Origin of the sequence: Photobacterium frigidiphilum (genome assembly GCF_003025615.1) — a bacterium.
Lineage (GTDB): Bacteria > Pseudomonadota > Gammaproteobacteria > Enterobacterales > Vibrionaceae > Photobacterium > Photobacterium frigidiphilum.
In genome coordinates, this window is the sequence record NZ_PYMJ01000009.1 from 57,672 (window position 1) to 173,014 (window position 115,343).

Annotated in this window: 96 protein-coding genes and 1 pseudogene (2 of these 97 cut by a window edge); 45 read left to right on the forward strand and 52 right to left on the reverse strand. The window is 41.2% G+C overall.

Annotated features, from left to right (window positions below):
* Positions 1-521, reverse strand: partial view of a lipoprotein-releasing ABC transporter ATP-binding protein LolD gene (gene lolD / locus C9J12_RS11005; RefSeq protein WP_107242759.1) — the 5' portion only. Its footprint begins 169 nt before the window's first position; 521 of the gene's 690 nt are visible here — the first part of the coding sequence; its start codon is at positions 519-521; its stop codon lies beyond the left edge, outside the window.
* The gene (gene lolC, locus C9J12_RS11010) at positions 514-1,722 is read right to left on the reverse strand and encodes a lipoprotein-releasing ABC transporter permease subunit LolC (RefSeq protein WP_107242760.1); all 1,209 of its coding nucleotides are present in this window, start codon (positions 1,720-1,722) and stop codon (positions 514-516) included. The genes lolD and lolC overlap by 8 nt, the downstream gene beginning before the upstream one ends.
* A gap of 248 nt (positions 1,723-1,970) precedes the next feature.
* Between lolC and C9J12_RS11015 the strand changes: the two genes are divergently transcribed.
* The 5 genes from C9J12_RS11015 to C9J12_RS11035 all read left to right on the forward strand — a co-directional run bounded on the left by C9J12_RS11015 (position 1,971) and on the right by C9J12_RS11035 (position 8,272).
* On the forward strand, positions 1,971-2,567 hold the full coding sequence (locus tag C9J12_RS11015) for a PilZ domain-containing protein (protein WP_107242865.1): 597 nt from the start codon (positions 1,971-1,973) through the stop codon (positions 2,565-2,567).
* A gap of 9 nt (positions 2,568-2,576) precedes the next feature.
* Entirely contained in the window at positions 2,577-6,032 is a 3,456-nt protein-coding gene (mfd, locus tag C9J12_RS11020) for a transcription-repair coupling factor (RefSeq protein ID WP_107242761.1), read from the forward strand.
* An 88-nt stretch (positions 6,033-6,120) separates the two neighbouring features.
* Positions 6,121-7,026, forward strand: coding sequence for a peptidoglycan binding protein CsiV (locus tag C9J12_RS11025; RefSeq protein WP_107242762.1), 906 nt, complete (start codon positions 6,121-6,123; stop codon positions 7,024-7,026).
* Positions 7,027-7,176: 150 nt separating this feature from the next.
* Entirely contained in the window at positions 7,177-7,734 is a 558-nt protein-coding gene (locus C9J12_RS11030) for a GNAT family N-acetyltransferase (protein WP_107242763.1), read from the forward strand.
* 64 nt (positions 7,735-7,798) lie between these two features.
* Positions 7,799-8,272 carry an FKBP-type peptidyl-prolyl cis-trans isomerase gene (locus C9J12_RS11035; RefSeq protein ID WP_107242764.1) on the forward strand — a complete coding sequence of 158 codons (474 nt, stop codon included), beginning with the start codon at positions 7,799-7,801 and terminating at the stop codon, positions 8,270-8,272.
* Between the two features lie 154 nt (positions 8,273-8,426).
* Here C9J12_RS11035 and C9J12_RS11040 read toward each other — a convergent pair whose 3' ends face one another.
* From C9J12_RS11040 to hinT, 8 genes are all read right to left on the reverse strand, one after another.
* On the reverse strand, positions 8,427-9,716 hold the full coding sequence (locus tag C9J12_RS11040) for an NAD(P)/FAD-dependent oxidoreductase (RefSeq protein ID WP_107242765.1): 1,290 nt from the start codon (positions 9,714-9,716) through the stop codon (positions 8,427-8,429).
* 100 nt (positions 9,717-9,816) lie between these two features.
* A complete protein-coding gene (ycfP, locus tag C9J12_RS11045) occupies positions 9,817-10,353 on the reverse strand; it encodes an alpha/beta hydrolase YcfP (protein WP_107242766.1) in 537 nt (178 codons plus the stop codon).
* 140 nt (positions 10,354-10,493) lie between these two features.
* A complete protein-coding gene (locus C9J12_RS11050) occupies positions 10,494-11,303 on the reverse strand; it encodes a DUF6279 family lipoprotein (protein ID WP_227876330.1) in 810 nt (269 codons plus the stop codon).
* A 137-nt stretch (positions 11,304-11,440) separates the two neighbouring features.
* The gene (locus C9J12_RS11055) at positions 11,441-12,328 is read right to left on the reverse strand and encodes a phosphotransferase (protein WP_107242767.1); all 888 of its coding nucleotides are present in this window, start codon (positions 12,326-12,328) and stop codon (positions 11,441-11,443) included.
* Between the two features lie 127 nt (positions 12,329-12,455).
* Positions 12,456-13,049: a penicillin-binding protein activator LpoB gene (lpoB, locus tag C9J12_RS11060; protein ID WP_006233552.1), complete on the reverse strand. Its 594-nt coding sequence runs from the start codon at positions 13,047-13,049 to the stop codon at positions 12,456-12,458.
* A 23-nt stretch (positions 13,050-13,072) separates the two neighbouring features.
* Positions 13,073-13,459, reverse strand: coding sequence for a YcfL family protein (locus C9J12_RS11065; protein WP_107242768.1), 387 nt, complete (start codon positions 13,457-13,459; stop codon positions 13,073-13,075).
* A complete protein-coding gene (locus C9J12_RS11070; protein ID WP_170111763.1) occupies positions 13,459-14,853 on the reverse strand; it encodes a COG3014 family protein in 1,395 nt (464 codons plus the stop codon). The genes C9J12_RS11065 and C9J12_RS11070 overlap by 1 nt, the downstream gene beginning before the upstream one ends.
* A gap of 174 nt (positions 14,854-15,027) precedes the next feature.
* Complete coding sequence (gene hinT / locus C9J12_RS11075) at positions 15,028-15,378, reverse strand: purine nucleoside phosphoramidase (RefSeq protein WP_107242770.1); 351 nt, start codon at positions 15,376-15,378, stop codon at positions 15,028-15,030.
* 386 nt (positions 15,379-15,764) lie between these two features.
* On the opposite strand from hinT, the gene C9J12_RS11080 reads away from it, so the two are divergent.
* Together C9J12_RS11080 and pyrC are read left to right on the forward strand one after the other, a co-directional pair.
* Positions 15,765-17,768 carry a methyl-accepting chemotaxis protein gene (locus tag C9J12_RS11080; RefSeq protein WP_107242771.1) on the forward strand — a complete coding sequence of 668 codons (2,004 nt, stop codon included), beginning with the start codon at positions 15,765-15,767 and terminating at the stop codon, positions 17,766-17,768.
* A gap of 294 nt (positions 17,769-18,062) precedes the next feature.
* Positions 18,063-19,091, forward strand: a complete 1,029-nt coding sequence (gene pyrC / locus C9J12_RS11085) for a dihydroorotase (RefSeq protein ID WP_107242772.1) — start codon at positions 18,063-18,065, stop codon at positions 19,089-19,091.
* Positions 19,092-19,213: 122 nt separating this feature from the next.
* Here pyrC and C9J12_RS11090 read toward each other — a convergent pair whose 3' ends face one another.
* From C9J12_RS11090 to C9J12_RS11105, 4 genes are all read right to left on the reverse strand, one after another.
* A complete protein-coding gene (locus C9J12_RS11090; RefSeq protein ID WP_107242773.1) occupies positions 19,214-22,282 on the reverse strand; it encodes an efflux RND transporter permease subunit in 3,069 nt (1,022 codons plus the stop codon).
* The gene (locus tag C9J12_RS11095; protein WP_107242774.1) at positions 22,282-23,370 is read right to left on the reverse strand and encodes an efflux RND transporter periplasmic adaptor subunit; all 1,089 of its coding nucleotides are present in this window, start codon (positions 23,368-23,370) and stop codon (positions 22,282-22,284) included. Before C9J12_RS11095 ends, C9J12_RS11090 begins: the two co-directional genes overlap by 1 nt.
* Before the next feature lies 1 nt (position 23,371).
* The gene (locus C9J12_RS11100) at positions 23,372-24,406 is read right to left on the reverse strand and encodes an efflux RND transporter periplasmic adaptor subunit (protein WP_107242775.1); all 1,035 of its coding nucleotides are present in this window, start codon (positions 24,404-24,406) and stop codon (positions 23,372-23,374) included.
* 350 nt (positions 24,407-24,756) lie between these two features.
* Positions 24,757-26,265, reverse strand: coding sequence for a fumarate hydratase (locus tag C9J12_RS11105; protein WP_107242776.1), 1,509 nt, complete (start codon positions 26,263-26,265; stop codon positions 24,757-24,759).
* A 315-nt stretch (positions 26,266-26,580) separates the two neighbouring features.
* Here C9J12_RS11105 and pabB point away from each other — a divergent pair, with 315 nt between their 5' ends.
* From pabB to C9J12_RS11125, 4 genes are all read left to right on the forward strand, one after another.
* On the forward strand, positions 26,581-27,984 hold the full coding sequence (gene pabB, locus C9J12_RS11110; RefSeq protein ID WP_107242777.1) for an aminodeoxychorismate synthase component I: 1,404 nt from the start codon (positions 26,581-26,583) through the stop codon (positions 27,982-27,984).
* Positions 27,985-28,096: 112 nt separating this feature from the next.
* Positions 28,097-28,696, forward strand: coding sequence for a CoA pyrophosphatase (locus tag C9J12_RS11115; protein ID WP_107242778.1), 600 nt, complete (start codon positions 28,097-28,099; stop codon positions 28,694-28,696).
* A gap of 191 nt (positions 28,697-28,887) precedes the next feature.
* Positions 28,888-30,141, forward strand: coding sequence for an aromatic amino acid transport family protein (locus C9J12_RS11120; protein ID WP_107242779.1), 1,254 nt, complete (start codon positions 28,888-28,890; stop codon positions 30,139-30,141).
* Between the two features lie 244 nt (positions 30,142-30,385).
* Positions 30,386-31,747, forward strand: a complete 1,362-nt coding sequence (locus tag C9J12_RS11125; RefSeq protein ID WP_107242780.1) for an L-serine ammonia-lyase — start codon at positions 30,386-30,388, stop codon at positions 31,745-31,747.
* A gap of 114 nt (positions 31,748-31,861) precedes the next feature.
* Here C9J12_RS11125 and C9J12_RS11130 read toward each other — a convergent pair whose 3' ends face one another.
* Positions 31,862-32,827 (reverse strand): ADP-ribosylglycohydrolase family protein, encoded by a 966-nt coding sequence (locus C9J12_RS11130; RefSeq protein WP_107242781.1) that lies wholly within the window; start codon positions 32,825-32,827, stop codon positions 31,862-31,864.
* A gap of 117 nt (positions 32,828-32,944) precedes the next feature.
* Between C9J12_RS11130 and C9J12_RS11135 the strand changes: the two genes are divergently transcribed.
* Positions 32,945-33,169 (forward strand): hypothetical protein, encoded by a 225-nt coding sequence (locus tag C9J12_RS11135; RefSeq protein ID WP_227876331.1) that lies wholly within the window; start codon positions 32,945-32,947, stop codon positions 33,167-33,169.
* A 113-nt stretch (positions 33,170-33,282) separates the two neighbouring features.
* On the opposite strand, the gene C9J12_RS11140 is transcribed toward C9J12_RS11135, so the two are convergent.
* From C9J12_RS11140 to C9J12_RS11155, 4 genes are all read right to left on the reverse strand, one after another.
* Positions 33,283-33,876 carry an acetate uptake transporter gene (locus tag C9J12_RS11140; RefSeq protein ID WP_011219083.1) on the reverse strand — a complete coding sequence of 198 codons (594 nt, stop codon included), beginning with the start codon at positions 33,874-33,876 and terminating at the stop codon, positions 33,283-33,285.
* A gap of 456 nt (positions 33,877-34,332) precedes the next feature.
* Positions 34,333-35,550 (reverse strand): hypothetical protein, encoded by a 1,218-nt coding sequence (locus C9J12_RS11145; protein ID WP_107242782.1) that lies wholly within the window; start codon positions 35,548-35,550, stop codon positions 34,333-34,335.
* Positions 35,551-35,695: 145 nt separating this feature from the next.
* The gene (nfsA, locus tag C9J12_RS11150; RefSeq protein ID WP_107242783.1) at positions 35,696-36,421 is read right to left on the reverse strand and encodes an oxygen-insensitive NADPH nitroreductase; all 726 of its coding nucleotides are present in this window, start codon (positions 36,419-36,421) and stop codon (positions 35,696-35,698) included.
* A gap of 195 nt (positions 36,422-36,616) precedes the next feature.
* Positions 36,617-37,795: an iron-containing alcohol dehydrogenase gene (locus C9J12_RS11155; RefSeq protein WP_107242784.1), complete on the reverse strand. Its 1,179-nt coding sequence runs from the start codon at positions 37,793-37,795 to the stop codon at positions 36,617-36,619.
* Between the two features lie 422 nt (positions 37,796-38,217).
* Here C9J12_RS11155 and C9J12_RS11160 point away from each other — a divergent pair, with 422 nt between their 5' ends.
* The 4 genes from C9J12_RS11160 to C9J12_RS11175 all read left to right on the forward strand — a co-directional run bounded on the left by C9J12_RS11160 (position 38,218) and on the right by C9J12_RS11175 (position 42,707).
* Positions 38,218-38,481, forward strand: a complete 264-nt coding sequence (locus C9J12_RS11160) for a GrxA family glutaredoxin (RefSeq protein ID WP_107242785.1) — start codon at positions 38,218-38,220, stop codon at positions 38,479-38,481.
* A 295-nt stretch (positions 38,482-38,776) separates the two neighbouring features.
* Entirely contained in the window at positions 38,777-40,459 is a 1,683-nt protein-coding gene (locus tag C9J12_RS11165; protein ID WP_107242786.1) for an aspartate:alanine antiporter, read from the forward strand.
* Between the two features lie 230 nt (positions 40,460-40,689).
* Entirely contained in the window at positions 40,690-41,364 is a 675-nt protein-coding gene (locus C9J12_RS11170; protein ID WP_107242787.1) for a response regulator, read from the forward strand.
* Positions 41,361-42,707 (forward strand): ATP-binding protein, encoded by a 1,347-nt coding sequence (locus C9J12_RS11175; RefSeq protein ID WP_107242788.1) that lies wholly within the window; start codon positions 41,361-41,363, stop codon positions 42,705-42,707. The genes C9J12_RS11170 and C9J12_RS11175 overlap by 4 nt, the downstream gene beginning before the upstream one ends.
* A 72-nt stretch (positions 42,708-42,779) precedes the next feature.
* Here C9J12_RS11175 and fabV read toward each other — a convergent pair whose 3' ends face one another.
* The 5 genes from fabV to C9J12_RS11205 form a co-directional block, all read right to left on the reverse strand.
* Entirely contained in the window at positions 42,780-43,982 is a 1,203-nt protein-coding gene (gene fabV, locus C9J12_RS11180) for an enoyl-ACP reductase FabV (RefSeq protein ID WP_107242789.1), read from the reverse strand.
* Positions 43,983-44,233: 251 nt separating this feature from the next.
* Entirely contained in the window at positions 44,234-46,510 is a 2,277-nt protein-coding gene (locus C9J12_RS11190) for an acyl-CoA dehydrogenase (RefSeq protein WP_107242791.1), read from the reverse strand.
* 64 nt (positions 46,511-46,574) lie between these two features.
* Complete coding sequence (locus tag C9J12_RS11195; protein ID WP_107242792.1) at positions 46,575-47,249, reverse strand: TetR/AcrR family transcriptional regulator; 675 nt, start codon at positions 47,247-47,249, stop codon at positions 46,575-46,577.
* A gap of 577 nt (positions 47,250-47,826) precedes the next feature.
* A complete protein-coding gene (locus tag C9J12_RS11200; RefSeq protein WP_107242793.1) occupies positions 47,827-48,951 on the reverse strand; it encodes a M20 family metallopeptidase in 1,125 nt (374 codons plus the stop codon).
* Between the two features lie 1,598 nt (positions 48,952-50,549).
* Positions 50,550-51,383 carry an NAD-dependent epimerase/dehydratase family protein gene (locus C9J12_RS11205; RefSeq protein WP_107242794.1) on the reverse strand — a complete coding sequence of 278 codons (834 nt, stop codon included), beginning with the start codon at positions 51,381-51,383 and terminating at the stop codon, positions 50,550-50,552.
* A 327-nt stretch (positions 51,384-51,710) separates the two neighbouring features.
* Here C9J12_RS11205 and C9J12_RS11210 point away from each other — a divergent pair, with 327 nt between their 5' ends.
* The gene (locus C9J12_RS11210; RefSeq protein ID WP_011219096.1) at positions 51,711-52,565 is read left to right on the forward strand and encodes a MurR/RpiR family transcriptional regulator; all 855 of its coding nucleotides are present in this window, start codon (positions 51,711-51,713) and stop codon (positions 52,563-52,565) included.
* A gap of 325 nt (positions 52,566-52,890) precedes the next feature.
* A complete protein-coding gene (gene pyk / locus C9J12_RS11215; RefSeq protein ID WP_107242795.1) occupies positions 52,891-54,336 on the forward strand; it encodes a pyruvate kinase in 1,446 nt (481 codons plus the stop codon).
* Positions 54,337-54,460: 124 nt separating this feature from the next.
* Here pyk and rimJ read toward each other — a convergent pair whose 3' ends face one another.
* Entirely contained in the window at positions 54,461-55,042 is a 582-nt protein-coding gene (gene rimJ / locus C9J12_RS11220; RefSeq protein ID WP_107242796.1) for a ribosomal protein S5-alanine N-acetyltransferase, read from the reverse strand.
* 37 nt (positions 55,043-55,079) lie between these two features.
* Here rimJ and C9J12_RS11225 point away from each other — a divergent pair, with 37 nt between their 5' ends.
* Positions 55,080-55,574, forward strand: coding sequence for a methylated-DNA--[protein]-cysteine S-methyltransferase (locus C9J12_RS11225; RefSeq protein WP_107242797.1), 495 nt, complete (start codon positions 55,080-55,082; stop codon positions 55,572-55,574).
* Positions 55,575-55,635: 61 nt separating this feature from the next.
* Here the strand turns inward: C9J12_RS11225 and tyrR are convergent, their stop codons facing one another.
* From tyrR to pspA, 6 genes are all read right to left on the reverse strand, one after another.
* Complete coding sequence (tyrR, locus tag C9J12_RS11230) at positions 55,636-57,171, reverse strand: transcriptional regulator TyrR (RefSeq protein ID WP_107242798.1); 1,536 nt, start codon at positions 57,169-57,171, stop codon at positions 55,636-55,638.
* Between the two features lie 245 nt (positions 57,172-57,416).
* A complete protein-coding gene (locus C9J12_RS11235) occupies positions 57,417-58,463 on the reverse strand; it encodes a YcjF family protein (protein ID WP_107242799.1) in 1,047 nt (348 codons plus the stop codon).
* On the reverse strand, positions 58,460-59,857 hold the full coding sequence (locus tag C9J12_RS11240) for a YcjX family GTP-binding protein (RefSeq protein ID WP_107242800.1): 1,398 nt from the start codon (positions 59,855-59,857) through the stop codon (positions 58,460-58,462). Before C9J12_RS11240 ends, C9J12_RS11235 begins: the two co-directional genes overlap by 4 nt.
* A gap of 196 nt (positions 59,858-60,053) precedes the next feature.
* Entirely contained in the window at positions 60,054-60,440 is a 387-nt protein-coding gene (pspC, locus tag C9J12_RS11245) for an envelope stress response membrane protein PspC (protein ID WP_006233514.1), read from the reverse strand.
* Positions 60,440-60,667 carry an envelope stress response membrane protein PspB gene (pspB, locus tag C9J12_RS11250; protein WP_011219104.1) on the reverse strand — a complete coding sequence of 76 codons (228 nt, stop codon included), beginning with the start codon at positions 60,665-60,667 and terminating at the stop codon, positions 60,440-60,442. The genes pspC and pspB overlap by 1 nt, the downstream gene beginning before the upstream one ends.
* Positions 60,668-60,771: 104 nt before the next feature.
* Positions 60,772-61,437, reverse strand: a complete 666-nt coding sequence (gene pspA / locus C9J12_RS11255) for a phage shock protein PspA (RefSeq protein ID WP_011219105.1) — start codon at positions 61,435-61,437, stop codon at positions 60,772-60,774.
* Between the two features lie 187 nt (positions 61,438-61,624).
* Between pspA and pspF the strand changes: the two genes are divergently transcribed.
* The 6 genes from pspF (at position 61,625) to C9J12_RS11285 (ending at position 68,116) form a co-directional block, all read left to right on the forward strand.
* Positions 61,625-62,638 (forward strand): phage shock protein operon transcriptional activator, encoded by a 1,014-nt coding sequence (pspF, locus tag C9J12_RS11260; RefSeq protein WP_107242867.1) that lies wholly within the window; start codon positions 61,625-61,627, stop codon positions 62,636-62,638.
* 197 nt (positions 62,639-62,835) lie between these two features.
* Positions 62,836-64,455 carry an ABC transporter substrate-binding protein SapA gene (gene sapA / locus C9J12_RS11265; protein WP_107242801.1) on the forward strand — a complete coding sequence of 540 codons (1,620 nt, stop codon included), beginning with the start codon at positions 62,836-62,838 and terminating at the stop codon, positions 64,453-64,455.
* A 3-nt stretch (positions 64,456-64,458) separates the two neighbouring features.
* Positions 64,459-65,421, forward strand: a complete 963-nt coding sequence (locus C9J12_RS11270; protein WP_107242802.1) for an ABC transporter permease — start codon at positions 64,459-64,461, stop codon at positions 65,419-65,421.
* Positions 65,408-66,295 carry a putrescine export ABC transporter permease SapC gene (sapC, locus tag C9J12_RS11275; protein WP_107242803.1) on the forward strand — a complete coding sequence of 296 codons (888 nt, stop codon included), beginning with the start codon at positions 65,408-65,410 and terminating at the stop codon, positions 66,293-66,295. Before C9J12_RS11270 ends, sapC begins: the two co-directional genes overlap by 14 nt.
* Position 66,296: 1 nt before the next feature.
* On the forward strand, positions 66,297-67,295 hold the full coding sequence (locus C9J12_RS11280) for a peptide ABC transporter ATP-binding protein (RefSeq protein ID WP_107242804.1): 999 nt from the start codon (positions 66,297-66,299) through the stop codon (positions 67,293-67,295).
* A complete protein-coding gene (locus tag C9J12_RS11285; protein ID WP_107242805.1) occupies positions 67,292-68,116 on the forward strand; it encodes a peptide ABC transporter ATP-binding protein in 825 nt (274 codons plus the stop codon). Before C9J12_RS11280 ends, C9J12_RS11285 begins: the two co-directional genes overlap by 4 nt.
* A 76-nt stretch (positions 68,117-68,192) precedes the next feature.
* Here the strand turns inward: C9J12_RS11285 and pyrF are convergent, their stop codons facing one another.
* The 7 genes from pyrF to aroA all read right to left on the reverse strand — a co-directional run bounded on the left by pyrF (position 68,193) and on the right by aroA (position 74,997).
* The gene (gene pyrF / locus C9J12_RS11290) at positions 68,193-68,888 is read right to left on the reverse strand and encodes an orotidine-5'-phosphate decarboxylase (RefSeq protein ID WP_107242806.1); all 696 of its coding nucleotides are present in this window, start codon (positions 68,886-68,888) and stop codon (positions 68,193-68,195) included.
* A 118-nt stretch (positions 68,889-69,006) separates the two neighbouring features.
* The gene (lapB, locus tag C9J12_RS11295) at positions 69,007-70,176 is read right to left on the reverse strand and encodes a lipopolysaccharide assembly protein LapB (RefSeq protein ID WP_107242807.1); all 1,170 of its coding nucleotides are present in this window, start codon (positions 70,174-70,176) and stop codon (positions 69,007-69,009) included.
* 6 nt (positions 70,177-70,182) lie between these two features.
* Positions 70,183-70,467 carry a LapA family protein gene (locus C9J12_RS11300; protein ID WP_011219114.1) on the reverse strand — a complete coding sequence of 95 codons (285 nt, stop codon included), beginning with the start codon at positions 70,465-70,467 and terminating at the stop codon, positions 70,183-70,185.
* A gap of 130 nt (positions 70,468-70,597) precedes the next feature.
* Positions 70,598-70,888: an integration host factor subunit beta gene (gene ihfB, locus C9J12_RS11305; protein ID WP_011219115.1), complete on the reverse strand. Its 291-nt coding sequence runs from the start codon at positions 70,886-70,888 to the stop codon at positions 70,598-70,600.
* Positions 70,889-70,970: 82 nt separating this feature from the next.
* Positions 70,971-72,641: a 30S ribosomal protein S1 gene (gene rpsA / locus C9J12_RS11310; RefSeq protein ID WP_107242808.1), complete on the reverse strand. Its 1,671-nt coding sequence runs from the start codon at positions 72,639-72,641 to the stop codon at positions 70,971-70,973.
* Positions 72,642-72,753: 112 nt separating this feature from the next.
* Positions 72,754-73,440 carry a (d)CMP kinase gene (cmk, locus tag C9J12_RS11315; RefSeq protein WP_107242809.1) on the reverse strand — a complete coding sequence of 229 codons (687 nt, stop codon included), beginning with the start codon at positions 73,438-73,440 and terminating at the stop codon, positions 72,754-72,756.
* 270 nt (positions 73,441-73,710) lie between these two features.
* Complete coding sequence (gene aroA / locus C9J12_RS11320; RefSeq protein WP_107242810.1) at positions 73,711-74,997, reverse strand: 3-phosphoshikimate 1-carboxyvinyltransferase; 1,287 nt, start codon at positions 74,995-74,997, stop codon at positions 73,711-73,713.
* Positions 74,998-75,188: 191 nt separating this feature from the next.
* On the opposite strand from aroA, the gene C9J12_RS11325 reads away from it, so the two are divergent.
* Positions 75,189-75,617, forward strand: coding sequence for a nucleotide triphosphate diphosphatase NUDT15 (locus C9J12_RS11325; protein ID WP_107242811.1), 429 nt, complete (start codon positions 75,189-75,191; stop codon positions 75,615-75,617).
* A gap of 96 nt (positions 75,618-75,713) precedes the next feature.
* Here the strand turns inward: C9J12_RS11325 and C9J12_RS11330 are convergent, their stop codons facing one another.
* The 3 genes from C9J12_RS11330 to gyrA all read right to left on the reverse strand — a co-directional run bounded on the left by C9J12_RS11330 (position 75,714) and on the right by gyrA (position 81,618).
* Entirely contained in the window at positions 75,714-76,982 is a 1,269-nt protein-coding gene (locus tag C9J12_RS11330) for a DUF5666 domain-containing protein (RefSeq protein ID WP_107242812.1), read from the reverse strand.
* 346 nt (positions 76,983-77,328) lie between these two features.
* Positions 77,329-78,411, reverse strand: a complete 1,083-nt coding sequence (gene serC, locus C9J12_RS11335; RefSeq protein ID WP_107242813.1) for a 3-phosphoserine/phosphohydroxythreonine transaminase — start codon at positions 78,409-78,411, stop codon at positions 77,329-77,331.
* Positions 78,412-78,939: 528 nt separating this feature from the next.
* Entirely contained in the window at positions 78,940-81,618 is a 2,679-nt protein-coding gene (gene gyrA, locus C9J12_RS11340; protein ID WP_107242814.1) for a DNA topoisomerase (ATP-hydrolyzing) subunit A, read from the reverse strand.
* 430 nt (positions 81,619-82,048) lie between these two features.
* Between gyrA and C9J12_RS30670 the strand changes: the two genes are divergently transcribed.
* From C9J12_RS30670 to yfaE, 6 genes are all read left to right on the forward strand, one after another.
* Entirely contained in the window at positions 82,049-82,195 is a 147-nt protein-coding gene (locus C9J12_RS30670) for a hypothetical protein (RefSeq protein WP_170111762.1), read from the forward strand.
* Positions 82,196-82,371: 176 nt separating this feature from the next.
* The gene (gene ubiG / locus C9J12_RS11345) at positions 82,372-83,079 is read left to right on the forward strand and encodes a bifunctional 2-polyprenyl-6-hydroxyphenol methylase/3-demethylubiquinol 3-O-methyltransferase UbiG (protein WP_107242815.1); all 708 of its coding nucleotides are present in this window, start codon (positions 82,372-82,374) and stop codon (positions 83,077-83,079) included.
* 210 nt (positions 83,080-83,289) lie between these two features.
* Entirely contained in the window at positions 83,290-83,967 is a 678-nt protein-coding gene (locus C9J12_RS11350) for an HAD family hydrolase (protein ID WP_107242816.1), read from the forward strand.
* 376 nt (positions 83,968-84,343) lie between these two features.
* On the forward strand, positions 84,344-86,605 hold the full coding sequence (gene nrdA / locus C9J12_RS11355; protein ID WP_107242817.1) for a class 1a ribonucleoside-diphosphate reductase subunit alpha: 2,262 nt from the start codon (positions 84,344-84,346) through the stop codon (positions 86,603-86,605).
* Positions 86,606-86,655: 50 nt separating this feature from the next.
* On the forward strand, positions 86,656-87,789 hold the full coding sequence (nrdB, locus tag C9J12_RS11360) for a class Ia ribonucleoside-diphosphate reductase subunit beta (RefSeq protein WP_107242818.1): 1,134 nt from the start codon (positions 86,656-86,658) through the stop codon (positions 87,787-87,789).
* Positions 87,786-88,073 (forward strand): class I ribonucleotide reductase maintenance protein YfaE, encoded by a 288-nt coding sequence (gene yfaE, locus C9J12_RS11365; RefSeq protein WP_107242819.1) that lies wholly within the window; start codon positions 87,786-87,788, stop codon positions 88,071-88,073. Before nrdB ends, yfaE begins: the two co-directional genes overlap by 4 nt.
* A gap of 164 nt (positions 88,074-88,237) precedes the next feature.
* Here yfaE and C9J12_RS11370 read toward each other — a convergent pair whose 3' ends face one another.
* Complete coding sequence (locus C9J12_RS11370; RefSeq protein WP_107242820.1) at positions 88,238-89,095, reverse strand: META domain-containing protein; 858 nt, start codon at positions 89,093-89,095, stop codon at positions 88,238-88,240.
* 546 nt (positions 89,096-89,641) lie between these two features.
* Here C9J12_RS11370 and cobA point away from each other — a divergent pair.
* The 5 genes and pseudogenes from cobA (at position 89,642) to asrC (ending at position 93,500) form a co-directional block, all read left to right on the forward strand.
* Positions 89,642-90,526, forward strand: coding sequence for a uroporphyrinogen-III C-methyltransferase (gene cobA, locus C9J12_RS11375; RefSeq protein ID WP_227876332.1), 885 nt, complete (start codon positions 89,642-89,644; stop codon positions 90,524-90,526).
* Entirely contained in the window at positions 90,526-91,614 is a 1,089-nt protein-coding gene (gene asrA / locus C9J12_RS11380; protein ID WP_107242821.1) for an anaerobic sulfite reductase subunit AsrA, read from the forward strand. The genes cobA and asrA overlap by 1 nt, the downstream gene beginning before the upstream one ends.
* Positions 91,607-91,759 (forward strand): hypothetical protein, encoded by a 153-nt coding sequence (locus C9J12_RS31075; RefSeq protein ID WP_227876333.1) that lies wholly within the window; start codon positions 91,607-91,609, stop codon positions 91,757-91,759. The genes asrA and C9J12_RS31075 overlap by 8 nt, the downstream gene beginning before the upstream one ends.
* A gap of 12 nt (positions 91,760-91,771) precedes the next feature.
* A pseudogene (gene asrB / locus C9J12_RS11385) lies at positions 91,772-92,482 on the forward strand (anaerobic sulfite reductase subunit AsrB); the annotation flags it as partial.
* 10 nt (positions 92,483-92,492) lie between these two features.
* Complete coding sequence (gene asrC / locus C9J12_RS11390; RefSeq protein ID WP_107242822.1) at positions 92,493-93,500, forward strand: sulfite reductase subunit C; 1,008 nt, start codon at positions 92,493-92,495, stop codon at positions 93,498-93,500.
* A 146-nt stretch (positions 93,501-93,646) separates the two neighbouring features.
* On the opposite strand, the gene C9J12_RS11395 is transcribed toward asrC, so the two are convergent.
* Positions 93,647-94,870, reverse strand: a complete 1,224-nt coding sequence (locus C9J12_RS11395; RefSeq protein WP_107242823.1) for a CinA family nicotinamide mononucleotide deamidase-related protein — start codon at positions 94,868-94,870, stop codon at positions 93,647-93,649.
* A 393-nt stretch (positions 94,871-95,263) separates the two neighbouring features.
* On the opposite strand from C9J12_RS11395, the gene C9J12_RS11400 reads away from it, so the two are divergent.
* From C9J12_RS11400 to C9J12_RS11410, 3 genes are all read left to right on the forward strand, one after another.
* Positions 95,264-96,517 (forward strand): aromatic amino acid transport family protein, encoded by a 1,254-nt coding sequence (locus C9J12_RS11400; protein WP_107242824.1) that lies wholly within the window; start codon positions 95,264-95,266, stop codon positions 96,515-96,517.
* 313 nt (positions 96,518-96,830) lie between these two features.
* Complete coding sequence (locus C9J12_RS11405; protein WP_107242825.1) at positions 96,831-97,760, forward strand: DUF3943 domain-containing protein; 930 nt, start codon at positions 96,831-96,833, stop codon at positions 97,758-97,760.
* 185 nt (positions 97,761-97,945) lie between these two features.
* Entirely contained in the window at positions 97,946-99,937 is a 1,992-nt protein-coding gene (locus C9J12_RS11410) for a putative bifunctional diguanylate cyclase/phosphodiesterase (RefSeq protein ID WP_107242869.1), read from the forward strand.
* 81 nt (positions 99,938-100,018) lie between these two features.
* Here C9J12_RS11410 and C9J12_RS11415 read toward each other — a convergent pair whose 3' ends face one another.
* The 3 genes from C9J12_RS11415 to cysB all read right to left on the reverse strand — a co-directional run bounded on the left by C9J12_RS11415 (position 100,019) and on the right by cysB (position 103,183).
* Positions 100,019-100,747 (reverse strand): sulfite exporter TauE/SafE family protein, encoded by a 729-nt coding sequence (locus C9J12_RS11415; RefSeq protein WP_011219133.1) that lies wholly within the window; start codon positions 100,745-100,747, stop codon positions 100,019-100,021.
* 27 nt (positions 100,748-100,774) lie between these two features.
* Positions 100,775-101,971 carry a methyltransferase gene (locus tag C9J12_RS11420; protein ID WP_107242826.1) on the reverse strand — a complete coding sequence of 399 codons (1,197 nt, stop codon included), beginning with the start codon at positions 101,969-101,971 and terminating at the stop codon, positions 100,775-100,777.
* A 237-nt stretch (positions 101,972-102,208) separates the two neighbouring features.
* Positions 102,209-103,183: an HTH-type transcriptional regulator CysB gene (gene cysB / locus C9J12_RS11425; RefSeq protein ID WP_107242827.1), complete on the reverse strand. Its 975-nt coding sequence runs from the start codon at positions 103,181-103,183 to the stop codon at positions 102,209-102,211.
* A gap of 350 nt (positions 103,184-103,533) precedes the next feature.
* On the opposite strand from cysB, the gene C9J12_RS11430 reads away from it, so the two are divergent.
* The 3 genes from C9J12_RS11430 (at position 103,534) to C9J12_RS11440 (ending at position 106,765) form a co-directional block, all read left to right on the forward strand.
* Positions 103,534-104,295 (forward strand): DNA repair protein, encoded by a 762-nt coding sequence (locus tag C9J12_RS11430; protein ID WP_107242828.1) that lies wholly within the window; start codon positions 103,534-103,536, stop codon positions 104,293-104,295.
* Positions 104,296-104,615: 320 nt separating this feature from the next.
* The gene (gene miaE / locus C9J12_RS11435) at positions 104,616-105,395 is read left to right on the forward strand and encodes a tRNA isopentenyl-2-thiomethyl-A-37 hydroxylase MiaE (protein ID WP_107242829.1); all 780 of its coding nucleotides are present in this window, start codon (positions 104,616-104,618) and stop codon (positions 105,393-105,395) included.
* A gap of 398 nt (positions 105,396-105,793) precedes the next feature.
* Positions 105,794-106,765, forward strand: a complete 972-nt coding sequence (locus C9J12_RS11440; protein ID WP_107242830.1) for a LysR substrate-binding domain-containing protein — start codon at positions 105,794-105,796, stop codon at positions 106,763-106,765.
* Between the two features lie 84 nt (positions 106,766-106,849).
* Here the strand turns inward: C9J12_RS11440 and C9J12_RS11445 are convergent, their stop codons facing one another.
* The 4 genes from C9J12_RS11445 to topA all read right to left on the reverse strand — a co-directional run bounded on the left by C9J12_RS11445 (position 106,850) and on the right by topA (position 112,333).
* Complete coding sequence (locus C9J12_RS11445; protein WP_107242831.1) at positions 106,850-108,031, reverse strand: M20 metallopeptidase family protein; 1,182 nt, start codon at positions 108,029-108,031, stop codon at positions 106,850-106,852.
* Positions 108,031-108,480 (reverse strand): hypothetical protein, encoded by a 450-nt coding sequence (locus C9J12_RS11450; RefSeq protein ID WP_107242832.1) that lies wholly within the window; start codon positions 108,478-108,480, stop codon positions 108,031-108,033. Before C9J12_RS11450 ends, C9J12_RS11445 begins: the two co-directional genes overlap by 1 nt.
* Complete coding sequence (locus C9J12_RS11455; RefSeq protein WP_107242833.1) at positions 108,473-109,300, reverse strand: DUF3100 domain-containing protein; 828 nt, start codon at positions 109,298-109,300, stop codon at positions 108,473-108,475. Before C9J12_RS11455 ends, C9J12_RS11450 begins: the two co-directional genes overlap by 8 nt.
* 381 nt (positions 109,301-109,681) lie before the next feature.
* Positions 109,682-112,333, reverse strand: coding sequence for a type I DNA topoisomerase (gene topA, locus C9J12_RS11460; protein ID WP_107242834.1), 2,652 nt, complete (start codon positions 112,331-112,333; stop codon positions 109,682-109,684).
* 471 nt (positions 112,334-112,804) lie between these two features.
* Here topA and C9J12_RS11465 point away from each other — a divergent pair, with 471 nt between their 5' ends.
* Positions 112,805-113,053, forward strand: a complete 249-nt coding sequence (locus C9J12_RS11465; RefSeq protein ID WP_107242835.1) for a YciN family protein — start codon at positions 112,805-112,807, stop codon at positions 113,051-113,053.
* Between the two features lie 154 nt (positions 113,054-113,207).
* Here C9J12_RS11465 and C9J12_RS11470 read toward each other — a convergent pair whose 3' ends face one another.
* Both C9J12_RS11470 and sohB read right to left on the reverse strand, forming a co-directional pair.
* Positions 113,208-113,609: a DUF805 domain-containing protein gene (locus C9J12_RS11470; RefSeq protein WP_107242836.1), complete on the reverse strand. Its 402-nt coding sequence runs from the start codon at positions 113,607-113,609 to the stop codon at positions 113,208-113,210.
* A 132-nt stretch (positions 113,610-113,741) separates the two neighbouring features.
* Positions 113,742-114,803, reverse strand: coding sequence for a protease SohB (sohB, locus tag C9J12_RS11475; protein WP_107242837.1), 1,062 nt, complete (start codon positions 114,801-114,803; stop codon positions 113,742-113,744).
* Between the two features lie 214 nt (positions 114,804-115,017).
* Between sohB and C9J12_RS11480 the strand changes: the two genes are divergently transcribed.
* A protein-coding gene (locus tag C9J12_RS11480; protein WP_107242838.1) for a YciK family oxidoreductase crosses the window boundary here: on the forward strand, positions 115,018-115,343 show its start. It continues 418 nt past the right edge of the window; 326 of the gene's 744 nt are visible here — the first part of the coding sequence; the start codon lies at positions 115,018-115,020; the stop codon falls past the right edge of the window.

Genomic DNA, 115,343 nt, shown 5'->3' on the forward strand with positions numbered 1-115,343 from the left:
CCCGTAGGTTCGTCAGCCAATACAATTGATGGGTTATTCACCAATGCACGAGCAAAGGCAACACGTTGACGCTCACCACCACTCAATTCTGAAGGTCGATGTTCATAGCGGTGGCTAAGACCCACCATGTCTAATATGGCTTTTGCTTTTAACTCGGCTTTATCTGTTGCCATACCACCGATCAATAATGGCATTGCGACATTTTCCATGGCACTAAAATCGGCAAGTAGGTGATGGAATTGGTAAACAAACCCTATCTCTTGATTTCGAATTTTCGCTTGCTTATTCGCGCTCATCGAATTCAATTTTTGACCTTTAAAAAACACATCACCATCACTGGGCTCATCAAGTGCACCTAATAAGTGTAATAACGTGCTTTTTCCTGAACCTGAAGAGCCGACGATTGCGACTAATTCATTGGGTTCAATGGCAAAGCTAACCCCTTTCAACACTTCAGTTTCAAGCTGAGCTTCGCGATAGATTTTACGTAAACCATGACAAACTAATAACGAATTACTCATAACGCAATGCCTCAGCAGGACGAACAGATGCCGCACGATAAGAAGGGAAAATAGTGGCAATAAGACTTAACAAAATAGCACCTAAAATAACAAACATAACCTGTAGAGGTTCAATAACGATTGGTAGAGACCCACCTGCCATAAGATATTGCACACCAAAAACTGACATAACCGTGTTTAAATTTGACGCCAGTAATATGCCTAGCACACCACCGCTCACCGCACCAATAACACCACTGCTTGCACCTTGAACCATAAATACCATCAGTACTTGGCGGTTAGTCATACCTTGGGTTTTTAGAATAGCGACTTCTGCTTGTTTCTCCATCACCACCATAATCAGGGCTGAAATAATGTTAAATGCAGCGACACCAATGATCAGCCCAAGCATTAAGCCCATCATATTCTTTTCCATTTTAACGGCTTGAAACAGCTCACCGCGTTGTTCTCGCCAATCAGACCATTGCCAATCATTCGGCATGGATACTTGAGCAAGTTCAGTCACAGCAAAAGGATCATCGAGAAATAACCGCCATCCCGTTATTTGATCCGCTTTATAGCGAAGTAATTTTCCAGCATCTTGGATATTAGTCAGAATAAGTTGCTTATCAACATCAGAGCCTGTGTCGAAGAAACCTTCAATGGTAAAGTTACGCTGGCTAGGAATACGCCCTAATGGTGTGTACTGGCTGGCACTGGTTACCATTAGGCGGATCTTATCACCCACTTGCACCCCAAGCTGATTCGCTAACGCTTGACCAATAACAACGCGATAGCTGCTAGGAATTAGGTTATCTAATTTCCCAACCGTCATGTCCATTGCGATGGGTTCATAATAGCTAGGATCAATCCCTATCATATTACCAGCCGCTAAAGACGATGCACTTTGCAGTACCGCTTCACCACGGGTGATCGGCGTGACATGAGTAACATGGGATAATTGTTTCAATGAGTTAGGAACGGTATCTGATACAAGCATGCGCCCATCATCTTGAGAAATAACAGCTTGAGGCAAAACACCTAAAATTCGGTCTTTTAGTTGTTGCTCAAAGCCATTCATAACGGAAAGTACAGTCACTAAAGACAACACGCCAATGGTGATACCTGCCGTGGACATATATGATACAAAGCGACTGAATCGGTCACCTGAACGACCACGCAGATAGCGTAGACCGATAAAAAAAGATACTGGATGAAACATAGGTTAGAGAAACCATCCCTTGTATAAAGTAAAGAAAGAATACCCGTTGCTGCCTTTGATTACCATGCAACTGCGTAAAACTAATGTGAAAACAGAGGGTAAAAAACGTACAGTCAGATGTGTTTACTTGCTCGAATGCAATACCTAAGTGATAATCGAGTAATTATGAATAAATACTAACACTCGTATAGCTGTTCGACCTGTAATACAGGGAATAGTTGCGAATGTTAATTAATAACGAGAGCGACATGGAACAGGACGAATATTTTTCAGTCCATACAGGGCTAACCATAAACGTAGAACCTCTAGCAAGCGATGAGTGCTTGCCTGATGAACAAGCGTTTATTCAGGAAATTCCGCCTTTATTTCGTGTCGCCAGCGAATGCAGCGGTTTAGAAGAAAGCGCAGAACGCACGCTTAAAGGTTTTGGTAAGGAAGACAATAAAGCACTGCTAACTTATCTTGCAGCCCAAAACAGTAAAATCAACTTACTGCTTTCTTTTGTATTATCTCAACAAGATAACCCTGATTTTCGTTATATCACCGACAGTTTTGGTGCGAGTCAGCTGACCTTTGTTTCAAATTCCCCTTTTACTGTTGGTACATCTGTTAGAGTAAAGCTGTTTCTTGAGCACCCGCCCGCTGCAATATACTGTTATGCAAACGTAGCTGCATGTGGAACTAAAGTGCATGAAGACGACTCAGATGAAAAGCAGACTCAATACCCGATCACACTGCGCTATAACCGTTTACAAGAAGATGACCGTGATCTTCTGATCCGAGCTGCTTTGTATATTCAGCAAAAATTACTGCGCGTACGCGCCCAACAGCGAACAGAGTCATAAGTTAATCACATGAAAGCATTATCATTACTCTCACTGCCCCTGCCGAGTAAAAAAGGGGATAACCGTTTCATTGGTAACCTATCTGGTGCTGCTTTGGCACTGTCTGTCGCTGAACTGTCTCACGCACATCAAGGCCCTATTCTTGCTGTTGTGCCTGATACACAAACAGCGCTACGCCTACAACCAGAAATTAGTCAGTTCACGTCTGTCGAGGTGAATGTATTCCCTGACTGGGAAACACTGCCGTACGATAATTTCTCGCCACACCAAGATATTACATCTGATCGCCTTGCACGTTTATACAAGTTACCGACCCAGTCTGATGGCATTATTTTGGTGCCTATTAGTACCTTATTGCAGCGTTTAACACCCCGTGATTACCTTCGCAAGCATGCTTTAATTGTACGCAATGGTGATCGCCTATCACTTGATAAGCTTCGTTTACAGCTAGAAGCATCTGGTTATCGCCATGCCGATCAAGTAATGGAGCATGGCGAATATGCCAGCCGAGGTTCATTACTCGACCTATTCCCAATGGGTAGCAATCAACCCTATCGTATTGACTTTTTTGATGACGAAGTCGATTCCATTCGCCAGTTCGATCCTGAAAATCAGCGTTCAACCGGTGAAATTGATAGCATCAATTTATTACCAGCTCACGAATTTCCAACTGATGAAATTGCAATCGAAAATTTCCGGATGCGCTGGCGTGAACGCTTTGAAGCACGCCGTGAACCCGAATCTATCTATCAGCAAGTAAGCAAACGTACTTGGCCTGCAGGTATTGAGTATTGGCAGCCTCTGTTTTTTGAAAAAACTGAAACACTCTTCGATTATTTACCCGATGAAACCTTATTAGTAACATTGGGAGAATTAGAACCCTCCGTTGACCATTTCTTAGCAGATGCAGATCACCGCTTTGATCAACGTCGTGTTGACCCCTTGCGCCCTTTGTTAGAACCCAAAGAATTATGGCTAACAAAAGATGAGATGTTCCGCGGTTTTAAAACGTTGCCACAAGTTCGTATTCGTCATGAAAACGAACCCGATAAAGCGGGTCGATACAATCCAACGTTAACACCAGTACCTGAAATAATCATCAATCAACAACTTAAAGAACCTTTTGCTGCACTACGTCGTTTTACCGAGCAATTCAAAGGCAAAGTTGTCTTTTCCGTTGCCTCTGAAGGTCGACGTGAAGCGTTACTGGATCTATTAGCTCGTATAAAAATGCGCCCAATGGTGTGCGCTAGTCTAGAAGAAGCCATTGAAGCACCAAGTGATTACACACTGGTTATTGGTGCTGCAGAGCAAGGCTTCATTCTTGAATCGCCTTCTGTCGCGTTTATTTGTGAAAGTGATTTACTCGGTGAACGCGTTAATCAACGCCGTCGTCGTGATGAGAAAAAAAGTGTCAATGCCGATACCATTATTCGTAACTTGGCTGAACTACAAATCGGTCAGCCTGTAGTACATATCGATCACGGCATTGGTCGCTATCAAGGTCTGCAAACATTAGAAGCTGGTGGTATAACAACCGAATATGTCATGCTTGAATACCATGCAGGTGCAAAGCTCTATGTACCGGTTGCATCGCTGCACCTAATTAGCCGTTACTCTGGCGGTGCTGATGATAGTGCGCCGCTGCATAAACTGGGTGGCGAAGCATGGGTCAAAGCACGTAAAAAAGCAGCTGAAAAAGTACGTGATGTTGCTGCAGAATTACTCGATGTTTACGCAAAGCGCGAACTAAAACCTGGCTTTAAATTCACGTTAGATCGAGAATCTTATGCTGATTTCTGTAGTAGTTTTCCTTTTGAAGAGACCCACGACCAAGCCTTAGCGATTAATTCTGTACTTTCAGACATGTGTCAGCCTAGAGCCATGGACCGCCTTGTGTGTGGTGACGTTGGCTTTGGTAAAACGGAAGTCGCGATGCGTGCTGCGTTTGTTGCTATTGATAACAACAAACAAGTCACGGTATTGGTGCCTACCACATTATTGGCACAGCAGCATTTTGAAAACTTCCGTGACCGTTTTGCCAATACGGCCGTTCGTGTTGAAGTGCTTTCACGTTTTAAAACAGCGAAAGAACAAAAACAGGTAATGCTTGATGCCGAAGACGGCAAAATTGATATCCTCATCGGCACACATAAACTACTTAACGCTTCAGTCAAATATCACGATTTAGGTTTATTAGTCGTTGATGAAGAGCACCGCTTTGGTGTGCGTCAAAAAGAGAAAATTAAAGCCATTCGTGCCGATATTGATATTTTGACCCTCACGGCAACACCGATTCCTCGTACGCTCAATATGGCTATGAGTGGTATGCGTGATTTATCTATCATTGCAACACCGCCAGCACGTCGCTTAGCCATTAAAACATTTGTACGAGAAAAAGACGACGCAATTATTCGTGAAGCCGTGCTACGTGAAATAACACGTGGTGGTCAAGTTTACTTCCTGCACAATGAAGTCGACAGCATTGAGAAAACCACCGAAGAATTAGCCAAACTGATCCCAGAAGCGCGTATCACTTTTGCTCATGGTCAAATGCGTGAACGTGAACTCGAAAAAGTGATGGGCGATTTTTATCACCAGCGCTTCAACTTGCTCGTCTGTACAACCATAATCGAAACCGGTATTGATATTCCAACAGCAAACACGATCATCATGAATCGTGCCGACAACCTTGGTTTAGCACAATTGCACCAACTTCGGGGTCGTGTTGGACGATCGCACCACCAAGCCTATGCCTATTTATTAACACCACACAAAAAGCGTATGACGAAAGATGCAGTCAAACGTTTAGAGGCCATCGAATCACTGGAAGATCTTGGTGCTGGGTTCACATTGGCAACGCATGACCTTGAAATTCGTGGTGCAGGTGAATTATTAGGTGACGAACAAAGTGGTCAAATTCAATCCATTGGATTTTCACTGTTCATGGAAATGCTAGAGCAAGCGGTTGAAGCATTGAAAGAAGGTAAAGAGTCATCACTTGATGATCTGCTACGTAAGCAGACGGAAGTAGAGCTACGTTTACCCGCGTTACTACCTGATGATTACATTCCCGATATCAACATGCGTTTATCATTATACAAGCGCATTGCCAGTGCGATTGATGAACAAGATTTGAACGATTTAAAAGTCGAACTGATTGATCGGTTTGGTCTATTACCTGAAGCAACAACCAACTTGCTAACGGTAAACAATTTAAAATTAAAAGCAGCTGCAGTCGGTATTCGTCGTATTGAGGCGGGTGAAAAAGGTGGATATCTTGAATTTGAACAAGATGCCGCTATTAACCCTGTTTTTCTCGTCGGTTTACTGCAATCAAAGCCTCAACATTACCGTATGGAAGGTCCAACCAAACTAAAAGTCATGGCACCAATGACAGATCGCAAAGAACGCATCAAGTTTGTGGACCAGCTACTAACCCAATTATCAGAAAACACAATATAATCCAAAACATACAAACCAAACGGCTGACTTTACTAAATCAGCCGTTTGTATGAATTGGAAATACAAGCACTGAAGTGCGGAGATTACCTTGAAAAAACTGATTTATTTGCTTCTTCTGGCCGTTAGTTGGCCATCATTTGCGGCGAGACAGTTTGATGTAGAAGTTATTCTATTCAAGCGAAACATTAACCCTGAACAGGTTAACGAATCTTGGCCCGAACAACTCAAACAAGTTGATATGCAAGGCGCTCTATCTTTAGAAGATACCGCAGCATTAAAAGCGAAAGGGGTAACTATTCTACCGTCTAGCCAATATGCACTTAATACCCAGTATAACAAACTAAAAAAACACGCTGGCTTTACGCCTCTTGCCCACATTGCATGGCGTCAAGGTGATCAGAATCAGGCTAACGCACCGAAGTTATTTATAACTGCGGGTCGTGATTTTTCTGAGCAGTTTTTACCTGATGGCCGTTCAAAAAAGGATGTTGTACAGCCTACAAACGCAGGTTCAATTGGCAGTGATACCAACAATGATGGTATTACAATCACAACAGATAACAGCATCCCTCTACGATCCGATTCCAATAACGATGTCGCTGATATAGCTAACGAGGCAAATTCAGATCCGCTATATCAATTAAACGGAATGCTACAAGTCTATGTTCAGCATTATTTATTTTTAGATGCCAACCTCGATTTACGAGAGCCAAGTCGTCGTGAAGTTATTATGACGAAGCCATTACTTGAAAGCATTGTTAATGAACAGAATGCGATGAATGTTGATACTGATACTGCCACAGGAAATGGCATTGACGTAAACAGTAATGTTCAAATTGGTCACCTACAAGAAGTGAAAAAGAACATTAAGGTTGAAGAGTTTTTGAAGCCTTATCGATTATCACAGCAGCGACGCATGCGCAGCGGCGAAATACATTACTTAGATAACCCTCTACTAGGCGTTATTATTCAAGTACGCCGAGTAGGAAGCTAACTTATACTACCAACTAGCCCTCGCATTGCGGGGGCTTTTTATACCATTCTAGGTAAGTAGTTGATCATAATGTTGCGCTAATTCAATGCTATGCTTCGATAGAACATCTCGTTTTATTACGCCACAAAAAAGAGTAGGTAAACAATTATAATGAAAATGGACTTTGAGCTATCAACTCAGCGATTAATTTTACGTCCTTTTAAAACTGTCGATTTACTCGCTCATCTTACTGCTGTTCAAGAGTCAACTGAACAGTTAAGCCCTTGGCTTGAGTGGTGCACGCCCTATTACGATCAGCACGACGCCCATGAATGGATTGCGTCTAGCCGATTAAGCTGGCAAACAGACATGAGCTATGAGCTTGCTATTTTTGATCGTTTTGACGATACCTTTGTTGGCAGTGTTTCTATCAGTGCATTAATTCCTATGTGTAATTCTGCCAACCTGGGTTACTGGGTACGGACGTCATACCACCGCCAAGGTATCGCATCAGAAGCCTGTTTAGCACTCGCGCAGTTTGCTTTTATGACCTTAGGGTTAACGCGATTAGAAATCATAATTCACCCTGATAACTATCCGAGCCAAAAAACAGCCATCGCCTGTAATGCACAATTTGAATGTGAAGCAAGAAATCGAATATTTACTCATGGAAAAACCCAAAATGGGCTCGTGTATTCTTTGATTCCTGAAGATCTGTTTCCACGCTAAACCAGTACATTTCCAAGCTTAATTACAGTAAACTTATTTAAAATCTAACCGTTAGGAAAACACCGTGTTTAAAATTATTGTTACCATTGCCCTTATTGGCTTAGTGATATTCTTTGTACAGCGTTCTTACAGCAACAAACAAGCAGCAGGCGGAAACATCAAAATAGGTCAAGAGTTTCTAGCAGAAAATAAACTCAAAGACGGTGTAAAAACGACAGATTCAGGTCTTCAGTACTTAGTTTTACAAGAAGGTACGGGAGCAGAACACCCTAAAGCTTCAGATAAAGTAACCGTTCACTACCACGGCACATTAATTAATGGTTCGGTGTTTGATAGTTCTGTTGATCGCGGCAAAACAATTTCTTTTGGTTTGAATCAAGTAATCAAAGGTTGGACGGAAGGTGTGCAGCTGATGGTTGTTGGCGAGAAAACACGCTTTTTTATCCCGTCGGAATTAGCATATGGTAACGGTGGCGCGGGCAGTATTCCCCCTGGATCTGTGTTGATTTTTGATGTGGAATTATTCAAGATTAACTAATGTGAATCTAGACAAATATCGACGATCAGAGTGATAAGCAACTTATTTAGGTTGCTATTATTGAATCGGCATGACTGAAACGGCATAAAAAATGCCAGCTTTGTTATAACAAGGCTGGCATTTTTATGTAAATCAATACGTTATAAAAGCGCGATTAGTGCAGTTTTAAGTTCGGACGAAGTACACGGTTAATACGGCCAACCAACATCATCAAACCGGTTTTAAATACACCATGAAGCGCGACTAAATGCATGCGATAGAGAGAGATATACACGATACGTGCAATGCGCCCTTCTACCATCATTGAGCCTTTCGTCAGGTTACCCATCAAGCTACCAACTGTAGAAAAACGACTCAGTGATACCAGTGAACCATGATCACTGTATATATAAGGCTTTTGCTCACGGTCTGTAATTTTAGCGACAATATTAGAGAAACAACGACTTGCCATTTGGTGTGCAGCCTGCGCGCGAGGTGGTACAAAACTACCATCTTCTTGCACACATGATGCAAGATCACCAATTGCGTAAATGTCGTCATCACGCGTTGTCTGTAACGTTGGCTTAACCACTAACTGATTAATACGGTTAGTTTCTAGCCCTGCAATATCCTTCATGAAATCAGGCGCTTTAATACCCGCAGCCCATACCATGATGTGTGCCGGAATATGTTCACCGTCTTTGGTTGTTAGACCAGTAGAATCAGCTTTTGTCACCATAGTCATGGTGCGAACATTCACGCCTAATTTGGTTAATTCGCTGTGAGCTGCAGATGAAATACGTGGCGGTAATGCAGGTAGAATACGCTCACCAGCTTCAACAAGATTGACGTTCAAACGTGAACTGTCTAAATCACCAAAGCCATAGGTACGCAATTCAGCAACTGCATTATGTAGTTCAGCAGATAGCTCAACACCTGTAGCCCCAGCACCAACAATCGCAATATCAACTGTTTTTAATTCTTTATTCGCATGAAGCTTCAAGAATTGGTTATTCATTTCAGTACGGAAACGATGTGCTTGCTCCGGACTATCAAGGAAAATACAATTGTCACTTACACCAGGGGTGTTGAAGTCATTGGATGTAGATCCAATCGCCATAACCAAAATATCGTAATCAAGATTACGTTCTGGCATTAGCAGTTCGTTGTGCTCATCATGGAGCTCAGCTAACGTTATCACCTTATTTTCACGATCAATCTCTTTCAAACTACCCATCTGAAAATCGAAATGATGATTTTTTGCATGAGCACGGTAACTTAAAGCATCAACACCGGCATCCATAGAACCTGTTGCAACTTCGTGCAAAAGTGGTTTCCATAAGTGGCTGGCTTTACGATCAACTAATGTGACTTGGGCGCGCCCTTTACGACCTAGTGTTCTTCCAAGCTTTGTAGCAAGCTCTAGACCACCAGCGCCACCGCCTACAACGATAATACGCGTCACAATAACTTCCTCTTTATTTTATAGAATTTTTTGGATATACAGACTGACTAAATCTGGCAGACGGATCTATGATCCGTCTGAGGTGTAGGAGGGCTTAAGACTATTCTTTAAACGCTTTCATAGCTTGTAGATGCTGCGAGATCTTTTTAAATTTATGATTTTGTGTCTCATCCCAAATGATTTTATAGAAATCACTGAGCGCATCACTTGTGAGCTGATTATCTAACACTTCATCATTAGTTGAAAGTATACAGAGGCAATTACCTGCATTTTTTTCACGAAAATCGGTAACACACTTAGTGCCGATATCGATATATTCTTCAGGGCGATCGATCCTCCCTTCCATATTGACGCTAGGGTTTAGGTTTGGGTTAAAAATAACTTGCTTAATACCGCATAAAAAACCAATACGCTCAGCCCAATATCCACCCAGCCCAACCCCACAAATTAATGGCTTAGTATCATCTGACTCTTCTATTAGTTTATGTACTTCCTTAATTAAATGCTGCATATCATGCTTAGGATGCAAAGTACTGTAGTTAACGAAACGAACATCAGGGTCAATGAATTGCAGTTGTAACACTTTCTCGTGATTACCTGGGCTATTTGAATCAAAGCCGTGCAGATAAATAATCATATATTCTCCCTCTTGCTCTTAACAAAACACCACCATATGGCGTGTAATTATGCATTTTTTCGTTACAATAATTTAATCTAACATGTTTTATAAGGTTTAAAAGGCTGAAATTGAAAACTATGACTCCGTTTGCAAAAACATCATTTTTCATTGATCAACATAGCGGTATCTTTTCGCATATCAACCAGCCTACTATTCAAATAATGTGTCTGTTTACTACTTAGAGTATGGTTTAATCGACGTAATACATCGAAGCGCCTCGTTAAATAAACATTAACATCAAGTTGTACACTGGCATTTTCGAAAGCGATCAACTGCTGTAATAACACATTCAGTTTAGATTCGAAATCTGGATTATCTCGATTTTTTATTAGTTCTTGCCAATCACGAAGAAAATCACGCCATATTGAAAAGAATATAGGCTCCATTTCAACCTGATATTCAGTCAATTCAAGCAATATCGCTTTTTGCTTATTAGACAAAGAGCCTATCCAACCACGGGCTGCATCTTGTAATTTATCACGCCGAATAACTATTTTGTCCTTGGGCGATAATTTCTTTCTTTTTGCTATGACCTGCTCTATTTTTTTCTCTACGTTCTGATTTAGCTCATTAATTTGACTAGCACTTAACGATTGAATCATTGCAGCAAAAGGTTTAGACAAAACACTTGTAGACTCTTTACCAGCCTCAGTGAATTTTAAATAATAGCCGCGAATTTGATTAAAGCTAAGCGGTTTAGCCAAGTCAGCTTGCAGTTCATCAATTAAGCGGTGGAATTTAGGCAGCTCTTTGTTGCGGTGCATCACCAAAGCGATATCTAGATTTCTTTCAAATGCACGTTCTTGCGTTGAGTTAAGGCTGACATAATCTGCAAGATAATAGGTAATCCAAAAATTCAATGTATTGTAGCCAAGCCGTAGCGTACACCCAGTAAGCAATATAATCATAAGTAAACAACACACCCATCGTGTTCGATTTTTAGTCATTCGTAGATAATACCCAGCTCAATTGATATATAAACTATATACCCAAGTAAGCTCTAGATACTCGATTCAGAGAGAATTGATTCAATAAGCAGTCGTTATTATACGGTAAGCGCAGTAAGCAGCTGCAAGGCTTGCTCTGTGTATGTGTCATCCTGCCAAAGCTCTGCCCCAACAAGAAACCACAATAAAGCCAAGAGTTCACACCACGGTTGCCACAATGCTATCGCGTTATGCCATGCCTGAGTGCCTGTTATCTGAAGCGCTGAACAATATGCATTCACAGCCATTAAAGGATCTAGCCCGTTGGCATTAATGGTTAACGCAAGATCTAATGATGGGTCACCAGCTGCAGCATACTCCCAATCAATGATCTTATACCCACCGTCTTCTGTTTGAATAATGTTGTAACGGCCTAAATCATGATGGCAACACGTATCAGCAAAGCCAATTGGCAATGCTTTATGTTGGAAATCAGCATATACAGACTGAAGAAGAGGCGTTTTTACATGTTCAGGTATGAACTGCCAATAATGTTCAATTTTTGATTTTACATCTAACCGCCAAGCAGGTACTGGGAGTCGATGCACCCTCGCTTGCAATGCCATTAAATCAACATCAGATAACAATGGGTGTTGGTGCCCAATCACCCATTCAACTAATAAGCCGCTCTCTAATAACCGATACGGTGCAGGAGCGACATGCTGAGACTGAATTAATGACAGTATTTGGTATTCGTGTTGACGAGAAACCCCAAAAGCACGGGATGAAGCCGCATTCGGTCGCCAAACATACTGATGAATCGTCGAGGTTGTTGGCTGAGGTGTCGAACGCAGAGAAGGTGGAAAGCTGTCAGGTTTGTGTAGCGGCATATGATGCCGTAATTCAAGCAACCAACATCGATTGCTAAGACCGCCCGAAAGCGGCTTTGCAGTAACAAATTCAACATCGGTTAGAGCACTAAGCACTGATTGATCGAATGATTCCACTTATACCAAGCCCATTAATTATCTGACCGTTCTAAGAAAATTAGGTTATTCCTGCTCATTAATATCGACCTACATAACGAACAAGCAATAACCTAAATCATTTATCACTGGTGTTAATTAACTGAGATTACCAACCAAGAAAGCTTTTAGCTTCTTGCTTACGAATTTCAGTTTCATCTGCCCACTCAATCAGACCTGTTTTCAGATCCATTAGACGCATTGTCATTTTGTAGTAAACGTCTTTATCGCTACCAGCTTGTTTCACAATGCTTGATAGGTTGCCGTACAGCATGTACTGAGCACCAACCATTTGACCAAACTGAATCGCAGTGCTTTGGTTCACTAGCTCGTCATCATTTTGGAAGTTAAGTTGCTTACGTACTGCTTCAACACGCGTCATATCAACAAAACGGAACTTACCAGAGTTAAGTAAACGTGTACTGATCGAATCGGTTACAGATTCGGTATCAATGTGCTCACTGGTTTTGTTCTTGATGCTATCAACAACAATAATTGGACGCTGATTCGCACCAGTAATCGCCGCAACAGAGCCAGACGCTAGCATGCTATCTGTCATCTCTTCTGCTATCTTCTGCAGATCAGTTGAACCAAACTCAATCGTTGTTGTTTCTGCCTGCTGCGCATCGCCATAGCTAACCTTTTGCGCACAACCACCTAATAAAACAGCGACACCCAATACAGCAATAATGCTTTTTTTCATTTTCTTACCTTCAATGGTTGTAATTAATAACTAGCTTCTCGAATATAAATACGGTATTGCTTGGCTTCTAGGCTTCTTGCCATTGCTTGCAATGTCATGGTGTCTTTGCCGTGTAAGACAAACTGGCGCCAAGGTGAATCACTACCACTGATCTCTAAGCCTTGACCGTCATACCAGTAAAAACGATATTGTAACTCTAAATCACTACTGATTTTGCTTGTTACAGGTACGCCTGCTTTCATTAAGCCATTATTATGACCAACTGTTGCACGTTCAATGGATAAGCGATTCGCCAGTGATGAATTACCAATAACGACATTTTGGTTACTACTTTCAATACTGATGCCCGATGTAGTTGTACTACAGGCAGTGAGTGCGAAAGCGAATAACAATATGGATAAATATTTCATTAGATTCCTCCTAATAGCGTCGACCACCAGCTAATCTGATTACCTTGCCGAGACACCCAAACCATGGTTGTTCGATTAGCTTTCACATCGACATTCAATTGCTGTCCATTCCAACTTAAGTTATGCGCTCCAGCACTTAAGTCCTTATGATAGATATCCACATTTGCAGGTAACGACTGCCAACTTCGGGTATCTGGTTGCTCTGTTAAGGTATTAAAGATATTGGCTAAAATATTGCCAACATCATTTCCTTTGCTTGATGCTGTTTTACGTACTTCATTTTTAGCCAATACGCGTAATGATTGTCGAACAACAATGGCGGGTAGTGCTTCGTTTAAGCTATTTTTTGCCATATCGTTCACGCTCGTGACTTGCCCGCCATTCACTGGCTGGTTGTCTAACTTTAATGGTGTAAAACGTTTAACTGGTTTATTCGAATAGTAAGGTAATGCTAAGTTGTATATCGCACCATCACCACGGCTATCAGGTAACCATAATGGCAACCGCCAATTATCAAGCGCTTGTACCACACCTTGCTCATCAAAAATAACAACACGACCATTGCCTTGCACTGGCTTTTCATACTTGCCATAACGTGCTTGTAAGGTCGGTAAATCGTTTGTCATATTCAAAGCTGTTGCTACACGTAAAACGGTATTCGCTATAAAGGTATTATTCGGTGCAACTGCAAAAGCACGCTTGTAATCAATATAGGCGTCGTTCAAATTGCCATCGGCTTCATACAACACCCCTGACAGATAGAATAAGTAACCATTTTGCACCTGACCAAGTTTTTTTCCTGCATCAGGATAACGAGCGAGTACAGCGCCAACATTATTGCTAATGCCTTTTTTCTGTACTTCTTTTTCTGCACTCTTTAATTGTGCCTCACGCTGCTTACGTGCCGCTTCTTGCACCTGATTGGCACGACGAACTTCAATTAAGGCACCTTCAAGCTTTTTTTGCTCAAGATAATTCAATGCTAAATAAAGATGTAAAAAGCCCAGCTCATAATCGGCAGGCTCATAGGTGATCATATTATCGTTTGTTAACAAAGCTCCCGCCTGATTCAAGCCTTCCGAAACCTGAATGGTTGCTTGGCGTTGCTGCTCTTTCACTGCCATATCGGCACGCTGAAAAGCACCAAAACTGGTTGGATATTGCTGAGCAACAAAACTTATTCGACCGCGCTCCATGCCATCAAGAATATCCCCTGCTGGAGCATCGGGTAGTGCATCAACAGCTTTACTATATAAACCTTGCTCAAGCGCCAAGTGCGAATCAGCATTTGCAGCACTATAATGGCTAAATAAATTCTGTGTAGATAAGTTAGCACAGGCCATCAAACTGAAAGAAAGCAGCACTACTGTGGCATGTTTAAACATGAATTTGATAACCACATCCTATGAAAAATCCTGAGATATTAGAATACTAGCCCTGTTTCGATTAAAACGAAAAAGGCTGACGAATATACCCAAGTTTAGCGATATAAAAATAGACAAAAGCCATCCGAAGTCACTTCAAGGTACACGTTTGCACCTTAAAGCGACTCGGGTATTACATTTACTTTACCCGACTAACATCGGCCCTAATGGACGACCACCCAGTAAATGCATATGAACATGGTAAACTTCTTGTCCACCATGTGGGTTACAATTCACAATTAAACGGTAACCATTTTCTGCAACACCCTCTTTCTCTGCTAGCTTACGTGCAACAGTGAACATGCGCCCCATCATTACTTCATCTTCAGCTTCTACATCATTCACTGTAGGAATAAGCTTATTAGGAATAATTAAGATATGGCTAGGTGCTCGTGGATTGATATCACGAAAAGCCGTGACCAAATCATCTTGATACAAGACATCTGCTGGAATTTCTTTGCGAATAATTTTACTGAAGATAGTTTCTTCTGCCATATCAAGCTCCGTTTAGATTAAAACTAACGTCATCAGTATGCTTGAGTAAAACGCACAGGGCAATATTGGACACTGTTTTAAACGTATTTACCAGTGAAATTTACATCAAATAATTTTTTTTTGATGCAGCCGTCAAAGTATGCGTTCAATCAATTACTTATTATCGAGGATGATAATAACGTTCTTAAAAAGACTGATAGAGTAATGAAAGGTCGATTTCCCCTTGTTTTTAACGACTTACTTTAGTGATTGAAAATCCAGCAGCAAGAATGATAAAAAGCCAATACAGACAAGTTCATACTATGTAATTAATAAAGCCTCATTCTAAATTAACGTTGTGAGTCAGCATTGAACGCTCACCTTGAAATATACTCTTTAGGGATATTATGAAATCAAAAAAACAAGCCTCAGTGATACAACGAATATATGCTGGGTTTGCGCTAATGGTCGCACTACTTATTGCCACCATTGTTCTGATGCTTGATGGAACAAGCCGCATTCATCAACAACTTGAATCTGTTACGACCAATGCACTCCCGCTTGTTTCCACTACAAACCAAACAAGTGTCAGTCTGCTAGCTGCCGATAAAATTTTTAAGGACTACCTTACCACGCAAGATCCCACTCGGATGCAAACCTATGATACTAACTTTACTCAAGCCCAAGACGCGTTTGTACAAGCAAGAGAGCAACTTGCTAAAGTGGCAAAAGGCAACCCAACATTAAATGCTTACCTTGAAGACCTCTCGGCATTAGAAGAGCGTTACTTCAACGAAGCACACAGTGCAATGAACAACTATCGTGTTCAATTACTCGCCCAAGAGGAACGCCAACAATCCACGCGCCGCTTTCAACAGCTACACACTGAACTCAATGTCCGTATGAAAGAATATATTGCTGATCAAGATAATCTTTCCGTAAAAATGATCGCAATGAGTTACTTTAATCAGCTAGCTAAAACGGAGACGATCACATCAGATGCCCTCGCAACTGAAGATATCGCTAAAATTGAAAAGGCGCTTAAAAATAACAGAAAATTCGTTAACCACCTTGGCCAATCATATCGAGCTCTTACATCCCAATTACCGGAAGTAAAACGCATTTTTGATAAAACCGTCGCTCAATACACGCTAGATATTGGGCAAAAAGGTGGAGTACTTGATCAGCACTATGAATATATAGAAGCAAGAAATCGTCTATACGACAATATTGCAGTGCTAGCCGCTGAAATTGATCAAGCAATGGTGTTACTTGATAACTTCAGAACGCTTGCGAATTCGCAGATGGATTCAGCCATAGAAAGTGCCAATAATACCTACAGCCAAGGCTATACCAACTCTATTTTAATCGGCATCTGTGTATCATTGCTGGCCATATTCATTGGTTGGTATCTTGCTGGTTGCGTTCGTAAACCTCTTGTATCAACGTTAAAAACATTAGAAGCCTTAACGAATGGTGATATGACCCAGCGAATCAACGGCAATACTTTTATTGAATTCGATAAATTAAGCCACCACATCAATACGCTGGCTGATAATTTACAAGAAATACTCAGAAAACTAAGCCAAGCATCAGAGGGACTAACAAAGGTTGCGGCAGAGAACCAAACAACAACGACAAAAGCAAAACACCGATTAAATGAACAACGTCAGCAAACAGCCTCTGTTGCAACGGCCATGACCGAAATGGAGCAATCTGTTACCGATGTGTCGTTAAGTGCACAGCAATCGATGGAGCGCGTACACGCAGTAGAAAAAGCATCGGAAGTCGGTCGTGATGTGATGAGCAAAAACATTCACACCGCACACCAACTTTCAGACCGTTTAGATGAATCCGTTCTTGCAGTCTCTAAACTACAAGAAATGAGTAGTAATATCGGTTCAATTCTTGATGTGATCCGAAACATTGCTGATCAAACCAATTTACTTGCATTGAATGCGGCAATCGAAGCAGCACGAGCCGGTGATCAAGGTCGAGGTTTTGCAGTCGTCGCCGATGAAGTCAGAGTGCTGGCTAAACGCACCACTGATTCAACATCTGAAATTGAAAAGATGATTCAAAGTTTACAATCAAGTTCGGGACAAGCGGTTAGCGTCATGCAAACTTGTGTAACTGAAATGACAAGCAGTATTACACAAGCCTCTGATGCCAATGGTGCAATGGAAGAAATTCAAGCACTTATCATGGAAATCAGTCAGATGAGTGCCCAAATAGCTCAAGCATCTGAAGAACAGCAATGTACGACAGGTTCTATCGCGCGCAGCCTTGAAGATATCAGTCATATTGCCGATGCAAACTTTAGCTCAATGGAAGAAGTGGCAGAGGCCAGCTCTAAACTTGATGAACTTGCCAATCAGCAAAATACACTGGTACACCGATTTAAACTCTAAAACCAGCAACGCATCATAAACTAAAAAACACCACTATTAAGGTCAGCATATGCTGACCTTTTTACTTTACAGCCACCATGAATATACCCAAGTCACTTCAAGACACTCCCAAAGGCGAGTTTTGAAGTGGCTGGGATATAAATTGGAATTATGCTCATTCAACTAAACTTATATTAGGTTAAAGCCAAACGATTGCGTTATTAATCAACAATTGCTGGTTAGTGCGATAATTGACCTTTACTTAGTACGTGTATGCTTTTAGAATCGGGCGAATTTTTTGGGAGGGAAGAAAATATGACAACGATTACAATTACACGTCCTGACGACTGGCATGTGCATTTACGCGATGGCGACGTATTAAAAGATACTGTTCGTGACATCAGCCGGTATATGGGACGAGCGATAATCATGCCTAACTTGATCCCACCCGTTATTGATACAGAATCGGCACTATCTTACCGCGAACGTATTATTGCCCAAGGCCCTCAGGGCAACTTCTCTCCTCTTATGGTTATCTATTTAACCGACAATACTTCCGCAGAAGAAATCCACAAAGCTAAAGCATCTGGCCATGTATACGCTGCCAAACTTTACCCTGCTGGTGCAACCACCAATTCAGATTCGGGCGTAACATCAATTGACCATATTCGTCCTGCGCTTCAAGCAATGCAAGAAGCAGGCATGCCATTACTTATTCATGGTGAAGTAACCGCTCACGATATCGATATTTTCGACCGTGAAAAAGTCTTTCTAGAGACAGTTTTAGCACCGATTGTTGAACAATTCCCAGATCTTAAAATGGTATTGGAACATATCACAACAGCAGATGCCGTTGAGTTTGTAACCCATGCAGGCCCTAACGTTGGGGCAACGATTACCGCTCATCATCTTATGTTTAACCGTAACCATATGTTGGTAGGTGGCATTCGCCCGCATTTCTATTGCTTACCGATTCTAAAGCGTAATATTCATCAAGACGCACTGGTTAAAGCAGCAACAAGCGGCAGCCCTAAATTCTTCTTAGGTACCGACTCTGCGCCGCATGCACAAGGGCGTAAAGAATCAGCTTGTGGTTGTGCAGGCTCTTACACGGCGCACGCGGCAATCGAGCTGTATGCTGAAGTATTCGAAGCAGCAGACGCTTTAGATAAATTAGAAGCATTCTCAAGCTTTAATGGTCCTGACTTTTACAACCTTCCACGTAATACAGACACCATTACACTCAAAAAAGAAAGCTGGAATGTGCCTGAAACAATGGCCTTTGGTGGCGATGAAGTGGTGCCAATCCGTGCTGGCGAAGCAATGCTATGGAAAGTTATCTAGCCTATAGCCATAATATGGCACTGCCTTTGATATTAAAAAATTTCGATTGATATAAAATTCACAGATACAAAAAGGGCTCCTGCAGGAGCCCTTTTTATTGCTTCAATATAAAGCGCTAAGCACTATTGCGCTTCAGGCACTTTGAGTTGATGGAACATACGGTATAACACAGGAACAACAATCAGAGTGAGTACTGTCGCAAACCCAAGACCAAACATAATGGTAACGGCCATTGGCTTAAAGAACACATCAGGTAAGAGAGGGATCATACCCAATACCGTTGTTATCGCAGCCATACATACAGGACGAACACGGCTCACCGCCGCATCAACCACCGCTTGGTATTTATCTTTACCACTGCTAATTTCAATCTCGATTTGATCAAGCAGTACAATACCATTTTTAACAAGCATTCCTGATAGACTCAAAAAGCCCAGCAACGCCATAAAACCAAACGGCGTATTCAAGATAAGTAGCCCTGTTGTTACACCAATAATGGCAAGCGGAACTGTTGCCCATACAATCACAGCCTCTTTAACTTTGTTAAACAAGAAGATAGTGATTAAGAACATGAACAAATAACCCATTGGCATTGTTTGGAATAACGATGCTTTGGCATCTGCCGATGATTCATATTCCCCGCCCCACTCTAGTGAATAACCAGAAGGAAAATCTAATGCTTCAATTTTTGGTTGAATTCGAGCTTGCAGTGTCGCAGCCGTTTCATCTCCCAGTGGATCAGGGTCAGCCATAATCGTTAGCATACGCTTACGGTTTTTACGTACCACTAACGGATCTTCCCATTTAACATTGACGCCTAGCATCACTTGTTGCAATGGAACATAACCTTGAATTGCAGGGCTCCAAATCTTCATGCCTTCGATGCTACTTACATCAACACGTTCTTGCTCAGGTAAACGTGCAACAATCGGCATTAAGTTTGTGCCATCACGATAAATACCGACAGATAACCCTGAAAATGCCATTTGTAATAAATCATCAACATTTTCTTTGGTTATACCATAACGACGTGCTTGGCTTTCGTTAAAGATAGGCTCGAGCACTTTTGTACGTTCACGCCAGTCATGACGTACGTTGAAAGCCCCCGGATCGGCTCTCATAATATCAAGCGATTGCTGGGCTAAACCACGAAGAACGGTTGGATCGGGGCCCACTAAACGCGCTTCAATTTTAGAACCAGATGAGGGACCTAATTCAATCCGTTTGAGTTTGTATTCAATATCAGGGTGGTTAGCATCTAACTCAGCACTCACTTTACGCAGCATCGGCATCACTGCATCATAATCATCGACACGTATAATCAGTTCACCGTACGACGAGTAACTCTTCTCTGGCGAATAGGTCAACATGAAACGCTGAGAACCTTTACCTGCACTTGAAGAGACATAACTGACCGTCTCTTGCTGATTAACCCATCCTTCCAATTCTTGTAGCTTATCGTTCGTTGAACGAATATCGGTGCCTTCAGGTAACCATACATCAACCATAAACATAGGTGTTGTTGATGACGGGAAGAACGACTGCTTCAATTGCGTAAAACCATATAGGCTGGCACCTAGCATCACAATCAATACGATCACGGTTGTCCATGCGTACTTCATGCACTTTTCTAGCGATTGCTTATATAAAACAAAGACCAGACCTTTATAAGGATCACTCTCTTCACCATCGCTATTGCTTTTAACTCCTTTGAAGAACATGTCAGCAAAAAATGGCGTCAACGATATTGCTGTAAACCAGCTAAGCATCAGTGATATTAACAACACGCTAAATAGCGTTGCACAATATTCACCCGTAGAATCTTGAGATAAGCCTATCGGTGCGAATGCTGTAACGGCAATCACCGTCGCCCCTAATAGTGGCCATTTTGTTTGGGTAACAATATCGGATGCAGCTTGCATCCTTGTTCGCCCTTTTTGTATTCCAATGAGAATACCTTCGACCACTACAATGGCATTATCCACCAGCATACCCAGCGCAATAACCAATGCCCCCAAAGAAATACGTTGTAGATCTATTGCCATTATGTTCATGAATACAAACGTACCCAATACTGTAAGCAACAGGATCAGGCCAATTAAGATACCTGAACGCATCCCCATAAAGAAAAGCAGTACAACAATAACAATCGCAACCGCTTGACCAAGGCTGACAATAAAGCCCTTTACAGATTGGTCGACTTCATCGGGTTGACTATAAACAGCACTAATATCAATACCAACAGGCTGTTGTTCTTTTAGCTCATTTAGACGCTGATAAACACCCTTACCTTTTTCTACAACGTTCACACCATCAATAAAGGATACACCTACATTAAGTGCAACTTTACCGTTATAGCTTACAAGGTTATCGGGTACCTCTTTAAAGCCACGCGTAATCGTTGCAACATCACGTAAATAAATTAAACCTTCAGCACCTGTGTCTGTAATAATTAAATCACCAAGGGCATCAACATCTTTAAATTCACCTGTTGGGTGAACGCGAATATATTCCGTCCCTATTTTTACTGCGCCCGCACTGGTTACCAAATTCTGTGTGGCTAAGGTGCTATAGATTGTCTCCAGTGAGATACCCAGATTACTCAAACGCTGCATTGAAATTTCAATGAATACTTGTTCTTGCTGGGTCCCCGAAACTGAAACCTTTCCCACCCCATCAACTAATTCAATTTCTCGCCGAAAATAATCGACATAGTCATTAAGTTCTTTATAGGAATACCCATCACCTGTTATCGCCAGCATGATGCCATATACATCACCAAAATCATCAATGATTGAAGGATCAGCCACGCCGGGTGGTAAGTTGGGTCTGATATCATTCACTTTTCGACGTAATTCATCCCAAATTTGGGGTAAATCATCAGGACCATAATTATTTTTCATGGTCACGGTGATCTGCGATAGACCTCGACTGGATACAGAGTTAACTTCATCAACATAGGTTAATTGCTGAATGGCTTTTTCTATTGGATAAGTGACTTCTTCTTCAACTTGAAGAGGTGTGGCACCAGGGTATGCTGTTACCACCATCGCGTCTTTGATCGTAAACGCGGGATCTTCCAACCTTCCGAGTCCGAAGAAAGCCATTGTGCCGCCGATCAGAAAGATCAGGGTAATCATCCAACTAACAACTTTATTCTTTATAAAATAGGCTGCGATATCTTGCTTCATTATTGTCCAGCCTCCATGCTAATAACTTTAATTTGCTGTCCGGCACGTAAACGATTACCACCCGCTACAACAATGGTTTCACCCTGCTCTATTCCAGATTGTACTCGAGCACCTTCTGGTACAACTTTGTCGGTTGTTATACGGCGTTTCTCTACCGTCATGTCTTCTTTAACGACCCATACAAACTTATCGGTAAGCACTAAATCATCACCGTCTTCATTAAAAATGGCTTCTAACGGAATAACTGGTTCGCCTTTTTTGTAGATATTCAACTTTTGAGCATCAGCTCTTACTTCAACAGCCATACCATCTAGAATAAAGTTATCAGCAGGCATTGGCATGGTTAACGTCACAAGAAATGAACCAGACTCTGGATCAGGTTCTGTCGTGAATTCTTTCAACTTTGCTTTATATTCGTTACCATTTGACGTAATAACTCTAGCGTCAGGCTTTGACACATCAATTTCGATTGCAGAGCTTTTTGAATAGATTAAATCGGGCGCTTGAATATGGATATCCACCATTTTGGCACTGTGAATATTCATGACCTGTTGACCTGCTTGCACGTTCTCAAATTGTTCAATTGGTACACGAGAAATAACCCCATTAAATGGGGCTTTAATTTGTGTAAATTTCAAATTCAGATTTGCTATATTCAACCTTGCACGTTCAATACGGCGTTGCGCTTTTAATTCGTCGAATTGTGATTGGGCAATGTATCCATTTTCAACAAGTTTTGCCGAACGTCGATACTGGCTATCAGCCACATTATATTTAGCCTGCGCATTATCAACTTCTAATCGATAATCAAGAGGGTCCAGTTCTGCTAATAGCTGCCCCTTTTTTACCAAATCACCAGGTCTTACTAATATATGGGTAATTTCACCTTGGATTCTAAAAGATAGGCTCGATTTATCAGCGGCCGCAGCAACGGCAGGAAAGGTCAATTGAGGCGCTTCTGCAGCCAATGCCACAGTCTCAACATAAACGGGTTGAACACGCTGTATACTCTCGATAACAGTTTTTTCGCACCCCTGCAAAGCCAATGCAGATCCTATTGCTAGAACGATAAAGGATAGTTTTTTCATATTATAATCCTCGCTCCTTAATCCATTCCCGCACTTTCTGACCTTCTTGCAGTTCATTAATACCTGACGTTGCAATTGAATCGCCGTCGTTTAGACCTTTAATAACGTGCCTTTTATCATCTAATTCAACTTGCGTTTTATGAACGATACCGTCTTTATCAACAAGCCAAACATACATTGCATCTCCATCTTGCATGATGGCACGTTTAGAGATAGCACCTAAATTGCCTTGCGGAATTAAGACTTTGACTGCACCTGCCATACCAGGAAGAATATTTTTCCCTGTTGGGCGTTCCATCGATAAGGTAACAGTGTAACTTGACGTTTTTTTATCGGCTTCTGTATCTATTTCTTTAAATTGAGCAGGGTAAGTTTCACCAGGTATGGTATCGAAGATAACGCTTGGGTTTTGATCGTATTGACCTTGAAAACGACTAAACAGGTGTTCAGGCAATTGAAAAGTGACATTAATGATACCAGCACTTTGAATATGTAAAACGGGCTCTTTCATCATCACATATTCATAATTTTCAATAAGTGATAACGATAAAGTACCATCATAAGGCGCGACAAGTGTGGCATAACCTAAGTTAGATTGCTGCTTACTTAATGCTGCTTTTGCTTGCTTCAAGGCTGCTTTAGAGGTGTCATAATCAAGCTCTGAAACAACATTGGTTTTACGTAGTTCTTCATCACGTTTAAATTGAACATACGCGAGTTCATAATTTGCTTGCGCTTGTTCAACCAATAATAGAAATTCATCTTGATTCAAGGTGGCGAGTGTTTGCCCTCGCTTAACATCTGTACCAGGCTTCACATCAACAGATGAAAGTTGACCTGATACACGAAAAGCTAATACTGCTTTATCTCCAGCCTCAACAACGGCGGGAAATGTACGAAATGTTTGATTATCACCAACCAATACGGTTTGTAATTTCACTGGTCGAGAATCCGGTTCAGGAACCTCCACCTGTTTTTCACCACACCCTGCCAAAATGAAACATGACAGTAATGTGGCTGTTATTATGCGCCCCATAAACCTCTCCATCCTTATAATTTTTAGGCAATTCCTAATGCTTTATCTTATATGTCTCTAATTAGCCAAAGCTCAACACGAGCTTAAAATTCCATTCGTTAATAAAAAGACTACAAACACGTAGTGTAGTCAATAAAACCTAACAAAAATCCAACAAGCTACTAAAAAATAAGAAAAACAATAAAAGCTGGGAAGGTTAACAAGTTAAATGGGCGAATTCGATATTAAGGTGGGTTTATTCAGTAAAAATCAGAAACAAATAAATAACGAGATACAATACAATCGAATCGTATAAAAAAGGAGCCAATCGGCCCCTTTAAAAAAGTAAATTAGTATCAAATAGCTATAGATTAGACATCCATTTCAGCTATTTTGACTTTCCAAGTGTCTGGGCCTGTCTCGTGTGCATTAGTGCCGGCAGAATCAACCGCTACAGTCACAGGCATATCTTCAACTTCAAATTCGTAGATAGCCTCCATACCGAGATCTTCAAATGCAACTACACGTGCTTTCTTAATCGCTTTCGCAACCAAGTAAGCAGCACCGCCAACAGCCATTAAGTAAACGGCTTTATGTTCTTTAATCGACTCAATAGCCTTAGGTCCACGTTCAGCTTTACCAATCATACCCATTAAGCCAGCTTGACCTAACATCATATCGGTGAATTTATCCATACGCGTTGACGTTGTAGGACCAGCAGGACCCACTACCTCATCACGGACGGCATCGACTGGACCCACGTAATAAATAAAGCGGTTATTGAAATCTACAGGGAAATCTTCGCCGCGAGCCAACATATCTTGAATACGTTTATGCGCAGCATCACGACCTGTTAAGATTTTACCTGACAATAAAACCGTTTCGCCTGATTTCCATTCCTGAACATCAGCTTTAGTTATTTCATCAACGTTAACACGGCGAACACTCTCGCCGACTTCCCATGTCACTTCTGGCCAGTCTTCTAGCTTCGGTGGGGTTAATTCAGCAGGGCCTGTACCGTCAAGTGTAAAATGCACATGACGCGTAGCCGCACAGTTAGGGATCATGCAAACAGGCTTAGACGCAGCGTGTGTTGGTGCTGTTTTAATTTTCACATCAACAACTGTCGTTAATCCGCCCAGCCCTTGTGCACCAATACCCAATTTGTTCACACGGTTATAAATATCTAACCGTAATTCTTCTTCCGCATTTTGCGCGCCACGCTCTTGCAGCTCATGGATATCAATAGATTCCATCAACGACTCTTTTGCTAATACTGCTGCTTTTTCAGCCGTACCACCGATGCCTATGCCTAACATACCTGGTGGGCACCAACCCGCGCCCATTAGTGGCACTGTTTTTTCAATCCACTCAGCTACATCATCAGAAGGGTTTAGCATCACCATCTTCGTTTTATTTTCAGAACCGCCGCCTTTGGCTGCAATTTGAATATCAACTTTATTACCTGGCACCATATCAATATGAACAACTGCTGGCGTATTATCTTTCGTATTGGTACGCGTGCCAGCAGGATCGGCAACAACAGACGCTCGTAGGGGGTTGTCTGGGTTGTTATAAGCTTGACGGACACCTTCATCGACCATTTGCTGAACAGTAAGATCACCCTCCCACTGCACATTCATTCCGATTTTAACGAAACAGGTCACAATACCCGTATCTTGACAGATAGGACGCTTACCTTCTGCAGACATACGCGAATTGATCAAAATCTGTGCGATAGCATCTTTCGCAGCTTGACTCTGTTCTTTGTTATAAGCTTTTTCCAATGCTTGAACAAAATCAAGTGGATGGTAGTAAGATATGTACTGTAATGCATCAGCAACACTACTAATCACATCTTCTTTACGGATGACGGTCATAATTGCCCTCGTTGATTATTATAATTCCATGGCGCCCAGCTTTAATTCGTCACTACAAAATGCTTCCAATGTAGTGTGTGATTCTCATTTATAGCGGCAGTATATTGATTCATATAATCAATATGGCTCACCAAAATGCTATCACGCGGCCATGCTCCACATGACAAATGTCCATTTCACTTTATTTCTGTGTACCCTTTAGAAAATAAAACGCGATGGATCGTCCTTGGGCGTCGTAATAAAAGCTGTGGTTATGATACTCTTGCGCTCAACTTCGCGCTACGCGCCAATTGAATACCTGTCACAAAAAAGAAAATGATTTGTAAATCACACCCCAAACTAAGCATTGAGCAACTTGATTACAGCCCAGAAATGACTCTTGAGTGGTTTTCACCATTATCAAGTCTGCCGTGGGCGATGATATTACGTTCTGCTGCCAATAATCACCCAGATAATCGCTTTGATATTCTAGTTGCTGATCCTTTAGCCACTTTAGAGACACAAGGTGAAATAACCTGTATTAAATTTTTAAATGGTGATGAAAAAACTAGCACTGACGATCCATTTTATCTGCTTGAGCATATTCAACGAGATCTATTACCCTCACTTAACCCTATGACTGATGTGCCATTTATCGGCGGTGCACTGGGTTATTTTGCGTATGACCTAGGTCGACGGGTTGAAAAAATTGCCTCGTTGGCTGAACACGATATTTCTGCACCCGATATGGCAGTGGGTATTTATGATTGGGCATTGATTGCTGATCACCAAGAACAGACGCTCTTTTTAGTCTCTCCTTCTGGTAGTCAACGTTTAGAATGGCTAAAACAGCACAAAGAAAACAGTTTAACGCAGCATAAAAAAGACGTATTACAACAAGCTGAACATTTTTCATTAACAACTGATTGGTCTGCAAACATGACAATTAGCAGTTACTGCAACAAATTTGATCAAGTCCAAGAGTATTTACTCTCTGGTGATTGTTATCAAATTAACCTTGCACAGCGTTTTCAGGCTTCTTATCGCGGTGATGAATGGCAAGCTTACTTGCGTTTAGAGAAAACGAATGGTGCGCCTTTCTCTGGTTTTATCCGCACTGAACACGGTACTGTCTTGTCTGTGTCACCAGAACGTTTTCTCCAACATAACCAAGGTTACGTTGAAACGAAGCCGATCAAAGGTACGCGCCCACGCTCAGACAATGTAGAACAAGACCGAGCCTATGCCGACGATTTACGTCATGCTGAAAAAGATCGCTCAGAAAATTTGATGATTGTTGATTTGCTACGCAATGATATTGGACGAGTGGCTAAACCCGGTAGTGTCAAAGTGCCAAGCATTTTTGAAATCGAAAGTTTCCCCGCAGTTCATCACTTGGTTAGCACGGTAACAGGCGAACTAGACCAACAGTACTCGGCAACGGATTTATTACGTGCTTGTTTCCCCGGAGGCTCAATTACAGGCGCCCCAAAAGTGCGGGCTATGTCTATAATTGAAGAATTAGAACCGCATCGTCGTAGTATTTACTGTGGCAGCATTGGCTATATCAGCCGCTGTGGTCGCATGGACACTAGCATTACAATACGAACATTAGTCACTCAAAAACAGAAGATATACGCTTGGGCTGGTGGTGGAGTGGTTGCAGATAGCAAGTCTGACAGTGAATATCAGGAAACACTGGACAAACTAAGTAGAATTCTGCCAATCTTAAGACAGTAGTCTATTTTATTAACTACTCTATTACCAAATGACTTGGAATAGTAACATTGTAACTGCTTAGATCTCGTTCATCGCTAACAAGATAAGCAGTTACAGTAAACACGGACAGTTTATGATCAGTCAGCAACAAATATTAAGCCGCTTTATGCTTGCGCCAACCACGGATTATGACAAGAGTCATAATGAGCGTGTACGCCAGCATGTATCTGCTACAGATACTTTTAAGCTTGCGGCTGTGCTGATCCCTCTCGTTCCCCGTAATAACACCTACAATGTTGTATTAACTCGCCGTGCAAACCACTTAAAACACCATCCTGGTCAAATTGCTTTTCCTGGTGGTCGTCATGAAAGCTTCGATCAAGATTTAGCTGCTACCGCACTTCGCGAAACAGAAGAAGAGACTGGAATATTATGCAGCCGAAATCATATACTTGGGCAGCTGCCAGCTCTGCCTACAATAAGTGGATATATGGTGACACCATTCCTTTCAACAATAGCGGCAGATTACCAGCCAAAGCTTGACCCCAGCGAGGTTGATGAGTTATTCGAAGTCCCTATTCAGTACTTATTAAACCCAGTGAATATGCATAGCCAGCAATTCCAGATAAATGGCCACTTACACAATATTTATTCAATTCCATTCAGCAATTATTCAATTTGGGGAGCCACTGCCCAAATGATTAAGTTGTTATCAAAACAGCTTTGGTATTAAAAATACGCCTTCTAACACGTCATTTTCCCTAACTTCTTCGTAACACCTTACGTGATCAAGATCACCTTTAATTGTATTGCAAATATCACCAATTACATAACGGGATCAAGATCAAAGTTTTACTTCTGGAAATAGCGAAAATGCGCCCCGTTCCTAATTCCCGTTCCGTAAAACACTTTGGATAGATAATCATGCAAACCACTTCGAATACAGCAGCGACTACCGCAGCAAAAGCAAGTTGGACGTATAAAGATTTCACTTGGGCACTATCACTATTTGGCACAGCAGTAGGCGCTGGCGTTCTTTTCCTTCCAATTAAAGCGGGCGCTGGTGGCTTTTGGCCTCTAGTTATTCTGGCTCTTATTGCACTGCCAATGACTTGGTTTGCACATAAAGGTCTTGCTCGTTTCGTTCTTTCAGCAAAAAACCCTGAAGCAGATATCACTGATACTGTTGAAGAGCACTTCGGTAAGTCTGGCGCAAAAATCATCACTTTCGCTTACTTCTTTGCTATCTATCCGATTGTTCTAATATACGGTGTTGGTATCACAAACACGGTAGATTCTTTCCTAGTTAACCAAATGGGGATTGATTCAATTCCACGTTGGTTGCTATCTGGCGGCCTAATCATAGCAATGACTGCTGGTGTTGTGTTCGGTAAAGAACTGATGCTTAAAGCAACGTCTGCAATGGTTTACCCTCTAGTATTTATTCTACTAGCACTATCTATCTACCTAGTGCCTGAGTGGAATACAACAATGGTTTCTGTTAGCCCTGATTGGAGCTCTATGCCTTCGGTTATTTGGCTAGCAATTCCAATTATTGTTTTCTCTTTTAACCACAGCCCAATCATCAGCCAGTTCTCTAAAGAACAACGTCGCGTTTACGGTGAAGATGCAGTTAAAAAGACTGACATGATCACTGGCGGTGCAGCAATGATGCTTATGAGCTTCGTTATGTTCTTCGTATTCTCTGTTGTTCTTTCTCTATCACCAGAGCAACTAGCTATCGCACAAGAACAGAACATCAGTGTTCTATCGTACCTAGCGAACATTCACGAATCTCCGCTAATCTCAATTCTTGGTCCTCTAGTTGCTTTTGCTGCTATCACTTCAAGCTACTTCGGTCACTTCCTTGGTGCACATGAAGGTCTTGTTGGTCTAGCAAAATCTACCACTAAGATGCCAGTTAATAAAATTGAGAAAGTTTCTCTTGGTTTCATCGTTATTACAACTTGGATGGTTGCGGTAGTTAACCCAAGCATCCTTGGTATGATTGAAACGATGGGTGCACCGATGATCGCTGCAATTCTGTTCCTAATGCCTGTTTTTGCTATGTACAAAGTACCAGCAATGGCTAAGTACAAGACATCTGCACCGGTACAGGCTTTCACTGCTCTATGTGGTATTGCTGCGATTACTTCTGTAATCTACGGCGCATTATAAAAGATACATCTACTCTAGCCGTAATGAATGATCATTTACGGCTTTTTCTTCTGAAAAAATGTGCTACAACGCATAGTCTTCTAAGACAATTAGAGTAGAATAGACTACACAAAAGAGCAGTAAGCATTTGCCAACTGCTCTTTTTGCTTTTCTAGTGATCTCGCCAAGGAAGGGGCGGGAATTATAAAAACTATGACAGTCTTGGCCGGAGGCAAGATCGCTTCCCCCGACTGAGGTAATACGCATGATCAGTGTTTTTGATATCTACAAAATTGGTGTGGGTCCTTCCAGTTCACACACTGTTGGTCCAATGAAAGCAGGTAAGGAATTTATTGATGACTTACGCGCTATGGGCAAATTACGAGATATAACCAAAATTACCGTTGACGTTTATGGCTCTCTTTCTCTAACTGGCAAAGGTCACCATACAGACATTGCTATCATCATGGGTCTTGCAGGCAATAGTCCTGAACATGTTGATATTGATAGCATTCCTGGTTTTATCGCTCGTGTAGAAGAAACAGAACGCTTACCTGTTGGCATGCACTGCCATACAGTAGAGTTTCCTCGTGAAGGAGGTATGAATTTTCATACAACTTATCTTTCTCTTCACGAAAATGGTATGACAATCAACGCTTGGATTGGCGATGACGTGTCGTACACCAAAACTTATTATTCAATCGGTGGTGGTTTCATCGTCGACGAAGAAAACTTTGGCAAAGAACAAGTTTCAAGCCTCAAAGTACCTTACATGTACACTAAGGCTGAAGGCCTTCTTGCACACTGTAAAGAAAATGGCCTTTCTGTTAGCGCACTTGTTATGGCTAACGAACGTGCGATGAATACTGACGATGAGATTAATACTTACTTCGCAAATATCTGGAAAGCTATGCGTGAATGTATGGAACGCGGTATGAATGTAGAAGGTATTCTGCCTGGTCCACTACGTGTGCCACGTCGTGCAGCAGCACTTCGCCAACAACTAATAACGACGGAAAACCTAAGCACTGATCCGATGACAGTTGTTGATTGGGTTAACATGTACGCATTTGCTGTAAACGAAGAAAATGCAGCAGGTGGTCGTGTTGTTACTGCACCAACAAATGGCGCGTGTGGCATCATTCCTGCGGTACTGGCTTACTACGATAAGTTCATCCAGAATGTTGGCCCTAAAGATTACACACGCTACTTTGCAGCTTCTGGTGCAATTGGTGGTCTTTATAAGCGTAATGCATCTATCTCTGGTGCTGAAGTAGGCTGCCAGGGCGAAGTGGGCGTAGCATGTTCAATGGCTGCAGCGGGCCTTGCTGAACTGATGGGCGGTAGCCCTGATCAAGTTTGTATGGCAGCTGAAATCGCGATGGAGCATAACTTAGGTCTAACATGTGATCCTGTTGCTGGTCAGGTACAGGTTCCATGTATCGAGCGTAACGGTATTGCAGCAGTGAAAGCAATTAACGCATGTCGTATGGCACTACGTCGTTCTTCGGAACCTCGTGTTTCACTTGATAAAGTAATTGAAACAATGCTGGCAACAGGCAAAGACATGAACGCTAAATACCGCGAGACTTCTCTAGGTGGTCTGGCTATTAAAGTTCTCTGCTAAATCCGTCACTGTTTAATATTAAAAGCCACCCGTTACTCATCAGTAACGGGTGGCTTTTAAGTTGCAACGGTAGCGGATTACATTGGCTACCGTGCTTCATTCTTTTATAAAAAGCTAACTTTTTGCAGCCTTCAACAATGCCTCAATATCTTCAGCGAGAGCCTCTCCACTTTGCAATGTGGTGAGCCATGAGATAGGTATCCCCTTTTCATCACCAAAACCATAACATGCACCAGCAAGTGCCCCAATCAAGATCCCACGCCCGCACGTATCACCTGAAACCTGAATATTTTTCATTATCGCTTCAGTATAGCTTTCACTGTTTTGTAGAATCCAAGCTGCCATGGGGACACTATCTTTTAAATGACATGCAGGGCTAATGAGTGAAAAAACATGAGTGAGATCGTTAACGTCCCCATCTAATAATCGCACTTTTTCAATCAGGTCTTGAATTTCAATCGGTGATTTCACCTTTAGTACATTCAGTACAGGCTCCATTCGCCGTGAACGCAGTGCTTCATTCAATGCGCTTGCAAATGCTTTGGCTGTTGCTAACGCCAGTTCATTTTGATGCGTAATCCCTACAATACGGTCGATTTCTTGCTCTAACTGTTCTGACGGGTATTTAAGCGCAACCAATGCAGGAATCGCACACAGTGCTGGGTTTTGATCATCTTCACTACTGCCAGAGTCTTCAGGCCAATCATCAGGCTCGAGTGAAAATAAGGTCAATAATAACGCTTTCGTTGGGCTATCAACGTAGCCAATGAAATCACCACCAGGACCAAAGTAATCAAGAATATGTTGCTGAATTTGATGCGTACTTATCTCTGGTTCCGCAAGTAAACGTATATACAATGCCAACCATTCACCGTAAGCGGTTAACTCACCCGCCGTTAAGCTATCATGAGCGTAATAGCCTTCAACGTCTTTGTAATGCAGCGCATTGGGTTCAATAAAGGGAAAGTGTGATAATTCAGATAGCGTTTTAATTCGCTCAGGTGAATAAATCCAATGCGTCCCCATACTTGCAGCATCGGCAACTAGCGCACCAATAAGGGCAGCGTAACGCTGAGCCATAACTCCTCCTTAAATTTGCTTTAGGGATGGTGTTTTTCTGATTGCTTTCTTATCGCATATCGATATTTTGTTGTAAAAAACACCAATTTCTCGTTCAACAGCTCTAAGCATAGCGTATTGGGCGATCTGCGATTAGAACAATGCTTCCTAAAACAAGCTCATGTCGATATTTTTAATGTCTTTCGATTTAATTATGATGAGATGATTGCGCGTTTAATAACGGTAGATCCGAAGCATCAGTGGATCGTCGGTGATATGGCGAAGGCACTATTTACAGCACAATCAACATTGCGCCGTCACCTTGCTAAAGAAGGGTTATCGTTTAGCCAGTTAATGTTGTGAATCCTTTAAACGTAAGTATGACGTTACCCCATCACAGTAAAGAGCCAAAATTCAGATACAAAAAAACCTCGTCTAGCAAATCACTAGTACGAGGTTTTTTCTATCGCGAAAGATTAAGCAGCAGCTTTTAAGCTTACTTTTTCTTTCTTCAATTCACCAACAGGTAGAATTGTACGACCGTATTCGTTGTTCAATACTTGTGCCATTGCAAAGTAAATTGCACTTGCGCCACAAAAAATACCTTCGATACCAGCAATTGTACCGATTAGCTCGCTACCAGTGAAATCACGTGCAGCAAGAAGGAAGAATAATACCGTTAAAGAACCAAATACAACCTGCTTAGCACGTGGGTAGCAAAGAGAACCAACGAACATAAATGCAGTAAATACACCCCAAAGGCCTAAGTACCAACCCATGAAGTGTGCAGGGCTCGCATCCGCTAGGCCCATCTTAGGCATAACTATAAGGCCAACAAGTGTTAACCAGAATAGACCGTAAGAAGTAAATGCTGTAGTACCAAATGTATCACCACGCTTAAAGCACATCATGCCAACAAGCACTTGACCGATACCACCGTAGAAAATACCCATAGCAAGAATCATAGAGTCAATCGGGAAAAAGCCCGCATTGTGGATATTTAAAAGGATTGTGGTCATACCAAAACCCATTAAGCCTAATGGCGCTGGGTTAGCTAGTTTTGTGGACATTTAGTTCCCCTACAGGAGTAAAATTCAAAAAAATCAATAAAAATTCAAAAATGGATGCATTACAAATGCGCCGCGCATTCTAATGGATGCTGAAGAGTAGATCAATCCCAATTATGGCGAAAATTCAACCAAAGATAAAAAAAATAGATTTAGAAATACGAGAAGTAACGCGGTGGTGTTAATGGGATGTTCGGCAATTGTACAAACAGTCAAAACCCACAAAGCACCTCTACATAAGCAACTGTAAGTTAATGGTAAAAAAATATATGAAACAAACTCACCTCTCACTTTAAAACAACAAAAAACACACATTTGAAGTACTGAGTTTATAATTGATTTTTTGTTACTAATTCTAAATACAGGCTGTCGTTAATGAGTAACATAAGAAAGTTGATAATACGTAGAAACAAAAAAAGTAGCCATTGGCTACTTTTCTGTTCATATTTGTACAATTAGTTACTCTGAAATTTCAACCTCTGCATTCTTTGCTGCATTAATTGGTATTTCAAGTTCTGCATTGCCATTTTGCTGAGTCGCTACACTTTCATCAATGCTTGGTGCAGGCTTAGCTTCTAGCCGTAATTGTTGAATCTGTTGTTTCTGAGCTTCCACTAGCTTTGTTAACGCTGTTACCTGCTCTATAGATGTGTCGTTATTTTTATCATCAGCGTAGTATGGCTGTGTTTGAATAAAGTTACTCTTGCGTGCAGATAAAACGCCTTCTGTAATCAACTTCGCTTGTGATCTTATTGGCTGATTGCGCAGATCTTGATTATCTAGAGCACGAGAAATACGCAGTAACTTATTTTCTATTTCTAGAATGAAATTTTCATAGTCATCTTTGCTGCGATCTCGTAGACCTTTCACTTCAAGCGCAATATGAGCGGCATGATCAAGTTCAAATTGAATCTCGATAACTTTCTTATCAATGGCTTTAAAATTTCGAGGCGTTAAATCAATAATACGATTACCGTCAGTAATTTCTGTTTCAACACGAGAGTAACTTAACGGCGCATAATAACGCACATCATTTCTACGTAGATCACGCAGCTTCGTCTCAAGTGGTGCAATATAAATCTTCTTTACTGTTTTAATTTCTAAGCTAAAGCTACGCTCTAAAAATTCTTCTTGCTCTTCTCGGGCATCAGAAACATCATCATTATCTATATAATTGAACAGCTTAGCATAAAAACGGTTTAGCCTTGTATATTCACTACGATAATAACGCGCAGCATCTAAAGAATTAAGGTAAGCCATTTGCTTTATCGCTGGTGCAAGAACCCTGTCTGACTTAACTTTTAGTTTATCTAGCTTAGTCAACGTTATCTGTGCTTGATTAATTTCGTCTAAAAAACGTTCAAGATAAGTCGCCGATGAAAAAATAGAGTAGCTTTTAAATGCCGTCTCAGGTGAACCTGCAAAGCTTTGATAAATCGAATCTGCTTTTTTCCAATGCGCTTGAACAACATCATATTTATTGGGTGAATAGAGCTGTAAATGCTCAATACTTTGTATTTTTTCCTGCCAATTTTGGTAAATATTTTGTGCGTTTTTGACTGCATCGCCAGTATTGATGGCCGATGTTACAGCTTGTCCATTGTCAGGAGTGCTTCCGCAAGCACTAAGCAATGCTGTCAACACAAGAGCAACTGCCACTTTTCCCGTATAGTTCATATTCTTTATCCGATATTCTTACTTATTATTATCTTCTGTGTAATTTATTGATTATATAAGCTAAACCTATTAATAAGGTTAAAATAAAGTCAAAAATTAATGCTATCACACATGATATTTATTGTGTATTAAGTGTATCTGACTATCACTTTGTACTAAAGCCTTTACTATTAATAAAGCCTTTCATAAATGGTCGAGCCTCTTTATTTAGGGCATCGGTAATTTGTTCTGACCAAGACATTTCTTTATTTCCACCAGTACGGTTTCTGTAATATTCACGCACTTCTTCATCGTAATTTTGTAATTCAGGCTGATTAAGCACCTGTTGATACTGCTCTTGATGCACGATAATCGATTGCGGTAAACGCGGTTTAATTTCCGGATTTTGAGACGGGTAACCCAGGCATAACCCAAAAAGTGGAATCACATGCTGAGGCAACGCTAAAACATCAGCCACTGCTTCTGGGTTATTACGAAGACCACCAATATACACGCCGCCTAACCCCATAGATTCTGCAGCTAATAAACAATTTTGAGCCATAAGAGCTGCATCAACAGCCCCAATAAGCGTTTGCTCTGTAAAACCTAACTGCGCTTCTGGGTGAATTTGTTGGTGGCGATTAAAATCTGCACAAAAAACAAGAAACTCTGCTGCAGTCTCAACATAAGGTTGACCACCCGCTAAGTGTGCTAATTTTTGACGCGTATCAGATTGAGTAACACGAATAATACTGACACATTGTATGAAGCTCGATGTCGATGCTGCTATTGCACAATCGAGTAGAGACGATAGTAGTTCTGCATCAATAGCTTGATCGGTAAACTGACGAATAGAACGGTGTTGCAGAATAGTGTCGATCGTTTGATTCATGGACATCCTTATCACATTTATAATGGCACTTTACCAAGAGATAAACGACCAATGGTTCATTGACGTTTACATCCACCAGCTGAATCTTTCTTTCCCCACAGAATAAGACTAGTGATAGATCAATTAATTCAACTTAATCTATCACAAATACAAATAAATAGGATTATTGAGCAAATTATTCGCATCTATTGCTCATTATACTTGGTTCGAGATATCAACTTTGCATTCCTGACATATTTGCTCAAGAATACCTTGTAAACGCTCTTTATTTAACGGCAATGGATTTCCTTTTATTGCATTAGATAATAATGCGTCTTCTGCCACTTCATCAAACAGGGTATCGCACAATCCATATTCAGAGACAGGTGGCAAATTTAAACGCTCTAACGTTCGCTTTGTCCAAGCAATGCCATCTGCAATATCGGCATCTGTCCTACCTGTCAGAATACAAGCTAACTGCCGATAACGATTGAGTATATCGGCTCGTCCAGCCTCTCTTGCCGCCAACACATTCTCTTGCATTACATACGGCGCAAGTTGCGCTGTAATCAAGCCATGTGGCGCACTCAGCCTGCCCCCTAACGATGAGGCTAACCCATGTGCTGCACCTAACTTGGCATTAGCTAATGCCATTCCTCCTAACATTGCCGCAAATGACATATCAGAGCGCGCACGAGGATCATCATCTTCACAGGCAGACACAATAGCACCCGCTAATCGCCGCAACCCTTCTTCACATACCATATCGGTAAGCGGATTAGGCGCACCACAGACATAAGCTTCCATTAAATGAGTGAACGCATCCATACCGCAGCATCCCGACATAACAGGATCCATACCATAGGTTAATGTCGGATCGATGATCGCTAAATCGGGTAACATATCAGCGCTTCTTAGGCTCACTTTTACATTTTCTTGGGCTGAACGAAGCACGGCATTTTTACTGACTTCAGAGCCTGTTCCTGAGGTCGTGGGAATCGCAATGAATGGCAAGGGTTTAGCTTGAAGCGGTACATTACGTCCAACCACTTCCACATAGTCATAAACACTGCCTTGATTAGGGATCAATGCAGCAAGGGCTTTACCTGCATCAAGTACACTCCCACCACCGATAGAAATCACCATATCAGGTCGAAAACGCCTACCCATTGCAGCCATTTCTTCAATCATTGCAATAAGAGGCTCACCCAATACAGCCACTTGCTGATAACGCATGTTTTGTTGCTTTAAATAATTAACTAAAGGTTCAGAGCGCTGATTATCTTTCCCTGTTACCAATAAAACACTGTAACCAAATTGATTAAATGTAGAGAATGAGTTGATTAACGCCCCTTCACCAAAAACAATCCTTGACGATGTCATAAACTGAAACATAGGTACTCCATTACACAAACTACAATACAAATTTGAATAATCACCTGAAACTCAGTCGTGTTACTAAAATTGCATGTACTATCTGACTGCTTTACTTAACTGAAAATAAGTGAGTATTTAAATTGATAAGCATATTCCTAAGTTAGTATTACGGAATATTAGTTACTTATTTTGATTCTGAACAATATTTGACCGCTATAAAATTTCAACTTGAAGGAATAAGTTCTTCGTCACATAAAATATTGATGAACCACACAAATATATGTCATGAAAGTGACGCTTAATTAGCATGTTAGCGTGCCTTTTTAGATGTATATAAAAAACGTCAATCGGTTTTATCTATCAGAGTAAGAGATAAAACCCGCTTTCTCATCGGTCGTTGGCAAGTTATAGTAAACACAATAAATTTGAGGAGAGATATTATGTTCGTTGTTATTTTTGGTCGTCCTGGTTGCCCATTCTGTGTTCGTGCAAAAGACCTTGCTGAAAAACTAAAAGAAGAGCGCGACGATTTTAATTTCCGTTACGTAGACATTCATGCGGAAGGCATCAGTAAATCTGACCTAGAAAAAACGGTTGGTAAACCTGTTGAAACAGTTCCTCAAATTTTTGTTGACCAAGACCACGTTGGTGGCTACACAGAATTTGAAGTATACGCAAAAGAAAACCTAAGCCTTTTTCAATAATCGCAAACAGTAAACAACAGCGTAATAGTTGTTAGAAAAATCAATAGGGCTGATCTTTCAGCCCTTTTTAATACTCTTAATTTCCTACCTTCTACTTTACCCCCACCAAATGATACGAAGATATTAGGGCTATAACACACGATGAACGTTAAGATAAGCAGAAAGCATAACTTTATCTAATAGCTATTCTAAGAAAAAAATAATCGAATAAATGTGGAATTCTGATATGACAAATCTCTAAAATCAGCTAGAATTTCGTCACTTTTGTTGTGTTCCCCTTCCCGGAAAATATGTTGTGAATATCGATGTAGCATCCCTTCTCCATCAGAATGATATCCTGTTGCTTTTTGTTGTTCTCGCTGTTGGTCTAAGTTTTGGTAAAATTCGTTTTGCTAAGATGCAAATAGGCAATTCTATTGGTGTTTTACTGACTGCCATACTGTTCGGTAATGCCGGATTTACCTTTAATACTGAAGCATTAAATATTGGTTTTATGCTGTTTATTTTTTGTGTGGGTATAGAGGCTGGCCCCAACTTTTTTGGTATTTTCTTCCGAGACGGTAAACACTACCTTTTACTCGCCCTTGTTGTGCTGCTTTCCGCCATAGCTATCACTTTAACCATGACTCATTATCTTGGGCTTGATATAGGTTTGGCGACAGGCTTAATGGCTGGTTCATTGACAGCAACGCCTGTTCTTGTAGGTGCAAAAGACGCATTGAATTCTGGATTATCTGGCATTAGCGATCCTGATATCATCAAACAAACCATTGATAGCCTAAGCGTTGGTTATGCGATGTCTTATTTGATGGGCTTAATCAGTCTTATTTTTCTCGCTAAACTAATGCCTAAATTACAGAAACAAGACCTGGCTGAATCGTCGCAACAAATTGCCCGTGAACGCGGTATTGGTGAAGTGGGACAGCGTAAAGTATATTTACCGATCATTCGCGCTTACCGTGTTGGCCCTGAGCTTATTAACTGGATTGATAGTCGTAACTTACGTGAGTTGGGCATCTACCGCCAAACAGGCTGCTACATCGAACGCGTACGGCGAAACGGTATATTAGCTAACCCTGATGGCGATGCTATTTTACAAGAAGGAGATGAGATTGCCTTGGTGGGTTACCCAGACAGCCACGCACGTTTGGATCCCAGCTTTCGAAACGGAAAAGAAGTTTTCGACCGTGATCTTCTCGACCTTCGTATTGTTGAAGAAGAGATTGTAGTTAAGAATGACAACATCTCTGGCAAACGACTATCTGAGCTAAATTTATCAGAATACGGCTGTTTCTTGAACCGTGTTGTTCGCGCTCAAATAGAAATGCCGATGGACCATAATATTCTTTTGAATAAAGGGGATATTTTGCAAGTCAGTGGAGAGAAAAGTCGAGTACTTGGCCTTGCTGAGCGTATTGGTTTTATCTCAATTCACAGTCAAATTGCCGATCTATTAGCATTCTGCTGTTTTTTCATCATCGGGCTACTTATCGGTTCGATTACATTAGCATTTGGTCACGTTGCATTTGGTTTAGGTAGTGCCGCAGGGCTTCTGATTGCAGGTATTACATTAGGATTTCTACGTGCTAACCACCCTACTTTTGGCTATGTACCCCAAGGTGCGCTTAATATGGCGAAAGATCTTGGTTTAATGGTCTTCATGGTAGGAATTGGTTTGAGTGCGGGTTCTAATTTATTCGATTCATTTGCACATATTGGCCCTATGGTCTTAGTCACCAGCTTAATGGTGAGTGTGATCCCTGTTGTATTGGCATACCTGTTTGGTGCTTACGTACTAAAGATGAACCGTGCACTTTTATTTGGTGCCATCATTGGTGCTCGAACTTGTGCACCTGCGATGGATATGATCAATGAACATGCTCGAAGCACAATTCCAGCTTTAGGCTATGCTGGTACTTATGCCATTGCCAACGTACTGTTAACGATTGCTGGTACGTTAATCATCATCATGAATTAATGATGGGTATATGATTTCATGGCTTTTCTCTATTAATTCACACGTCGTTTTAATAGAAAGAGCCATGATTTAAGGTCTGTAATTGTTGCTAAACGATGCAAAAATGATTTGTTATCGCTAAAATTTAATGAGTCAGCGTCTATTCAGTCACATTCCCTACACTTAATCTCGCAAGCTTCTTTTCTATTAAGTATATTCATTAGATATATTTATCTTTGGTAATCAAAATTATGCGAATCCTAATTGTCGAAGATGATCAAATTCTGAGTCATCATCTAAAATCTCAACTCAGTGAATTGGGTCATCAAGTCCAATGTGCAGGCACAGCCGAAGAAGGTCTGTTTTTTGCACAAAATTATCCTAATGATATTGCGGTTGTCGATATAGGTTTGCCTGATCGTGACGGAATAAGTTTGATAAAAGATATGCGAAAAAAAGGGCTTCGCTTACCTGTTCTCATTTTAACAGCGCGTGCCAATTGGCAAGATAAAGTAACAGGTCTAGAAGCGGGTGCTGATGATTATTTAGTTAAGCCGTTTCAAAAAGAAGAGATGGTTGCTCGTTTAAGTGCTTTAGTTCGTCGTAGTGCTGGCTTTGTAAAACCAGAAATGTCTGCGGGTGATATCCGTGTCGATTTACTAGCAAAGCAAGTGTTTGTCGGTGAGAACCTACTTGAGCTAACGGCATTTGAATATGATTTACTTGAATATCTCATGCGCCATAGCCGTCAGGTTGTTTCTAAGCAACGCTTACTGGATGTGCTTTATGAAGATCAAGAAGGTGATCCAAACACTATCGAGGTAATGATAAGCCGACTACGTAAGAAGTTCATGGCAACAGGACAAGATAACCCTATTACGACCATTCGTGGTCAGGGTTACATTTTTGAGCTGCAAGCTCAATGAAGACCGTCATTCTTCAACCTCGCCTTCGACGCCGGGTTTTAGTGACATCTGTAGCAATCATTGTATTAATAACCTCTGCACTTGCAGGGGTTATTAACCAGCTCTACTCACAAAGTTATATGGCTTCTTATTCTTCAGAGTTAGTGGCCCAGATGCCAATGGTTGTGGCACAACTTAATCGAGCTGGATTGATTAAAGATGTCGATAAGTGGATAGATTCTGTCGACCCTTCCGACAGTGATTACATGTCTGTCGTTTGTGATCAAAATGACAATACGGTATGGCTTTCTGATGAAGCTAAAACCGTAAATCTAGCAGACATATGCCGCAATCTACCAGAAGAAATACCCACACCGACATTGATTAAACTACCCGATGAAAGCAGCTACATTGCTTATAACCTGAGTCGAGACCGTGAACGTGGCACTATTTATCAATTAGTCGTACTTCGCCCAGCAGGGCCCTACGAGGCATCGCTCACGCAACTGCATAAACGCACGACCTTTTATTTAGGTTTATTTGTTCTTATTGCCATCGCATTTTTAATTGCCGCATTTCATTGGAGTTTTCAACCATTACGTCGACTGGCTACACAGCTTGATCAAATGACAGATGCTAAACGCGACAGCCTTGATAGTGACTTCCCAGTGGAGTTACAAGATATCACCCTTGCCTTAAACCGCTTAATTCGAATCAGTAATGACCAAAAAGGACGTTATCGCCATTCGATGGATGATTTAGCCCATAGCCTTAAAACACGTCTTGCAGCAACCAATGCCCTACTAGACGACAGAGACATTTCACGTGCTGAATTAAACCAACGGGTACTCGAACAAATCAGCCAAATGGACAATTTGGTTCAGTACCAGCTAAAGCGTGCAATGATGGGTCAGCAAGGGTTACAGAAAGACAAAACGGAGCTTAAACCCGCTATAGATAGCTTTTCTCGTATGCTCAGTAAGATATATGCCGATAAGCAGGTAAAATTCTCCGAGAGCTTCGACACATCGTTAAAATTACCGATTAATCGTGACGATCTCATGGAGCTACTCGGTAATATTTTGGAAAATGCTTACCGTTTTTGTATCAGTGAAGTACGCATTAATGTCGCAGAGTATAGCGACCATTATATCATTCGTATTGAAGATGATGGGCCAGGTGTGACACCTGATATGCGAGAAGCAATCTTCCAGCGTGGTGTTCGTGCTGATCAACTCAATCCCGGTCAAGGTATTGGTCTATCGGTTTGTCATGAGATAGTAGAAAGTTATCAAGGCCAAATTCATGTAGAAACAGCAAGCATAGAAGGCGCTGCCTTTATCATTAATTTACCGAAAAGCTGATGCTGTCGACCTTCGTATTTCCAAATAAAAAAACCGCCAAATTTAGGCGGTTTTTTTACACATTGGATATGACTAGATGCTTTCTACATCAAATTCAATCAGTGTATTAACGTCTATATCATAATCAATAGAATCAATACCGAAGCCGAATAGTTTAATGAACTCGTCTTTATATTCCTGATAATCAGCAACTTCAAACAAGTTTTCATTGGTTACACTAGACCATAAGTCACGACAGTGCTTCTGGATATCTTCACGCAGTTCCCAATCGTCAAGACGTAAACGATTTTCTTCGTCTACTTCAGGTGCTGTACCATCAGCCTTGTACAAACGTTGAGTGAACATACGATAGATTTGCTGCATACAGCCTTCATGCACACCTTCTTCACGCATCTTCTTAAAGACCATTGCGATATAAAGTGGCATGACTGGAATAGCAGAACTTGCCTGAGTAACAACACTCTTCAATACGGCAACATTCGCTGAACCGCCAGTAGCAGATAGCTTATTATTTAATTCTGATGCTGCACGATCAAGGTCCATCTTCGCCTTGCCTAGTGCGCCATGCCAGTAGATAGGCCAAGTAATTTCAGTACCAATGTAGCTGTAAGCAACGGTCTTACAACCATCAGCTAAAACACCCGCTTCAGATAATGCATTAATCCAAAGCTCCCAATCCTGACCGCCCATTACGGTAACGGTATCAGCGATTTCTTGCTCTGTTGCAGGCTCGATGCTTGCTTCAATTAATACATCTTTGTTCGTATCAACGGCTGTTGCTGTGTATGTTTCACCCATTGGTTTTAGGCTTGAACGTACAACTTCACCCGTTTCAGGCATTTTACGAACAGGTGATGCTAACGAATACACCACCATATCAATCTGACCTAAGTCGGCTTTGATCAGATCAATTGTTTTCTGTTTCGCTTCATGAGAGAAAGCATCGCCATTCAAGCTCTTAGAATAAAGACCTTCTTCTTTAGCCAATTTGTCGAATGCTGCTGAGTTATACCAACCTGCTGTACCTGGTTTTTTCTCTGTACCTGGCTTTTCAAAGAAAACACCAATAGTTGCTGCATCACCACCGAATGCCGCAGCAATACGTGATGACAAACCGTAACCACTAGAAGAGCCTACAACAAGTACACGCTTAGGTGCATTTGCAATTGGGCCTTGAGCTTTAGTGTATGCGATTTGCTCTTTAACGTTCTCTTCACAACCCACTGGGTGCGCTGTTGTACAAATAAATCCACGAATTTTAGGTTTGATGATCATCTTCAACTTCCCTTACATAATTGACTGTAGGATAAAAGGTTACTGGCAACTTCGCATTATTTTTATGTCTAAAAGCTGAAAAAAACACAGTGGTTGGAGGTGTTATACCATTATAGGTAAGTAAATGATCAGATCGTTGCGCAAAAAAAAAGTGCCATGCAATCGATTTTTCAATCCTTGCATGACACATGGGAGACACCAGGTTTATTATTCTTTTAAAGAGTTACTGAACACAAATGGCACAATAACTCTTAAGCCGCCTTTCCTGGTTGCAGACCACTTTTTTTGAATTTATCAGCATCAAAGTTATCCACTTGGATCGCTTGCTGTCTCAACTGGTCAGCATTGTGCATTTTTTCAACTTCTACTTCTGTGACAATACCCGCACCCAGCGCGATTTGTAATTTTTCTGTTAATGAAACTTTGCGCGGGATCTCACCTGCCTTCGTTGCTTTTACCAATTTACGCTCAATATCTTTCACGCTGTACATGGCAACAAACGCACGTTCCATAATCGCAACCGGATCTGACTCTTTATCGCCTACGTAGCAGAGACTCGTTAAACGCTCGCGATGTGCACCTGGAGTCATAAGTAGTTTTGCAATTTGAACCGTTACTTCATCACTCGGTGCGTCATAACGAATACCAAGCGGGAATAGAATGGTACGCAATGTACGACCTACCCCTTTACGTGGGAAATTGTTAAGCACTTCATGAAAGGCAACGCCACACTGGTGTAAACAATGTTGTAGCGCGTAATGCACCATCGGAAGATCTTGCTGTTGACGACCTTCATCTTCAAAACGCTTCAAGGTTGCAGAGGCTAAATACAAGTGGCTCAGTACATCACCCAATCGTGCTGATACCAGCTCACGACGCTTTAACTCACCACCAAGACTCAACATTGCAAAGTCAGCAGCAACGGCTAGTGCCTTACTCATACGTGATAAATGGCGATAATAAACCGCGGTTTCACCACTAACAGGTGCTGAATTGAATCGTGAACCTGTAAATGCATTCAATACTGACTTCGCGACATTACCCACCGCAAAACTGATGTGTTTCGATAGCAAGCTATCAAATTCTTTTGCACCTTGCTTAGCATCAGGGTTCGCAGCAGATTCCATTTCTTTCAGCACAAATGGGTGACAACGCGTAGCCCCTTGACCAAAGATCATTAAGTTTCGGGTCAGAATATTTGCGCCTTCAACGGTAATCGCAACAGGGATACCGAAGTAATGGTGGCCTAAGTAGTTCATAGGCCCAAGCTGAATCGCACGTCCGGCATGAATATCCATCGAGTCATTCAAAATTGTACGTGCCATTTCCGTCATATGGTATTTAGCAATCGCCGTAACAATTCCGGGAGTTTCACCTTGATCCAACGACGTTGTTGTTAACGTTCGAGACGCTTCTAACATATAGGTGTAACCACCAATACGTCCCATTGCTTGTGCTACGCCTTCAAAGTTACCAATCGACATACCGAATTGCTTACGCACGTAGGAATATGCTCCCGTTGTACGTGCGGTTAGGTGACCAATTGCGGCCCCTAACGCGGGTAATGAAATACCACGACCAGCAGATAGACACTCCACCAGCATACGCCAGCCGCGACCCACATATTCTTGCCCACCAATAACCCAATCCATCGGAATAAAAACATCTTGCCCACGTGTAGGACCATTCATGAATGCCATATTCAATGGATCGTGACGTTCACCAATCTCAACACCTTGGTGATCTGCCGGAATCAAGGCACAAGTAATACCAATATCCGTTTTATCACCAATCAAACCATCAGGGTCTTGCAGCTTGAACGCAAGACCTAATACGGTTGCAACGGGTGAAAGGGTGATATAGCGCTTGTTCCAGCTAACCTTAATACCCAGTACTTCTTTACCTTGGTGTTCGCCGTAACAAACAATACCCATATCAGGTATACCACCAGCATCTGAACCCGCTTCAGGACCTGTTAATGCAAAACAAGGGACTTCTTCGCCATGCGCTAAGCGTGGTAACCAATAGTCTTTTTGCTCTTGCGTGCCATAATGAGACAATAACTCACCAGGACCTAACGAATTAGGCACCATAACAGTGACTGCCGCACTTAAACTGCGCGTAGCAATTTTTGTTACGATCGTAGAGTTAGCCAGTGATGAAAAATTCAAACCACCATATTCTTTACTAATAATTAGCGAGAAAAACTTTTCTTTTCGTAGATACGCCCATACCTCTGGCGAAAGATCTTTGTCTTCCTGAACAATTTCATAATCGTTCAGCATCTCCAATAAAGTTTCGAGCTTTGTATCGATAAACGTTTGCTCTTCATCCGTGAGCTTTGGCTTGGGGTAAGTCAGCAAAGTATTCCAATTAGGTGAACCACTAAACAACTCTCCATCCCACCACACACTACCTGCTTCCATCGCTTCTCGCTCTGTATCAGATAATGGTGGCAGCACTTTTTTAAACATTTTAAAAGCGGGATCACTGATGTAGCGTTGACGCAAATTAGTTAAAGTGCTCATTTTTCAGGTCCTTTTGTTTCATTTATCGTTATTATTAATGTAGGGGTACGTTAAATCATTCGAGTTACTCTGTGCCGGTTTTAGGAGATGAAACTAAAGACAAACCTTGTTCGATAGGTGCAGCAACACCCGCCGCTAAATAAGGGACTAAACGATCAATAAGATCTTCAGTTTCAACTTTGCAGGAAAAATCATTTTCAGCGATTTCGCACAATGCTTTACTTGATGCCATGGTAAATACTGCTGCACCCAGCGTGAAATGCAGGCGCCAAAAAAGCGTTTCAGGATCAAGTGAAGGATTTGCACGGCATACCGCGCTCGTAAAAAGGGTTAACACATCGTTGTAACGCGTTATGATAAACCAGCGTAAGTGGCCTTGAACATCGGTGTAACCTCGTCCAATCAACGACATAAAGATAGTAGTGCCACAAGGGCGGTAATCATTCAATGATGATAAAGGCTGTTTTGCACAACGAAAAACATCTTCCATTGTAATTTCATCGTGCTTGAGTAACGCTTCCAATTCATTTTTAAGCGAAGGCATGAATTGTTCTAAATAGCGACTAAGTACGGCTCTGACCAGAGTTTTCTTATCACCATAATGATAATTTACTGAAGCTAAATTAACGCCAGCTTTACTTGTTATCGTTCTTAATGAGGTTTCTTTGAATCCATGCTCAGCAAATAGCAGTTCAGCAGCATCCAAAATACGACCTTTTGTTTCTCCCTTTCCTGCCATTTCATTCACCCGTATTAAACACATGTTTGAACTTTACATCCCGACAACATATTTAACAAGTTAAAATCAATTAAATAACGTTCGTTTTACGTATCCGATATGGGAATACATCCTAAAATGTGACAGTGATCTTTTACTTACCAAAAAGAAAACGTATATAGAAGCTTATACATCTAGGTACTTTTTATTGAGCAGAGAAAGGCAAGACGCGGAAAGACTAAATCGGTGAGTTATCAATAACTAGCAATGATATTTATTTCCTGCAGGCATAGGTATCAATTTTACTATTATATTTTTTTGTAAAAAGATCACTTTTTTGGGAACAAATACTGGACTCGCAGGTCTTATATTATGCCACTGCTTTTTCTTAGAAGACATTCTTCATAACCCGTCCCTTTATAGAGATGGGTTTTCTTTATTTAGTGTCTAAATAACCTCAGCTCGGGATAATTGAAGCCGCTCAGCATTGTCCTTTTCGCGCCTTACTGCGTTAAAATCACCGCAATAGACTAGGTTGAGGTTAAATAAAAAAACCTCTAAAAAGAGGCTTTTCAATGGTTTATATGTAGATAACGTATTAGATACGTTTTAATACATTGGCTAATAACTGGATACGAGGCTGAATAGAATGAATAAGCAAATATTCTTTATCGCTATGGAAGCCAGCCCCCATAGGACCAAAACCATCTAACGTCGGTATGCCAAGAGCGGCAGTAAAGTTACCATCAGAACCACCACCTGCATCTTCCCAACCATACGTCAGTTCTAATTTCTCTGCCTCTTCACTCACCAATTTGATGAGTGCTTCGGTGTCTGCTGTTGGCTGCATCGATGGCTTAAAAGTGACACGATTTACAGTTACGCTTGCCCCTTTTTCAAAAGGATTTTCCGCCATTTCACGTAACGTTTTATCAATCGCTTCCGCTTCTTCTGTATTCCAGAAACGCAGATCAACAATGGCTTTTGCGTAATCAGGCACAACATTAACAGCCATGCCCCCTTCAATAACCCCCACATTCATCGTGGTGCCAGTACTCAGATTAACCATATCTTTAATTGCCAACGACCAATGGCTTAGCTCATAAATAGCAGAAATACCATCAGCTAAAGCGGAACCTGCATGAGAAGCAACCCCATGAAATTCAAGTTCATATTTAGCGTTACCCTTACGTGATCGAATAAGGTTTCCAGTCGGTCGTGACGCTTCACACACTAATACTTGGCGACTTTGACGTGCAATGGTTTCTAACCATTCGCGAGAATATAAAGAACCGATCTCTTCATCGCAATTTAAGGCAACGACAATTGATAGCCGGTCTAACTCTTCAAGCGTCATCGCCTGTAAAGCATACCACGCACTCAATATGCCAGATTTCATATCGGTGACACCTGGGCCGTATGCTTTCTCGTCATCATATGTCATCGGACGATTAGCGACAGTACCTTCAGGAAAGACGGTATCCATATGACCGCTTAACATCACGTCATAGAATTGCGCGTCAGGCTTATTGGTTATTTTTAGGCAAGGACCAGCATCATTATGTAATTGAAAACGCTCAACATGAAACCCAATTTGTTCAAACATTGGTGTCAACACATCAGCAATTTTAGCTACGCCAGATGGTGTACGCGTACCACAATCGATATTTACAAGTTGTTTTAGCTGGTTTAAATAGGTATCTAGGTCAAGATTCAGAGCCATTTTGCTCTCCTTCAATACGTCGTAGACCACGACTGGCACATTTAATTGTAGAAAGGCGGTGCCAGACAGAAAAGGGATTTAGGACATCATATAGATATGATCCCCAAGTTACCTCAAGCGAGAATTCTGAATCCAACGTGTTGAGGTAGCTTGATGATAATGTGCCAGAGCACTCGTTGCTATGCTCTGATTTGCATCATATGTTTCCAATAAAAAACACTTCACCTAAATGAAATGACAATATTAATTAAATCGTAAGATCAGTACTTTATACTAACTGCTAAATTTAAATAGAACTAATTTGAACTAACCCTGAAAACACGAGTCCTATATATTGACATTAAGATTAAAGGATTATTTGTGAGCTGGCCGCCCACACGAATAAATCGATCCTTTAATCAGCAATGCTACTGCTGAAACTCCTACTTATTGTGTTTGAATACTTTAAACTTCTACTCGCTGATATTCGGCGAGTTTTTTTTGCATTATCTTCAGCCAAAAAATTCATATGAAACATTCGAAAGAATGTGTCATTTCACTATCAATACGCAACATTCATTATCCCATCAAAAATCATTCTAAAATAATTTGAACTAACTAAACAATGCACACTCTTATTACTATGATTGAGATTACTGGTTTGCATCCTTACCGAAAGGGTGACTACGTTACATTGACCGTGATAGTCTGAATTGCCACTGCTGCTACAAACTCCTAATTGTTTATGGAACATTCCTCCCGCTGACATTATTATCAGCGGGATTTTTTTACCTTATAAAACACAAAAAAACACAAAAACTATCATTCCCCTGTTTGTTATGAATAAATAGGGAGGAGAAATAAATAATCCACTTTTTTTTGAAATGAATTTGAACTAACTAAGCAATACACACTCTTATTACTATGATTGAGATTACTGGTTTGCATCCTTACCGAAAGGGTGACTACGTTACATTGACCTTGATAGTCTGAATTACCACTGCTGCTACAAACTCCTAATTGTTTTATGGAACATTCCTCCCGCTGACCTTATTCTCAGCGGGATTTTTTTATCTTTAAAAACACAAAAAAATCACCCTAACCATCATCCCCCTGTTGGTTATGAATAAATAGGGAGGAGAAATAAATAATCCACTTTTTTGAAATTAATTTGAACTAACTCAACAATGCACACTCTTATTACTATGATTGAGATTACTGGTTCGCATCCTTACCGAAAGGGTGACTAAGTTACATTGACCTTGATAGTCTGAATTACCACTGCTGCTACAAACTCCTAATTGTTTTATGGAACATTCCTCCCGCTGACCTTATTTTCAGCGGGATTTTTTTATCTTTAAAAACACAAAAAAATCACCCTAACCATCATTCTTCTGTCAGTAAGAAATAAACAACCTATTTTTTGAAATTAATTTGAACTAACTCAACAATGCACACTCTTATTACTATGATTGAGATTACTGGTTTGCATCCTTACCGAAAGGGTGACTACGTTACATTGACCTTGATAGTCTGAATTGCCACTGCTGCTACAAATTCCTTATTGTGTAAAAACATTTTCCCGTTGAATTTCAACGGGATTTTTTTTACCTAGCACGTCAAAGTTTAGCAATGTCTAACGCTGATACCGCTAGATCGGGATGCTTCAAAGATAACCCTAAAACTTTAATTGTTCTTTCTGAATTAATCACTTTCCCTTTTGGTGTTAAATCTTCCTCAAAAATCGGTAGATCGATACCCAATTTTAATGCACTCGCAGTGTAATATGCTTCTCGCGTTGGATGAAAAGGTGCAGCTAGGTGCAGTGTTTTTACATCCGGTGACTTTACAATAATACTCGTGATGGCTTGAATACAATCATCGAGATGAATCAAATTAACCTGTGATTTCCCACCCTTGATACCAGTGCGCCCCGATAAAAACTTAGCAGGATGACGATTAGGACCAATCAAACCAGATAAGCGCAAGACAACCAAATCATCCCCCCAGATGTCACGCAATTGTTGTTCTAATTTATAATGTGTGATGCCCGACTCACTATCAGGGCTTGGTTGCATTGACTCAGTGATTTCACCTTGCATATTGCCATATACCGATGTGGTACTGATAAAAATAATTCGCTTACAACCATTATCCTTTGCTGCCATAGATAATGATAAAACCGAAGCAATATATTCATCACTCTGTACTGTTCTTCCCCTTGGTGGAACATTGATAACCAATAAACCTGTGGCAAAAAAAGCTTTCATTTCAGAGCTAATGTGTGATTTCTCAAGTGGAATAGTTAATTCAACTCCGTGAATACCGACACTTTCTAGTTGTTTAGCCGCCTCCAGATTGGTTTTACTGCCGTAGACATCGAAACCTTGCGATACTAAATGTTTTGCCAACGGTAAACCTAACCAGCCACAACCGCATATACTTACGTTCATATTATTACCTTGTCTTGTTATACCTATAAAAATACCAAAGCACGCCAAAAGGTATAAAATAACTTTTTATTTATTTCACTCTGTAAATTAATTCCCCGCATATGAAATTAAACTACAAAATAACCTTTTATTAGAGTAAAAAAAGCCTTATTTTTTGAATTTAGTTTCAAAACTGAAAGAAAAAAGTCGATCCCGATCAAACTATAATAAAAATAGAAAGCTAACTACTAGGAGCGAATCGATGAAAAGTAGTATAGTTTCACCATATTGGCTTTATATCTTAATTAAGCCTACGAATGTAATTCAGTAACTAACGCGGTAATCGCTATGAATACCCTAGAAAAAGTTCAAAAAAATTTAGATAACTTCAGTAAGTCCGAACGTAAAGTTGCTGAAGTAATTATTGCATCACCACAAACCGCTATTCATTCAAGTATTGCTACGCTTGCTAAAATGGCGGATGTCAGTGAGCCAACGGTTAACCGTTTCTGCCGTCGCTTAGACACAAAAGGCTTCCCTGACTTTAAATTGCATTTAGCTCAAAGCCTTGCAAATGGAACGCCTTACGTTAACCGTAACGTTGAAGAAGATGATAGCCCTGATGCTTATACATCAAAAATATTTGAATCTACAATGGCTTGCCTTGACGTAGCTAAGAATAGCCTTGACCCAGTACAAATCAATCGTTCTGTTGATTTGCTGACTCAGGCAAAGAAAATATCGTTCTTTGGCTTAGGTGCATCTGCATCTGTTGCACACGATGCGCAAAACAAATTTTTCCGCTTTAACATCCCCATTGTATGCTTCGACGACATCATTATGCAGCGCATGAGTGTTATTAATTGCTCAGATGGTGATGTTGTCGTGATGATATCTCACACTGGTCGTACCAAAAGTTTGGTTGATATCGCACGTATTGCTCGTGAAAATGGTGCAACGGTTATTGGTATTACAGCCAAAGATTCACCGCTTGATCGTGAATGTTCTCTCTCTATATGTCTCGATGTACCAGAAGACACTGACATATATATGCCAATGGCTAGCCGTGTTGTACAAATGACAGTCATTGATGTGCTTGCTACAGGCTTTACATTACGTCGTGGTTCAGGCTTTAGAGAAAACTTAAAACGTGTAAAAGAATCATTAAAAGACTCTCGTTTTTCAAAAGAGAATATTCTTTAATACTAAATTAGTATCATTTATATAAAGAGAAGGCACGAATGAATATTCGTGCTTTTTTTTCATAACATATTGAGTATCGGCCTAAATATTGGATTGATTTAAGTAATCAATTAGTCAACAACTACACTTAGATAAATATTATTCAATAATTGTAAGGAAATATTCATCATATACTTACATAATAAATGTATGTTTTTTTCAGTTTATTGATGAAGAACAGCTTTCTCGCCCCTTTTCCTGTAGTAATATTTCATCATGTTAGTGACTGATCCACGATGTGATCGTATAGCAGTAATGAGCCGTTAAATAAAAGATGGAGTTTCAAATGTCTGAACAACTAAGACGTACCAAAATCGTAACTACACTTGGTCCTGCTACTGACCGCGATAACAACCTTGAAAAAATTATCGCCGCTGGAGCTAACGTAGTTCGAATGAACTTCTCTCACGGTAGCCCTGAAGATCATATTCAACGTACAAAAATGGTACGTGAAATTGCAGCAAAGCTAGGTAAGCATATTGCTATTCTTGGCGACCTTCAAGGTCCGAAAATTCGAGTTTCTACTTTTAAAGACGGTAAAATACAATTGGCTATCGGTGATAAGTTCACGCTAGATAGTGACCTTCCAAAAGGTGAAGGCCATCAAGATGCTGTCGGTCTTGACTATAAAGAGCTACCCAATGATGTTGTGACTGGCGATCTTTTACTTCTAGATGATGGTCGAGTTCAGTTAAAAGTAACAGCAGTGAGTGGTAATAAAGTACATACCGAAGTCACCGTTGGTGGTCCGTTATCTAATAACAAAGGCATCAATAAAAAAGGCGGTGGGCTTTCAGCTGAAGCACTAACAGAGAAAGACAAAGCCGACATTATTACTGCAGCCCAAATGGGTGTGGACTACCTTGCTGTGTCATTCCCACGTAACGGCGAAGACATGAAGTATGCTCGAAGCCTTGCATTAGATGCAGGTCTAGAAGCTAAGTTAGTCGCTAAAGTTGAGCGTGCAGAAGCTGTTGCAACAACAGAAGCGATGGATGACATCATCATGGCATCTGATGTGGTAATGGTTGCTCGTGGCGACCTTGGTGTTGAAATTGGTGACCCTGAGCTAGTTGGCGTTCAAAAGAAGTTAATTCGCCGTGCTCGTAGCCTGAACCGTACCGTCATTACTGCGACTCAAATGATGGAGTCAATGATTACTAGCCCGATGCCAACACGTGCAGAAGTCATGGACGTTGCTAACGCCGTATTGGATGGTACAGATGCTGTAATGCTTTCAGCAGAAACGGCGGCTGGTGATTTCCCTGTTGAAACCGTTCAAGCAATGTCGAGTGTTTGTGTGGGTGCTGAAAAAGAGCCTAGCATCAATGTATCCAATCACCGCTTAGCTCGCACATTTGCTTCACCTGAAGAAACTATCGCAATGTCTACCATGTATGCTGCAAACCATATGGAAGGCGTAAAAGCGATGGTAGCAATGACCGAATCTGGTCGTACAGCATTAATGATGTCTCGTATCTCATCTGGTTTACCTATTTTCGCTATGTCACGTAACGAAAATACACTGAACCGTTCTTCACTATACCGCGGTGTAACACCAGTCTATTTTGACCGTGATAGCGACGCTGGTCTTGAAGCGGCTAAACATGCATTGGTTGTGCTTAAAGAGCATGGTTACTTAACAACGGGTGATCTTGTCATTATCACCCAAGGTGACGTAATGGATACGATTGGTTCGACTAACAATATGCGTATTCTTACTGTCGAATAACCATTTTTAAAATGCAAAAGGCTTGCTGTAATAGCAAGCCTTTTTATTTTTAGGACGAGACAAAACTAGACAGACAACGGCCGGAATCATGCACGGCACGTTAACAGCTAGTCGAACCTGTTAGCTACTTAGGTGGCACCCAGTTATGATTTGTTTTTGCGGTAAGTATATGATCTTCCCATTTACCGTTGATCAGTAAATAGTCTTTCGCTCTGCCTTCTTTTTCAAAGCCTAAGTCTTCTAACACTTTTCCACTGCGTTTATTTCTTGGCATATAGGCGGCCATAATGCGATGAAACTGCTTCTCTTCAAATATCCACTCGACAACTACATCAAGAGCACGATGCATAATACCTTTGCCTTGATAAGCTTCTGCCAATGAATAACCTACATGACACGCATAAAATGGGTGCTTCACTAAATTACTGAAGTTAATAACCCCTATTATGTCATCTGAATCTTTCGTCGTAATAACAAAATAATAAGCAAGATTATGTTTATGAAGTTCGTTAAGTTGTAACAACCTTTTCTCCCACCCTTCAGGTAAGAAAAAATTCTCATCACGTAACGGTTCCCAAGGCTGTAGATATGCTCGATTTTTTTGGTAATAAGCTGTAATTCGAGCAGAATCTTTGTTACCGATCAAACGAATCTTAAGTTCATCAACCACTAATGTTGTAGAGCGGTTTATAATTGAGTTAAACAAATTATTCCCTTAAACCTTATGGTGTACTTTGGCTGTTATGATGTATTACGACGTTATTGATACTGTACTAGGAAAAATCTACCTTCTTGCTGATAGCAAGGGGTTACGACAACTCACTGTGGGTAGCGCTGGATTTTGTCCCGATTCAAGTTGGGAGCATGATCCCGATGCTATGAAACCTTACACGAATCAACTTACAGAATACCTAAGTGGGAAAAGGCAAAAATTCACCATCCCTTTGGCACCTCAAGGCACACCATTCCAACAAAAAGTCTGGCACACTCTTACTGAAATCCCCTTTGGCGAAACCTTTAACTACCAACAAATTGCAGACAAACTTGGCACTTCAAGTGCGGCGCCAGCGATTGGTATAACAAGAAACGTAAACCCTATTCCGATTATTATTCCTTGTCACCGCGTGCTTAACAGCAACAATTCATTGTGCAATTATCGCTACGGTCAAGAAGTTGTATCTCAATTGCTGGCATTAGAGTCAGGTCAACTATCGTTAATACCAACGATTATTAAATAAAGAGAAATACCACACTGTCACTCATCTCAGTGTGGTATTTACCTGATAATTAAACAATGAATTAACGTTTACTTAAACCATACTCACGCAATTTATTTGCTACCGCAGTATGAGAGACACCTAAGCGTTTTGCTAACTTTCGCGTTGATGGATAACTACTGTAAAGATTAGACAATATACCTGATTCATAACGTTTCATGATTTCATCCAGTGAGCCATTAAGTGTTTCGTCACTAATAATGCTGGTTGTTTCGTTCTCTGGCAGTTGAACATCATCAATCGTAATTTCAGGTCCTTCGACTTGTGTCATCGCACGGAATAATACGTTACGTAATTGCCTAATATTACCCGGCCATGCGTACTGACTAAGGTACTGTGAAAGCTTGTCTGAAATTTTAGGTTTAGCTTGCTGCAATTCTTGAGCAAATTGCGCTAAGAATAACTCAGCAAGTGGCACAATATCAGCAGTACGTTCACGTAATGGTGGCACAACAAGGGCCAACACATTTAAGCGATAATACAGGTCTTCACGGAATTCACCCGCAGCAATAAGATCCGGTAACTTTTTCTGAGTCGAGCAAATGACGCGTACGTCGACTTTAATTTCTTCTTCTTCGCCTACGCGACGGAAAGTCCCATCTTGTAAGAATCGAAGTAATTTTATTTGTAAATGTGCTGACATTTCACCGATTTCATATAAGAAAACAGTGCCACCAGCAGCTTGTTCGAAAATACCTTTTTTCCCTGCTTCATTTGCGCCCCCCGAAAAACCAAATAATTCAGTTTCTGCTGCATTATCTGGCATTGAGACACAGTTCACGACAAGAAATGGTTGCTCACGACGAATGGAACGTTGGTGGCAAGCACGCGCCAACATTTCTTTGCCTGTTCCTGTTTCACCTTGAATCAGTAAAGGTGCATCGAGTAATGCGAGTTTCTTCGCTTGAACCAACAGGTGCTTAAAACGTGAAGATTGACCGACTAGATGTTCAAAGCCGTTATCACCACTAATTTCACGCATCGCAATCGGCATTTTTGCTTCAGACAATGATTTGAGTAAAATCACGGCACTCACCATGACAGACTCTTCATTCTCATTAGTCACATAGACAGGCATAACTTCCATCAGGTAGTCTAAACCCGCAATGACGACCATTTCACTGCGCTTATTTGCACCTTCTTTCTCGACCCATCGAGTGTAATTAAAGCCAAGAAGAATTTGAATATACTCACCCAAAACATCAGTACTTACGTTGCTCATTAATTGCTCTGCAGCTTCATTAATCAGGTCAACTTTGCCACTGAGATTTATAGAGAAAAATGGATCGGGCAGCGTTTGCAGTAGGGCTTTTAGCTCTTTATGTTCTCGTTCACTCGGCATGAACTGAATTTTTCGTACATCTGTAACACCGTCTAACTGACGAATTTGCGACATAAGCTGGCTAAATTGTTCAAATTCAATTTCAGGACAATTGAGATAAATAATACCAATGCGATCAATTTCAATTCCCCTGAGATTAATTTCTTGGCTGGCAAGAATATCCAGCAGCTCTCGGGTCATTCCTAGTCGATCTTCACAAAAGACCTGTAGCCTCATATCGTGCGCCTTATGATATAAACGTCGCTTTACTTCAGCGGAATTACGCTTTCAATTAACATTATGATGATTCGTTTAATGTGTCAGGAATAGTTGACACTTATGAAGTGTGCGACGAAGCGGAAAATGAGTCAAGTCACTGATGTAGTATGATGAGATATTAGTCGACTATAAATTCAATTTATAGCCGATCAAGCTAATAATCACCATTAAAAATACAATTATCTCGTTGTTATTTATTACTATTAATTATTTTTTAAACTTTCATTTTTATGCGTTAACTTCAGCAATAAATCACGTCGTATTTCACTCAGTTTAGGCTGCTGATCGGGTTGCCACGGTAATGGTCGCATTAATGTAATCGCTTTAAGCCCTAATCGTCCCGTCAGTAAACCTACACCCACACCTTGGGCAACACGGGTTGACACTCGACCCGCTAAATCCATCGATAGCATATCCATTCCCGTATCAGCGATAACTTCCGTTGCCCCTGCAAAAGCCATATTGGCTAGTACTAATTTGACTAATTTAATGCGAGACCAATACCCCAGCTCAACCCCGTAGACGACAGAGACTTGCTCAATCAATTTGAAGTTCCGCCATGCCACCAGCAACATGTCTGCCAGCGCTAGCGGGCTCATTGCGACCATTACGGCAGCTTCACTCGAATACTTTGCCACCAGCTGACGTGATAATCGGTCTTGATGGCTCAGTACCATTTGGTCATACAGCTCTAGTACTTCCCGATCATTGTGCGTAGCCGCTAATGACTGCACCCATCGGTCATAACCTGCATGTTCATCACGAATATTACTTAGCTTGGCCAGCTTCATACAAAAAGCTTTACCTTGCCCAATACCGTCTGCATCGAGCAACACTTGTGCTTGCTCACGCTCTGTCTGACGTTGCTTTAAACGGCGAAGTTTAAATAATTCACGCCCAAGTGCTGTTATTCCCATTGTCGCAATACCTGCAACAATAACGCTCCAACCTAATGCTAACCAATCGCCAGTTTGATACGCAGAAACAACATAATCCACCGTTTGCCAACCCGTCATCGCCGCGCCAGCGATCAATAAACCTTTAAACCAGCTCGAACGTTTCTTCGGTTTACTCGCCAAAGTATGAGAAAGCTGCTCTTCTATATCATCATCATCTTTCACTTCTGGCAAAAAAGTATTGCTCTCTGCGAATTGCACTTGAGCCGTCAATTCTGCATCTGAATCTGTTGGTTTTGCTTCATCAAATACGATTTTTGTTTTGAATGCTTTATTTTGAAAAGATTCACTCATTTCAATTTATCTCCTAGCAAATACTGAAGCGCTTTATCCATACGGATGTGAGGCAATGGTTCATCGCTTTGTTGGGCTAATGGACGGAAATTCACAAAATCAAAACCATTATTTTGCCAAAAGCTCTCGTTAGGTAATCGACGGGGGACTTCGCCAGGAAATATTGTTTGGGACTCCCCTTCAAGGTTACACCCACGTAAAGCAGGTACTTGTGACCCTTGATGAGCGACAAAGCCGGGCTCTGTTGCTTGAATAGATGCCAAGCTAACGCAATCCATTTTAATGCCCTCAAACGATGCCGTTTGCCACGCTTCATTCACCAACTGCTGCAATAAACTAACTAAATTCGGATGTTGCTCTGGCGTCACATGATCTGATTTTGTCGCTGCAAATAATACTTTATCAATACGCGGTGAAAACAATCGACGTAATAACGAACTACGCCCGTATTTAAAGCTTTGCATTAACTGATCCAGCGCTTGGCGCATATCATTAAATGACTCGGTTCCTGCATTCAATGGCTGTAAACAATCGACCAATATGATCTGACGATCAAACTTTGAAAAGTGATCTCGATAAAACGCTTTTACAACATGCTGCTGATAGTATTTATATCGGCTCTTCAGCATACCGATGTTGCTGTGTTCATCTGCTTGTTGAAGTTGTTGTTCGGTATAGTTGTGATCCCAAATCATAGGGAAAAACTGCAATACCGGCGCCCCTGCTAACTCGCCAGGTAATACAAAGCGCCCAGGTTGAACCCAATGTAATCCGCCTTCAGCCTTGCATTTATACAAGTAATCGGTAAATGCTGCCGAAATACGTTCAATTAAGATTTCATCAGCAGGTGCAAAGGGGTCGAATGTTTCTCCCATTGCCATCCATTCTTGTGCTAATTCCAGTCGTTTACCTTTTAATACCTTTGTCTGCTGTTTAGACCACGCCATGAAATCTAGATCAAGCAAAGGTAAATCAAGTAACCACTCACCCGGATAATCCACAATATCAAGATATAAAGTGGCGGTTTCTTGAAACAGTTTCATCGGGCCTTTCTGCGGTTTATAACGTAACGCTAATCGTGTTTGGCTAACATCACGAGTCGGTTCCGGCCATGCTGGTGGTGAAGACAACAATGACCCCATACCTTCATCATAGCCAAATTTTGGTACATGCATATCGCGTTGAGGTACTCGCTTAGCCCCTAACAAATTACCATCACGTACAGCCGTAAAAAGGGGCAGACGTGGATTGGTGCTGACATGCAATAACTGATTGATCAATGAAGTAATAAATGCGGTTTTACCCGACCGAGATAATCCCGTTACCGCTAAACGCACGTGACGATCTAAACTACGATTTACCAGTTTATTTAACTCATTACCAATACGATTCATATCATGCCTTATTTCTTTTTATTCTGGAGATAGCATACACAAAGTAAAATTAACTGATGATGAACATTACTGATTATTTACACCCATTTAGTACAACTACCATCAGCTTAGTGCAATTAACCATCAACGAAAAAGCAGGCCTAAGCCTGCTCATTGTAATAGGTTCTTTAGCGCGCTATGTAAAATAGACTATGCCTTATAGATTCTTAAACTCACGATCAACGTTGAATGCGGAAGATGTGACATAAGCTTCCATTTTGCGTAAATTGCCTTCCATACCATTTAATTCAGATTCTACATTTCGTAAAATCTGCTCTGCAGGTTGCCCCGCTTGCCATGGCTTTTGTTTCACATTATGTTCTTTATATGTCGTTTGTTGCTGTGTACGTTCTTCCGGCATTTTATCAAGTATTAAACACGCCGCGATATATGCCAATGTCGCAAAAAAGCCAACGCCGAGTAAAAATGCCGATACCGCAAGAATTCGGACAAGCCAAATTTCCATACCAAAGTATTCTGCGATACCCGCACACACCCCACCCAATTTTCCATTTTTTGTATCACGGTATAAGATTTTACTCATTACTTATGCCTCCATTGGGGAGCTTCAGCATCAAGGATGCGCTCAAGCGTTGAAATACGATCTTGCATTTGTTCTGCGCGGACCGCTAACGCTTGCAATTGTTCATGCTCCTCACCCGATAATCCTTGGCTCGCGTGACGCTTACTGCGGTAATGAAGAATCAACCATAATGGTGCAACAATAACTAAAAACACCATTAACGGACCAACAATAAAACCCATAGACATTCGTTTCTCTCCTTTCCGCGCAGAATCGACGTTGTTCCAAATTAATCAGAGTAGATGATATTCATCAAGATAAGTACCTGATTATTAACTTATCCAGAATGATATTACTCTTTATCTTTAATGTTCGCTTTCATTCTAGCCAACTCTTGTTCAATGCTGTCTTGAGCCTGAAGATTCGCAAATTCATCTTCTAAGTTCTTACCACGACCAAGGTTGTAACTGTCAGCTTCTGCTTCCATCTCATCGATACGTCGTTCGTATTGCTCGAATTTTGATAGTGCTTCATCGACTTTACCAGTATCAAGTTGACGACGAACATCACGACGATTGCCCGCAGCTTTATGTCGAAGAACCAGTGATTGTTGACGAGCACGTGTCTCTTGCAGCTTTCTTTCTAGCTCTGCAACTTCAGAGCTTAGTTTATCAATCGTTTCTTCAACTAACTTGAACTCTTCATTCAGTGTTAGTGCTACATCACTTATTTTTTGCTTTTCAATTAACGCCGCACGAGCAAGATCTTCACGACCTTTCTGTAATGCCAAGCTCGCTTTCTGCTGCCAATCATTTGATTGTGCTTCAATCGAATTAATACGACGTTGCAGTTCTTTCTTATCAGCTAATGCACGCGCTGATGAGGTACGTACTTCAACTAACGTGTCTTCCATTTCCTGAATAATAAGGCGGATCAACTTTTGTGGATCTTCAGCCTTATCAAGCAGTGAGTTTACGTTTGCATTAACAATATCTGCAAAGCGAGAAAAAATACCCATAATAAAAACTCCTTTATTAAACCTGCACGTAAGGCCGATTTATAATTAATAACTTAATGTCACATCAAATATATATCAAGTCGCGTGCCAACTTTTTGTTCAATAAAAATCATACACTTAACTTTACAGATCAATAAACAGGCTGCTATGGTGTGGGGTAATGCGCCAATATTTAGCGAGATTAACCATGCACAATAAAGATAATTTAATCGGTGAATCGGAAGCGTTCCTTACTGTGCTAGATCAAGCATCTCGATTAGCATCACTTAATCGCCCCATCCTTATTTTAGGTGAACGAGGTACCGGTAAAGAGCTGATAGCACAACGAATGCATTACTTATCTCGTCGTTGGGATCAGCCCTTAATAACCCTTAATTGTGCAGCGCTAAGTGACGGTTTAATTGATTCAGAGCTATTTGGTCACGAAGCTGGCGCATTTACTGGCGCAAAAGGAAGGCATCAAGGTCGTTTTGAGCGAGCAGAAGATGGCACCTTGTTTCTTGATGAATTAGCCACGGCACCACTCGGGGTGCAGGAAAAATTACTACGCGTCATTGAATATGGGGAATATGAACGAGTCGGAGGCAGTAAAACCTGCCAAGCTAACGTTCGTTTAATCTGTGCAACCAATGCAGACTTACCGCAGCTTGCCCAAGATGGTAAATTCCGCGCAGACTTACTTGACCGCCTTGCTTTCGATATTATTCATTTACCGCCATTACGTGAACGCAATGACGATATCCTTCCTTTAGCGGAATACTATGCCGTACGTATGTGTCAGGAATTAGGGTTTGGTTACTTTTCTGGTTTCACTCCACAAGCACGTACCGCCTTACTCGAGTACCACTGGCCTGGCAATATTCGTGAACTTAAAAATGTGGTTGAGCGCTCGGTGTTTCGTCATAGCCTTGAAGACGAACCTGTCGAGCACATTATTATTAACCCTTTTCATGCGCCTTGGCACAATAAGCAAGATCACACTCGCACAACAGAAGGTTCAACAAATGCTTTAACTACTGACGTTATTTTCCCAATGGATTTACGTCAATGGCAACAAGATCAAGAAATAGAAATAATGCGTAACGCGCTGGAACAAGCCAAATTTAACCAAAGAAAAGCCGCTGAATTATTGGGTTTAAGCTACCATCAACTGAGAGGGCTATTACGTAAATATCAGCTAGTCGGCAGTAACGAAGAGTAATGTTTACTGAGCTGCATCTCTTGCGTTTTCTCTTGAGGTTGAGCAATTAATCTCCATAATTTCAGCAAATCTAAAAGCATGGCTGTTATTTAAGCAACATAACGTTAAGAAAAGGTGGATATCAAGGATGATTACTTGGTGGCTGTGATGGAAAATGTTAAATTTAACGACTTGATTTCATTCGACGCCTTTACGATATGAGCGCATATACTCGCCTTTTGTTTGCTTGTTTTAGCCTAGTTAGCCTTATGGGTTGTTCTGAGCCACAAAAAGATACTGATATACGAAGCCGTGGTTTCATTTATTGTGGCCAAGACACACCCACAATATTCAATCCACAGTTAACAGACGGTGGGCTAACAACAGATACCCTTGCCGCTCAAATATTTGATCGCTTATTAGTGCTAGATCCTGTTAGCCACCAACCGCTACCAGGATTAGCTCGTAGCTGGTCGATTAGTGACGACGGACTTGAATACACTCTTGCGCTACGCAAAGGCATTGAGTTCCAGAATACGGATTGGTTCACCCCAACTCGTCAGTTAAATGTTCAAGATGTTATTTTCAGTTTTAAGCGTGTTATTGACCCTAGTCACCCATTCTTTAACATCTCTGGTGGCCGTTATCCTTGGTTTGAAAGTTTAGCTTTTGATAAATTAATCAATGATATTGTCGCGATTGATTCCCATACCGTTAAATTTATTTTAAGCCGTCCTGATAACTCTTTTCTATCGAACCTAGCCACAAGCTATGCGGTCATTTATTCACAAGAATACGGGCAACAGCTTCTTCAGGCCGGTCAGCTAAACCAGCTCGATATGAAACCTATCGGAACAGGGCCTTTTTATTTAGACCAGTACGTACCTAACGATCTCATTCGTTTGAAGCGTCACTGGGGCTATTGGCAAGGTGCAGCACCAATGGATCAAGTGGTGTTCGATATATCGTCACGCGGCACAGGTTCACTGGCTAAACTATTAAGTCACGAATGTGATGTGCTCTCATCACCGATTGCCAGCCAACTATCCGTCATTTCAGATAATTCAGAGTTTGAACTAATGGCGCAAACGGGCATGAATGTATCATTTCTAGCGCTCAATAATAACAAGCCTATCTTGCAAGATATTCGCGTACGTAAAGCCATTAGCTTTGCCATTAATCGCGATAATTTACTCAATTCCGTGTATTACGGTACAGGCACCAAAGCAAAAAGCATGTTGCCACCTATGTCATGGGCCTATAATCACAAGAGCCAAGCATTGGATTTCGATCCTGAAGAAGCCATTAGATTATTAAAAGAAGCTGGGTATGATAATAAATTAACATTATCGATGTGGGTTCCCACTGAACCTCGTCCGTATAATCCTAGCCCTCGAAAAACAGCAGAGCTGATTCAAGCTAGTCTACAAGCAATTGGTATTCAGGTAACGATGTCACATCAAGATAAGCTTGATCGTATCAGCATGGGTGAAGCAGCCTCTTTTGACCTTATCTTATCGGGGTGGATTGCTGATAACGGCGACCCAGATAACTTCCTACGCCCCTTATTATCATGCGATGCCAAACAGGCAGGGCTTAACATTGCCAATTGGTGTAACCTAGATTTTGATAATTTACTCGAGCTTGCTTTACGTACCAGTAAGCTTGATCAACGCTTAAATTATTATCATCGTGCGCAAAATATTTTAGATCAACAAGTGCCATTAATTCCATTAGCGCATGGCGTGCACTTTCAGGTTCACCATAAATCATTAGGTGGATTACAGATGAGTCCTTTCGGTACTCGCTCATTTTCCAGTGTTTATCGAAGCGAGTAAAATATGCTTATATATACCATTCGCCGATTAAATCTTTTTATCATCACTCTCGCTATTTTGACGATGATTGGTTTTAGCATTCTACGCTTAGACGAAGCATCAGCATGGAGCAGCCAACCATTTTGGAGTGGCTGGTTAAGCTACATTGAAGGATTAGCGCTGGGCAACCTCGGGCTTAATCAAAGTGGTGAACCCATTTTACATGAAGTCATGATGGTGTTTCCTGCTACGTTAGAACTGTGTTTTTTCGCATTTATATTATCGCTGTTTGTCGGTATACCACTGGGCACGATCGCCGGGGTAAGGCGTGGGCGATTTATTGATACCCTCATATCTTCAATCACCATCGTAGGATATTCCATTCCTTTATTTTGGCTAGCGATGCTGTTAATTTTAATGTTTTCACTCAACCTTGGTTGGCTACCCGTTGCTGGTCGCTACAGCCTGTTGTATGAAATCGATCACGTTACTGGGGTGGCGATCATTGATGTTTTATTATCGGATAAACCTTACCGTTCAGAAGCGCTAGCAGATGTTATTAGACACCTCGTTTTACCCACACTGGTACTGGCTACGGCACCAACAACGGAAGTGATACGGCTAACGCGTGCCTCGATCTCTGAAGTCATGACACAAAACTATATCAAGGTTGCGCAAACCAAAGGCTTATCAATGTTTGAAATTGTCAGACGCCACGGAATGAAAAACGCGATACCACCGATTATTCCAAAGTTGGGTATGCAATTTTCAACCATGATGACATTTGCAATGCTTACAGAATCAATTTTTAATTGGCCGGGCATTGGCCGTTGGTTATTAAACGCGATTGCAGAACAAAATTATGTGGCAATTCAAGCGGGTGTAATTACAGTGGCGAGCTTTATATTATTGGCCAATATATTGTCAGATCTTGCTGGTGCAGCTGTGAATCCGCTTGTAAGGAAAGAATGGTATGCTATCAAATAACATTTATCAGGAACAAAAAATCCCGACACAATGGGAGCGTTCATGGATCAATTTCAAAGCTAACTCATTAGCGATGTTTGGCTTGTGGTGTTTACTCATCCTGATTTTAATCACCATTACTGCCCAGTGGTTAGTGCCATATTCCCCTTACCATCAGGTTGGGGAGCTGCTTATGCCACCATCGTGGGATCAATCAGGTCATGTTGAGTTCTTTTTCGGTACCGATGATCTTGGTCGAGATATTTTAACCCGCCTAATACTCGGTTCTCAGCTCACATTTGGCTATGCACTATTAGTCGCTATTGCCGCAAGCCTAATCGGTTTTTTAATCGGTGTAACTGCAGGTATGACTCGCGGTTTGAAATCAAGCATACTAAACCATGTACTTGATACTGTTTTATCTATTCCCTCTTTATTATTAGCGATTATTGTTGTCGCTTATATGGGGCCAGGTGAAACCAATATTTTATTGGCAATATGGCTGGCATTAATTCCTCGATTTATTCGTGCCGTTTATACCGCTGTTCACACTGAAGTAGAAAAAGACTATATCATTGCTGCACGCCTTGATGGAGCAAACAACTTCTACCTACTGTATAACTCTATTTTGCCCAATATTTTAACCGTGATTACGACTGAATTAACGCGGGCTATCTCCATTGCTATTTTAGATATTGCTGCATTGGGCTTTCTTGGTTTAGGCGCGCAAGCACCCTCTCCTGAGTGGGGTTCAATTCTGGGAGATTCCATCGAATTAATTTACTTAGCACCTTGGACCGTAACCTTGCCAGGGCTTGCAATCATGTTTAGCGTTTTATCTGTAAACTTAGTAGGAGACGGACTCCGACAAGCATTAAATGCGGGGATTGATTAAAATGCCATTACTCGATATTCGTAACCTGACGATAGAGATTGATACCCCACAAGGTATGGTTAAAGCGGTAGATCGTATGAGCTTAACCATAAACGAAGGTGAAATCCGGGGGCTTGTGGGTGAATCAGGGTCAGGAAAAAGCTTAGTTGCTAAAGCCATTGCTGGTGTCACAAAAGACAACTGGAAAGTGACGGCCGATCGCTTGCGTCTAGGAGATGTCGATTTATTGGCTCTATCAGCACGTGAACGTCGAAAGATTGTGGGTCGTGAAATTGCGATGATCTTCCAAGAACCATCTTCTTGCCTTGACCCATCTGAAAATATTGGTGAGCAATTAGAAGAGGCCATACCTTCATCATCATTTTCAGGTCGATGGTGGCAACGTATTCATTGGCGTCAAAAACAAGCGATTGCACTGCTACACAAAGTTGGTATCAAAGAGCATAAGCGCGTAATGAAAAGTTACCCGTATGAACTGACCGATGGTGAGTGTCAAAAGGTAATGATTGCCATGGCGATTGCAAACCGCCCTCGCCTGCTTATTGCCGATGAACCAACCAATGATTTAGACCCGATTACACAGGCACAAATATTCCGCTTACTAAGCCGTATGAACCAATTAGGCAATACCACCATATTACTTGTAAGCCATGATTTAACGACCGTAACACAGTGGGCAGACCGTATTACCGTGATGTATTGTGGCCAATCTGTCGAATCAGGTAGCCGAAAGCAATTGCTGGAATCACCACACCACCCTTACACTGAAGCACTAATGCGAGCGATGCCTGACTTTAGCTTAGATGTGGCACATAAAAGTAAATTGGAAACCCTGCCAGGTTCTATCCCTCCTCTTCAGCATCTGCCTATTGGTTGCCGATTAGGTCCACGTTGCCCACATGCACAACGCAAATGTGTAGAAGTACCCAAACGTAGGAAGATAAAAAGCCATAAATTCAGCTGCCACTTCCCGCTGAATATGGAGGATAAAAAGAAATGAGTTCTTTACTTGAAGTCGATAACCTTCAAAAATCTTATCACTACCGTGCAGGGTTATTTCGCCGCCGTACTATTGAAGCAATTAAACCGATTTCTTTCAAGTTAGAAGCGGGAGAAACCATTGCATTTATCGGGAAAAATGGCTCTGGGAAATCAACGTTAGCCAAAATGCTTTCTGGCGTTGTTGAGCCTACCGCAGGTGAAATCCGAGTTAATGGTGAAGTGTTAGCACCTAAGGATTTTCAAACTCGGTGTAAATTAATCCGCATGATTTTCCAAGATCCCAATACATCGCTGAACCCACGCATCCAAATTGGTCGCATATTAGAAGGTCCATTAAAACGAAATACGAATATGACCCCACAAGAGCGTGAACGGCGTATCATGCTTACTTTGAAACGAGTAGGCTTACTGCCTGAACATGCGTATTTTTACCCTCAGATGCTTGCTACGGGTCAAAAACAACGTGTATCACTCGCACGTGCTCTGATCCTTCAGCCATGTATTATCGTTGCTGATGAGGCGTTAAATGGGCTAGATATGTCAATGCGGTCACAAATACTGAACTTGCTCTTAGAGCTTCAAGAAGAAATGGGCTTGTCATATGTGTATGTATCGCAACATATGGGCGTAGTTAAACACTTCTCAGATAAAGTGATCGTCATGCAAGATGGTGAGGTTGTAGAAAAAGGACCAACCGCAGAAGTATTCAGTTCGCCACAGCACTCACTGACTAAGAAACTATTAGATAGTCACTTCACTGCCCCAACACACGATAGAACCAATAGAATCAGTAAAGCGACACCCAAGATTAAATGTTAATTTGAATATAAAAACCCCGCTATTACTAGTAGGCAGTAGCGGGATTAGTAAACGTTTGCTTTTTATCGTAAAACAATTAAGCCAGTGATTGATTTATTTCAGCTAATACAGCAGCAGGATCAGTAGCCTGTGTAATAGGACGGCCGATAACTAAGTAATCAGACCCCGCATTAACGGCTTCAACGGGTGTCATCACACGACGCTGATCGCCAGCAGCACTACCAACAGGACGAATGCCTGGAGTAATTAACTGAAACTCTTTACCCAATGCTGATTTCAACATCGTTGATTCTTGAGCAGAACAAACTACGCCATCAAGACCACTGTTTTTAGTTAATCTTGCCAAGTTTAATACTTGTTCTTGTGGTGCGCAGGCAATACCAATACCCGCAAGATCTGATGCATCCATACTGGTTAATACCGTTACTGCAATCAATAAAGGACGATCTTTACCATACGGTTCTAGAATATCACGTGAAGCAGCCATCATACGTTCGCCACCACTTGCATGAACGTTCACCATCCAAACCCCTAACTCTGCCGCAGCGGCAACCGCACGCGAACAGGTATTTGGGATATCGTGGAATTTCAGGTCTAAAAATACAGAGTGACCACGCTCATGCAATTTACGCACGAAGTCAGGGCCATATAAAGTGAACATTTCTTTACCCACTTTTAGACGGCAGCTTCCCGGCTCAATACGGTCAACAAACGCTAATGCTGCATCTTGGTTCGGGTAGTCGAGTGCGACAATCACTTTAGGGTCTAACATTGAATCTCCTGCTTAGACTTCGTTTTAGAGTTAACTTGGCAACTTAAAAAAAGGGCTCACCATTAAGGTAGCCCTTTTACATTATTCAATTTTATAACCAGAAGAATACCCGCAGGTATTATTCACCATCTAAACCACGAATTGGCTTAATGGTGCCCCACCCTTTACACGAAGGACACTGCCAATATAAAGAGTGGGTGGCAAAACCACATTTATGGCAACGGTAGTGAGGCTTCATTTTAAGCTGCTCACCCACCAAATGGCGTAAACTGGTTAAACTTTCTTTTGCTCGGCCTTCTTCTGCTTCATCAAGGTGATAATCCATCAATTGATAGAAGCCTTTCATGGTCGGATTTTTTGTCAGCTGACGAGTCATAAACGTTTGAGCAACAATAGCTCCCTCACGTTTGCATATCTCATCAGCGAGCATTAATTCAGCCGTCGAGCCCGCTTTCATATCTACGCAATGTTGTAAATATTTCAACCAACCCGATTCATTATTTGTCGCTTCATAGCATTGAAGTAACAATGGCAAGGCTTCACCTACAAAATCAACTTCTTGCTCGGTAACACGTTCAAGCTGCTTAGACGCCGCTTTATAATCACCAGCCTTAATCAGAATACGTGCCATTGTTAGCGATGCACGTACGCAGTTTTTGTCAGCAGATAGGGCTTTCTTTAAACATTGCTTCGCCTTATCTTGATTTTGTGCCCCTATCTCAAGTATCGCAAGCTCACACCAATAATGGGCAATATCATGCTTAAGTTTGGGTTTTCCCATCTTAACGAGCTGATTTGCCATCTCTATCGCTTTTTCCCACTCGCGTGTTTGTTGATAAATAGACAACAACTGCTGCAGTGCACCTTTACGATGGTCTGGTTCATCAAGTAGCTGTTCAAAGATTTTTTCAGCGCGATCAAGAAAACCTGCAGCCATATAATCTTTTGCTAATTGCTGTAATGCGAGGTTTCGTTGGTCAATGGTTAGGTTGGGACGGGCGATAAGGTTTTGGTGGATACGAATTGCACGATCGACCTCACCCCTGCTTCGAAATAAGTTTCCCAAAGCAAGGTGAGTATCAATTGTTTCGCTATCAACTTGAAGCAACTCTATAAAAAGGTCTACCGCTTTATCAGACTGATCAGATAACAGTAGATTCAAACCTGTCACGTATTGACGTGACATGTGATGAGATTGCTCTTGGCGTTGATTACTAGCGCTCCTGTTACCCATATACCAACCGTAAGCGGCAGCAATAGGAAGTAACAGGAACAACAGCTCTAGCATTAAACGTTATTCCTTAATCGGCTCGGCACGAAGCTGATCTAACTCTTTCTGTTGCTTAACAACTTTCTTTGTTAGACGATTCTTAGAAAAGCGGGCTTTTAGATATAACATACCGCAAATCAGCCAACCAAGCCCAAAGCCTGAACCGAATGCAATTCCCAGTAAAGTCGATAACTGGAATTCTCCTTGAGCGGCAAGATAATTAAAATTAACAAGTTCTTGGTTTTGAGCACCTAATGCAAGGGTGATCAGAAAGCAAACCACTAAAATAAGAATGCTTATTATCTTCATTGTAAATCCTCAGGCTTGTTCAATAATTTGATGTCTTGATTATGCAGCAAATTTACTCGTCAGACCATGATCAATAGACATAAAAAAACGGCATACTAAGTAGTATGCCGTTTTTTTGTTCTATTCGCGGTTAAGCAGCAATTGCAGCATTAACACGGTCACGTAATTCTTTGCCTGGCTTGAAGTGAGGAACGTATTTACCATCCAGCTCAACTTTATCACCAGTCTTAGGATTACGACCTACGCGCGGAGCACGGTAATGTAAAGAGAAGCTACCAAAGCCACGGATCTCAATACGGTCGCCTTCTGCAAGGGTACCCGCCATGTGCTCAAGGATTTCCTTGATTGCATCTTCTACCTGTTTGGCAGAAAGATGTGTTTGTTGACTACATAGCCTTTCAATTAATTCAGACTTTGTCATAAACACTCCGTTTTTAGTATGTTTCTCAATAGTATAACCGTTTAGAGAGAAAATGCTAAAAGCCTTTTCTCTCTAAGCTCAATTATTCGCCTTTAGCAGCTTTGAAAGCGTCAGCCATAGCGTTACCGAACGAAGCTTCTTCTTGCTTGTTCAGGCTCGCCATTGCTTCTTGCTCTTCAGCAACATCTTTAGCACGAACAGATAGGTTAACTACGCGGTTCTTACGATCAACGCCTGTGAATTTAGCTTCAACAGAATCGCCAACAGAAAGTACTAGCGTTGCGTCTTCAACACGATCTACAGATGCTTCAGAAGCGCGAAGGTAACCTTCAACGCCTACAGCTAGTTCTACTGTTGCGCCTTTAGCGTCAACTGCAGTAACAGTACCGTTTACAAGAACACCTTTCTTATTATCAGCTACGTAGCTGTTGAATGGGTCTTCTTCGATCTGCTTAACGCCAAGAGAGATACGCTCACGCTCTGCGTCTACTGCTAGAACTACTGCAGAAATTTCGTCGCCTTTCTTGAAGTCACGAACTGCATCTTCACCAGTAACATTCCAAGAAATGTCAGATAGGTGAACAAGACCGTCGATACCGCCGTCAAGACCGATGAAGATACCGAAGTCAGTAATAGACTTGATCTTACCAGTTACGCGATCGCCCTTAGCTTGCATTTCTGCAAATGACTGCCATGGGTTAGCTTTACACTGCTTAAGACCTAGGCTGATACGACGACGTTCTTCGTCGATATCAAGAACCATAACTTCAACTTCGTCACCAACGTTAACAACTTTCGATGGGTGGATGTTTTTGTTAGTCCAATCCATTTCAGAAACGTGTACAAGACCTTCAACGCCTTCTTCGATTTCAACGAAGCAACCGTAGTCAGTAAGGTTAGTAACACGGCCAGAAAGCTTAGTGCTTTCTGGGTAACGCTTAGCGATTGCTACCCATGGATCTTCGCCAAGTTGCTTAAGACCTAGTGATACGCGAGTACGCTCACGGTCGAACTTAAGAACTTTAACGTTGATTTCATCGCCAACATTAACGATTTCGCTTGGGTGCTTAACGCGTTTCCAAGCCATATCAGTAATGTGAAGAAGACCATCAACACCGCCAAGATCAACGAATGCGCCGTAGTCAGTAAGGTTCTTAACGATACCTTTAACTTCCATACCTTCTTGTAGAGAAGCAAGTAGTTCGTCACGCTCAACGCTGTTTTCAGATTCGATAACTGCGCGGCGAGAAACAACAACGTTGTTACGCTTCTGATCAAGCTTGATTACTTTGAACTCTAGCTCTTTGTTTTCAAGGTGAGCAGTGTCACGAACTGGACGAACGTCTACTAATGAACCAGGTAGGAACGCACGGATACCGTTAAGTTCAACTGTGAAGCCGCCCTTAACTTTACCGTTGATGATACCAACAACTGTTTCAGCTTCTTCGTAAGCTTTTTCAAGCTGGATCCAAGCTTCATGACGCTTAGCTTTTTCACGAGAAAGTTTAGTCTCACCGAAACCATCTTCGATAGCGTCAAGTGCTACGTCAACTTCTGCACCAACTTCAATTTCAAGTTCGCCAGCGGCGTTCTTGAATTCTTCAACTGGGATAGAAGATTCTGACTTAAGGCCTGCATCAACAAGAACGTAACCGTTCGCGATAGCAATAACAGTACCTTTAACGATAGCGCCTGGACGTGTTTCGATTTCGTTTAGAGACTCTTCAAAGAGTAAAGCAAAAGATTCAGTCATTTAATTAATCTTCAATATGATAAACAACCATGGGTATCCTACCTCATGGGGTTGATAAAAAAGTCAGTTGTCATCCATGATACCGACAGCGCCTAACCGATTATTCGGTAGACTAGGATTTTTGTTCTAAAGCTTTTTCTATATAAGCGAATGCTTGGGCTGTAACTTGCTCTATTGACATATCAGTAGAGTCTAGCACCAAAGCATCTTCCGCGGGACGCAATGGCGCCACAGATCGATTACGATCTCGGTCATCACGTTCCTGAATTTCGCTTAAAAGGCTGCCAAAGTTAACATCTAAGCCTTTTTGTTGCAACTGATTCATACGGCGATTAGCACGTTCTTCTGCACTTGCATCTAGGAATATTTTTACGATCGCGTTAGGAAAAACAACGGTACCCATGTCACGACCATCAGCAACAAGACCAGGAGCATTACTGAAGGCACGTTGACGACGCAGCAATGCTTCTCGTACACGTGGTAATGCAGCCACTTTTGATGCTGCCATGCCCGTTTCTTCTTTACGTAATTCGCCAGAAACGTCTTCACCTTCTAGGATAACCTTAACTAAGTCACCTTCAGCTTTAAATTGCACATCTAAATGTGCAGCTAATGGTACTAAGCCGTCTTCAGATTCAAGGTCAACACCATGGTGAATGGCAGCAAGTGCTAATACTCGATAAATAGCGCCAGAGTCGAGTAAATGCCAGCCTAGCTTTTCTGCCAACAGCATACATAGAGTGCCTTTACCGGCACCACTTGGTCCATCAACGGTGATGACTGGAGCATGAGTAGACATAAGTTTCTCCGAAATTATTTCAGCAATCTTTTCGTTAAACAGCAAAACTGCTTACTAAACGGGGACGCATTATACGTAATAAAATCGAAAAGTTATATGCGAATCGAGAAAAGAATCTAGATAAACGTGTGCACCATAATTAACGTTGAAATTTTGAACAGCCAGATTTCATCATAACCTTTGTGCATATAGTAAAAAACCCACGACAACAACTTATTACTAGAACGAGTAAACGTTGCGTGGGCTTTACATTTGACTGATTAAAAAGACTTAAGCAGGCTGACTTAATTCTGCCAACTTATCGAAATAATCAGGGAAAGTTTTAGATGTGCATTTAGGATCGTTAATCGTAACAGGTGTATCGCTCAATGCGACTAGCGAAAAACACATTGCCATACGGTGATCGTCATAGGTATCAATCGTTGCATGCTGTAACTGTGTTGGCGGTACAATGGTAATGTAGTCATTACCTTCTTCAACCTCTGCGCCAACTTTACGTAACTCTGTCGCCATCGCCGTTAAGCGATCCGTTTCTTTCACGCGCCAGTTATACACATTGCGGATAGACGTTGTACCTTCTGCAAATAATGCTGCAACAGCAATCGTCATCGCGGCATCAGGAATATGGTTGAAATCCATATCGACGGCTTTTAATTCGCCACGACGAGCAATAACATAATTATCGCCCCATTCAATTTCAGCACCCATCATTTCAAGTGCATGTGCAAATTGAACATCGCCTTGAATACTCTTTTTACCAATGCCTGTCACTTTAACTTCACCGCCTTTAATCGCAGCGGCAGCTAAAAAATAAGAAGCAGATGACGCATCGCCTTCCACTAGGAAGTCACCAGCACCTTGGTATGTCTGCCCTGCAGGGATAAAGAACTCTTGGTAATCACGATTTTCTACCGTAACACCAAATTGCGCCATGATGTGCAACGTTATATCAATATAAGGTTTTGAAACTAAATCGCCTTTAATACGAATAACCGTATCAGCTGTTGCTAGAGGAGCCGCCATTAAGAAGGCGGTTAAAAACTGGCTTGAAATTGAACCATCAATCTCAACCTCTCCCCCGTGAAGACCTGTACCTGTGATTTTTAACGGTGGATAATTTTCATTTTCTAAATAGGTAACATCTGCGCCCGCGGTACGGAGTGCATCAACTAAGTGCCCTATAGGGCGCTCTTTCATTCGTGGTTCGCCAGTTAATACAAATTCACCCTGACTAAGGCAAAGTGCCGCAGCTAACGGACGCATTGCTGTACCTGCATTACCAAGGTATAGCTCTAAAGCTTGTGACGCATTGAATGCAGAACCAAGACCTTCAACTTCACAGACCGTTTTATCTGTTGATAATTGATAATTTACCCCTAGCTGTTTTAGTGCATTCAGCATATGGCGAATATCATCGCTGTCCAAAAGGTTAGTAAGGCGAGTCGTACCCTGTGCTAACGCTGCCAATAATAGTGCACGGTTAGAAACACTTTTCGAACCTGGTAGATTCACTTCCCCATTGATCTGACTTACTGGCTGTAACGTTAAACTTTCCATCTGTTATTCTTCAATCCTGTATTTTGGGCGTTTCTGCAGATTAGCGAATAATGCATCAGTTCGCTAGTACCATTTACCGATTCCTTCTTTATATAGCTTTTGGTCTAACCAGCAGTTACTCTAAACTTCGTCTTTTCGCTATTCGTAACACTTGTTTAAACGCGAAATTACCATTAAATAAGGAATCAAGTGTGAGCTCTGAAACACCTAAAGTCGGCATTGGTATTATTGTTGTAAATGACAAGGGTGAAATTCTGATTGGTAAACGTAAAAATAGCCATGCCCCTTACTATTCCATTCCTGGTGGGCATATGGAGATTGGTGAAACATTCACTCAGTGTGCAGCACGCGAAATGGAAGAAGAAACCGGGATTATTATTCGTAACCCTGAAGTCATCGCTATAACTAATAACCTCGCGACGTTTCATGAATCCGGCAAACACTACATAAGCGTTGCACTACTTGTGACTGATTTCACTGGCAACGCTGAACTAAAAGAACCTGATAAATGTGAAGGCTGGTTGTGGGTTAATCCTAAAGAAGTCCCGACTCCTCAATTTGATGCGAGTGAGCAATCTATTCAGTGTTATTTGAACAATACGTTTTGCATAAATGATTAATGCTATTCATTTGTGCCTAATAACCGAATGCCACCGATATATAGAAAAAGCGCCTTAGCGCTTTTTCTAATAATACAGTAGAAATATAATCTCAATTTAATCAGGATCTAAACGACAAAATGATAAGTTATTAGAAGCATCACGCTGACACTCTATTTCAACCCATTGCCCATTAAATAAACCTAATGAGCCATCGGATGACGCATAGCCCCAAATCGTATTTCCAGATACCTTACCTTCTAGGCTAATCTCGTTGTCTTTATCTTCTCTTTCGATTTCTTTTAAAACAAACTGTCCATTAACGTCTCGCCCATCGAGTTCAACCCACTGCCCGGCTAAGGAGTTTATCGTTAAACCATCATCAAACACCGTATTTGACCCAATAGGAAAATCAATACCGTTAATACTCACGACTGAGTTGCTATATGAGGCTTCACCTTCGACGTTAAACTCTCGCCCTTGAATGCCAGTATCATCATCAAAATCAACTTCAATTGCGATGAGTTTTCCATTAACCACTTTTAAATCAACATTGACTTTAAAACCAACCATTAGCATTGATTGGTTACCATCTTCATATCGTGTCGATTCATCAACCATTATGGTTGTTCGCTGATTAATTTCAAAAACAGTTTGAGTTGAATTAACCCATGAAATAATGCCTTCTACATCAGTGTCATCAAAATCTGACGCCGATTCCGCATCTACCTTAGACGCAATTATCTGCCCATTTTGATATTGACCATCGACCTCGACCCACAAACCATTTTGGATAACTTGAATATCATCTAAAATGGCATTCGAGTAATCAACAAGCACGTTGCCAATCATAAACGTGAATGCATTTACATCTAATTGAGATATCGACCCTTCTATCTCAGAAAAGGATAGAGCTGATATTTCATTAATCGATGTAACTTTCCAGCTTGAGTCGGCATGTACTTGAGCTGAAATTAACACCCAATCTCCCACCGTTATATCAGAGCTTAGCCCCGCGTAAGTAAACGTCGTATTATTAACAGTAATATTATCGTTAATAATTGCGGACACTTGACCTGTATATTCCGGATCTAATTTAATTTCATTTACAATATTGCCCATTAAATCAGCGCTGATGTGAGTACCTTTTGTAATAGTCTCTAACGGGTAAGTTTGAGATTGATATTGAACATTAGCATTGTCTGCATTCATCGTTAAATTGCTAACTGAAATACTTTTATCACTATAAGAAATATCATCAACATATCCATTTAATGTCTTCGATGTAGCTTGTGAATCAGCAGAAGTATCTGAACTAGAATCAGAATCACCGCCACAACCCACTAAAGCCACGCTAATTAGAGTGACCAATATCAATCGTTCCATAACCATACCACCTGAGAATACTGTTCTTTTTATAAACAATGTTATTCACGTAAAAATACAAACTGGAATATACATTTCGACTTAATTGAAACCTGAAGAGTATAGATAAGCTTGCAGATGACTATGTAAAGACTCTGCCTGATTATTAATAATAAGACAGTGATAAAAGGATAATAGAGACCTTGTTGGGTCAAGGTATCTATCGTGGCGGTGGTAACGAAACCTATAATGCGGATTGCAGTGTGATTATCATTCAACGTATTAGTGAATGACTGGTAAAAAAACTAAATTCAGACAAAAAAACCGTCTTTCGACGGTTTGTATAGTCAATTGATAGATCTATAAACTACGCATTCTCTTGCTCAAACTGGCGCATGAAATCGACCAGTGCTTGCACACCTTCAATAGGCATTGCGTTATAGATTGACGCTCGCATACCGCCAACAACACGGTGTCCTTTTAGCGCCTTCAAGCCAGCAGCATCAGCTTGTTCTAAAAACTTGCTGTCTAATTCAGGTTTCTTAAGCTGAAAAGGTGCATTCATGAAAGAACGATTATCTACGTGAACATCATTTTTATAAAAATCAGAGCTATCAATGAAGTTATATAATAATTCAGCTTTAGCATCGTTACGTTGCTTCATGGCTTCCAAACCACCGAGCTCTTTCAACCACTTAAACACTTCACCCGCTAAATACCAAGCAAATGTCGGGGGGGTATTAAACATCGACTCTTTATCGACTAAGACGGTGTAATCAAAAATACTCGGAATTTCTTGCTTGGCTTTACCAAGAAGATCATCACGAACAATAACAATCGTTAAGCCTGCTGGACCAATATTTTTCTGGGCGCCAGCATAAATAACACCATACTTTGAAACATCGATAGGACGTGAAAGAATCGTTGATGATAAATCTGCAACAATCGGCTTATCGGTTTCAGGTAAATCACGAATTTCGATTCCATCAATGGTTTCATTAGGGCAAAAATGCACAAATGCAGCATCGTCTGAAAGTGACCACTCACTGGCGGGTAAAATGGCTTTTTTACCTTCGCGTTCACACGTAATATCAACCGCATTAGGCGAACAATACTTCTTGGCTTCAGCAATAGCACTGTGTGCCCAATAGCCACCGTCCATATAATCAGCAGTATTAGCATCACCCAATAGGTTCATAGGAACGGCTGCGAATTGCCCACGCGCCCCGCCATGACAAAAAAGTACGTGGTAATTGGAAGGTATCGATAAAAGCTCACGAAGATCTTTTTCCGACTGTTTTGCAACCGCTAGAAACTCTTTACTGCGGTGGCTAATTTCCATCACAGACGTACCTAAACCATTCCAGTTAACGAGCTCTTCCTGAACCTTTTTTAAAACTTCCGCTGGGATCATCGCGGGACCAGCGCAAAAGTTATAGACTTTTTCCATGATGAAAAACGTGCTCCTGCTGTGTAATTGGGAATATTCACTTTATACCTGTCACTCGATACGCTAAAAAGACGTTGTGACAAGGATCAACTTATACCCAAACTACTTCAAGATGCATGATTCAGAGCTTCCTCTGGGAATTCAATTCAAGCGAAATGTGTGTAGGAATGGCATCCCCTTTCAAGCACATTTTGCGCGGAAGTGAGTTTCCAGAGAAGCTCCCAAAGGGCGAGTTTCAGTGGCTTTTATACTGCGTTAGCCACACTCCAAATAGAACCACTATTCGCTCACATGGCTGCCTTGCCTAAAAACCACTGAATTCTCGCTGAACACTGCATCTTGAAGTGGTTTGGGTATATCATTTTTTACACCTTTATTTCAGTTCTGAAAAGCTCTGAGCGTAACTATTTATAGAAAAAAGGAGAACTCAGTAATATTTGGTCATATCAGCCAGTAATTGACGCTTTTCAGGCATAAAAAAACGCAACCCTTAGGCTGCGTTTTTATTAACGTATCAAGCTAACAAGATTACTCTTCGTCAGTTGATTCGTCTTGCTCTGCATCTGGCTGCTGTGCTGCATCAGTATCAACAACTTGTTCGCCGTCAACTGCAACTTCAACGTCACCATCTACGATAGCGTCTTCTTCCAGTTCAACAACTTCTAGTTCATCAATACGCTGTAAGCCAACAACAAGTTCTTCATCAGCAGTACGGATCAATGTAACACCTTGAGTGTTACGACCGACACGACTTACTTCAGCAACACGTGTACGTACTAACGTACCACCGTTGGTGATCATCATAAACTCATCGCCGTCTTCAGCTTGAACTGCACCAACAACGCTACCATTACGATCAGAAACCTTAATTGATACAACACCTTGTGTTGCACGGCTCTTCGCTGGGTATTCTGTAAGTGCTGTACGCTTACCGTAACCATTTTCAGTTACTGTTAGTACGTCACCTTCGTTGTGTGGAACAATCAGTGATACAACTTTATCACCGGCGGCAAGCTTCATGCCACGGACACCCGCAGCAGTTCGGCCCATTCCGCGAACACCACCTTTACCATTCTCATCGGCGCTTTCGTAGAAACGAACAACTTTACCGAATTTAGAGAACAGCATGATGTCATCGGTGCTGTTAGTAATATCAACACCAATCAATGAATCGCCTTCACGAAGATTCACAGCAATGATACCAGCGCTACGAGGGCGGCTGAAATCAGTCAATGGTGTCTTCTTCACAGTACCGTCAGCGGTTGCCATGAATACATACTTATCTGCTTCGTACTCACGTACAGGCAGAATTGCAGTAATACGCTCACCTTCTTCCAGTGGAAGAATGTTCACGATTGGCTTACCACGAGCAGTACGGCTCGCTAATGGTAACTGGTAAACTTTCAGCCAGTACATACGACCACGGCTTGAGAAGCACAGAATAGTATCGTGTGTATTAGCCACTAGCAGACGCTCGATGAAATCTTCATCTTTCATGCGCGTTGCTATCTTACCTTTACCACCACGACGTTGAGCTTCATAGTCGCTCAAAATCTGGTACTTAACGTAACCTTCATGAGACAAGGTCACGACAACATCTTCTTGAGTAATCAGGTCTTCAAGGTCGATGTCATGGCTTGCTGCTGTAATTTCAGTACGACGTTCATCGTTAAACTGTTCTTTAACTGCATGAAGCTCATCACGAATCACTTCCATTAGGCGCTCAGGGCTGCCTAAAATAAGAAGTAGTTCTTCGATAACATCAAGAAGGCCTTTATATTCTTCAAGGATCTTCTCGTGCTCAAGACCTGTTAAACGGTGTAAACGTAGCTCAAGGATTGCTTGTGCTTGTGGTTCAGTTAAGAAGTACTGACCACCGTGAATACCGAATTGTGGCTCTAACCACTCAGGTCGTGCAGCGTCAACACCAGCACGTTCAAGCATTGCAGCAACATCACCTAGCTGCCACGGACGAGCAAGTAGCCCTTCACGTGCAACTTGTGGCGTTGGTGCATTTCGAATTAATTCAATGATTGCATCGATATTAACCAAAGCAATTGCAAGACCTTCAAGAAGGTGTGCACGTTCACGTGCTTTACGCAATTCGTAGATAGTACGACGAGTCACCACTTCACGGCGGTGATTAACGAAGCACTTCAACATTTCTTTAAGGCCGAACAACTTAGGCTGGCCATGGTCAAGTGCAACCATGTTAATGCCAAATGTTGTTTGCAGCTGAGTTTGCGAGTAAAGGTTATTCAGAATAACTTCACCTACCGCATCACGCTTACATTCAACAACAATACGCATGCCATCTTTATCAGATTCATCACGTAATGCGCTAATGCCTTCAACTTTCTTATCTTTAACTAGCTCTGCAATCTTTTCGATTAAGCGTGCTTTGTTAACCTGATATGGAATCTCAGTGACAATAATGGTTTCTCGACCATTTTTCTCAACTTCAATATTCGCTTTGGCACGCATGTAAACTTTGCCGCGACCAGTATGATAAGCATCAACGATACCTTTACGGCCATTGATCAAAGCTGCAGTTGGGAAGTCTGGTCCAGGGATGTAATCCATTAGCTGTTCGACAGTGATATCTTCATTATCGATAAATGCTAAACAACCATTGATCACTTCGCCTAGGTTATGGGGCGGTATGTTTGTTGCCATACCTACCGCGATACCCGAAGAACCATTAACTAAAAGGTTTGGAACCTTAGTTGGCATAACCGCAGGAATGAATTCTGTACCATCATAGTTAGGTACATAATCAACGGTTTCCTTGTCAAGATCAGCCAACAACTCGTGGGCGATTTTTGACATACGGATTTCGGTGTAACGCATTGCCGCCGCTGAATCACCATCGACAGAACCAAAGTTACCTTGGCCGTCAACAAGCATGTAGCGTAGCGAGAATGGTTGCGCCATACGTACGATAGTATCGTATACAGCACTATCACCATGCGGGTGATATTTACCGATTACGTCACCAACCACACGGGCAGATTTTTTGTAAGCTTTATTCCAGTCATTGCCTAGCACATTCATCGCGAATAATACGCGACGGTGCACTGGCTTTAGGCCATCACGCACATCCGGAAGAGCACGACCCACGATAACTGACATCGCGTAGTCGAGATACGAGCTTTTCAGCTCATCTTCAATGTTAACGGGCGTGATCTCTTTTGCAAGATCGCTCATTGAGCCAATATCCCTCAGGTAATTTCTGTCGTATTTTTAATACGTGCAAGGTGCGAGAATATAGCATAATTCACACTTAATAGGCACATATTTCACGACGTATGTTGTGAGTAATTTAGCGTATTCAGAAAAAATCAGAAACTATGTGAGTAACATCTGAATGTATTTTCTTTTGAATGATTAATTATCAACCAACCCTATCACTTTCTAATTACATCTACTGCCACTCTTTATTAAGTTGTAAGCAATTGTAAAAAAACAACCCACCCCGCTTTTAATACATATTCATAGCTAAGCTGACTCCACACTGAATAGAAAAGTGATCATTATCAATTTTCATAAACGAGCACCGAGTAGTATCACTTCTGTACTAAGTAAAACAACATGCATATTGAGCAATAACTGTAATTGACTTAAAAGTGAGGTCGTTATGTTAGGCACAGCAATCAACACCATCGGGTTTTGTATCATTGGTGGAAAATACATTCTTATACTTATTTTGGCAGCACTAACCCTTTCTTCTGGTTCTATCAGCCCTGAATTTTTAACATTTAGTATCACTGGTACATCTGAATAACTTAACGCCAACAAGTAATAGAAAGATATATCCGATAAATATCATATTAAGCAGTGATACCATTATTCTCACTGCTTTTAGTTCCTTATTTTCCTTTTCTTTTTCACTCTCCTCATTCAGTTCTATCAGTTCATGGCTTATAATCCGCCAATCAATTAAGGAAAATGGCGATAAGAATGACCAAGCAGTTAAATGTCGATCCGGCAGAAATCAGTAAATTTGAAGATATGGCGTCACGTTGGTGGGATTTAGAGGGTGAATTCAAACCTTTGCACCAAATCAACCCCCTTCGCCTTAACTATGTTATTGACCACGCTGGCGGGCTGTTTGGTAAAAAAATTCTTGATGTGGGTTGTGGTGGCGGCATTCTTGCTGAAAGCATGGCAAATGAAGGCGCAGATGTTACTGGCCTTGATATGGGTAAAGAACCTTTAACGGTTGCACGCCTTCATGCATTAGAAACTGGTGCAAAATTAGACTACGTGCTACGTACAGCTGAAGAGCAAGCAGAGTTACATCCAGAAACGTACGACATTGTTACTTGTATGGAAATGCTTGAGCACGTTCCCGATCCTGCATCTGTTATTGCGGCATGCGCCAAAATGGTGAAACCTAACGGGCATGTTTTCTTCTCTACCTTAAACCGCAATGCTAAATCGTATTTATTTGCGATTGTCGGTGCTGAACAATTATTGAAACTGGTGCCAAAGGGTACTCACGACCACAAGAAATTCATTCGCCCTTCTGAACTTATCGCAATGATTGATCAAACGCCTTTGCAAGATCGTCATATCACAGGTTTACATTATAACCCGCTGACTGATAACTATTGGTTAGGCAAAAGTGTTGAGGTGAATTACATCGTTCACACAGTGAAACTATAAATTACAAAAACGTAATGTGTAAAAATTGAAATAAAGGGCGCTGAGGCGTCTTTTATTGTATCTACATACAATATCTTACTCTAGGTAATACTCCCTGCATCACAAATTACTTTTCAGTTTTAGCCGTTCAACAGGCTACAAGTACTTCTTCTTACTAGAAAGGTATATGCTTTCTATAGCCTCTAAACCTTTGCTATAGGGATATAGAAAATGTCGAAGACGATAAAAGCCGTTTTATTTGACCTTGATGGTACATTATTAGATACCGCACCCGATATGGCCGATGCCGCTAACCGAGTGCTAGCCGATCACGGGCATGGGCCGCTTAATAACCAACAAATAAAAGCAAATACTAGCTATGGTGCAAAAGGATTATTAAGTGCTGGTTTTGGTGGGATCCCGCAGCATTTAGATATGGTTAATTTACGCCAAGCTTTTCTAGATTATTATGAAGAAAAAATTTGTGTTGGCACCTCACTTTATGACGGCATAAAACCATTACTCGCCTATTTAGAGCAACACAATATGCCTTGGGGCATAATGACGAATAAGCCAGGCTTCCTAACTGACCTGTTGTTACCTTTCTTTCCTGAACTCATGAAAGCGCAGGTTGTGGTCTGTGGGGATACCCTCGAAGTAGCTAAGCCCCATCCTGAACCTCTACTTTATGCCAGCGAATTACTTAATGTCGATCATCTTGCTTGCGCATATATCGGCGATATTGAAAAAGATATGATCGCAGCACAAGCTGCAAATATGCACGCCTATGTCGCGGGTTGGGGATATATTGGTACAGAACACACCCCGTGCCAATGGAATGCACACGATATTCTCAATTCCCCCTATTCTTTGATCACCACATTGGAAAACCAAAAACAGCTCAATTGAATCATTTATTAACCAAGATTTTGACGCCAGACGCCTTGTGCTAAAACAACTAAAAATCAAGATAAATATATTTTAATTTTCTAAAGAATCATCTGATCTTTTGTTGCAATTCTCTTCAATACTGACCTGCCTGCCAGCATCGTGTTAGTGGGCACTAACTAAAAATTTCAATCCCCACGTTATCCACAGCTGGTTAAAAAATACCATCTTGCAAAAACGTCAAATCATCACTATCTTGTAACCCATCAAGCTCAGCACCCCAATATGTAGTGTTTTTGACCAATAAGAAAACCTAGCAAAGGTCGCATTCTTTGCTAATCTTAAATCAAAATTTGCAAAACACTGCAGTGGAAGGATTTCGGGAAATCAAACTACAATGAATCAACAGCTAACAGTAACTAAGCGTGATGGTCGTAAAGAAACTATCGAACTGGATAAAATTCACCGTGTTATTGATTGGGCAGCAGAAGGCCTAACCAATGTATCGGTATCTCAAGTAGAACTTAAGTCTCATATCCAATTCTACGATGGTATAAAAACCGCCGACATCCACGAAACCATCATCAAAGCAGCTGCTGATCTGATTTCAGAAGAGTCTCCAGATTACCAATACCTTGCAGCACGTCTTGCAATATTTAACCTACGTAAAAAAGCGTATGGTCAATTCGAGCCACCAACACTTTTTGCTCATGTTACGAACCTTGTAAATAAAGGTAAGTACGACAGCCATTTGCTTGAAGACTATACCGCTGAAGAATTTGCCACGATGGATACTTTTGTCGATCACTGGCGTGATATGAACTTCTCTTATGCTGCTGTAAAACAGCTAGAAGGTAAGTATCTGGTACAAAACCGTGTTTCAGGCGAAATATTTGAAAGTGCACAGTTTTTGTACATCCTAATTGCTGCTTGTCTCTTCGGTAAATATCCAAAAGAAACGCGCCTTAGCTACATTAAGCGTTTCTATGATGCCACATCGACATTTAAGATCTCATTACCAACACCGATCATGTCAGGTGTACGTACACCAACTCGTCAATTCAGTTCATGTGTATTGATAGAATGTGACGATAGCCTAGACTCAATCAACGCAACAGCAAGCTCAATTGTGCGTTATGTTTCTCAGCGTGCAGGTATTGGTATCAATGCTGGCCGTATTCGTGCTCTTGGCTCTGAAATTCGTGATGGTGAAGCTTTCCACACGGGTTGTATCCCATTCTATAAATACTTCCAAACAGCGGTTAAATGCTGTTCTCAGGGCGGTGTTCGTGGTGGTGCTGCTACCTTGTTCTACCCTATTTGGCACCGTGAAGTAGAATCACTACTGGTACTGAAGAACAACCGTGGTGTTGAAGAAAACCGTGTTCGTCACATGGATTACGGCGTTCAACTCAATAAACTGATGTACACACGCCTAATTAAAGGTCAAAACATCAGCTTATTCTCACCATCTGATGTTCCAGGTTTATATGACGCTTTCTTTGCTGATCAAGATGAATTTGAACGTCTTTACGTAAAATACGAACAAGACGCAAGCATCAAGAAAGAGTCAATTAAAGCCATCGAACTGTTCTCTCTTCTTATGCAAGAGCGTGCCTCAACTGGTCGAATTTATATTCAGAACGTCGATCACTGTAATACACACAGTCCATTTGATCCGGCTGTTGCACCGATTCGTCAATCTAACCTTTGTCTTGAAATTGCATTGCCAACCAAGCCACTGAATAATGTTGAAGATGAAAACGGTGAAATTGCTCTTTGTACACTATCAGCCTTTAACTTAGGTGCAATTGATACACTGGATGATTTGGAAGAGCTTGCAGACTTAACGGTTCGTGCGCTTGATGCATTGCTTGATTATCAAGATTACCCATTACCTGCAGCACGCCGTTCAACAATGAACCGTCGTACTCTAGGTGTTGGTGTTATCAACTATGCATACTACCTTGCAAAACATGGCGTACGTTACTCTGACGGCAGTGCAAACAATGTTACTCACCAAGCGTTTGAAGCGATTCAATACTACTTATTGAAAGCATCTGTTGGCTTGGCAAAAGAACAAGGTGCATGTCCTGCATTTAATGAAACAACGTATTCTAAAGGTATTTTACCTATCGATACCTATAAAAAGGCTATCGACGATGTGTGTAGTGAAGAACTTCATTACGACTGGGAAACCTTACGTGAAGAAATTAAAACGCACGGCTTACGTAACTCAACCTTATCTGCATTAATGCCATCAGAGACATCATCTCAAATTTCGAATGCAACAAATGGTATTGAACCACCACGTGGTTTTGTTTCTGTAAAAGCATCTAAAGATGGCATACTGAAACAAGTGGTTCCAGAGTACAGCAAATATAAAGATAATTACGAACTACTGTGGAATATCGGTAGTAATGACGGCTATTTACAGCTTGTTGGGATTATGCAGAAATTTATCGATCAATCGATTTCAGCTAACACTAACTACGACCCAAGTAAGCAAGCTAATGGCAAAGTGCCAATGAAGCTCTTGCTAAAAGACCTGCTTAACGCGTATAAACTGGGCGTGAAGACACTTTACTACCACAACACCCGTGATGGTGCGTCTGACGTCCAAGACGATGCTGAAGACTGTGTAAGCTGTAAAATTTAAGTATTTACATTGAATGGGAGCTACGGCTCCCCTTTAATATTGAGGAAATGATGGCGTATAGCACTTTTTGTCAAATTAATAACGATCAGATGAAAGAACCGATGTTCTTTGGTCAATCTGTTAACGTTGCTCGTTATGACCAACAAAAATTCGAAATTTTCGAAAAACTCATCGAAAAGCAACTTAGTTTTTTCTGGCGTCCAGAAGAAGTAGATGTATCTGGTGATCGCATTGATTACAATAACTTACCAGATCATGAAAAGCATATTTTCATCAGTAATTTGAAATATCAGACATTGCTTGATTCGATTCAAGGCCGTAGTCCAAACGTTGCTCTTCTGCCAATAGTGTCTATTCCTGAATTAGAAACATGGATTGAAACATGGTCTTTTTCTGAGACAATTCACTCTCGCTCTTACACGCATATTATTCGTAATATCGTGAATGATCCTGCGATTGTCTTTGATGATATCGTCGAAAATGAATATATCATCAAGCGTGCTGGTGATATTTCTAAGTACTATGACGACCTAATTGCAGCAACTAGCGATTATCACCGTTTAGGCGAAGGTAAGCATACAGTTAATGGTCAAACCATCACTGTTAATCTGCGTGACATTAAAAAGAAATTATACGTTTGTATGATGTCTGTTAATGCTCTAGAGGCTATCCGTTTCTACGTCAGCTTTGCATGTTCATTTGCATTTGCCGAGCGTGAAGTAATGGAAGGTAATGCAAAAATTATCAAACTCATTGCACGTGATGAAGCACTGCATCTAACAGGCACTCAACACATTCTGAACCTTCTTCGTGGTCGACACGATGATCCTGAAATGGCTGATATTGCACAAGAATGCCAGCAAGAATGTTTTGATCTTTTCAAAGAAGCCGCAGAGCAAGAAAAAGAATGGGCAGAATACCTATTCAAAGATGGTTCGATGATTGGTCTTAACAAAGAAATTCTTTGTCAGTACGTTGAATACATCACAAACCTGCGCATGAAAGCGGTAGGTCTTGAGCAGGCTTATCATGGTGCTAATCAGAACCCGATACCATGGATTAACTCATGGTTATCTTCTGATAATGTACAGGTTGCTCCACAAGAAGCTGAAATAAGTTCTTACCTTGTTGGTCAAATCGACAACGATGTAAGTGCAGACGATCTCGGTGACTTCGAGCTATGAGCCGACTAACCATTAAGGTTAACGGTCAAGAGGTTCACGGCAATAGCCGTGAATCTTTGCTTACCCAATTAGAAAGTGCCGGTATTCAACCTGAGTATCAATGCCGTAATGGCATGTGCGGTGCGTGTCGTTGTAAGTTAAAGTCTGGGGCAGTTGACCAACAAGATGCGATGGCCTTTGTCGGTTCAAACGAAATTCTTGCTTGTCGTTCAACACCTAAAGCCAATGTCGATATCGAATTTGATTACCAATTAACATACATAGCAACCAAAGAAGCAATGTAACCGCCACCCTACTCGTTCACACCACCAGTATTACCAAAACTCTGTAAGTCCCCCTCAATATAAAAAACCTGACAACCTCACGATTATCATAACCGTATTGCTATCAGATTCTTCAGTACACATCATGCAATGAAGACTTCCCTCCACTGCATTTTTGTCTGTATTTAGTTCATGTCACGAGATTCAAATGTAGCAACCACTTCACCTTGGTTATTTTTCACCGTCAGTGCTTCACCTTGTACACTGTAACTAGCAAATTGCCCCATTGCACTCAGGAATGCTTGCTCTTGATCCATACCGTCCATGCACATCATTCGTGTTGCAGCAACAGGACCCATGCTTAGTTTACCTTGGTCTATTTCAAAACCACCTTTAAACGAATTACATCCCGAGAAACCGTGCGCTGCATTACCTTCTGATGCAAACTGGATAAACACCTCTTTTTCTGCTGCACCCAATTTGGCATCTTGACCGCCCAGCTGCATTAACGTCCAGTAAGTATCAGTAAAATCAGCATTGTGTGCGCTGTCTGTGGTTTTAGTATGTGCGACACGATCCAATTTAATTTCAATCGGTGTAGTTGCCCCTTCAGCAAAAGGGTCAATACTGGTGGTTGATGTCATCACCAATTGATCTTGTACTTTAACCGTGGCACGTAGGCTATAACGGTGCTTATCTACAATTTTTGTCGTATCGTAATCCAATACCATCGCGTATGGAGGCGCTGACGCGGGCTCCATTGACTGACTAACAATCAACTCTGATGGTGCATCAGCTTTTGATACATCCTCAAGAGTCACTTCTAACACAGCTTCTGGTGGTAGCATGCGGCGATCAAGGTAAATAACATTAACATCTAATGATTTCATTTCAGCCTCAGCCGCATCAGTTGCGAGGGCTTCAACAAGAGGTACATCAGCTGTCACCTGTGTAGACTCTGTTGCATCGTTACACGCTTGTAGCATTAACGCAGATACTACTACTGACGTTGCAAGAGCAATTTTTTTCATTTTGAATGTCATAAAGTCTTTCCTTTATCATCAATCGGCTGGGTGCTTTTTATCGGACAAGCATCATGAAGTAACAATAGCATTTGGCTATATATAACCAACCTCCACAATCAACACATTTGTGTGAGACCCTGTAAACATTTACTTTGTACCAATTAAACACTGTTTACAATGCCTGTGATGAAATACTCAAAATTTGACAAAAGTATGACAAACCTTTTGATTTTATTTTATATTTTAAACTAATTAAAAATATCTTTTTCTACATTTCAAATTTAAAAAATAATATCCCTCTTCATTTATCAGTCTTAAATATTTTATTTAGCCTCCACCACCTTTCATCATTAAAACACACATTCAGTATCAATCTTATTTGACACATATCAATAAGTGTCCAGCATTGTGATTATTTTCACCTTTTTTTATTTTACATTTCATTATTTCTTAACCCTACATTCATTAAGCTTGAATAGATTTACCGCGCACTTTCACCGACTATTTACAGCAACTTGATGCCTACTTTTATTCTTTTAATAAATTCCATCGCAGGTAATGACTATGTATGTTATCGAAAGTCCTCACCCTGATAATAAGCCTTGCACCACATCAACAGCACCCTCTCTTCCTAACGAAACCCCTTCGTCAGTAGTTGGCAATGTCACATTGGTGGGTGCAGGACCAGGAGATCCAGAGTTACTAACAGTAAAAGCTGTTAATGCGCTTAAACAGGCTGATGTCATTTTGCATGACCAACTAGTAACCAAACAAATTTTGCAGTTAGCGCAACCAGGGACACATATCATTGAAGTCGGCAAAAGCTACGACAACCCATCGGCAACTCAACACGGTATTAACCATATGCTGGTTTCGATGGCACAGCGTGGATTGAACATCTGCCGACTAAAAGGTGGGGATCCAATGGTATTCGGTCGTGGTGGTGAAGAAGCACTGTATTTGAGCCAACACCATGTGTCAGTCTCGATCATTCCGGGGATTACTGCAGCATTAGGGTGTTGTGCTTACAGCGGTATTCCTTTGACTCATCGCGGTATCTCACGGGGATTCACTGTAGTAACTGCCCGAGGTGAAAACGATGACTACCGTATTGATTGGACGGTATTGGTTAACCTTCAGCACACCTTAGTATTTTATATGGGACTACATCGCGCTTCTTGGATTGCCTCAAACTTGATGTTATACGGCATGAACAACCGCACCCCTGTTGCCATAATTAGTAATGGTACGCATCCAAACCACCAGCAATATGTTACTACATTGTCACAGTTGGATGAGTATTTAACCCTGCATACCCCTCCAATGCCCTCACTAATTGTTGTCGGGGAAACCGTCTCAATTTCCGAGAACCTGAGCATGATTAATGAACTCGACCAATCATCAGCAGCGACTTCCCTTTACAATGAACAACTAGAAGGCATGTGTTAATGGCTACCTATTTAACCCATACAGAGCTGAATCAGGTTATTCAGGCATTATTACCTCATTATAATATTCTCGCCCCAGGGTATGAAAATAAAGGGGGGCGTTTTGCAGGCACCGATAATTTAACATATTTATCGGTTACCCAAGCCAGTGATATCGTGTGGCAAGAAAAATCCCACTTTTCACCCAAAGAAGCAGTAACACCTATAACCCAGACGCTCTTTCACTTTAATGGTGATGAATTACGAGAGTCAAAAATAGAAGCCCGCCCAACCCTTATATTTCTTAGGGCTTGTGATATTAATGCACTTAAACGTCTTGATCACATGTATTTAAATAATGGCAATAATGAAGATATTTATTATCGCCGATTACGCCAACAGCTAAAGTTGGTATTAATAGAATGCGCACAAAGTTTTGAAAATTGTTTTTGTGTATCGATGAACAGCAATACAACAGATAACTATGATGCTGCTGTTCGCTTCGATGCCAACGGTGTGGCTATCATGGCCAAAGATCCTGAACTACAAAACTACTTAAACAACACAGGCAAAGAAATCGAATTCACCCCTCAATTTGTTCAATCCAACCCCACAAAGGTCAGAACACCAGATCAAGTATGCAACGATCCCAATCTCATCCGTCAAATACTGCATAAGCACCCAGTATGGAGTGAATATGACAGCCGCTGTATTGGCTGTGGTCGCTGTACTACATCCTGCCCAACATGCAGTTGCTACAACATGTTTGATGTTGCCTATGACGAAAACCATAAAGTGGGAGAACGCCGACGACAGCAAGCCAGTTGTATGACCAAAGGTTTTGCCGATATGGCTGGGGGGCACAGCTTTCGAGACAAAACAGGTGAACGCCTACGATATCGAGCCTTGCATAAGGTAAATGATTACAAAGCCCGACAAGGCCATTATCACATGTGTGTCGGTTGCGGCCGTTGTGATGATCGCTGCCCACACTATATCTCGTTCACCAACATCATCAATCGTATGACCGATATTGTTGAGCAACATCTCAATGACGAAGTAGAACATGCATTTTCTACCCACCAAAAGATAGAGGTCACTCATGTCTAGTCATACACATGATGTACAACACACAGGGTGTCGTTGCGAGACCACACCGCAATCAGAGACTCATCAATACCAACAACCTGAAAATCGTTTACTACCAAAAGCTTATAAGATTTTATCAATTGAAAAGCATACTGAATTAGAATGAAATTTTCGTGTCAGTAAAGACTTTGATACCCATTACGGTCAATTTGTAGAAGTCTCTTTACCCATGGTAGGAGAAGCTCCTATTTCCGTATCAGATTATGGCGACGACTATATCGATTTATTGATCCGTAAAGTGGGTCTCGTCACCGAAAAACTGTTTGAGTTACAACCCGGAGATAAGGTTTGGATGCGCGGTGTTCATGGCAATGGCTACCCTATGGAGGCGTTCCAGAATAAACATCTAGTGATTGTTGCAGGTGGTACAGGTGTCGCCCCAGTCAAAGGTTTGATATCGCATTTTTGCCGTCACCCTGAACAAATTAGTCAACTCGATATGATTTTAGGGTTTAAAAATGAACATGCCATCTTATATCGTAATGACATGAATTTATGGCGTAGCACACACAACCTTATTACCACGCTAGATGAAGGGGAAGCTACCGATGTATTCCGTATTGGTCGTGTCACAGAATACATTAATGAGCTTGATCTATCACAGCCCGACACACTCCAAGTTGTCGTCGTAGGACCACCAATCATGATCAAGTTTGTGGTTGCTGCGTTCCTTGAGAAGGGTCTAGCCCAATCACAAATTTGGGTCGATTATGAACGCCGTATGGCCTGCGCTGTTGGCAAATGTGGGCACTGCCGCATGGGTGATAAGTACGTCTGTTTAGATGGCCCTGTGTTCCGCTTTGATCAGACCCAACAATTGATAGATTAAGGAAAACATCATGAGTCTCGATGTCGATATTATTAAAACCCGTGCCAATGGGGATTATCGCCTATCAAAAGTACGGGGAGAATGCATGATCAGCGTGCGTATTCCCGGTGGTATCATGCCAGCCTATTTACTGTCTACTGCCCAGCATATTGCCGAGACCTTTGGTAATGGTGTCATTCACCTCACCACTCGTCAAAAACTCGCCATGCCTGGAATTAAATACCAAGATATACCGGCAGTAAATAAGGCCCTTGCGCCGTTTATTGAAGACATCACTGTTGCCACCTGCGGCATTGATGTCGAAGATACCAAAGCGGGTTACCAGACTATTGGTGGACGTAATATTGTTGCATGCCAAGGTAGTCAAATTTGCCAAAAAGCCAATACCGATACCACGGGATTAGCCCAGCGCTTAGAGCACCATGTTTACCCGCAGCCTTATCATCTCAAGTTGGTGTTAGCAGGCTGTCCCAACGATTGCGCCAAAGCAAACATGGCTGACTTTGGTATTCTGGGGATCGCACAGATAGACTTCAAATCAGAACGCTGTATCGGTTGTGGTGCCTGCGTGAAAGTCTGTTCACAGCATGCCGCGAATTGCTTGTCGATCAAACATGGTAAAGCAACCAAAGAAGTCAGCAAATGCATCGGCTGCGGAGAATGTGTACTCGCCTGCCCAACCTTGGCATGGCAACGTAACCCCAAGCAGTTGTACATGGTGAAATTGGGTGGACGAACATCAAAGCGCACGCCGCGCGTCGGCAAGTTATTTTTAAACTGGGTAACAGAAGACGTTATTCATCAAGTCTTGAACAACTTGTTTGCCTTCGAGAAAGAGATTTTAGAAGGGACACCAGTGTACATGCATATGGGACACTTGATTGATAAAGCAGGTTATCACGCCTTCAAAGATCGAGTCTTACGCGACGTTACATTTAACGAAGAAGCACACGTGGCAGAACGTCTGTATTGGGCCGAAGATGAATATGTCGCGAACCTGCACGTTAAACCAGCCTAGGCACTGACCACCGCTTCTTAAGCGTGCTGTCTTGTTACTTTGTCTATAAATAGAAGACAAAAAGAAAGTGCAGACTAACTGCACTTTCTTTTGCTGTTTCATCATTATATAGGCGTTGTTATGCAGGCGCTGTTCCTGACGTGAAATCAGCTCGTTAAGAATATCTCACTTTCGCGATTCAGCGAGCTGAATTGCCCCATCACAGGCTGACCATCTAACCAACGGCGTAACATGTCTAACATCACCGTTGCGATCAAACTACGCATATCTCGTGAGCCATACTGTCGTTTGGTCGAAATCACTTGTGCCCAATCACCGTCTGGGGTCGCCATAGCAACCGCCACTTTCCCATCATAAAGTGGCCCTGAAACCAGCGCGATATCTGAAGTCATTTTTTCGCGTGATGCAGCTGCCATTGCCAATGCCGACGCCAATTGATCTGAAGCGGCTAACTCTGCCGTTTCTACCGCCCCTAACATCCACCCTTGACGCAATTGTGCTTTCGCATCGGGGTAATCTTGCAACCAATTAGTCAGCCATCCCCCAGAGCATTGCTCCGCCAAAGCGAGTGTCAGTTGTTTCGCCACCAATTGCGCACCTACATGCTCAGGAAGTGTCTGACCAATACTCACGACATTCTCACCGAGTAAATCAATCATCTGTTGCTGGAAAGCAAGTGCATTGGTATCGGCAGCTGGTGCAAACAACTTCACTTCAATAAACGGTAACGACGAACGGTAACCCAACTCATACCCTTTCGGCAGCGAAACAGACGCTAAAGTATCGCCAATACCTGACTCTGATAAACCAAAGGTATAAAAACGATGGCAATCCAACTTTTCCGTTTCAGTATATGTGGCTTTTAAGCGCGTTAAGATTTGCTCTTGCGCCATTTTTTTAAATTCACTTGGCACACCAGGCGTAAAAAAGATCCAAGCGCGGTTTAATTTCATCGCAAATCCACAAGCCGTACCTATCGGGTTTTCAAGTAACTCAGAACCTTCGGGTAGCATTGCCTGCTTCAAGTTAGACTGGGGCATAACGAGATTGAGTTTTTGATACTTTTCACGCATCTGTTCAACCCAGTAATCAGATTGCTCTAAACCCACATCAGCTGCAATAGCCGCAGCTTGAGCCGTTAAGTCGTCACTTGTTGGCCCAAGGCCACCATTTACGATAACCACATCAGAGGTTAGGCTACAATGCTCAATTTCCGCCGCTAAACCTTCAAGTTGATCGCCGACAGTCGTACGTCTAGATAACGCGAAACCACGTTCAAAAAATAGACGCGATAACCACGCAGCATTAGTGTCCACTATATCTCCGTGCAGCACTTCTTCTCCGGTGCTAATCATCGCAACGTGTAACATGGCTTCCCTCATCTTTGTATGTCATCCGATTTATATACCCAAGTTACCTTAAGATGCACGTTTCAGCGAGAATTTGTTCTCTGATTAAAGCAGTAGAGATCAATGCGTTACTCTTCTCCATCAATTCAGTATTTCTTATCGAAAATATCAACCCACCAGATGTAAACTTAGATTTACAGTAAAACCATCAAAAGTTGACAGTAAAGAAAACTAGCATTAAGGTACTACCCAGCATATAGGTCAAGTTAATTGCCTTATACCTACACATTACTACTGAAAAACGAGTAAAAAACGTGAATACCTTTCATTACGACACTGACTATCGATAGCCACAACCGCGTGATTAAGTGTAAAGTTTTATGAACATAAATATAACTGGGAACAATGACTTCAATGAGTATGAGTAAAACTTTCGGCAGTACGCTGATCATCGCAGGCACAACAATCGGGGCGGGTATGCTAGCTCTCCCTCTCGCATCAGCAGGGTTAGGGTTCACAGCTGCAACATTAACGATGGTGGGCATTTGGGCATTAATGATTTATACCGCTCTATTAATGCTAGAGGTACACCAACATGCCGATAAAAATGCAACATTGCATACACTGGCACATCAATTATTGGGTCGCAAAGGTCAAGTGATTGCCAGCTTCGCAATGATGTTTCTATTTTACGCATTATGTGCGGCATACATTGCCGGTGGCGGCAGCCAACTTAATGACAAGTTAACGAATTGGATGGGGCTAAGTCTTGCACCTCAAGTGGGTACAGTTGGATTTACCGTTATTATTGCAATCGTTGTATCTATAGGTACACATTCAGTCGATATGGTTAATCGCGTATTATTCTCACTAAAAGTTATTGCATTAGCCGTTATGTTTGTTCTATTAATGCCACATGTTCAAGCGGTTAATTTGGTTGAGATGCCGATTCAAAAAGGATTAATCATTTCAGCACTGCCCGTCATTTTTACCTCTTTTGGCTTTCACGGTAGCATTCCCTCCATTGTTCGTTACGTTGGTTTAGATATTAAAGCACTGCGTAAAATAATGGTCGTTGGCTCTGCAACACCACTGATGGTCTACATATTATGGCAAGTAGCAAGCCAAGGTGTGCTTGGTCAGCCCGATTTAATGGCAAGTACAACACTGGGTTCATTTATAGCAACATTGAGCAATATTTTACATAACCCGCTCGTTAGCCAATCTGTATCAGTATTTGCTGACCTAGCCTTGGCAACGTCTTTCTTGGGGGTGAGTTTAGGCTTATTTGATTTTATCTCTGATATTTTAAATCGTAATAATCAAGTAAAAGGTCGTATGCAAACAGCGCTGGTGACCTTTGTTCCACCTCTTTGCTTTGCCCTATTCTACCCACAAGGCTTTATTATGGCTTTAGGCTATGCGGCAATTGCACTGGTTATTTTGGCAATTTTCCTACCTGTTGCGATGGTGCGAGCTCAGCGAAAGCAAATAAACACCCTACCAGTAGGTAAAGAAGTAAACGCGCCAGTAGATGAAGAAATAAAGACTTCGGCTTATCAAGTTCGTGGAGGCACACCGGCATTAATTACTGTGACAAGTATTGGAATACTCATCATCTCTGCACAATTGTTACAAATGATTGGTGTCATCCCTTCCGTCGGATAACCATTTGAACACCATGCAATAAGCCACTGAATTAATTAGAAATCTCTTCCTGTACAAGCTCTTAGCCCCAGAGCTTGTACACACTCCCCTTTATATTTATTACTAGGTATTTTACCTGTTTTCAGTAATAATTTGCTCACACATAACACGTTGCACTACACCTTTACGCATAACCTATTGGATTGGCGACATGTTGGAGCCATTAGCATTTACCTGCCATATGCAACCAACTGTTTTGACGCAAATAAAATTACTGATCCAATAAGTAAACAGCAGTAGCAAATGGCAAAATATTTTAAAACTGGGGCATCAATTGCGCAATACACTTTTATCTTCACTTATCCTTGGTTGTACATTCAGTTCATCCGTTTTTGCTTGGAATGATGCAAAAAACAATTTTAGTTATGACACAAAGAGTTACGTAAACCCTCTTAGCGGGCGTGATACGACTCGTAATGACATAACAATGAATAAGTCATTCCAAAATCAAGGTTACGATAATAAAAGCAACACAGAGCAAGCACCTTTGTTTGCAGATAATGCGGTAAATACAATTCCAATGCACCTCTCTGTTTCATCAGAAAAAGATTGGGATTACCTGATTGAACAGTCTTACACCATCTTTGGCTTAAGCCTTGCGACCGTCGCTGCGATGACATTACTGCCTGAAAGTGTCACCAATTGGGATGAAGACGATCGTAACCTGAGCAACCTCGGTAGTAAGTGGTGGGATAACGTCAGTCAAGGGCCTGTTTGGGACCAAGATGACCACGTTTTAAACTATGTTATGCACCCTTACTTTGGTGGTGTTTATTATACTGCAGCACGTCATTCGGGTTTTGACGAATGGGAGTCATTTTTATACTCCGCAACCATGTCTACTTTCTTCTGGGAGTATGGTGTAGAAGCGTTTGCTGAAGTACCCTCCATTCAAGATATTATCGTTACACCATTATTTGGTGCCGCCGTCGGTGAATTGATGTTCCAAAAAGAACTAGAGATTACGGCTCGCGGCGGTGAGGTCATGGGATCTAAGGCTGTCGGTGATGTCACCTTATTCTTCTTAAATCCTGTCGGTCATATCCACTATTGGATAACAGATATGTGGAATGGCGATGCAGATGTTAGCTTTAGTTACACACCATGGTTTGGCGACACAAATGCAGCTAATTTTGCACTTAATGCAGGTGCACCTTATGACCGTCAATTTTTCGGTTTTCAAGTAAAACTCGCATTAAACTAAAAAACATAGCACAAAGTGGAAATGAAATAGTTTACCTTTATTTTATTTCCACTTATCAAACCCTTAATCATTTGAAAATAACATAAATGAAGTAACATCACGCTTTATGGTTAAATTCATATTTAAAACATCGTTTTTAAGCTATCCTGCAAATACCATTTGAGCTAATCAATGTCATAGTGCCGTTGTTAAATCAGACTTTTTTCCCCTTCAATCACCTTCAGAGCCCTATTTGGGTTTTTGATATTGATAATAAGACAATCATCTGGGCTAATTTAAGCGCTTTACCGCTTTGGGAAGCCGATTCCTTAAATGAATTAACCTCTCGAGATCTTGCTCACGATATGTCTGAAGCAGTAGAAGCCACATTAAATGGTTACCGCTTACGTTTTAATAAAGATGAAATAATTAAAACTTGGTGGAATTTCACACCAAAACAAATTTTAAAAAAAGCATTATGTGTATTCTCTGGTCTTAAGTTACCCGATGGTCGTACTGCAATGTTAGTCGAAGTCATCGCTGAAGAATCGACATTACAACGTGACCTCGCCTTCACTGATTGCTCAAACCTTGCCTTACTTTTTAGTAAGGAAGGAAGATTAGTCAGTGCTAACAATGCCTTTACCCTTTCTTTCGGTAAATATCTGCACGATCTCGCAAACTTTCTTGGTGATATCAGTAGTGCTGACTCATGGCTCAATAAAGCGAAAACAGACGGTACTATTCACTACAAAAAACTATGCTGGACGGGTCAAAGTCACCTTTGGTTTGATATAGAAGGAAAGTGGTTGAAAGACAAACAGCAACTACTCTTACATCTTACTAATATCAGCCCAGAAAAAGAGAAGTTAAGGAAAGCAAAATATAATGCAGAACATGATTTCTTAACTGATTTATTAAACCGCCGTGGCATTTCAAACGCGATAAACGAGTCAAACCATCAACAACAGCCCTATAGTTTGTTATTCCTCGATATCGACGGTTTTAAAATGATCAATGATACTTATGGCCATGCTATTGGTGATAAGTTATTAAAAGCGATAGCAATACGTTTAAGAGAAACCCTGCAACATAAAGGGCTCTTAGCGCGTTTCGGTGGCGATGAATTCATAATTCAAGTTGAACACCGTAATGTTCAAAACACACCTTCATTTGCTAAAGATATTATTGCCAAACTGAATAAGCCCTTCCATTTAAAAGAAGTGGGAGAATTATCGATTGGCTGTAGTATTGGTACTGCTAGCTACCCTGATGATGCTGATAATATTGAAACATTAGTCACTCAAGCAGATATGGCCATGCACCGTGCTAAGCTGCGAGGAAGAAACTGTAGCCATCACTTTTCACCTGATATGGCGGAAGCACTGTATCGAAAAATGATATTGCGCCATCATTTAACCCTCGCGTTAGAAACTGAAGCGTTCGAACTGTATTACCAACCAATCATTGATTTAAAAACGCGAAAACTGAAAGGATTTGAAGCGTTAATTCGTTGGTATGATGAAGAATTAGGTCAAGTATCACCCGCCGAATTTATTCCATTAGCCGAAGAAACGGGTCAAATAGTCCCGCTGGGTAAATGGATATTTAAAACGGCTTTTTTACAGCTGGCAGCATGGCAAAAAAAGTATGATAAAGCATTCATGATGAGTGTTAATTTATCGAGAGCACAATTACAAGCTAGCTTGGCTCCCACCATTGAAGCGATGATTCTGCGCTATAATATCAACCCTGCACAATTAGCGCTTGAGTTAACAGAATCAACCATGCTGCAGGAGTATGATGATGCAAAACAATGCTTAGAAGACCTTGCTGCATTGGGAATCGAATTATATCTGGATGACTTTGGCACCGGTTACTCGTCTTTATCACAACTTCAAGATCTGCCGATTAGCACGGTAAAACTCGATCAAAGCTTTGTGCAAGGAAACCACAAAGGAAGCCGCGCAATTATCGAAGCCACTAAAGCGATTTGTGAAAAATTAGATTTAAAAGTCGTTGCCGAGGGTGTTGAAACAATCGAGCAATTACAATATTTGCAAATGTGTAACTTTGATTATTGCCAAGGCTACTATTTAGCGAAACCCATGCCTGCTCATCAATTAGAAGCCAGTGGGTTTGCGTTACTGAATGAAGTACCTGAATTACCTCATCATAGTCTTTTTCATTCACAGTAAACTAACGATATAAAAAAGGTCTCTAACGAGACCTTTTTTATGACAATCCTGCATTTTTAAATCGCTTGGGTATAAGTTTCTTTATGCCATTAAAGGGCTCAACCCTTGCCACATAGCCAGCACACCAGAAACAGAACATAAAATCAAAAGGGCATAACGCACCCACTCAGCCTTAATTAAATGCTGAACTCGGTATGCGAACCACGTGCTAATTAATGACGCAGGTAATAACATTATTCCGTACTTAAAATGCCACCAGCTGAAATGCCCAGTTGCAGACAAGGCAACTAATGATAACACACAGCTAAATGCAAAATACCCAGCAAGATTTGCGCGTAATTTACCCGCTTCTGCATGCTGTAATACTAACGCCATTGGGGGTCCGCCGATGCTGGTAGTTGTTCCCATAACACCAGATGCAAATCCCGCCCAAAAAAGCGCTTTCGGCGTAGGTCGTATACGCACTTTCGTTAAACTGATAACAACAGCTAATAACACACCAATACCCAGCACTAACGCCAAGGATTCAGACGTAATATACATCAGTAAAATACCGGCAACGATAGTACCAGGAACACGACCAACGAATGCAGCAGTTAAGCCTTTAAACGATAACATGTGGCGATACTGCCACATGTTAAACAACGCGAGAAAAAAGCCCACTAGCGTAATTACGCCCGGCACAAATTTAGGTTCAAAGAAATAAATAATTGGAGCTGCAACAATTGCCATTCCAAAACCGACAGTGCTTTGAACAAAACAACCCGCAGCCAATGCGAGAGCACAATAAATAAGTGTTGTGGTGTCCATCTTCTGTTTAGCCCTTGTCTGTCGTTGCTAGCTATCTTTACGCTCAGCATGAATAAGTATATTTCGTGGTGTTACCGGTTTATCACAGAATGTGCCTAGGGATACGTCATAATTTGACTGCTCTAAATAACAAACACGATCAAGTACTAGCCACATTTCTAGCGGGCGTCGAAATAGCTGACGAACTAATTCCATTCGTTCAATAATGCCATGTCGTCGTTCACCTTCTTGCTGCCAATATTCAAAATCAATATTTGGTCTTAGCTCTATATTTTTCTTTTCAGCAGCCCATAGGCAAAATGCAACAAAACCTTCATTTAATAATGCTTTATGTACATTGGGAACGGGTAAATACTCGTCGTTATTTAGCAGATGCCGCTGTAACGAGTCAAAACCTAAACGAAAACTGACTTCTAAAAAACGTTGGCGTCGAATACGCTTCCCTGCAGTAACCGTTTCTTGTAATGGTAAACGTAAATCATGTTTGTTTAGGGAAATCGTACTTTGTTTCGCTGTATGCGAAAGCGGTTGGTATATTTCAGACCGAATTAAATGATAACAACACGGCGACACACTTACCGCAGCACCTTGTCGCTCTACCACTCGCTGTAATAGCGACACATGTAGATCACCACATGCGTGTAGTGCAACAGCATGTTGTTTGGATTGAATATGAGTATCACTACTCTCATCAAATGCATCAGCTTGTACAAAATGAATCGGTAATTTAAGTTGCTTAGCAGATGCTTCACCATCAACACAAAGCTGCTGCTGCCACTCCAAACTAGTGACTGGCATATCATGGGTTGCCGCTAAAATACGGCCAAGATGCCCTTTACCAGCACACCACTCTAACCAAGGTAATTGCAAACGCGGTAATGCCGCATTAAAAGCATTTATTTGAGTCCACTTTCGCCCTGGAATACCCGTATTTAAGCCATAGGGCACATCGATATCCATTGATGATAATGGTTGGCATAGCGATAATTGGTGCAACACAGCAGCGTCTGGAATCCAGCTAGATAAAGCGGCGACCAATTTATCACTATCTGCATTTAATTCTTCAATTTGTTGCTCAGTTAAGCTGTTCAGCCATGCACACATCTCGGGGTGTGTTTGCAACCATACACTGTCTTTTTCAGCAAAAGGCATAAATTGCCAAAACGCTTTATTTCTCGACAGTACATCATCAAGTTGTCGAAATTGTTGGGCATAGCCAGCCATGTAGTCGTTCTCAAATACAGAATGGTTTAATTGGCCGATATTTTATACTAATGTCCCGATATACCCAAGCTACCTCAAGATGCAGGATTCAGAGTGATCTCAGCGTATTTAATTCAAGGAAAATAATTGTGTCACTTTCATCTCACCAGCATCAAAATAGGCATCAGTAAGCAGACATAAAAAAAACGCTAACTCAGCGTTTTTTTTAACATTGTCATTAAAAACTAAAAGGAATGGTTAGCGTACAGGTAAATCCATACTTGCAAACAAGGCTTCAATTTCTTCATTCGTTTTCAATGCAACAGCTTGATCAACCGTTTCTCGTGTTAAATGCGGAGCAAAGCGTTCCATAAAATCATACATATAGGCACGTAAAAATGTACCTTTCTTAAAGCCAATGTTAGTCGTGCTTGCTTCAAAGATATGACTTGCATCAATCTTAACAAGATCGCTATCCACCTCAGGATCCATCGCCATACTTGCAATAACACCAACACCAATGCCTAAGCGCACATAGGTTTTAATAACGTCTGCATCGGTTGCTGTAAATACAATTCGTGGTGTTAAACCAGAACGATTAAATGCACTATCAAGCTCAGAACGCCCCGTAAAACCAAACACATAGGTCACCAACGAATAAGCGGCTAAATCATGAATAGTAATATCTGCTTTTTTCGCTAATGGGTGATCAGCTCTGACAACAATCGAACGATTCCAGTGATAACAAGGCAACATAATTATATCTTGATATAAATGCAGAGCTTCAGTTGCGATAGCAAAATCTGTCGTACCATTACCGACAGCATCTGCTATCTGGGAAGGCGTACCTTGATGCATGTGTAATGACACTTTGGGATATCGAGCCGTAAAATACTTAATAACATGAGGTAATGCATAACGAGCTTGGGTATGTGTCGTTGCTATATTCAATGTACCTATTTCAGGGTGAGTATGCTCACCGGCAACGGCTTTAATACTTTCAACTCGAGATAAAATATCACGAGAAATACGCACTATATCAACACCTGCAGGAGTCACTTTTGTTAGGTGCTTACCGCTGCGTTCAAAAATTTGAACACCTAGCTCATCTTCCAGTAAACGTACTTGCTTACTGATGCCAGGCTGTGACGTATATAAACTCTCTGCAGTAGAGGAAACATTAAGATTATGGTCCACAATCTCAACGATATATCTTATTTGTTGTAATTTCATGATACCGCCCAACTATAGTCCATTACATTTTATACCAATTACAAGTAAGCATTGAATATTCCGGGGGTAACTATTCAACGAGGTTAATATCAGTCTGTAACCATGTAATTCATATTGTTACATAGCGATTGTACGGGTTTTGATAATGTTTGTTTGCTCTTTTTCGCATTAACACCAAGGCGGTCTACTTATTGCCTTTAAATCTTTATTAAATTATCTCTTTTAATCGGCATATAACTCAAATTAACACAATTCCTATTAACTTTGAGGGATCTCGCTATCACCCAAAAGATAGATGGTGTATCTTACAAGTTCGACTAAAAAAATCGCATGGAAGATAGACGTATCTTATGAGTATACCTTTAGTAATAGGCCTATTTGCCTTGTTGCTGATATTGATCGTTGGCTATAACGTTATTATTCAGTACCGCCAACGTTTAGAGAGTGAGAAACAACAAGAACTGGCAAAACATATCGCCGTTATAGATGCGACTGAAGATCTAATTGGTAATGCGCATCACTTACCTTACAGCAAAGAATTATTAGTCTGCCTAAATCAGCGTATCTTATTTGCCTTACAATCTATGAGCGATACAGATCCTACGGAAAAGAGCCTACCAGCACGTATTAAAAATGTTGCTGAACAAATTAAACACTTACAAGCTAATTACTCTAATGCGGATGTGGCAAGCTTCAAAACACCAAGTACAGATAAGCAAGCCATCGGCATGTTACAACTGGTTAAGCGCCTCAAAACGGTCATTAAAAATGAACACAGTAAAGGTCGCCTAGCGACTCAAGCTTTTGTAACAGAAAATGCTCGCCTTGAAGGTATTCAACTACGCATCAACATTGAAAATGTCGTTAAACGAGCTAACGATGCTCGTCTGAAACGCCAACTGGGTACAGCCAAACAATTGTTGAAAAAAGGCATTGATGTTCTGTCTAGCAAGAATGATAACTACGCCAATAAAGCCCGTGAAAAGCTGCAAGTTATGCTAAGTGAAATTGATAATAGTCAATCACTAAACCACGAGCAAGAACGCCAACAAATCATTGATAAAGAACACGATGAATTGGATGTATTGTTCCAGCCAAAACGCAAATGGTAAACACCAGACAGCATAAGGCAGATATTGAACATCGATAATTATTGAAAAGGTCGCTGGTGCGACCTTTTTTACGGCTGCGCTATTTTCATATTGCCACTAATACCATTCTAGGTAAGTAGTTGATCATAATATTGCGCAGGAAAAATCGCTTATAACTAGGCATGAATTGCTGATAACTAGTGGCTCTAATTACAAAATTCATAACAACGTTATAAGGAGTTTTAACCAGCAAGAATGATCAAATACTTATGTAGGATGGTATAAGAGTCGAGTAAGCACTTAATCTTTACGCAGAAACATACCACTAGATAGAACCGATTATGAATAAAACTCAACAGATGATTGACGAGCTACTCTCGCCTATCAAACAGTTCTTATACTGTGAAACCCCTGATGCTTGGATAAACGAAGCCATTAAACCTGAAAACTTAACAGGATTACTGGTCGATCACTGTAACTGCGAGCTAAAAGCAAGCCAAACAGCCATGTGGCTGATCCGCAAATACGCGGTAGATGCAGATAGTGGCAAAGCATTACTCGAATGGGCAAAACCTTATGAAGATTTTGTCTATGGCAGAGTGCGAAATACAGACGCCTTTCATGGCAAAAAAAATGGGTTGTCAGCCCCTTTAGTTGCCAAAGAAAGCTTTGCACATGGTCCTGAACTTATCGACAAAATGGTTCGCTTAATCAAAGAAGAGTTCCACCACTTTGAACAAGTATTAGATATCATGGTGAGCCGTAACATCCCTTACAGTAATTTAAGTGCGGGTCGTTATGCGAAAGGGCTAATGAAAGCGGTTCGTACACACGAACCTGCAACGTTAATTGATAAGTTGATTGCTGGCGCATATATCGAGGCTCGATCTTGTGAACGCTTTGCTAAATTAGCCCCATTTTTAGATGACGAATTACAGAAATTCTATATTTCATTATTACGCTCAGAAGCGCGTCACTATCAAGATTATTTACAACTCGCAGAACAAATTGCAGGGCACAACATTTCAGACCGTATTCGTATCATCGGTGAAAAAGAAGCTGCGTTAATTAACTCAGAAGACAATATGTTCCGATTTCATAGCGGCATACCTGCTGCATAACCAGCTACAAGTACAGCGGTCTAATACCATGCACTCTTGTTGGCTAGGCTTGGTATTTGATTGTCATTGATTATGGCATCATGAACGATTACACTAATTTCAGGGTTATAAATAGACAAACAAACCCACATTAAGCTTTGATTTGCTCGCTTTTCTCCGGATAAATACAATGAGATAACAAGGAGTAGAGAATATGCCAATTCTTGTTGATAATGGAATTATCGATCGCATTAATACTTCTTATCACTTTTTGAAACTTATGTTCAGGGATCGCCATAAGACTCATAATGGAACACTATTTGCCATTAGCAGTATAGCGATAGAGTGTAGTAAGTAACTAAATACCTAAGCCCTGCTATCGAGCGGGGTTTTTAATACTTATTCTCAGGTACGTTTAAATGAAACTACAGCAGCTACGCTATCTAAGAGCGATAGTAAATCATGATCTAAATATCTCAGCAGCATCAAAAAGTATCTATACCACGCAGCCAGGAGTAAGTAAGCAAATAGGCCTGCTTGAAGCAGAACTTGGTGTTAAAATCTTCGAACGTAAAGGAAAAAACCTAAACGCGATTACCAGTATTGGCAAGCAGATAATTGATGAAGGGATGAAGATTTTGGCTGTGGAAGAGCGGATATACGCTATCTCCAGAGATTATCTCAATCCTGAAGGTGGATGCTTGAACATCTATACAACCAACACGATTGCACGTTTCTTATTGCCTAAGACCGTCAACAAATTTGTAAAAAAACACCCTGATATTACTTTCCACATTGGAGCCGCACATCCCGATGAGAATGGCGCTATTATCAAAAAAGGTCACTCTGACTTTTCTATTGTTGCGCAAGATGTAGAGCGAGATAAAGATCTTATCGTTCTTCCAGCTTATAAATGGTCACTAAGCCTAATACTCCCATCGAATCACCCATTGAGAAAAGAAAAAGACATAACTCTCGAAATGATCAGTAAATACAACCTGATTAGTTATGATTCTGGATCGACAGGGAAAATAGCACAAGATACCGCATTTGCAGAACAAGGCATAAAACCGACTTACTTCATGACCGCTATGGATGTTGACGTAATAAAGCAATATGTAAGCATGGATCTCGGTATCGGTATCATTGCAACAATTGCCGCTAAACAAATTTGTGACGGTGACATTGTTGCTATTCCTCTTGAAGGAATCATACCTGATTGCGACGCTTGGATTTGTTATAGCAGAAATGTCTTCTTGCAAAAGCACATGTATGACTTCATTGAAAGCTTTGCCCCACACTTGAAACAAGAAGTAATGGAAGTGATTGCACACTCAACTAACAATGAAATAGTCAAGATATCTCAAGAATTTGAGTTACCACGTTACTAAAAAAACTACTCAGGTACATAGTCGCAACTAGTATCTGAGTAGGTATTTATTCTGTTAGATGACAAACATGAGCGAATAGCTCTGTTAGTCAGTCGCTAAGTTAATAAAGATCTGAGCGCCGACTAATAAGAAATCCTCATCGACAAAATAAGGGTTTGAATGCAGATAATTACAAATGCCCTTTTCCTTATTACCAGACCCTAAGAAGAACATAGCGCCACACTTATCGTCTGTCGCTTCAATCATCAAGCTGAAATCTTCACTGCCAGTCATTGGTGTACAATTAGCATTAAGCAATTGAGGTGGAACCGTTTGACTCGCAGCCTGAACAACACGGTTGTAGGCAAATTGATGATTAATAATGGCAGGGTAACCACAATGAGTCATCGACGTGGTATAACCACGTAACTCACTTTGAGCAACAAGAGACGAAAAGCTATTTTTCAGCACCTGATCGGTTTCAGAGTCCATTGAGCGGATAGTGCCACGAGCCTGAACATTTGCAGCTACTGCATTTGGAATCGTACCGCCATTAAACATCCCACAGACGAAAACAGCAGGCGAAAATGGATTCGTTTTCTTGGCTACAATATAGTCCATATCCTCAACGATACGTGCACCTTCACGAATAGCATCAAGGCCTTTATGTGGTGTTGAACCATGTGCTGATACACCTTGAATATCAAGTGTCCATGCACAGCCATATGAAGACATAATGCCGTTATTAACTAATACGGTGCCACATTCTTGTGCGGCGTCATTATGAAGGGCATAAACTTCATTAACACCATCCATACAACCAAGTTCAACCATTTTATTGGCGCCATCAACACGCATATCTTCTTCAGCCATTTGGAAGATAAATCGAACATTGTGACGTAATTCTTCTTGGTTATTTGCCAAGTAATTTGCAGCAGTTAACGCAATAGTCATGTGTGTGTCATGACCACAGTTATGCGCACGGCCTTTATTCGTCGATGAATGCTCATTACACGTTAAGTCATCCATTTCAAGTGCATCCATATCGGCACGAAATGCAACAGTCTTCAATGAAGTATCAATAACCAGATCAGCGATAAAACCAGTATATCCATCATAAGACGTTACTTGATAGCCATAATCAACCATCAGTGATTTACAATATGTTGATGTTTCAACTTCTTCTCCTGATAATTCAGGAATCATATGAAGGTGACGACGGGTATTAATACTAAACTCTCGAAGTTCTAATACGTTTACATTTAATTTGAATTTACCTAACGTCATTAAATAATACCTTTCATTGTGAAGCCGATTTGCGCGATAATTGATGCGCCAAAGAAACAACTAGTCGATACAATCAGGAATAAAACAACAATTTTCCACGATAACTTTTTAAGTTCTTCCATCTTTCCACCAACCGATAAGCCAGCGAAAGCAAGTAGCGGAACACAACAAGATAAGAAACCAACTTTCCCAATTGAATCTAAAAAGAAAGTTCGAATAACAGTGTCAGGTAAACAAATTGCGATGCCAATAATTGTTGCATATGCAAACGCGGGTAAAGGCGAATTAATATAATGCTTTGTTACTAATGCTAAGAATACAATTACCGACATGGCAACGGCACTATCCCACATACTGAATAAAGGTGTTCCCGTCGTTAATGTTTCTGTGAAAATAGCCAGAGCTAAAGCAAGGAACACAAATTTCATATCATGAATAGATTTAAGCATTAGTCGCTACCTCTTTTTTGTTGCAAATTTTATACATGAATTCAGCAAGTGGTAAGCCGATAAATGTAAGAGACAAGGCACCAATTACTGATGAAAGTAAATTAGATGCAGCCGCGATACTCAATGCTTGAGCGGCCATATCAGGGCTTAGCGTACTCACTAAAGCACCTGATGCTGCACTTAACATCGAACCACTACCAACACCACTACCTGCGGCTAATGCCAACGGATGAAGGCCTGAAAGTGAGCCAAGGCTACCCAATACGCTGAACCAAAGCGTGCCTATCACTGAACCACAAAGATAAATAGCAAGAACACCAATATACTCTGGTGTGCCCGTTCCATACTTCCCTTGAACAACAGCAATTGAGGGTTCACGGCTAATCGATGAACATGCGCCAATAGCTTCACGGCCTAAACCAAACTTAACAGCAAGAGGAATCGCAATAAATATTGGTAATAAATTACCGAGTTCTTGGAATATTAATGGCACACCAGCTTCTAAAATATTATCGATATTAGGGATAATCATTCCAGCATATTGAGTACCTAGAATTAAAAGGGAAAAGCCGACCATATTAGATGCAAATGATTCTTCTTTCTCAGTAAATACTTTTCCCCATAACTTTATTTTGTCTCGAACTATTACTAATGAAATAGCCATACCAATCATTACAGCAAATAACATTGGTAGAATTGGAATGGCTACTGAACCAAATGAAATAACTTTCTTACCTATTAACACCTGCGAAACAAAAATAACAGCCATAACAATGAGTGTCGTTTTTATAACGGGCATAAGATCTAATTTTTTTGTCATAATTAATCCCTCGCTTTAATTAAGCCGGATTATATTTGTGGATATTAATTCACATTGTGATGTAACGCTTATTACATTAGTCCAAAAAGTTATAACTTATTTTAAATTGAAAAAACAAACGCATTATTAACATTTAATACTCATAAAAAAGTACAATCGACAGATGCGATTAAACAAATACACGAGATTAATGACATATTCATCATTAATAATAGCAACTAAGAATTATTCCTAGATATTGGTAATATCTCAGCATTATTTAAACAATAGTGACTATACTAAGTCACCTCAAGATGTTCGTTTCAGCAATAATCCTGCATCTTGAAGTGTCTTGGGTATAATAATAAACGTAAAAAAAACCGCCTTTCGGCGGTTATTTTATTAATCTTCTTTTTCGGCTTTTTCTTTCTTCGGCTTTTTACGTTTATCGGTAATTTCCCACTTACCGTCAACATAAAGGCCAGTCCAGCCTGATGGCTTACCGTCGACTTCAGTACGAACGTAGTTCTCTTTGCTCTTACGGCTAAAGCGAACAACTGCCTCTCGACCATCCGGATCTTCTGTCGGTGCCTCAGCTAAGTAGTAAAACTTAGGCGATAAACGATCTTTAAAGCGTACTAGTTCAGACACAAGCGGCGCACGTGTTTCACGCGATTTAGGGAAAGTACTTGCGGCCATAAACAAGCCTGAAGCACCGTCACGTAAAACGAAATACGCATTAGAATCTTGAGTACATGGAATCTCTGGTAAATGTACAGGATCTTCTTTAGGTGGTGCAATTTCACCATTCTTCAGAATCTTACGAGTATTTTTACAATCTTCGCTCGTACAACCCATGTATTTACCAAAACGACCCGTTTTCAGTTCCATATCTGAACCGCACTTGTCACATTCAATCAATGGTCCTTCATAGCCTTTCAGCTTGAATTCACCTTTTTCAACAATGTAACCATCACAGCTTGGGTTATTACCACAAACATGCAATTTACGATCTTGGTCAATCAGGTATGCATCCATTGCGGTGTCACATTTCGGGCAACGCTTTTTAGCACGCAATGCAGCAGTTTCAACGTCTTCTTCAAGCACGTTAACAATGCCGTCTTCATCACCTAAGTTAATCGTCTTTTTACAACGCTCTTTTGGCGGAAGTGCATAACCAGAACACCCTAGGAATACGCCAGTCGATGCTGTGCGAATACCCATTGGACGTGAACATGTCGGACATTCAATATCAGTCACAACGATATTGTTTGGCTTCATGCCACCTTCATCTTCATCTAACTCTGCTTTTTCAAGCTCAGTCGTGAAGTCGCTAAAGAAGTTATCAAGAACAGCTTTCCAGTTCTTTTCGCCTTCAGCGATTTTATCGAGGTTACCTTCCATGCGAGCAGTGAAATCAAAATCCATCAGATCGGGGAAACTTCCATCCAAACGATCTGAAACGATTTCACCCATTTTCTCTGCATAGAAACGGCGCTGGTCTACACGTACATAACCACGATCTTGAATCGTAGAAATGATTGATGCGTATGTAGAAGGTCGACCAATACCACGCTTCTCTAATTCTTTAACCAATGCAGCTTCTGTAAAGCGCGCTGGTGGCTTAGTGAAGTGTTGTTTAGGCTCAACGCCTTCTAATTTCATAACATCGCCAACGTGAACGGTAGGCAATGTCGTATCTTCATTCTTACCAGATGGACGCTGTACTAAAGTCCAACCTGCAAAGCGCAAAATACGTCCTTTCGCTTTAAGCGTAAACTCATCAGCTTGAACCGTAATTGTGCTTGAATCGTATTTTGCTGGCACCATCTGGCAAGATACAAACTGACGCCAAATTAAGTCGTATAACTTAACTGCATCCGCATCCATACCTTCAAGGTTTTCAGCTTGTACTTCAACACTTGAAGGACGAATCGCTTCGTGCGCTTCTTGTGCATTTTTCTTACTACCGTACTTTATCGCTTCTTTCGGGAGATAATTCTCACCGTATTCGCTACCGATAAATTCACGTGCAGCTACAACAGCATCATTCGACAAGTTGGTCGAATCGGTACGCATATAGGTAATATAACCCGCTTCATATAGACGCTGAGCCAAACCCATTGTACGTTTTACACCGTAGCCAAGACGGGTACTTGCCGCTTGTTGTAGTGTTGATGTGATATAAGGTGCAGAAGGCTTGCTACTCGTTGGGCGATCTTCACGATCGACCACTTTATACTCTGCACTATCAAGTACAGATTTAGCCGCCATGGTTTGTGCTTCATTAACCGGACGGAAAGCTTTACCCGCCTGCTGAGAAACAATCAAACGCAGTGCATCTTTACCAACAGTCAATGTATTCGCATGAATGTCCCAGAACTCTTCTGGTGTAAACGCTTTAATTTCACGTTCACGTTCAACAATCAACTTTACCGCTACAGACTGAACACGACCAGCAGATAAACCACGGGCAACCTTCTTCCACAGAAGAGGTGACACCATGAAACCCACTACGCGATCAAGAAAACGTCGAGCTTGCTGAGCGTTAACACCATCAATGTTCAGTTCACCAGGTTCTTCAAACGCCTGTTGAATTGCATTTTTAGTGATCTCATTAAATACCACTCGCTTATAACGTGCATCATCACCACCGATGATCTCACGAAGGTGCCATGCAATAGCTTCTCCTTCGCGGTCCAAATCGGTAGCTAGGTAAATAAAGTCAGCATCGGCAGCAAGTTTTTGCAGTTCACTAACGACTTTTTCTTTGCCCGGAAGCACTTCGTAATGCGCATCCCAATCGTTATAGGGATCAACACCCATTTTTCCGATTAGAGACTTACGGTCTTTAATTTTCTTAAGACGCGCTTTTTCTTCAACGCTTAATCCTGCGGTTGATTGTGCTGCCGCTTTTTTTCCGGCATTACGTGCACCCGTTGGCAAATCACGTACGTGACCAACGCTTGACTTTACAATGAAGTCCTTGCCCAAGTACTTATTAATAGTCTTGGCTTTAGCAGGGGACTCCACAATAACGAGAGATTTACCCATAATGACTCTACTACGTCCTCGTGCTCGCTAAATTTTAAATAAAAACAAAAAGTTGCATGCTAAAAAAAAGAATATTGGCACGTCAACGCTATTACAATATTGGGCTACTATTCAAGAAGGTCAACTGGTTTTTAAGAAAAACGAACTGTTTGCTCGCCCCTTCTACAGTTGTTAATGATACGTTAAAAATCAAAAACCCACTTTTAATTGGTAAAAATTCTGTTTAAAACTTCACTATATAGAGAGTAGATGAAGTAATTAAAGGCGCTAATCATTACCACCTCACAACAGCCTTTGACTATTCACAACGGTGATTTTTAGCCATAGCTCACAGAATTTACCCGTAATTGCTTTTTGTTTAATCGCTATTCAACATTTGAATGAAAATATACCCAGCGTTATTAAGGATTTGTTTTATTCAAACAAGATGAATAAACTAATGACGTATTTCTTCCAGAGACGTCATTCATCATGAGCGATAAAAAATCAATTCCCCAAGACAGCCTTTTACTGATCGCCAATCAACTGATTCAAGATCACGATGCCTACATTAAAGGCATGCGAGCAACATCTGTTGAAGAAAAATCTGATGTGCTGGTATTTAAAGGTGAATATTTCCTCGATGACAATGGTCTTCCAACCGTTAATACAACAGCAGTATTTAACATGTTTAAATACCTTGCGCATAAGTTGTCACCCGAGTTTACTTTGCAAGATTAAGCCGTAAATTGTTTGTTGACGCAAGGAATTATAAAAAAAATCGTTGTTAAAAAGTAAAAAACAACGTTTATCTTTACGAATTATCACCTTAAAAATCAAAAAATAACCCGCCAATAAGCGGGTTATTTTTCAATAACAAAAGCGTTTAAACAGTTTACATATCGATGGTTATTGTCTCTTTTTCATCATCTTTCGACGGCATAGAACGCCCTTTTGGATCCGGACCGTATTGGTTGTCTCCTTTTATACCGTCGAGCATACCAAGTTCAACAATAACAAAAGCAGGACCAATTAAAGGTACAAAGGTCAACAACGCCCACCAAGCACTTTTATTACGATCATGCAGCCGCTTAATATTCAGCGCCAATGATGCCCAAAAGACAAAAAATAAAATAACCATAGCCAATATATTCAGCGCTTGATTATTGCCCATGTTACTTGGGCTTGTATACAAAAAGACAGGTAATGTAACCAAGAGAACAGGCAAGCTATATAACCAGTAATCACGTCGTCTTAATCGACCTTTAAAAGAAAACAGCGCCCACTTTTGATCCATTGAAAAACCTTATTAACTACAATTGTTTAACTAATACCATTCTGAATAAATAGATGGTCAGAGATGTGTCTACATTGGCATAACACCAGCTTAATAAAAGCACTCAGCCAACCATCAATATACTATCAGATATTACATGAATGGACGTTGACCGCGACTTACCCATTTCAATAACAAGTTATCTGCCGCTTCACCCGTTGCACCCGCTAATTTTTCTGCCAGTTTCTTACGTTGAACGAAACGAACATTTAATACTTCACGATCTTTACAAGCATGTGTAATGAAATCATCGCTTGTGCCGATTTCATCAACAAGCCCTAGATTCAGTGCTTGATTACCAAACCAATGCTCACCGGTTGCCACTTTTTCAAGATCCAACTCTGGACGGTGAATCGCAATAAAGTCTTTGAACAAACCATGCGTTTCTTCAATTTCAACTTGGAATTTATCACGGGCTTTATCAGTATTTTCGCCAAACATTGTTAATGTACGCTTAAACTCGCCCGCTGTAATTTGTTCAAACTCAATATCATGCTTTTTCAGCACTTTGCTAAAGTTTGGTAGCTGAGCAATAACACCAATAGAGCCCACAATTGCAAAAGGCGCTGAAATAATTTTATCTGCCACACATGCCATCATGTAACCGCCACTAGCTGCTACTTTATCGACAGAAATCGTCAGCTTGATACCCGCAGATTTCAAGCGATCAAGTTGTGAAGACGCTAAACCATAGCCATGTACCATACCGCCACCCGTTTCTAGGCGAAGCAATACTTCATCACCGTCGATCGCAACAGCAATAATTGCACTGATTTCTTCACGTAAAGAAGAGACTTCACGCGCATCAATACTGCCATGAAAATCAATGACAAATAAACGAGACTCACGAACATGAGACAAATCGCCTTCTTTAGCGGCTTTTTTAATTTCGTTCTGACGTGCTTTCTCTTTTTCTTTATCTTCTTTTTTTGTCGCTTTATCACGTGCTTTCAATAGCGGTTTATCAAATAAGTGTTCTTCTAATTGATGAACCGTATTTTTATACTGCTCAGTTAAGTCTGTGACTTCTAATTCACCCTTTTGTGAACCGTGACGTCCGTTTAAACCTTTCGCTAAAACAAGGATACCGACAAGCGCAATAACGACTGTCGCAATCTTGGCTAAGAACAGCCCATAATCAAACAAAAATTCCAATCTTAAGTCCTCGTTTTAATAAATTGATACCAATCACAGAATGATGGTCTTTTCCCATTGTAACCAAGTTGCCACCTGTACCGCTATCGCAATACAATAGAAAAACAAAAAGTAATGTTTCCAAGCGACTTTACGTGCGCAGATTCAGCGAGAATCCTGCATCTTGAGGTAATTTGGGTGTATTAATAATGACAAACCAATAAGGAAGTTACACGTGGAATATCAAATCGCTGCGGATTCTCTAAAAGATCGCGTCATTCTGGTCACTGGTGCTGGTGATGGCATTGGTCGTCAAGCAGCCATTAGTTATGCAGCACACGGTGCAACTGTTATTTTGCTTGGTCGTACCGTTGCGAAACTTGAAGCCGTTTATGATGAAATTGAAACGCTAGGCTACAACCAACCAGCGATTATCCCTCTCGATTTACGCGGTGCAACGAAGCAGCATTACATTGATATGGTTGAAACTATTTCAGAACAGTTTGGACGCTTAGATGGTGTATTACACAATGCCGGTTTACTTGGCGTATTAAGCCCATT

Bases quoted from the DNA above. Each gene is read 5' to 3' on its own strand.
- lolC (WP_107242760.1), bottom strand. From the start codon at position 1,722: ATGTTTCATCCAGTATCTTTTTTTATCGGTCTACGCTATCTGCGTGGT.
- C9J12_RS11015 (WP_107242865.1), top strand. From the start codon at position 1,971: ATGGAACAGGACGAATATTTTTCAGTCCATACAGGGCTAACCATAAAC.
- mfd (WP_107242761.1), top strand. From the start codon at position 2,577: ATGAAAGCATTATCATTACTCTCACTGCCCCTGCCGAGTAAAAAAGGG.
- C9J12_RS11030 (WP_107242763.1), top strand. From the start codon at position 7,177: ATGAAAATGGACTTTGAGCTATCAACTCAGCGATTAATTTTACGTCCT.
- ycfP (WP_107242766.1), bottom strand. From the start codon at position 10,353: ATGATTATTTATCTGCACGGCTTTGATTCAAATAGCCCAGGTAATCAC.
- C9J12_RS11050 (WP_227876330.1), bottom strand. From the start codon at position 11,303: ATGATTATATTGCTTACTGGGTGTACGCTACGGCTTGGCTACAATACA.
- lpoB (WP_006233552.1), bottom strand. From the start codon at position 13,049: ATGAAAAAAAGCATTATTGCTGTATTGGGTGTCGCTGTTTTATTAGGT.
- C9J12_RS11065 (WP_107242768.1), bottom strand. From the start codon at position 13,459: ATGAAATATTTATCCATATTGTTATTCGCTTTCGCACTCACTGCCTGT.
- hinT (WP_107242770.1), bottom strand. From the start codon at position 15,378: ATGGCAGAAGAAACTATCTTCAGTAAAATTATTCGCAAAGAAATTCCA.
- C9J12_RS11080 (WP_107242771.1), top strand. From the start codon at position 15,765: ATGAAATCAAAAAAACAAGCCTCAGTGATACAACGAATATATGCTGGG.
- pyrC (WP_107242772.1), top strand. From the start codon at position 18,063: ATGACAACGATTACAATTACACGTCCTGACGACTGGCATGTGCATTTA.
- C9J12_RS11090 (WP_107242773.1), bottom strand. From the start codon at position 22,282: ATGAAGCAAGATATCGCAGCCTATTTTATAAAGAATAAAGTTGTTAGT.
- C9J12_RS11095 (WP_107242774.1), bottom strand. From the start codon at position 23,370: ATGAAAAAACTATCCTTTATCGTTCTAGCAATAGGATCTGCATTGGCT.
- C9J12_RS11100 (WP_107242775.1), bottom strand. From the start codon at position 24,406: ATGGGGCGCATAATAACAGCCACATTACTGTCATGTTTCATTTTGGCA.
- C9J12_RS11105 (WP_107242776.1), bottom strand. From the start codon at position 26,265: ATGACCGTCATCCGTAAAGAAGATGTGATTAGTAGTGTTGCTGATGCA.
- pabB (WP_107242777.1), top strand. From the start codon at position 26,581: ATGATTTGTAAATCACACCCCAAACTAAGCATTGAGCAACTTGATTAC.
- C9J12_RS11115 (WP_107242778.1), top strand. From the start codon at position 28,097: ATGATCAGTCAGCAACAAATATTAAGCCGCTTTATGCTTGCGCCAACC.
- C9J12_RS11120 (WP_107242779.1), top strand. From the start codon at position 28,888: ATGCAAACCACTTCGAATACAGCAGCGACTACCGCAGCAAAAGCAAGT.
- C9J12_RS11125 (WP_107242780.1), top strand. From the start codon at position 30,386: ATGATCAGTGTTTTTGATATCTACAAAATTGGTGTGGGTCCTTCCAGT.
- C9J12_RS11130 (WP_107242781.1), bottom strand. From the start codon at position 32,827: ATGGCTCAGCGTTACGCTGCCCTTATTGGTGCGCTAGTTGCCGATGCT.
- C9J12_RS11140 (WP_011219083.1), bottom strand. From the start codon at position 33,876: ATGTCCACAAAACTAGCTAACCCAGCGCCATTAGGCTTAATGGGTTTT.
- C9J12_RS11145 (WP_107242782.1), bottom strand. From the start codon at position 35,550: ATGAACTATACGGGAAAAGTGGCAGTTGCTCTTGTGTTGACAGCATTG.
- nfsA (WP_107242783.1), bottom strand. From the start codon at position 36,421: ATGAATCAAACGATCGACACTATTCTGCAACACCGTTCTATTCGTCAG.
- C9J12_RS11155 (WP_107242784.1), bottom strand. From the start codon at position 37,795: ATGTTTCAGTTTATGACATCGTCAAGGATTGTTTTTGGTGAAGGGGCG.
- C9J12_RS11160 (WP_107242785.1), top strand. From the start codon at position 38,218: ATGTTCGTTGTTATTTTTGGTCGTCCTGGTTGCCCATTCTGTGTTCGT.
- C9J12_RS11170 (WP_107242787.1), top strand. From the start codon at position 40,690: ATGCGAATCCTAATTGTCGAAGATGATCAAATTCTGAGTCATCATCTA.
- C9J12_RS11175 (WP_107242788.1), top strand. From the start codon at position 41,361: ATGAAGACCGTCATTCTTCAACCTCGCCTTCGACGCCGGGTTTTAGTG.
- fabV (WP_107242789.1), bottom strand. From the start codon at position 43,982: ATGATCATCAAACCTAAAATTCGTGGATTTATTTGTACAACAGCGCAC.
- C9J12_RS11190 (WP_107242791.1), bottom strand. From the start codon at position 46,510: ATGAGCACTTTAACTAATTTGCGTCAACGCTACATCAGTGATCCCGCT.
- C9J12_RS11195 (WP_107242792.1), bottom strand. From the start codon at position 47,249: ATGGCAGGAAAGGGAGAAACAAAAGGTCGTATTTTGGATGCTGCTGAA.
- C9J12_RS11200 (WP_107242793.1), bottom strand. From the start codon at position 48,951: ATGGCTCTGAATCTTGACCTAGATACCTATTTAAACCAGCTAAAACAA.
- C9J12_RS11205 (WP_107242794.1), bottom strand. From the start codon at position 51,383: ATGAACGTAAGTATATGCGGTTGTGGCTGGTTAGGTTTACCGTTGGCA.
- C9J12_RS11210 (WP_011219096.1), top strand. From the start codon at position 51,711: ATGAATACCCTAGAAAAAGTTCAAAAAAATTTAGATAACTTCAGTAAG.
- pyk (WP_107242795.1), top strand. From the start codon at position 52,891: ATGTCTGAACAACTAAGACGTACCAAAATCGTAACTACACTTGGTCCT.
- C9J12_RS11225 (WP_107242797.1), top strand. From the start codon at position 55,080: ATGATGTATTACGACGTTATTGATACTGTACTAGGAAAAATCTACCTT.
- tyrR (WP_107242798.1), bottom strand. From the start codon at position 57,171: ATGAGGCTACAGGTCTTTTGTGAAGATCGACTAGGAATGACCCGAGAG.
- C9J12_RS11235 (WP_107242799.1), bottom strand. From the start codon at position 58,463: ATGAGTGAATCTTTTCAAAATAAAGCATTCAAAACAAAAATCGTATTT.
- C9J12_RS11240 (WP_107242800.1), bottom strand. From the start codon at position 59,857: ATGAATCGTATTGGTAATGAGTTAAATAAACTGGTAAATCGTAGTTTA.
- pspC (WP_006233514.1), bottom strand. From the start codon at position 60,440: ATGAGTAAAATCTTATACCGTGATACAAAAAATGGAAAATTGGGTGGG.
- pspB (WP_011219104.1), bottom strand. From the start codon at position 60,667: ATGTCTATGGGTTTTATTGTTGGTCCGTTAATGGTGTTTTTAGTTATT.
- pspA (WP_011219105.1), bottom strand. From the start codon at position 61,437: ATGGGTATTTTTTCTCGCTTTGCAGATATTGTTAATGCAAACGTAAAC.
- pspF (WP_107242867.1), top strand. From the start codon at position 61,625: ATGCACAATAAAGATAATTTAATCGGTGAATCGGAAGCGTTCCTTACT.
- sapA (WP_107242801.1), top strand. From the start codon at position 62,836: ATGAGCGCATATACTCGCCTTTTGTTTGCTTGTTTTAGCCTAGTTAGC.
- C9J12_RS11270 (WP_107242802.1), top strand. From the start codon at position 64,459: ATGCTTATATATACCATTCGCCGATTAAATCTTTTTATCATCACTCTC.
- sapC (WP_107242803.1), top strand. From the start codon at position 65,408: ATGCTATCAAATAACATTTATCAGGAACAAAAAATCCCGACACAATGG.
- C9J12_RS11280 (WP_107242804.1), top strand. From the start codon at position 66,297: ATGCCATTACTCGATATTCGTAACCTGACGATAGAGATTGATACCCCA.
- C9J12_RS11285 (WP_107242805.1), top strand. From the start codon at position 67,292: ATGAGTTCTTTACTTGAAGTCGATAACCTTCAAAAATCTTATCACTAC.
- pyrF (WP_107242806.1), bottom strand. From the start codon at position 68,888: ATGTTAGACCCTAAAGTGATTGTCGCACTCGACTACCCGAACCAAGAT.
- lapB (WP_107242807.1), bottom strand. From the start codon at position 70,176: ATGCTAGAGCTGTTGTTCCTGTTACTTCCTATTGCTGCCGCTTACGGT.
- C9J12_RS11300 (WP_011219114.1), bottom strand. From the start codon at position 70,467: ATGAAGATAATAAGCATTCTTATTTTAGTGGTTTGCTTTCTGATCACC.
- ihfB (WP_011219115.1), bottom strand. From the start codon at position 70,888: ATGACAAAGTCTGAATTAATTGAAAGGCTATGTAGTCAACAAACACAT.
- rpsA (WP_107242808.1), bottom strand. From the start codon at position 72,641: ATGACTGAATCTTTTGCTTTACTCTTTGAAGAGTCTCTAAACGAAATC.
- cmk (WP_107242809.1), bottom strand. From the start codon at position 73,440: ATGTCTACTCATGCTCCAGTCATCACCGTTGATGGACCAAGTGGTGCC.
- aroA (WP_107242810.1), bottom strand. From the start codon at position 74,997: ATGGAAAGTTTAACGTTACAGCCAGTAAGTCAGATCAATGGGGAAGTG.
- C9J12_RS11330 (WP_107242812.1), bottom strand. From the start codon at position 76,982: ATGGAACGATTGATATTGGTCACTCTAATTAGCGTGGCTTTAGTGGGT.
- serC (WP_107242813.1), bottom strand. From the start codon at position 78,411: ATGGAAAAAGTCTATAACTTTTGCGCTGGTCCCGCGATGATCCCAGCG.
- gyrA (WP_107242814.1), bottom strand. From the start codon at position 81,618: ATGAGCGATCTTGCAAAAGAGATCACGCCCGTTAACATTGAAGATGAG.
- C9J12_RS30670 (WP_170111762.1), top strand. From the start codon at position 82,049: ATGTTAGGCACAGCAATCAACACCATCGGGTTTTGTATCATTGGTGGA.
- ubiG (WP_107242815.1), top strand. From the start codon at position 82,372: ATGACCAAGCAGTTAAATGTCGATCCGGCAGAAATCAGTAAATTTGAA.
- C9J12_RS11350 (WP_107242816.1), top strand. From the start codon at position 83,290: ATGTCGAAGACGATAAAAGCCGTTTTATTTGACCTTGATGGTACATTA.
- nrdA (WP_107242817.1), top strand. From the start codon at position 84,344: ATGAATCAACAGCTAACAGTAACTAAGCGTGATGGTCGTAAAGAAACT.
- nrdB (WP_107242818.1), top strand. From the start codon at position 86,656: ATGGCGTATAGCACTTTTTGTCAAATTAATAACGATCAGATGAAAGAA.
- yfaE (WP_107242819.1), top strand. From the start codon at position 87,786: ATGAGCCGACTAACCATTAAGGTTAACGGTCAAGAGGTTCACGGCAAT.
- C9J12_RS11370 (WP_107242820.1), bottom strand. From the start codon at position 89,095: ATGACATTCAAAATGAAAAAAATTGCTCTTGCAACGTCAGTAGTAGTA.
- cobA (WP_227876332.1), top strand. From the start codon at position 89,642: ATGTATGTTATCGAAAGTCCTCACCCTGATAATAAGCCTTGCACCACA.
- asrA (WP_107242821.1), top strand. From the start codon at position 90,526: ATGGCTACCTATTTAACCCATACAGAGCTGAATCAGGTTATTCAGGCA.
- C9J12_RS31075 (WP_227876333.1), top strand. From the start codon at position 91,607: ATGTCTAGTCATACACATGATGTACAACACACAGGGTGTCGTTGCGAG.
- asrC (WP_107242822.1), top strand. From the start codon at position 92,493: ATGAGTCTCGATGTCGATATTATTAAAACCCGTGCCAATGGGGATTAT.
- C9J12_RS11395 (WP_107242823.1), bottom strand. From the start codon at position 94,870: ATGTTACACGTTGCGATGATTAGCACCGGAGAAGAAGTGCTGCACGGA.
- C9J12_RS11400 (WP_107242824.1), top strand. From the start codon at position 95,264: ATGAGTATGAGTAAAACTTTCGGCAGTACGCTGATCATCGCAGGCACA.
- C9J12_RS11415 (WP_011219133.1), bottom strand. From the start codon at position 100,747: ATGGACACCACAACACTTATTTATTGTGCTCTCGCATTGGCTGCGGGT.
- C9J12_RS11420 (WP_107242826.1), bottom strand. From the start codon at position 101,971: ATGGCTGGCTATGCCCAACAATTTCGACAACTTGATGATGTACTGTCG.
- cysB (WP_107242827.1), bottom strand. From the start codon at position 103,183: ATGAAATTACAACAAATAAGATATATCGTTGAGATTGTGGACCATAAT.
- C9J12_RS11430 (WP_107242828.1), top strand. From the start codon at position 103,534: ATGAGTATACCTTTAGTAATAGGCCTATTTGCCTTGTTGCTGATATTG.
- miaE (WP_107242829.1), top strand. From the start codon at position 104,616: ATGAATAAAACTCAACAGATGATTGACGAGCTACTCTCGCCTATCAAA.
- C9J12_RS11440 (WP_107242830.1), top strand. From the start codon at position 105,794: ATGAAACTACAGCAGCTACGCTATCTAAGAGCGATAGTAAATCATGAT.
- C9J12_RS11445 (WP_107242831.1), bottom strand. From the start codon at position 108,031: ATGACGTTAGGTAAATTCAAATTAAATGTAAACGTATTAGAACTTCGA.
- C9J12_RS11450 (WP_107242832.1), bottom strand. From the start codon at position 108,480: ATGCTTAAATCTATTCATGATATGAAATTTGTGTTCCTTGCTTTAGCT.
- C9J12_RS11455 (WP_107242833.1), bottom strand. From the start codon at position 109,300: ATGACAAAAAAATTAGATCTTATGCCCGTTATAAAAACGACACTCATT.
- topA (WP_107242834.1), bottom strand. From the start codon at position 112,333: ATGGGTAAATCTCTCGTTATTGTGGAGTCCCCTGCTAAAGCCAAGACT.
- C9J12_RS11465 (WP_107242835.1), top strand. From the start codon at position 112,805: ATGAGCGATAAAAAATCAATTCCCCAAGACAGCCTTTTACTGATCGCC.
- C9J12_RS11470 (WP_107242836.1), bottom strand. From the start codon at position 113,609: ATGGATCAAAAGTGGGCGCTGTTTTCTTTTAAAGGTCGATTAAGACGA.